Here is a 94,923-nt window from a genome sequence, read left to right as displayed (position 1 = left end):
GGCATCGCCGTTTTGACCTCCGTGTCCGGTGGCACCAAAGCCCTCGGCAACACCATCTCCACCGATCTCGCAACACGCTCTGTTGTGGCTTACTAAACACTCTGGCCCTCGGGCCATGGCGACAAAATCAAAAGCCGCGCTCTGGGACAGGGCGCGGCTTTCCTATTGCTCAATGTCGCGGCATAAATCTGCGCTTTGATCCTGCGCCTTGGTAAAAAGACAACCCGGCCCTTTTACCCGCTTTGTCCCGAAACACGAAAAAATTCACATCCTCGCCACCCCGCGATCACCGAAATGCCTCATTTGATCGGCACGGTGGCTGGATGGAGCATAAGGGGTGGCCGCTGAAAGCGACCTCAAACCCCGGAAGCAAAGGAAAGACATGATGCGTATTATTTTCGGATTGGTTCTCGTGATTGGGATCGCATTGGCCGGGTTCGCCGTCCATATGACCCGAGGATATATGTCCACCTATCAGGCCGAGTTGAACCGCGAAAAAGAGATGCGGGCCCAGATGATCCAAACGGAAGAGATTTTTGTCACCTCTGCCTTGATCAACTTTGGCGACCCGATCACGACAGAGATGGTCAAAAAGGTCAGATGGCCGGTCGAAGCCATGCCAGAGGGTGTGTTTCGCACCGAAGAAGACCTTTTCCCCGAAGGCCCGGATACGCCCCGCGTCGCTCTGCGTGCCATTGAGCCGATGGAACCGCTGATGGCGGTCAAATTGAGCGCCCCTGGCGAAGATGCCGGCGTGGCCACGCGCCTGTCGAAAGGGATGCGGGCTTTTGCGATCAAGGTCGACGTGTCGACAGGCGTCTCTGGTCTGCTGCGTCCGGGCGACCGTGTTGACATCTATTGGACTGGTCAATTGCCGGGGTCCAGCTCTGACTCGACCAAATTGATCCTGACCTCAATCCCCTTGGTGGCCGTCGATCAGACAGCAAACGGGGAACGCCAATCCTCCACCATCGCCCGCACCGTCACCGTCGAAGCCACCCCCACCCAAGTCGCAGGGCTGGCCACAGCTCAAAGCTCCGGCCGTTTGTCCCTCTCGCTGGTCGGACGCAACGACGACACCATCGTCGGTGGCGTCGAAGTGGACCAGCGCACGCTTTTGGGCATTGCTGAAGAACAGATCATCGCCGAAAAGCCGAAAGATCAGGTGTGCACGGTCCGCACCCGCAAAGGCGCAGAGATCATCGAAATGCCGATCCCCTGCTCAAACTGATCAGGCCGGTGCAAAAGACCAAAGACGGCGGGACACCCAGCCGTCTTTATTTCGTCACCTTGCTCGATAACACTCAATATTTCACACAAACCTTGTGACTTATCCACATCACAAACAGCGTTCAACAGATTGATTCTTGCAAAAAAACGGAAATTGACACATGGTTCCAGCAAGTGGACCAAAAGAGTCCGATTTTGAGGCGTGGTCGACAGAGGCAGGATCACATGAAAATGTTGAATATGTTTAAGGCAGCCCTTTTGGGGTGTGCTGTTATCGGAGCAATGCCCCAAGGGGCTTTTGCTGACAAACTTCGTGTCATGACCGGCTCTCCCTCGGGCGTCCTAAACGTGCCCATGAACCGCGCGGTCGTGGTCGAAAGTGACGAACCTTTCGCGGAAATTTCTGTGGCCAATGCCGAAATCGCGGATATCTCGACCCTCTCGGATCGCTCGATCTATGTGTTGGGCCGGTCTCCGGGGTTGACGACCATGACGCTTTTGGGCCCGGACGGATCGCTGATCACCAACGTGCAAATTCAGGTGACCCCCGATGTCACCGAATTCAAAGAGCGCCTGCGTCAGATCATGCCGAATGAAAAGATCGAAGTGCGCACGGCCAATGACGGCATCGTTTTGTCGGGCGTGATCACCTCGGTGACAATGATGGAACGCGCGGTTGAGCTGGCCGAACGCTATGCGCCGGGCCGCGTGTCCAATCTGTTGAACATCGGCGGCACCCAACAGGTGATGTTGAAAGTGCGTTTTGCCGAAATGTCGCGCTCCGTGTCGAAAAATCTGTCCGCTTCGATCAATTCCATCGGCCCGAACATCGGCAGCAGCACAGGCACTTGGCTGAGTGCGGATAACACGCCGACCAAGATCACAGAGAACGGCGCAGTCATGGTCAAAGAAGGCACGCTTGGCGCGATGACCATCGGCGGCTCAATTGGTGGAACGGAATTGTCGATCCTGCTGGAAGCCATGGAAGAAAAAGGCGTCGTGCGCACCTTGGCCGAGCCCAACCTGACCGCGCTTTCGGGTCAACAGGCCAAATTTCTGGCCGGTGGCGAATATCCGATCCCGGTGTCGGACAATGACGGCATCTACATCGACTACAAACCCTTTGGTGTTGAACTTGAATTCATCCCCCGGGTGGTCAATGGCGATCAGATCAACCTTGAAATGCGCGCCGCCGTGTCGGGTGTGGACTCCACCGTCAACTATTCGGTCGATGGCTTTACCCTCAACTCCTTCAAACGCCGCGAAACCTCAACGACGGTTGAGCTGCGCGACGGGCAAAGCTTTGCCATCGCAGGCCTGTTGCAAGACGATTTCGAAGATCTCGTCGGTCAGGTGCCATGGTTGGGCGACATTCCGGTTTTGGGCGCGCTGTTCCGCTCGACCGATTATTCGCGCCGTCAGTCTGAATTGGTGATCATCGTCACCGCCCATCTGGTCACCCCCGTCAACAGCATGGCCCTCGCGCTTCCGACGGATCGGGTCAAAATCCCGACCGAGAGCGACTTGTTCCTGTTTGGCAAAACCTTCGGCGGCACCTCGGCTCCCAAATCCGGCGCCGCTGCTGAAGTGGCGAAACAGGACTTCTCCGGGTCCTACGGCTATGTGATGGAGTAAGAACATGCGCTCGACTGTAAAACTGACACTCGCGGGTTCTGCCCTTCTCGCCTTTGCTGCCTGTACCGATCAAAAAGTCTTTTCCTCTTGGTATCAAGAGGCCGGCGGCTACGTCGACAACGGCACCTTTGGCAATTCGACCATGAACAACACGCTCGTGCAAACTGGGCAACTCAGCTACGTGATTGATTTGAATGAACGCTTTGCCGCCGAAGTGCCGACAACCGTGAATTTCGAATTCAACTCGGCGATCTTGGACGGGGCGGCGCGCGATGCAATCCGCAAACAGGCGCGTTATATGGCGCAATTCCCCGAAGTGCGCTTCCGCGTCTATGGTCACACCGATCTTGTTGGCTCTGACAGCTACAACAAATCCCTTGGCCTCAGACGCGCCAAGGCTGTGGTCGCGGAACTTGCCCGCAACGGCATTTCACGGTCGCGGCTTGAGGCGATGGTGTCTTACGGCGAAACCCAACCGCTGATCGTGACGCAGGACCCGGAGCGCAAGAACCGCCGCACCGTGACCGAAGTCTCTGGTTTTGTGGAAAACGCCAAACTGGTCATGGACAGCCGTTACGCCGAGATCATTCACCGCGAATATATCGAAAGCGCCACTGCACCGTCCGAACTGGTCGATTTTGGTGCGCGTGAAATCGACCCAGGTCAGTAAGCAATCGGCAACATCGTCCCGAATTAGCGAATTATTACGCGATTTCGGCCCTATTGTTGCCCCAGTTGCCCGGCATCTTATCCTCAATGGGAGCAGTCTGTCCGACACGCGAGTCGGGCATACGCGCCAGAGGATCAGAGCCGGGCTTTTCATTTGAAAGGATCTCGTCTCATGTGACGCTGGCGTTCTATAAAAGGACGCATAAAAGCAATGACGAGTGAAACTGCATTGCACAACGACCCGGCCCCACTTGTGGCCTGTACCGTCAGCCGGGACGTGCAAAACTTCGATCTTTTGATCGAAGACATGGAAAGCGAACTGGGTGAATCCTGGGGCGATCTATCCTTTGAGGATGCCAGACAGTTTTTCCGCCAGCCAGAAAGCGGCGGGTTGAAATTTGTCGCCATCGCCCTTGATCAAGAGGACGAAGGCCTTTTGGCCATGATCGCCGACTTGATCAAATCTGCAAAGATTCAAGGTGTTAAGGTCATCCTGATCGCCGACGAAGTCTCGCCGATGGCGTTGCACCAATTGCTACAATTGGGGGCCGAAGATTTCATCCCCTACCCGCTTCCCGAAAATGCGCTTCACGATGCCATCCTGCGCCTTGATGCCCCGCGCAAGATCGCAGCCGTCGATTTTATCGACGCCACACACCCCGCCCCCGCCGCGCCAAAAGGCGCCAATGGCATTGTCCTGCCGGTGCAATCCGTAGCCGGGGGTGCCGGGGCCTCGACCATCGCCGTGAACCTCGCGTGGGAATTGGCGAATATTGAAAAGAAAGGCCCGCAACCGCGTGTGCTGTTGATGGATTTCAACCTGCAATACGGCTCGGTTTCGACCTACCTCGACCTGCCGCGCCGCGAGGCCGTGTATGAGTTGTTGTCTTCGACCGACATCATGGATGACGATGCCTTTAAGGGCGCGTTGATGAATTTCAACGACAAATTGTCGGTTCTGACCGCGCCACCGGAAATCCTGCCGCTCGATTTCATCGAGGCGCAGGATGTGGAACGGCTTCTGGCCAAGGCGCGAGCACTGTTTGATTATGTCGTGATCGACATGCCGACAGTGCTTGTGAGCTGGACCGAAACCGTGCTCAACGCCGCCGATTTTTACTTTGCGCCCTTTGAGTTGGACCTACGTTCGGCCCAAAACATTTTGCGCCTGCGTACCGCTTTGCGCGCCGAAGAATTGCCGTTTGAAAAACTGCGCTTCCTGCTCAATCGCGCGCCCAAAAGCATGGATTTGTCGGCCAAAGCCCGCACCAAACGCATGGCCGAGAATCTTGAGATTTCGGTGGATGTGCAATTCCCCGACGGCGGTCGCCCGGTGCGCGATTCCTGTGATCAGGGTCTGCCTTTGGGCATTGAAGCCACCAAGAACCCGCTGCGCAAAGAAATCCAAAAACTTGCCGCGTCCATTCACGCGCATCAAACCGAACAGCTTGAAGCTGCGGAATAAATAATGCCCCTGCCGGGGCCTTGAGGAACGATCAGATGTTTTCGAGATACAAAAAGTCCGAGACCCAAAAGGCCGAACCGGTTGCAAAATCGGCGGCTCAACCGAGCGCCGTCAAACCATCCGCTTCCGCACCCGCTGTGTCTGCGCCGCAAGCGGCCGTGGCCTCCAAGTCCCTGCGCCGCGAATCCATCCAAGCGGCACAGGTCGTGCCGCAGGACAAGGAACGCCGCCGCAAGGAACGTCTGAGCGACATCAAGGTCGAGATGCACAAGCGCCTGTTGGAAGACCTCAACCTGGGCGCCTTGGAAACCGCGGGTGAAAAGGAACTTCGGGCGGAAATAACTGAAATCACTGCAGAATTTTTGGCCGATCAGGGCTTGGTCCTGAACCGCGACGAACGCCTGACGCTGAACCAAGACCTCTATGACGAGGTGCGTGGCCTCGGCCCGCTTGAAACGCTTTTGAAAGACGACACGGTCAACGATATTCTGGTCAACGGCCCACAACAAATTTTCGTCGAGCGCAACGGCAAGTTGATGCTGTCGGACATCACGTTCAAAGACGAAAAACACCTGTTGCGGATCATCGACAAAATCGTCTCCGCCGTGGGGCGCCGGGTCGATGAATCCAACCCCTATGTTGACGCCCGTCTCGCAGATGGCTCACGTTTCAACGCCATGGTGCCGCCCGTGGCCGTCGATGGCTCGCTCGTCTCCATTCGTAAGTTCAAAAAAGAAAAACTGGCGATTGACGATCTGGTGCGTTTTGGCGCTTTTACCGAAGAAATGGCCGCTTATCTTCAGGCTGCCGTCTCGACCCGCCTCAACGTCATCGTGTCGGGCGGGACGGGGTCAGGAAAAACCACCACGCTCAACGCGCTTTCCTCATTCATTGACAATGACGAACGCATTCTGACGATCGAAGACACCGCCGAACTTCAATTGCAACAGACCCATGTCGGTCGGATGGAAAGCCGCCCGGCGAACGTCGAGGGCAAGGGTGCTGTGACCCAGCGCGACTGTTTGCGCAACGCTTTGCGGATGCGTCCGGACCGGATCATCGTCGGGGAAACCCGCGGTGAAGAGGTGATCGACATGTTGCAGGCGATGAACACCGGCCACGATGGCTCGATGACCACGATCCACGCCAACTCGGCGCGCGATGGTGTGTCGCGCCTGGAAAACATGATCGCCATGGCCGGGATCGAAATGCCGCTCAAAGCGGTGCGGTCGCAAATCTCTTCGGCTGTGAACCTGATCGTGCAGGCCTCGCGCCTACAAGACGGCTCGCGCCGCATGGTCTCGATCACCGAGATCACCGGGATGGAAGGCGATGTGATTTCCATGCAGGAGGTCTTCCGCTTTCAACGCACGGGCCTCACGCCAGACAATAAAATCATCGGCCATTTCACCGCGACGGGTGTGCGCAGCCACTTTTCCGAACGCTTCCGCATGTGGGGCTATGACCTGCCGCATTCCATTTTTGAACCCACAACCCCCCGCTGATATAGGAGTTTGACACCATGGTCCTGTCCATAGAACCGCTCATCTACGGCGTCATTTTCATCGCCGTGCTCCTTTTGGTCGAGGGGATTTATCTGACGGTGTTCGGCAAATCCATTTCGCTGAATTCCAAAGTGAACCGCCGCTTTGAGCTTTTGGAAAAAGGCACGGGCGACCGCGAAGCAGTGCTCAATCAACTGCGCAAAGAGATGGGTCAACACCTGCAATCGCGGCAAATCCCGCTCTATTCGATCCTGGCCGAAAAGGCCCAAAAGGCCAATATCGCCTTTTCGCCGCCGCAACTGATCATGCTCATGGGCTTTTTGGGCATGGTTGCCTTTGTCGGTCTTTCGATCGGCACCGCCACCTCCGTTCCAATCCGCGTGGCCGTGTCGGTTGCCATGGGCATCGGCGGCGTGTTCGTGTGGATTCAGGGCAAGGCCAAAAAGCGCCTTGCCATGATCGAAGAGCAACTGCCCGATGCGGTGGAATTGATGGTGCGCTCCTTGCGTGTGGGTCACCCGTTTTCCAATGCTTTGACGATTGTTGCCAAAGAGGTCCCCGATCCTTTGGGCACCGAAATGGGCGTCATCGCGGACGAGAGCGCCTATGGTCGCGACGTCGGGGAAGCGCTCAAAGACATGGCCGAGCGGCTCGACATGCAGGATTTGCGCTTTTTGGCCGTGGCCGTGGCGATCCAACAGCAATCGGGCGGCAACTTGGCCGAGGTGCTTGAAGGTCTCTCGAAAGTGATCCGCTCGCGCTTCAAACTGTTCCGCCGGGTGAAAGCGATCACCGCCGAGGCGAAATGGTCGGGCAACTTCTTGTCGGCCTTCCCGGTCGGTGCGCTCATCCTCATCTCAGTGACCAAACCCACCTACTTTGACACCGTCAAAGACACTGCGGTCTTTATCCCCGCCTGTCTGATCGTCGCAGGCTTTCTCATCGCCAATCTTTTCGTCATGCGTTCCCTTGTGAACATCAAGGTTTGACACGGACAGGACACAGATCATGCAACAGATTTTCACATCCATCCTCGGCGATCAACTTGGCCCCTTTGGTCCGCTGATCCTGATCGGAACTTTGGGCGCCGTCCTGATTTTGATCGCCCTGCCAACGCTTTTGAAGAAAAAGAACGACCCGATGGACCGCCTCCGTGCGCAATCGGACGCAGCCAAACCCAATGGTGGCAAAAAGGCCGCCAAACTGCGCACAGACAATAGCAAGGGCGCCTCTCTGGCCAAATACTCTGCCTTTCTTGAGCCGCAAGACGAGGAAGAATATTCCGCCGCCCAACTGAAGATGATCCAGGCCGGCTATCGCTCCAAAAACGCTGTGCGGATCTTTCACTTCTCGCAATTTGCCCTTGGTCTGGGCGCTTTGGCCTTTGGCGTGCTCTACGCCATGCTCAAGTCCACCCAACAGGAGATGACGCCGAAATCCCTGATCCTGACCGTGCTTTTGCCTGCCTGTATCGGCTATATGGCACCGAAATATTGGGTCACCCGCCGGATCGAAGCGCGCAAAGAGGAAATCATCAACGGCTTTCCCGACGCGCTCGATTTGATGCTGGTTTGCGTCGAAGCCGGGCAATCACTGGACCAATCCATCATCCGGGTGGCCCGTGAAATCCGCTCCGGCTTCCCTGCGCTTGCCGATGAATTTGAAATCGTGTCCTATGAGATCAAGGCCGGTAAAGACAAATCCGTCGTGCTCAAAGACATGGCCGAACGCTGTGGTGTGGCCGATGTGGCCTCTTTCGTCACTGTCCTGATACAGTCGCAACAATTCGGCACCTCAATTGCCGATGCGCTTCGTGTTTATGCGGGTGAAATGCGCGATAAACGCGTGATGCGCGCCGAAGAGACTGCAAACAAGTTGCCTACCAAGATGACCCTTGCCACAATGATGTTGACCGTGCCACCGCTGTTGATCATTTTGATCGGCCCGTCGGTCTATGACATCTACACGCTGCTCAACGAGACCGAATTCTGATCTCGCCATAAAGCCGCCGCAACCGACAAGGGACACCATGTCTCACCGCTTTTCGCGTCGCCCTCTTCGTCCAATGGGCGCCGCGCTGACCCTCGCCCTTCTGGCCGCCACGCTGTCCGCGTGTGACACTGGCGGCCTGAAACCTTTGAAAGATGCCGGACCCTATGCCCCGGTCGGTGTCAAAACCTCCGAGGCGTCGGTTGACGGGCTTTTGGTCGGGCATCGCTTGATGGCGGCGGGAGAATATGAGCTGGCGCTCAAGGCCTATTATCGCGCCGCCGCCCACCAAGGCATGACCGTCGATACGCTCTCCGCGATTGGCTCCGCCAAACTACGGCTGGGGCGTTTGGGGCAAGCCGAAAGCGATCTGCGCAAAGCCATCAAGATCGAAGACGACTTTGTGCCCGCCTGGAACAACCTCGGTGTCGTGTTGATGGAGACCGGCCAATATGGCGAAGCCGAGCGGGTGTTCCGCACCGCCTATGCGCTCGACAGTGGCCAATCTGCCGAAATTCGCGATAATTTACGCTTGGCGCTCGCAAAATTGGAAAATCCTGCGTATATTCCCGAGGATGAGAGCGATTTCGTCTTGGTGCGACGCGGGACAGGAGAGTATCTTATCCTTGCGCGCTAAACGGTGGGCCTGAGATCCGAAAACGGACCGGCCTGATAAAAACCGACAAGATGCGAACAGAGCAGTTAAAAAGAGGTGGCAGGCACCATGACCAGTCTTTCCAGTCGCAAAATTTGCGTGATCACATTCGCTGTTGCGAGTACGCTGGCCCTTTCAGCCTGTCAAAAACCCTTTGGCGGGGATGTGCGGCGCGCCGACACGTCGGTCAACGCGATTGATGGCACAGGCCTGTCCGACATCATGCTGAATGCGGCCGACCCGAACGAAGCCGTGTCCTATTTCATGCGCGCCTCAAGCGAAAATCCGGACCGGATTGATCTTCAGCGCGGCTTGGCCATGTCCTTTGTCCGGGCCGGCCAAAATGAGGCGGCGGTGAAAACTTGGAAAGTCGTGATAGCCCATGAAGACGCCACCTTGGATGACCGCGTGGATTATGCCGACGCGCTGATCCGTACAGGGGACTGGAAAGGCGCCGAAGCACAGCTTGATAGCGTGCCGCCGACCCACGAGACCTATAAACGCTACCGCCTCGAAGCGATGGTGGCCGACAGCAATCAGGAATGGAAAAACGCCGACAGTTTCTATCAGACCGCCGTTGGCCTGACCACGAAACCCTCCGGTGTTTTGAACAACTGGGGCTACTCAAAACTGACCCGTGGCGATTACAAAGAGGCCGAAAAACTCTTTGCTCAGGCGATCACCTATGATCCCTCGCTGTTCACCGCCAAAAACAACCTGATCCTCGCCCGTGGCGCGCAGGGCAAATACGATTTGCCGGTGATGGAAGCCACGCAAGTGGAGCGGGCGCAGTTGCTTTACACCCTCGGCCTTGCGGCGGTGAAAGCGGGCGATGTGACCATCGGCAAAGGGTTGATCAAAGAGGCCATCGACACCCATCCGCAGCATTTCGAAGCGGCGGTGCGTAGCCTGCGCGCGCTCGAATCCAACGTCTCAAACCTCTAAAGAGCGCGTGATGATCACCCTGCCCGCCTCGGCTGCGCTTTGGTTTTTGCTGCCGGTCGCCCTTGTGTCTTTCATCGCCGCTTTCAATGATTTGAAACGGATGAAATTGCCGAACCCCGTGGTTCTGGCTTTGGGGCTGATTTATGTGGTCCTCGGTCCTTTCGTTTTGCCGTTTGAGCAATATCTTTGGGGCTTTGCCCATGGGGTTGTGATGTATTTTGTCGGCATGTTGGCCTTTGCCTATCTTGGCGTTGGCGCAGGCGACGGTAAATTTGCCGCTGCCATGTCGATGTTCATCCCGCTCGCGGATGCCACGCTGGTCCTGTCGCTGTTTGCGGCATTTTTACTGGGTGCGTTTGTGGCCCACCGGGCCTTGCGTGCGATGCCGGTTGTGCGCCGCGCCACCCCGGATTGGGTGTCGTGGGAGCACAAGAAATTCCCAATGGGATTGGCGCTTGCGGGCACGATGATCTGCTATCTGGCGCTTGCGGGTTTTCGCTAAGCCACCCTCACTTCACAATCGGATAGACCAGCATCGTATCGTCACGCAAAGGCGGGCGCAGCACCAGCCCCGCGGTCTCAAGGGCTGCCAAAGCATTGCGTTCAATTTCGGTATCCAACGGACAGGTCGGTATGATGATGGCATCGGCATTTTCAATCCCCGGCGTGCCCGAATAGTACCAAGGCGCCCCACCTTTGAGCGGCTCAAACCCGCCCAAAATCCAAATGCCCGAGGCGATATCCGCGACAAAAAACTGACTGTCTTGGGGGAAATTAAACGGCGGCTGTTTCAACCGATCCGCCATATAGCTGTGCATCGCCACATCCCCCGATTGCAGGGTGCAGCGCGGCAAGGTCTCGCCCAAAAACGTCACCGGTTTGAACAGGTCATCTTCGACCACATAAGGCGCGAGTTGCGGCAGATCATCGACCATGACCACCCGGCCCAAAACCGTCGCCGTGCGTTGCGTTTTGACAAAAACATCGCGCAGCTCAGGGCGGGTTTTAAACTGTGGCGCATAGTCCAGGGCCCTGGTGGCGAGATGGCGAAACGGGCTGGTGACGATGTTTTGAAACGACGGTGTGATCAGCGCGAAAGAGACCAAAGCCAGCCCCGCCACGGCATTGCGCGCATCGGCATTGAACACCACCCGCCGACCTGTCTCCGGGCGCAATGCCAAGAGATAAATGGCCAGCAACATCAACCATTTGGGATCATTTCCAAAGTTCTGATAGGTGACGTAGACAAAGCCCGGCGCAAGTAAAAACAACACCAAACCTGCCCGGTCCTGCCCGGCCTGTCTGAGCACGATCACCGACAGGATCAGCGTTAAAGTAGCAATCATAAAGCGTGGCCCATTGATCACCTCCATCAGTGGCACGCCTGGGGCCGCACGCGTGTCTGAGCGGGTCACAGATAACAAATCATTCACATAGGCCGGAAAGAAATCAACGCCGTAGAGCACCACCATCAGGGCCGCGATTGCCGCCCCGGTGAGCACCCCAATCCACAGGCTGCGCCATGCGCCGCACAGCGCAAAGGCAATCGCAATCGGGCCGACAAAAGCGACGAAATACGTGGGTTTTAAAAGGGCCAAAGCGGCCAACATCGCGCCCACAATCATCCCGTCCAACACCGGAGCCTGCGCATCGTCACGCGGCGGCAAAGCAGCCAAAAGAATGGCGATGAACGCCGCAGCCCAAGCCCAACGATTATAATACATCGACACCGAAAGCGCGGTGATATTTTCGCCATGCACCAGGGACAGGATCATGCTCACCGTCACAAAGCCAAAGCCCCAAGCGGTCAGGCCAGAAAGCCGCGAGACAGCCGCCCGGGCCACCATCGGAGCCAAAAGCACAGCAACCAAAACCTGCCCTGCAATAAACGCCTGGCCTAGCCCGAGACCCGCCTTGGCAAAGCTGACAGCCGGCAAAAAAGCGAAAATTCCGATCGGCGTTGAGAAATCAAGATGCGGGATCTGGCCTTGGAGCATCCGCATCACAATCTCGATCATATGCGCCGTGTCGCCCTCATGCCTACCGATGTAGAGCCCGCCCTTGGCAAGTCCTGCACCGCCAAAGATAAGGATCAAAATCGCGAGAAATGCCGCGTATTTTAGCGGGGAAATCTTCGTCATCGGGCCTGCCTTATTCATTTTTGCGAAAGGTTATGGCCAAACACTCGAAATGCAAAGGCCACTCGGGTCGCGCGCGTGAAAATGTTGGCATTTGGGCGCGGGGATTCGTACAGTTGCGCCAAGAAAACATCCGAACCCCACCAAAGGGGTCTGCCAGTGCGACCGAGGGATCAGAGCATCAGATGAACATGGAAACCACGCCCAATGTGATCGCCCCACCCGCCCCGCGTCAGGTCAGTGACACTGGGCTGTCTCCGGTGATGATGCGCGACATCGTGTTGAAAACCATGTTCCGCACCCATCTCGAACAGGTCTCTCGTCTGGCCTCTGCTCTGGCCCTGCCGGTCTCTGTGACCCAGATTTTGGTCGACACTGCGCGCGAACAGGGGTTGATCGAAGCCACCGGCACATTACACGCGGGCGCGGGGTCTGAGATGGGATTTCGCCTTTCGGACACCGGCAAGGCGCGCGCTTTGGACGCGCTGTCACAATCTGAATATTACGGCGCGATGCCGATCCCGCTTGAGGTCTATGCCGAACAGGTCAAACGCCAATCGGTCCGTAATATGAAGGTCACGCGGGACGCGCTTTTGGGGGCGATGGGCCACCTCATCCTGCCGCCAATGCTGTTGGATCAACTCGGGCCTGCCGTGGGTGCGGGGCGCTCTATCCTGATGTATGGGCCTCCGGGCAACGGGAAATCCTCGATCTCGAACGGCATTCGTGACGCCCTTGGCGATCTGATCTATGTGCCGCGCGCGATTGAATATAACGGCTCGGTCATCACGGTCTATGACCCGTTGATGCATGTGAAACGCGAGGAGGCCGAGGATGAGGCCACCGCTCTGCGTCGCACCGCCAACCGCTTTGACCGCCGCTATGTGCGCTGTGAGCGGCCTTCGGTGATCACAGGCGGCGAGCTGTCGCTCGACATGTTGGATCTGGTTTACAACCCCACTGCGCGCACTTATCAAGCGCCGCTTCAGCTCAAATCCACCGGCGGGATTTTCATCGTCGACGACCTTGGTCGCCAAGAGGAACCACCGCAAAAACTGGTCAACCGTTGGATCGTGCCGCTTGAGGAAAACAAAGATATTCTGGCGCTGCAATCGGGGGAAAAATTCGAAGTGCCGTTCGACACTTTGGTGATTTTCTCCACCAACTTCCATCCGAACAAAATTTTCGATACCGCCGCGTTGCGCCGGATTTTTTATAAGATTAAAATCGACGGGCCGGATCAGGCGGGCTTTCTCAAAATCTTCGCCATGGTTGCCCGCAGGAAAAAGATGCCGCTGGATGAGGCCTCTTTGCTCTATCTGTTGAAAAGCAAGTATCCGACCATCGACAATGTCTACGCCAACTACCAACCGACGTTTTTGATTGATCAGATCATTTCGATCTGCGAATTCGAGGGCATCCCCTACCAGATGACTCCTGAGTTGATCGACCGTGCCTGGGCGAACATGTTCGTGGAAGAAAGCGACTTCGCGCATTGAGGCAGGATGCGGGGGCTAGCCCCCGCAGACCCTCGGGATATTTTCGGACAAAAGACGCACAGGTTTCGCTTTTCAAAGCGACGCGGCACGGTCATCCTTTCCACAACTTAGGGAGGATATTGTATGACGAAAATCGGCATTGCTGGCGTGGGCCGGATGGGCCGTGGCATGTTAGCCAACATGCGCGCAGCAGGGATTGAAGCGGAGGGGTTTGACATTCGCCCCGAGAGCGACTTTCCCTCCCTGCCCGTTACCTCGGATGCGACCGCCTTTGCCACCGAGCTTGAGACTTTGCTTACGGTAGTGCGCGATGCGGATCAGATCGACGAGGTTCTGTTTGGCACGCAAGGGTTTGTCAGCCGCGCGCCGCATTTGAAAACCGTGGTGATTTGCTCCACGCTCTCCCCCAACTATGTGCGCGGCCTACGCGCCCGCATCCCCGCCCATATCGCACTTGTCGATGCGCCGATGTCGGGAGCCGAGGTGGGGGCCCGCGAGGGCACGTTGGCCTTTATGATCGGTGGAGAAGAAGCGGATGTCACCGCGCTCATGCCTCTGTTTGAGGCTATGGGGCAGAACATTCACTACATGGGCGGCTTTGGCGACGGGATGCAAACCAAGGTATTGAACAACCTGCTCTGCGCCTCGCACACCGCCATGTCGCGGCTGGTGTTGGACTGGGCCGATCAGACCGGCGTCGATCGCGGCAAGCTATTGGGCCTGATCGAAACCGCGACGGGGCAGAATTGGTTTACCTCGCGCTTTGATCAAATCGAATTTGCCAAACACGGGTTTGAGCCGGACAACACGCTGGGCATTTTGGTCAAGGATGTCACCTGCGCGTTGGATGCCGCGCCGACGGGCGCGGATACGTCGCTGCCCGAAGTGGTGCGTGAAATGATGCGCGGGCTCAAACCGATTGCGTGAGACGAAAAGAGGCCCCGCGGGGTCTCTTATAAACGCCGTCTCAGGCGGTAAGGCCCTCGGGTTCAGCAAAGCCGTGACTGCGGCAACAGGCGGTCAATGTGTTGGCCAGAAGGCAGGCGATGGTCATCGGGCCGACGCCGCCGGGCACAGGGGTGATCGCGCCCGCAACGTCGGAGGCCGAGGCGAAATCGACATCCCCGACAAGGCGCGATTTACCCTCGCCTTTTTCCGGCGCAGGAATGCGGTTGATGCCCACATCAATCACCGTGGCACCCGGTTTGATCCAATCGCCTTGAACGAAATTTGCCCGCCCCACGGCGGCCACCACGATGTCGGCCCTGCGCACCACCTCTGGCAAATCCTTGGTCCGCGAATGGGCGATGGTGACCGTGCAGCTATCGCCAAGCAAAAGCTGTGCCATCGGTTTGCCGACGATATTCGAACGCCCGATGACCACGGCATTGAGCCCCGACAGCGAACCATGATGATCACGCAGCATCATCAAACACCCAAGCGGCGTACAGGGCACCATGGCCTTTTGCCCCGTCCCCAACAGGCCGACGTTGGAAATATGAAACCCATCGACATCCTTGGCCGGGTCAATCGCGTTGATCACCAAAGCCTCGTTGAGATGGCCCGGCAACGGCAATTGCACAAGGATGCCATGCACATCTTTATCGGCATTGAGCGCCTCGATCAGCGCCAACAGGTCGGCTTCTGAGGTCTCGGCGGAGAGTTTGTGCTCATAGGAGTTCATGCCCACTTCGACGGTCATTTTGCCCTTGGAGCGTACATAGACCTCGGAGGCGGGATCATCGCCCACCAGCACAACCGCCAGTCCCGGCGTCACCCCCATCGCCTCTTTGAGGCGGGCCACATGGATCGCGACTTTGTCACGCACGGAGGCGGCAAAGACCTTTCCGTCGATCAAGGTTGCACTCATCTACTCTTCTCCGGTTCCGATCACGCGCTCTTCGCGTGCGATCATGGCTTCGATCATCTGGGACCACATGCCGCGCGCCAGATCGGGATCAAACCCCGCCTCCTGCGCGCTCTGAGCGACCCGATCCAAGACCTCCGACACCCGCGCTTCAATCCGCGCGACCATCCCCTCGCCGGGCTTCAATTCCGCGGCGCGGTCGACATGGGCCTGACGGGTCGCCAAAAGCGCAATCAATTCGCGGTCGATCTGGTCGATCTGCTGGCGCAACTCGGCCATGGTCGCGATGTCTTGGGGAGGTTTGAGGGTCATGAGGGTCCTTTCAAACGCGCTTTAACATGCGAGGCCAAAAGGCGAAAGCCCCGCGCGCCCTCTTGTCGCCCAAAGAAAAACCGCGCCTCTCACAGGCGCGGTTTCTTTGGGTTTGAAGCCGGTCTTAAGCAGAGGGTTCAGGTTCCATCCCGCTGTCGCCCTTTGGCTTTTTCGTCGTCTTCGGAATCGCCATCACAGAGGGCGTATTGCCAAGCCCGGTGGAACTGTCGTCATCGTCACCGCGATTGAGCGGCTCGCCTGCGATCACTTTCTGGATTTCAACGCCCGTGAGGGTTTCGTATTCCAAAAGCCCCTGCGCGAGGTTTTCAAGCTCCTGCGCTTTCTCGGTCAGAATGCGTTTTGCCGTGGCATAGCCGGTGTCGACAATCTCTTTGACCTTATCGTCGATCAGCTTTTGCGTCGCGCCCGAATGGTTGGTGCCGCCGCCGTAATTGCCAAGATAACTGTCTTGCTCGTTGGCGTAATCGACATAGCCCAACTCTTCGGAAAAGCCGAATTGCGTGACCATGGCGCGGGCAATCCGCGAGGCCTGTTGGATGTCAGACGACGCACCAGAAGTGACGTTTTCTTTGCCAAAGATCAGTTCTTCGGCCACACGTCCGCCCATCGCCATGGCGATTTTGGAGGTGTATTTGGTGTAGCTGACCGAAAGCTGGTCGCGTTCCGGCAAAGACAGAACCAGACCCAAAGCCCGACCGCGCGGGATGATCGTCGCCTTGTGGATCGGATCATGCTGCGGCACGTTGAGGCCGACAATGGCGTGGCCCGCTTCGTGATAGGCTGTCAGTTTTTTCTCGTCCTCGGTCATCACCATGGAGCGACGTTCCGCCCCCATCATGACCTTATCCTTGGCGTTCTCGAAATCTTCCATCATCACCTGACGGCGACCGATGCGGGCGGCGGTCAAAGCCGCCTCGTTCACGAGGTTGGCCAGATCGGCACCGGAAAAGCCCGGCGTGCCGCGCGCGATGATGCGCAGGTCGACATTGGCGCCGAGCGGCACTTTGCGCGCATGAACGGCGAGGATTTTTTCGCGGCCTTTGATGTCCGGGTTCGGCACTTGCACCTGACGGTCAAAACGACCGGGACGCAACAGAGCCGGGTCCAACACGTCAGGACGGTTGGTTGCGGCAACGATGATGATGCCTTCGTTGGCCTCAAACCCGTCCATTTCCACAAGCAACTGGTTCAACGTCTGTTCGCGCTCATCATTGCCGCCACCGTAGCCTGCGCCACGCGAGCGACCGACGGCGTCGATTTCGTCGATGAACACAATACAGGGCGCATTCTTTTTACCCTGTTCAAACATGTCGCGCACCCGGCTTGCACCGACACCGACAAACATCTCAACAAAGTCGGAACCAGAGATCGTAAAGAACGGCACGCCCGCCTCACCGGCAATGGCCCGCGCCAAAAGGGTTTTACCCGTGCCCGGAGGACCAACAAGCAAAGCGCCTTTCGGAATCTTACCACCAAGGGCCGAGAATTTTTGCGGGTTGCGCAGGAATTCGACGATCTCTTCGAGTTCCTCTTTCGCCTCATCAATGCCCGCGACATCATCAAAGGTCACGCGGCCATGCTTTTCGGTCAAAAGTTTGGCTTTCGATTTGCCAAACCCCATCGCGCCACCTTTGCCGCCGCCCTGCATCCGGTTCATGAAGAAAATCCAAACGCCGATGATCAAGATGAACGGCAGGAAGGAAATCAGGATCGGCATCAAGCCGCTTTCTTCCTGTGGCTCGCCTTTCACCGTCACGCCTTTGTCGACCAATTCTTTGACCAAGGTGTTGTCACCCGGGTTGATCGCATATTTGCGGCGGTTGTCGTCACCGGTGAAATAGACCCGCTCGCCGTCAATATCGACTGCGGAGACCGAGCCATCATCAACCTTCGACATGAACTCGGAATAGGACACGACGTCAGATGACATCGACGATTGATTGCCGCCCAGCACCTGAAACAGGGCCAGAACGAGCATCAGAAGCACGAGCCAGAAGGCAAGATTGCGTGCGTTACCCAAGGGGGATCTCCTCGAAATTTTGGACGCCCCCGCTTGCGCGAAAGCCTTTCCTCTAAAATAGGCATCGGGCGGCTAAGTTCAATGCGATAAAAGCGTTGTAAAAAAGTCGCCTTTTGGTTGGGCCAACCGCAAGGTGGCGGGGCCGTAACGCACAAGCGGGGCTGAAATCAACGTATTGCCGTCAAACACCGCAGGCGAAGCCGAAAGCGTTTCGCGCGGCGGCGCACCGTCTGGCAACTCCCCCAGTTGCAACAATCCGTCCTGACCCAGAGCACGCACGATTAGTCCTTTATCCTCAATACCTTCAACGATCCATCGCCCATCCCAGACCGTCCCCGGAACCGCCACAGTATGGGCCACCGCGGCATGTTCGCGGGTCAATCGAAAGCTTTCTTTGCCGCCCAAAAGCCGTACGCCATGCAGGGTCGCATCGCGCCCGCGCATCATCGCAGACAGGAATTCTTGTAGTTTCATCCCCCTTGGACCGTAGTCAGCCGAGGCAATCCACCGCAGGGCATGGGCGACAAGACGCCGGTTTATTTCCGGTGCCCCCTCGGCAAAACGGCGTCGATTGAGGATCAAATCGCCCTGATCCTCGCTCACACAGTCAAGCGCATGGTCATGCGTGGCGAAATCAAGTGCCGATCGCACTTGTCCCAAATGGTCCATCACCCGGCCCACAACGTGGATGTCGATGCCGAGTTTACTGAGTTCTTCCATGGCGCGGCGCGCCTTGATCCGGTCAAAGGCTTCGTTGTCATTGCTCGGATCATCAATCCACGGCTGACGCAAATCGCGCAGATATTGCCGCAGCTCAAACCGCTCCTGCATCAACAAAGGCCGCACCCATGTGATCCCGTCCGAGACCCTTCGGCGCTGCATCCCGGTCAAGCCGTCAATGCCCGAAGCGCGCGCGAGGCGCATAAAAAACGTCTCCGCCTGATCGTCGGCGGTGTGGGCCAGAGCAATGGTATTGATGCCTTGGGCCTTGGCCCAATCTGTCATCAAACGGTACCGGGCACGACGGGCGGCGTCTTGCAGATTGCCCTGCCCGCTCCAGCCGGTCCAAGTGAGCGTGGTGTGTTTGACCTGAAGTTTTTGCGCCACCTCAGAGACAAACCGCGCCTCTTCCGCAGCCTCAGGCCGCAACCCATGATTGACCGTCACGGCCCAAAGGCGGATTTTTTCGTCCTCGGCCCATTCCGCCATCAGATGCAGCAAAGCCATGCTGTCGCCACCACCCGACACCGCCACTGCGAGCTGGTCGGGCTTGTCATAGGCAAAGGCGGTGGCCACACAATGCTTGAGCATCGCCTGCTTTGCAGTGACCTCACTCATGGATGGGGCGTCCCATTGGACTGGAGCCTACTGGCAGCCAAGCGTCTGAGCCTCTCTCACCGCTGCACTGGCGGCATCAGACCCAGGAAAACGCGATTGCACCTCGCGGTACATCACACAGCCCTTATCGACCTGACCGAGCTTGCCCAAAGATCCGGCCAAACGCAAAAGCGCATCAGGGGCCCGGTCGCCTTCGGGGCTGCCGGAAAAACTATCGAGATAAGCACGGGCCGCATCCGCCGTTTGGCCCAAAGCCGCATAGGATTCACCACGCATAAAATGCGCCTCTCCGGTCAGGTATCCACCGGTATAGCTTTGGGCAAAATTGGCGAATGCCGTGGCGGCCTGCGCGTATTCACCATCGGTGTAAAGCGCCATGGCGGTGTCATAATCGGATTGTTCGGCCATCGCCAAATCGCCGCCCCCCTCCATCGCGGGTTCAGACCCCGGTCCGGTGACAACCACATCGCTTGCGCCCGTGGCTCCACCGAGAGGCGTGAGCGGCGGCAGCGATCCGACGTCACAGCCGCTTTCCAATTCACAGAGCCGAAAGTTCAGATCGTCCAACTGATTGGTGCCATCTTTCACCACCTGATCGACGCGAAACTCCAACCCTTCGACCTTGGCCGTGAGATTGGCCAAAGCCGCCTCCATCAGGTCGACACGTTCCAACGTGGACGCGCCCGCAAACTGCGTGTTGGGCGCGCCTGTGGTCGACAATTCGCGTTTGAGTTTGGCAATTTCCACCGACAGCACCGCCGCTTCTTGGCGAATATCGGCCAAGGTTTGAGCGTTTTGGGCAAAACCCGCCCCGCCCAGCATGGAAAGGGCAAGTGCCGCCCCAAAGATCACGCGTTTCATCGCTCTCACCCTCTCTCTATTGTCTTGTTCAGCTGACGCCAGCGCCCGCCGCCAGGACGGTCACAGCACGACGGTTTTGCGAATAGCAGCTCTCATCCGAACAGACCGCAAGCGGGCGCTCTTTGCCATAGGGGATGGTTTTGAGGCGCGAGGGGTTGATGCCTTGGCTGATCAGGAATTCCTGAACCGAAGCGGCGCGGCGAGCAGAGAGTGCAAAGTTATAATCGCGTGTGCCCTGCTCGTCGGCGTGGCCTTCGATGATCGCACTATAGCCTTGGTTGTCCAAAAGCCATGTCGCTTGGCCTGCCAAAATCGTGCGCGCCTCAGGCGAGAGGGTCGATTGGTCGATGGCAAACAAAACGCGGTCACCCACGGTTTGGTTGAAATAGGCAACCGATTTCGGATCAGAGGCAGAGCCAGCCATCGCGCCATCCGCGCCATAACCATTGGCGCCCGCACCGGCGCCGCCATCCCCAAAACGGCCCGGATTGGTACAGGCGGTCAGGCCCAGAGCCGCGACCAAAAACAGGGCGCGGGGCAGGGAGCGGGTCATGAATTTAGAGGTCTGTGTGGTGGACATGGTGGACATTGGGATCATCCTTTGAGGAAGCTCAAACTGTTGTTTTTCTGACTATAGCACTCTCCCCCGGCCTTGGGGAGAGGTCCGGGTTTTATTTCAAAAGCGGCGACCAAGCGGGATCAGATGCCCCGGCATTGGTCGGCACGCGTTTCAGGTTGCGGCCCGAAATATCGACCGAATAGAGTGCACTCGCCCCACCCGCGCCCTGACTTTCGCGGGTGAACATGATCACCCGACCATTGGGGGCCCAGCTCGGCCCCTCATCCAAGAAGGACGCGGTCAAAAGCCGCTCTTCCGAGCCATCCGTGCGCATCACACCAATGTGGAATCGGCCTTCGTTTTGCTTGGTGAAGGCAATCAAATCGCCGCGCGGCGACCAGATGGGCGTGCCATACCGGCCCTTGCCATTGGATATCCGCCGCGCCTCACCGCCGCCCGCGGGCATGATGTAAAGCTGCTGAGTCCCAGACCGGTCGGATTCGAAGACGATCTGCGAACCATCGGGCGAAAACGACGGCGCCGTTTCAATCGCCGGCGTGTTGGTCAGCCGGGTCGATTGGCCGCTGGCAATGTCCATGCGGTAGAGATCGGTGTTGGTGCCCGTGGACATCGAATAGACGATCGAACGGCCATCGGGGGCAAAACGCGGCGCAAAGGTCACGGCCTCGGCGGGCACGGGCAAGCGCGTGCGCGTCACGGTGCCGACATCGAGCATGGTGATCTGCGGCCGGCCTGTTTCATAAGAGGTGTAAAGCACCCGGTCGCCCGTGGGAGAAAAGCGCGGTGCAAAGACGATATAGCTGTCATCGGTCAGATATTGCAGCCCGGCCCCATCGTAATCCATCACCGCAAGGCGTTTTTTGCGGTCATTCTTTGGCCCAGTCTCTGAGACAAACACCACGCGGCTGTCGAAATACCCGCCCTCGCCGGTGATCCGGGAATAGACCACATCGGAGACCTTATGGGCGATCCGACGCCAACTTGCGGTGGACCCGCCAAGCTGCAAACCGCCGCCCAGAGGCGCTTCGGCGTAAATATCGAACACCCGGAATTTCACCACAAGATTGCCACCTGCATCCGTGCCCACGGCCCCGGTCACAAGTCCCTGCGCATTGATCGCTTTCCAATCGGCATATTGCACCGGGGAGGCGAAATTGGTGACCTTGGAAATATGCGCCGACGGCGGGATTTCCCGGAACAACCCGGTGCCCACCAAATCCGCGGCAATCACATCGGAAATCTGCTGCGCGTATTCCGCCGCCTGTGGTGTCTCGGCAATGAAATCCGGGATCGCCAATGGCAAGGGCTCGATCACCCCGCGCGTGATGTCGAGTTGCAGCGGCCCGGGGTCCTGCGCCAACATGGGCGAGGCCGTGCCGAAAGACAGCGCCAGAGCGCAAACCAAAGAACCGGCCAGTGTCGTCAGGCGAAAGGGAAGCGGGCGTATCATTTAAACCTCATCTGTTCGGGATCGAACGTCATTTCGATATTGCGCCAATGGTCATACTTGTCGACCGGCAATGGAAAACCACGCGCGCCACAGCGGATAATCGCGCGGCGCGCCACTTCAAAGGCACTTTGAGCGCCAGCATCGGTGCCGCCCTCATGGCCCAACAGGGTGATGGAACCGGCTTGCGGCGTGCCATCTTCGTTCATCGCGACACCGACGGTGATCTTGGTGCGCATCGCATCCGTCGACATCGCGCCGACGTTCCAACATTGCGACACCGCCACACGCATGCCTTCGCGCTCGCCCCCGGTCAGAGGCGGCCCCACCGGACGTTTCGGCGCGGCAGGTGTTTCGGCGGCTTCGGCGGCCAAAGCGGCGGCGGCCTCGGCGGCAGCATTGGCCACAGCATCCGCCGGATCTGTTTTCGGCGTCTCAGGCTTGGGGGTTGCCGGTTTGGGCGTCTCAGGCGTTGGCGTCTCCGCCGGTTTTTGTGCCGCCGCAGCTTGCGCCGCCAAATTGGCCGGGCGGGATTTTGGCCGCGGCGAGGTTGACATGCCCGATGGCTTTTCCGCCTCGGTCACAATCTCTGTCGTCGTCTCTTGCGGCGCGGCTTTTTCCTGGGTCTGCTCCACGACCTTCTCAGACTCCGCCGTGTCAGACGTCGCCTCAACCGGCGCATCCGAAATCTCCGGCTGCGGCTCGGGCGTGGACACGACCTGATCGGAAATGCGCGGCACCGGACGCGGCGTCGGTTTGCGATCGGGACGATCCGGCAGCCCCGCACCGGGGTCCTCCAGAGAGAGTTCCGGTTCGGCCTGTGGGCTGGGCGGGGTTGGATCGACATTGACCGGTGCGGGCAAGCTCTCGCTGACCTCCGGGCGCGGCTCAGGCACGTCTGGCGGTGGTGCATCCGAGGGCTGAACCTCGGGCGTGCTGTCCTCGACGGGGGTCGGCGCGGGCGCCGCTTCGGCCACAGGGGCCTTCAATGCCTCGGCCTCGGCAAAGGTGTCGGGCGCAGTGTTTGTGGCGCTCAGTGCGGCAAACTCCGCCTCCGAAATCAGCGCAACTTCCTGAACGGCCACGGACTCCGTTTGCTTCGGCGAGAGGAACATCCCACCGAAAATCATATAGGCAATGAGGCCCAAATGGCCCGCGCCGGAGATATATTGGCCTGTGTTCACGCCATATGCCCTTTAGTTTCCGGCCCCATCAAGGCGCGGACCGCCTTGCTCCGTCACCAAACCGATCTTGCGAAAGCCCGCGGCATTGAGCGCGCCCATGATCTGCGCCACGCGCTCATAGGTCACCGATCCGTCGGCGCGCAGGAAAATCTTGTCGTCCTGACGCTCCGTGGCAATAGCGCGCAATTTCGTCACCAGATCGGCCTCATCTTCCTCATTGGACATCAACAACACCCGACCATCGGCGGTCAGCGTGATGCTCAACGGTTCCTCTTCCTCTTGCGGCAAGGCGGTGGCGGCGGTTTCAGGCAACTCAACCGGCACACCCACGGTCATCATCGGCGCCGCGACCATGAAGATGATCAACAGCACCAGCATGACGTCAACGAAGGGCGTGACGTTGATCTCGCTCATCGCAGCCGGGCGACGGCGGCCACGACGGCCCCCCTTGCCCTGTTTTTGAACCACACCTGCGCCCATCTCAGCTGTCCAATTCGCGCGAGAGGATGGTGGCGAATTCGTCGGCAAAGGCCTCGTATCCACCCAAAATGCGGTCGCTGTCGGCGTTGAGTTTGTTGTAGAAAATCACTGCCGGGATCGCGGCCAAAAGCCCCAATGCGGTGGCAAGCAAGGCCTCGGCAATCCCCGGCGCCACAACGGCCAGGTTGGTCGATTGCGCCATGGCGATGTCTTCAAACGCGGTTTTGATGCCCCAAACGGTGCCGAACAGACCGATAAATGGCCCGGTAGAGCCGACGGTCGCCAAGAAGGACAGGCCGGAGTTCATATTCTCGGCTTCTTTCGAGATGGCCACATCCATCGAGCGATCAATGCGCGATTGCGCCCCTGCGATCAGCCCGCCATCCGCCTTATGCGAACGCCGCCATTCCGTCATCCCGGCGGCAAACACCCGTTCGGGCGACGACACTGGATTGCCCTGAAGCTGGTCATAGAGCTCATCCAAAGGCTCGCCCGACCAGAACGAATGATCGAACGCCTCGGCTTCGGCCCGCGCTTTGCGAAAGGCGATGAATTTTTGCACGATGATCGACCATGACCAAAACGAGGCCACGATCAATAGGATCATCACGATTTTCACAATGAAGGTTGCGCGCATGAAAAGCGCCAGCAGGGAGAAGTCGATCTCCTGCGCCATAGCAAGGGTGTTTTGGTCCATGAACCTGCTCTTTTGTTCCGCTTAAAACGTTGCCTGAGTGCCTGACAGATTGGTCGCCAGATCATTTGGGTGGGCCGTCTCTACACGGCTCTCATCTTAACCCCAGATTTACCTGATCGTCAGGGCACACGCCAACACTAACCTGTGAGGACAGGGGTAAAATCAGAGAATTTTCGCAGATTTAATGCAGATTTCGGCGAAGAACCGCCGGAAGACGCGCCGGATGCCCTGTGGATGAGAGGGTAACGATGGTCACAAGCGCCTCAAACAGCACCTCTTGCCCGCGCTTGACCGCCTGTTCGACCACAATGCGCGCGCCGGTGAGGGCTTTGAGCCGGGTTTCGACGGTCAAATCATCATCGAATTTGGCTGGCGACAGGTAATCCGCCTCGACCCGGCGCACCGCAAACACCAAGCCTTCATCCGCCTTCAACGCCACCTGATCGACGCCCAGATCGCGCACCCATTCGGTCCGGGCACGTTCGATATATTTGAGGTAATTGGCGTAATAAACGATGCCCGCCAGATCGGTGTCCTCATAGTAGACATGGACGGGAAAAATATGGATCATCTTATCGCCTTCTCAACCGGACTTCACCTGAGGTGCCCTTGGTTTAAAGGCTCAAAGGATAGCTCGCAAGCCCGTCATAGATCGGACCATCCGCACTGAGCGTCGATTGGATCATCTCAAACTGCGTGGGCCGGAATCTGGGCCAGGTGAACGCACCTTTGGTGGCCAAAAGCAGGTCTAAATCCGCCCGCTCCGATGGCGCAATCCGGTGAAACCGGCGCAATGAGATATGCGGGCGAAACCGTTCATGTGACAGTGCGATGCCCACCGCCCGCGCCGCTTTGCGTATCTTTTGCCGCAGATCGCTCAACGCCGCATCGGGCGCAATCGCCGCAAACAAAAGTCGCGGCTTGTCGCCGCCAAACAGGTTCAGCCCGGTCACAGTCAACTGAGGGGATGGCGCGTAAATCGCCGCAAGCGCCTCATGCAGCTCAGCCAAAACCGCCTCTGGTTGATCCTCTAAGAACGCCAAGGTGACATGCATGTTCTCGGCCCGAACCGCTCGGCCAAACCGCAGACCCAAGGTAATATCTTCCAACCGATCCGTCAGATCAGTCGGCAAAGGCAGCGCCACAAAGGCCCGCATCAGCCCGCCATTACCCGCGCATAAAGCCTGAGCGCATGGGAGGCATCGCGGGCAGACGGCGGCAACATCGGATCATAGGCGGCGCGCAACAGATTCGCCACATCCGGGCGGATCACCGTGCCCGCGGGCGACAGCGCCAAGGGGCTGTCTTGGGTAAAGGCCGTGTCGGACCAGAGCAGCATCGCCTGCACCGCCTGCGACAGCGCGATCACTTCGGCGGGGACCTCCGCCATCGCGTCGCTCATGCGCACAAAGGTAAAGCACGCCTTGATTGCCCCCGCATCATCAAACCGAAACGCACGATATTGATGGGCGTTCTTGGCCTGAAGTGTCTCCACCCGCGCCGCCAAATCGGGGATCAGATCGCCCATATGCGGCACATCCAAAAGCTCGGCCCAATCGGACAGGAAAAACATCATCAGGTTTGTGCCCAACTCCGGGTCCACGTCCTCGATCCGGTGCCCGGCGATGGCGATACAGGCCTCGATCGCGCTTTTGATCACGCTCAGCGTCTCGTCTTCGACACCAAACACCACCGGCGCAATTGGCCGCCCCCAACGGGCAAAAACATAGTCCCCACTTGCGCGCGTGAAAAACGCTTCAACCTGTTCCGGTGTGGTCGGTTCCGTGCTGTCCGTACTCATAGTTACTCCGCCGTCTGGTCCACAGCTTGCTCTGCCCTGCCACGCTCCGGCACAGCAATACCACGTTGCGCCATGATGCTCAAAAGCGACGCCGGAATGGGCCGACAACCGCAGTGGGCGGTATGTTCCAAATGCCACGTCAGGCGCTCTTCGGTGGTTGGATTTTTGTCCATCGGGTGGGCTGCATGCCACTCTTTGTTCAGTTTGCTCATTGATCTCGCTCCCCTGATTATGCATGCGGTAACATGCCTTGCGGCTTTGTCCAATCCTCATATTTTGACAAGCCCCACAGACCAAAACCGCCTCAGCCCTTGCACTGGGCGCGGGGCTCTGCATAACTCACCCCCAACACCGCATTTCGGCATCAGCGAGGGCCTCATGAACAAGAAAATCTATATCCTGAATGGGCCGAACCTCAATCTTTTGGGCAAACGCCAGCCCGAAATTTACGGCGCGGATACTTTGGCCGATGTCGAGGCGCTCTGTGCCCGCGAGGCCGTCACACAGGGGCTCGACATTGTTTTTGCCCAGTCGAACCATGAGGGCGAGATCATTGATCTGATCCATGAAGCACGCGATGCAGCCCAAGGCATTGTGATCAACCCCGCCGCCTATACCCACACCTCGGTCGCCATTCTGGACGCGTTGAACACGTTCGACGGCCCGGTGATTGAGGTCCACATCTCGCAGGTCCACAAACGCGAAGCTTTCCGCCACCATTCCTATGTGTCGATGCGCGCCGATGCGGTGATGGCCGGGTTTGGGGTCCATGGCTATGTCTTGGCGGTGGCCCATATGGGCAAGCTATTGGGATAAGCCCCTCACCCGCCAAACAGTTCCGGCTGATCCGGGCGGTTTGGAACCCGCATCCCCAGATGGTGCCATGATTTTTGCGTCAACATCCGGCCCCGCGGGGTGCGTTGGATCAGGCCCTGTTGCAACAAATAGGGTTCGATCACATCCTCAATCGCATCGCGGCTCTCCGACAAGGCGGCGGCGAGGGTTTCAACGCCCACCGGCCCACCTTGGTAATTCTCCGCGATCAAGCGCAAATACCGCCGGTCCGCGCCATCAAGGCCCAAAAGGTCCACCCCCAGTCGCGTCAGAGACCGGTCGGCCAGCTCTTTGGAAATCCGCCCACCGCCTTCGACCACGGCAAAATCCACCACCCGGCGGAGCAACCGCCCGGCAATACGCGGCGTGCCACGAGCGCGTTTGGCGATTTCAAGCGCGCCTGCGTCCTCGGTCGGAATATCCAAAAGCCGCGCGCCACGGGTGACGATTTCATGCAACTCCTGCGTGGTGTAAAATTGCAGCCGCGTCGGAATGCCAAAACGATCGCGCAACGGCGTGGTCAAAAGCCCCAACCGGGTGGTCGCGCCGACCAGCGTGAAGGGTTGCAATTCGATGCGTACCGTACGCGCGGCGGGGCCTTCGCCGATCACAAGATCAAGCTCGAAATCCTCCATCGCAGGATAGAGAATTTCCTCGACCACCGGGTTCATCCGGTGAATTTCGTCGATGAACAACACGTCCCGTGCGTCCAGATTGGTCAGGATCGCCGCCAAATCGCCCGCGCGTGCCAAAACCGGCCCAGAGGTCATTTTGAAATTCACGCCCAATTCGCGCGCCATGATTTGCGCCAGCGTAGTTTTGCCCAATCCCGGCGGGCCGTGGAACAACACATGGTCCATCGCCTCTTCGCGCATCCGGGCACTCTCGATGAACACCGCGAGATTGGCACGGGCCTCTTGTTGGCCGATGAATTCGCTCAGCACCTGAGGGCGCAGGGCGCGGTCGGCATCCTCGGGTCGGCGCTCAGCGCGCAGGGTTGGGTCGGGCTGGTCCATCAATTACCCTTTCGGCGCAAGCAATTTGAGCGCCGCGCGGATCAAGGCCGAGGTGTCCGCCTCCGGCGCATCTTGGGCGGATTGCGCCACGGCCTGAACCGCGTCCGAAGGCGAATAGCCAAGATTTTGCAGGGCGGACATCGCCTCTGCTTCGGCGGAAGCATTGGGTTTGGGCACAGGGGCTTTGGCCACGCGGGGTTTCGGCGCGGGCGCGTCCGTTTCGATCACCTCGTCCATCTGGGGCGCTTCGGCCAAGGTTTTAGCCAATGTGCCGCCCATCGCCATCACGGCGGGGGCTTTGTCTTTCAATTCATTGACCACACGCTGCGCGATTTTCGGCCCGACGCCCGGCGCGGCCTTGACCGCGTTCCAATCGCCCAAGGCAATCGCGCGGCCTGTGGCCTCCGGCCCCAACGTGCCCAACACCGCCATCGCCGCTTTCGATCCGATGCCCTGAACCGAGATCAACAGCCGATACCATTCCTTTTCCAACAGCGAGGAAAAACCGAACAACTGCATCAAATCTTCGCGCACCAACATGTCGGTATAGAGCGACACCGGCGCCCCCTGCCCTGGCAGGCTCATCCGGGTGCGTTCGTTGATATGGACGATATAGCCGACACCGCGCACGTCGATCATCACATGATCCGTACCGATATAGTCGATGATGCCTGTGAGTTTACCAATCATGCTGAGGCCCTTTTGACCGCATCCGCAAGGCGGGAATTTGAATGTGCATGGAAAGAATGACAGATCGCAATCGCCAGCGCATCCACCGCATCCGCACCGGCCAATTTTGCGCCGGGCAATTGCAGCTTGATCATATGCTCGACCTGTTGCTTGGCGGCATGGCCGACGCCGACCACGGCTTTTTTCACTGCATTCGGGGCATATTCGCCAATCGGCAACCCTGCGCGCGCCGGGGCCAAAAGCGCAACGGCACGGGCTTGGCCGAGCTTAAGTGTGGCAACAGCGTCTTTGTTCACGAACGTCTGCTCCACCGCGGCACAATCGGGCGCGTAGGTGGCGACCACATCTGTAAGCTGGTCAAACAGCGACAAAAGCCGGATTGCGAGGTCGTCGGAGGCCAAGGAATGGCAAATGCCATTGGCCACATGGCTGATGCGCGAGCCTTGAACATCAATGATGCCCCAACCCATATTGCGCAGCCCCGGGTCGATGCCCATCACTCGCATTGCTTCATCCTGCTCTTTTGTTTTTGGTTAAAAGAGGGTTAGCACGAAACAAGAACATTTGCCAAGGCAAAGCTGTCTTTGTGGACTGATTGGTCCGTTACAAGGGGAGATGGCACAACCGCTCTGTGTGGGATCAAAGCGTGAGATCAAAAATGTGAAAACCCGCACCGGAGGGAGGTGCGGGTTTTGACGTGGATGGGACATAAGGCGGCGCATTGGGGAAACAGCCGCGCTTAGGGCCCCGGAATATCGTTGGTTTAGCGCAGCAACATCTTGCCCTGAATCGCGAGCCAGACCGTGACCGGATCTGCGGCCATGATCCATGCGCCCGCCTGTTCGATCACCGTGCCAGAGGCAAGATCGTCGACGCGGTTGGTGTAGGTGGCCCCGCCAAGCGTCGCATAAAGCACTGCCTTGAAAGCGATCACACCGCCAAGGGCAAAAAACGCAAGATGCAAAGGACGTCGCATGCCGCGGCGTCGCGGACGCGCGATGATCAGCCCATCTTGGTTAACGGAATACACGACACCATGGCTGAGGGCACGACGGCGCGCCTCGATTTTGGTGACTCTTTTCTCTAATTGCTGCGAACCGGCGTAAGCCATGGCAGCCTCCTCATACATCGGCCCCCACCGACAGTGACAAGATTGCGGCGAAATGTGGCGAAAATGGGGCAGGATGTCCCAAAACAGGCAAAACCAAGGCTTTTCCCGATATTCTTAGGAAACGCGCGCCATAGTCAGTGTCGTCCAGTCAACAATCTCTGTGCGATCCACAAGATTAAATCCGGAGCGCGTATAAACCGAAATCACGTCATCGGCCTGTGGATTGAGAATCCCCGAGAGAATCACATAGCCACCGGGCTGAACATGGGCCGCCATATCGGGCGCGAGGGCCACAAGCGGGCCTTTGAGGATATTGGCAAAGACCAAATCAAAGGGCGCGGCCTCGGCCAGGTCTTTATGGTTAAAACCCGCCGCCTCAAGGCACAGAACACGCCCCGTCAGATCATTGGCATCGACATTACTTTGCGCCACATCGACGGCCACTTCGTCAATATCAGAGGCCAAGACCACCTTGTCGGACACTTTGGCCGCAGCCATGCCCAACACGGCGGTGCCACAGCCAATGTCGGCGACGTTGTCAAAACTCTTACCCGCGTCCAACAAGGCATCGAGTGCGCGCAGGCAGCCCAGAGTGGTGCCATGATGCCCGGTGCCAAAGGCCATCGCCGCTTCGATCAAAAGGCCGATCTTGCCCTCGGGCAATTTATCGGCGTCATGGCCACCATAAACGAAAAACCGCCCCGCCTCGACCGGCGACAGGTCCCGGCGCACTTTCGCGACCCAATCTGTGTCCGGCACCTCAGAGATGATAAAATCACGCGCACCGTGCATTTTGGCCAAAAGCGCCAGTTCGATGTCGTCGGGGGCGTCGGTGAAATAGGCCGCGACCTCCCAAAGCCCTGAGCCGTCTTCCATTTCAAACACGCCCACGCCGGTCGGCTCCGGCACTATGGTCTCAAGCGCCTCGCCCAAGGCATCAGCTTTGGCTTTGGCGTCGGTTTTGGTAAAGGCGGTGTAAGTGGTCATCAAGGCTCTCCGGTTGGCTTGATCCCGGTGTAACGCGTTTGGGACAGCCCGTGTTGATTGTTTTTCTGAACATCCGTTCCCATGGTAGGGACGGCAAACGTGAGCGCCGTGCCCGGCGTTCTGACCGCTTTAGGTCGAAGTTTCTGACGACTCAAGAGCTGGGAGAGCGATAACTGCGCGCAACAAAAGATATGTCTTTGCTATAGCTTTACGCACTCACCTTATTCTTTGGCATTTCCACAACAAAACACCCCCAATTTTTAGTTTTCGTCGCCAAAATTACAGCTCTGCCTTGACCAAGACCAAAGGGAAGCAGATCGTCATCGAAGCTCCCTACCTGTTTCATAGTGATCCTCGCGTACCTGTATTCAAGACACGTGTTTCGGCAGTCCACATTTAAACCAGGCTAAAGCCATGCTCTCCCATGTTCCATATTCCCGGCGCTACGTTGCCGTACCCTATTTCACGTTCGCCTTTTTGATCGGCTTTCTTGCTTGGCAAATTTGCGTCAAGCTTGGCATCTCGCTTAGAGACAACCCGACGGTGCTTTTTAGACTTTTCGCCCAAACGTTGATCTGGGGATGTCTGGTCTATGCGCTCGCGGCAACGGCGCTGTTGAGCACTGCGGTTTGGACACTCTCCACACGGCTTGATTTTAGCCTGCACCGCAAAAAACAACAGATGAAAATCAGCTTGGTTTTTTTCATCGGCGGGATTTGCCTTTCCGTTTTCGGGATTGTCATGAACCTGACAGACACCCCACCTTTGGACGCCCTGTATATCCCGCTGCACCGTCTGGATCTGTAAGGCAGCGTACAGCAAACACAGGGATCCGTGGGTTACGACAGACCCGCATCCACCCCGACTCCGATCGGACAGCTCACGCCTGTTCCGCCGATCCCGCAATAACCCTGGGGGTTTTTGGCGAGATATTGTTGATGATAGGCTTCGGCATAATAAAACGCGCCTGCGGGCAGCACTTCCGTCGTGATCGCGCCAAAACCCTTGTCCTGCAACAACACGTTATAGCCCGCAAGACTTGCCTCGGCGGCGTGATGCTGCGCCGGTGTGGTGTAGTAAATGCCAGACCGATATTGCGTACCCCGGTCATTGCCTTGGCGCATCCCTTGGGTCGGATCGTGATTTTCCCAAAACACCGACAACAAAGCCCCATAGCTGATCTTGGTGGGATCATAGACCACACGCACCACCTCATTGTGGCCGGTTTTGCCGGAACAGACCTCTTCATATGTCGGGTTGGGCGTATAGCCCGCACTGTAGCCCACGGCGGTGTTGATCACCCCCGGCACCTGCCAAAAGATGCGCTCAACGCCCCAGAAACAGCCCATGCCAAACACCGCCTCTTCCTGCTCCTCAGCGAGGGGTTCGATCAAAGGTCGGAGAAAAACGAAATGCTCGGCCGCTGTCGGGATCGGCGTCGCACGCCCAGACAACGCCTCATCTGGCGTGGGCATGGACAGTTTCTTGGTCAGGGCACCGAACATCGCAATCTCCATTTTCACCGTTTCATCTCAGAATATAGGCCAAACCTCGGATCAAACCAGAGCCAGATCACTCTGCCGGAGTTGTTGCACGCACCACAGGTAAAAACCGCCATTCATTGCCCTTTTCGGGATGGCGCGGGATGAGGGACGCCAAGCCCAAAGACACCATCGCCATCGCCGCCGCCAAAATGAACACCGCGTCAGGCGACACCACCCAAAGATAGCCCAAAAGCGCAGGTAAAAACACCGCCGCGATGTGGTTGATCGTAAAAGCCACGGCGGCGGTGGGCGCAATGTCTTGCGGGTCTGCGATCTTTTGGAAATAGGTTTTGAGCGCGAAGGCCAAGCCAAACAGCATATGATCAATGACATACAGCGTCGCCGCGATCACCACGCCCCAGCCCAGCCAATAGATGCCGCCATAGGCCAGAAACACCAAAGTCAGGCCGATATATTCAAACATCAACACAAAACGTTCGCCTTTACGGGCGACGATTTTACCCATGAACGGCGCGACCAGCATATTGGCAACAAAGTTGATCAAAAACAGCGCCGTGACCTGATGCACTTCAAAGCCAAATTTCTCGACCATCATGAACGCGGCGAAGACGACAAAAATCTGCCGCCGCGCGCCCGCCATGAATTGCAGCGCATAATAGAGGCCGTAACGGCGTTTGAGCACGAAACTTTTGGTTTGCGGATGCGGCGCTTGGAACTGCGGATAGGCAAGAAAGGCGAACACCGCGACCACCGCCGTGAACCCGCCCGACACCATGTAGACAAAGCCATAGGACAGATCGAAGGTCTTCCACGTCACCACCAAAAGCCCGTAGGCCACCAATGAGGCCGCAGACCCCGCCGCCACGAGCCGCCCGATCACGATCGGTGCGCGCTCTTTCGAGAGCCATTGCAGTTGCAACGATTGGTTTACGGTTTCAAAATAGTGAAAGCCGATAGATGACAGCATGGTGATGGTCAAAATCCCGCCCAAGGAAGGGAAAAATGCCGTCACAGCCGTGGCCGCGCCCAAAAGCAAAAGCGAGACAATCCCCAACACCTGTTCGCGGATGAACATGATCAAGGCGATCACACCGATGGCCAAGAATCCGGGGATTTCGCGCACCGAATGCAGCCAACCGATCTCCACCCCGGTGAACCCGGCGGCCTCGATGACAAAGTTATTCAGCAGGGCGTTCCACGTCGCAAAGGCCACGGGCATGGCAAATGCCATGAGGAACAACAGCGATTCGGGCCTGCGCCAAAGCGGCAGAGACCCGGTTTCAGAGAGGGGGATCGGCATTTTTTTCATCCCATTCCCTTACGGCGCGGTTTGGGTTTTGGATAGCCGGAATTCTTGCACACCCCCTTACGCGCCACGCAAAACGCTTGGCACAGACGTCCAAAGGGCCTCAGGATGCATTCAAACATGCGCAACCATGTGACTTAGATCAAGGCACGCTCCGGCCCTGTCCCTAAACTCAGCCAAATTTCGCGCGCGGGAGGACATCTACAACATGGACATTTTAGCCCTTGTCGAACGGATCGGTGAAAGCCCAACCGCGGCACTGTTTGGTCTGATCACCGGCCTCATTTTTGGCGTCTCGGCGCAGAGATCGCAATTCTGCCTGCGCGCCGCAACGGTCGAATTCGCCCATGGCAAAGGCATCGTCGGCAAGCTTGGGCCAAAGGTGGCCGTCTGGCTTTTGACCCTCTCGACCGCCATCGTTTGGGTGCAGGGCGCGCAAATGCTGGGCCTGTTTCGCGCCTCGGACGCGCGCATCATGGCCGTGCCCGGATCATGGTCCGGGGCCATCATTGGCGGGCTGATGTTTGGCGCGGGCATGGTGTTGTCGCGTGGCTGTTCGGGCCGTCTTTTGGTCTTGGCCTCCACCGGCAATCTGCGTTCTGTCGTCTCCGGCCTGATCTTTGCCGTCACCGCCCAAATGAGCCTGCACGGCATCCTCGCGCCATACCGTGACAGATTGGCCAGCCTGTCGATCACGCCCGGCGGAGAAAACATCAACCTTTTGAACGCATTGCACCTCCCCTCAGGCACAGGACTGGTGCTTGGCCTGGCCTTCGCCGCTCTCGCATTATACCTCGCCGCCCGCCATCAGATCGGACCAAAAACGTGGATTTTCGCCTCCGGTGTCGGCTTTTCTGTCGCGGTCGGCTGGGTGCTCACATGGTCTCTGGCGCAAATCGCCTTTGATCCGGTGCCCGTCACTTCGGCCACCTTCTCCGGCCCCTCCGCCAACACATTGATGTTTTTCCTGGACCGAGGCGCGGTGTTGGAGTTTGACGTCGGCCTCGTTCCCGGCGTGGTGCTCGGGGCGTTTTTGGCCGCGATGATCTCGGGTGAATTCCGGTGGCAGAGCTTTGAGTCCGTCCCCGTCATGCGCAAGTCGATGATTGGCGCCGTGCTGATGGGCTTTGGCGCCATGCTTGCGGGCGGCTGCGCCATTGGCAATGGCGTCACCGGCGGATCGGTCTTTGCCGCAACGGCGTGGTTGGCGCTGTTAAGCATGTGGATCGGCGCGATTGCGACCACCTTGGTGTTTGATCGCCAAGTCAATCCGGCGCTGGCGTGTTAGGTCACCAAAACGACTGCGGATCAATGTCGATCTGAAGTCGGACGGAATTGGGCCATTTCACCTGCCCGACCCAGGCGTTGATCGCCGCTTGCAACGGCGCGGTTTTCTCCGCCTTGATCAACAGCCGCACTCGATGTTTGCCGCGCACCCGCGCAATCGGTGCGGGCGCGGGACCGTAGAGTTGCGCACCCAAGCGACTCAGCGGCCCGGCCATCCGCGCAAGGTGATTGGCCACGTCCATCACCTGCGCCACATCCGGCCCCGACAGAATAATCCCCGCCATCCGCCCATAGGGCGGCACCCCGGCCATTTTGCGCTCGGCCGCTTCGGCCCGCCAAAACCCCTCTTCGTCACCGGCGATGATCGCTCGGATCACCGGATGTTCTGGCTGATAGGTCTGCAACAAAGCCACGCCTTTTTTCGCCGCCCGCCCGGCCCGGCCCGCCACCTGACGCATCAATTGAAACGTATGTTCGGCGGCGCGCAGGTCCGAGCCTTGCAGCCCCAGATCGGCATCAATCACGCCGACCAAGGTGAGGTTCGGGAAATTGTGACCTTTGGCCACCAACTGCGTGCCGATGATAATGTCCGTGTCGCCCTGTGCGATTTGGCGGATTTGATCCTTGAGCGCACGGGCCGAGGCGAACAAATCCGAAGATAGCACCGCGCATTTGGCCTCCGGGAACCGTTCCGCCACCTCCTCGGCCAGCCGTTCGACGCCGGGGCCAACCGGGGCCAGTCGCCCCTCGACCTGACAGGACGGACAGGCCGTGGGCATCGGTTTGGTTTCGCCACATTGGTGGCACATGAGGCGACCCAAAAAGCGGTGCTCAACCATCCGCGCATCGCAGTGATCACAGGCGATTTGATGACCACAGGCCCGACAAATCGTCACCGGGGCAAAGCCACGCCGATTGAGGAACAACAGGCTTTGCTCGCCCAATTCCATCCGTTTGCGCACGGAGCGCGCCAGAGCTTCTGAAATAAATTGTGTCGATGGCAGTTTCTCGCCCCGCATATCCAAAGCGTGCATATCGGGCATCACGGCGGGGCCAAATCGACTTTCGAGATCAAGGCGTTGGTATTTCCCCGCCTCGACATTGGCCCAGGTTTCAAGCGAGGGCGTGGCCGAAGCCAAAACCACGGCGGCTGAACACAAGGACGCGCGCAGCACCGCCATATCGCGGGCATTATAAAGCACGCCGTCCTCTTGTTTATACGATCCGTCATGTTCCTCATCGACCACGATCAGACCAAGATTTTGGAACGGCAAAAACAGCGCCGAGCGCGCGCCGATCACCACTTGCGCCCCGCTGATGCCGACCATTTTCCACACCCGGCGGCGTTCGGTCATGGTCACACCGGAATGCCATTCGGCAGGGCGCGCGCCAAAACGGTCCTCGAAGCGGGTGAGAAATTCCGCCGTCAGGGCGATCTCTGGTAAGAGCACCAAGGCCTGACGCCCCTTGGCGAGACAGGCGGCGACGGCTTCCAAATAGACCTCGGTCTTGCCCGATCCGGTGACGCCCTTCAAAAGCGTGGTGGAATAGGCCTCGGCGGAGACAGCTTTGCGCAGCGCCACTGCGGCCTCGGTTTGGGCCGGGGTCAACTCTTTTCCGGGGGCACTCGCATCCAATCGCGGATAGGGCAGATCGCGCGGGCAATCTTCCTCACGCACCGCGCCCGAGGGCACCATGCCCTTGATCACAGAGGGCGTGACCCCCGCCGTTTCGGCCAATTCTTTCAGGGTGAAAGACAGCCCGCCGTATTCTTCTAAAGTCTCAATCACCCGCGTGCGGGCTTCGGTTTCGCGCGGCGGGCGGCCTGTCCCGCGCAGGTAAATCTTGCGCATCGAGGGCGGGTTCATCAGCCCCGGCGCGCGCGTCGCAAGCCGTAGCATCGCGGTCATCGGGGTCAGCGTATAAGCGGCGGTCTTTTCCAAAAACTGCCGCATCTCATCGCGCATCGGTGCAACATCTAAAACATGCGACACGGAACGGGCCTTTTTCAGGTCAAACCCGCCAGCCCCCGGCCCCCAGACACAGCCCAACACTTTGCGCGGTCCAAGCGGCACTTCGACAAAGGCGCCACGCGCCACGCCGCCCTCGGGCGCCCTGTAATCAAGGAGCCGGTCAATCGGTTCGGCCGTCAACACCGCGACCAACGCGCCGTCAGAATAATGCTCTGCCTCATCCATGAGAGAGTGATACGGGTTTTGACCGATCCTCGCCAGACCCCCTTTCTTAGAGCGCTAACATGCACTATGACTCCCCCGTAAATTCAGGCGCATGAAGAGGAGCCGCCCCATGAAATTCTTTGTCGATACCGCTGATGTGGATGCAATCCGCGAACTCAACGACCTTGGCTTTGTGGACGGAGTCACCACCAACCCGTCGCTGATCAAGAAATCCGGTCGTGACATTTTGGAAGTGACCAAAGAGATTTGTGACATGGTCGATGGTCCGGTGTCCGCCGAAGTTGTGGCCCTTGATTTCGACAGCATGGTCGCCGAAGGCCGCAAACTGGCAACGATTGCCGACAATGTCGTGATCAAACTGCCGCTGACGCTGGACGGGTTGAAAGCCTGTAAATTGCTTTCCGGTGAGGGCCACAAAATCAACGTGACCCTGTGTTTCTCCGCCAACCAGGCCTTGCTCGCCGCCAAAGCGGGCGCGACTTATATTTCGCCCTTCATCGGGCGTCTCGACGACATCAACATCGACGGGCTTGAGCTGATCGAAGACATCCGCACGATCTACGACAACTATGGTTTCGAGACCGAAATCCTTGCCGCGTCGATCCGCACGGTGAACCATATTTCCGATTGCGCCAAAATCGGTGCCGACGTGATCACCGCCCCTGCGAATGTGATCAAAGCCATGGCCAACCACGTTTTGACCGACAAGGGCCTTGAGCAATTCGTCAAAGACGCCAAAGACGCCGGGATCAAAATCGTCTGATCCATCCCGGTTTAAGTAAAAAAACGCCCTCGCGATTTGCGGGGGCGTTTTTGTTTGGGTGCTTAGTTGGCGGCCTCTAACAACGGTTCATAGCGTTTGTCAGTGAGGGTTTTCATGAACGCAACCAATGCGTCGATCTCGCGATCTTCCAAGGCGGAGCCTGTGGTCAGTTCTTCCATCGACAACGTGTCCGCCACCTCAGGCGCGCGAAACGGCGCGCCAGTTTCCGGGTTGATTTTACGCGCCTCGGATTTGGTGTTGTAGGTGTTGTAAAACAAAACAACCGTGCGCAGATCGGCAAACACCCCGTTGTGCATATAGGGTCCAGTCACCGCAACATTGCGCAGGGTCGGGACTTTGTAGCGGCCCACGGTCTGCGGCGCGTCGCCCACTCGCGGGTTGGAGGCCAAGCCCCGATCCAATGTGCCCGGGGCCACACCGTTGAGCGCGCGCAGCTCAAGATTTTCGGGCACGCCGATGTTGTGATATTCGTAATTGGTGAAGGTCTCGCCCTCGGTGCCCGGCTGCGGTTTGAGTTGATGACAGACGTTGCAATTGGTGAATTGTTGCGAGAAAAATAGGGTTTCCCCCAAAAGCTCCTCGCGCGTCAACTCCGCTTCGCCCCTGATGTAGCGGTCATATTTGCTGTCAAACGGCGAAAACAGATCGGTGCGCTCAAAGGCGGCAATGGCTTTGGTCATTGCGGCATAGGCCTCATCTGGGTCAGAGAAAATCTCATCCCCGAACAGAGTTTTGAACGCCGCGACATAGGCCGGGTTCTCAGCAAGCCGCGCCACAACGGCGCCCGCATCGGCCATGCCCATCTCAATCGGGTTCAACGGCGGACCGCCCGCTTGGTCCTCCAAAGTCGCGGCTCGACCGTCCAGAAATTGCCCGCCTGCCCAAACGCCTTCGGCCTTCTCGAAAAACACCGGAGCAAAATGGGCATAAGCCGCAGTGGGCGCGTTGCGGTCACCGAGGGACACACCGTCATCACCCGGCGAGGCCATGCCGCGCGGATCGGCAAAGCCATGTTCGGGATCATGACAGGAAGCGCAGGACTCGCTGCGGTTTTGCGACAGGTTCGCATCGAAAAACAGAGATTCACCCAAACTCTCCAGTGTTTCGGACACGGCGGGAGCCGCCGTCAACAGCGACAGCGAAACAAGGGCGGCGCAGAGAGGGGGGACATGTGTCATGCGGGCAGCTTTCCAATGGCTCAACGAGGAGGCGGATATACCGCCCCTATTAGTTGACCTTTTCACTCGGAAAATTGATCGAGGTCAAGAGCCGGAGAAAAATGTGATCGGCGCCAAGAAGATCAACTCAGCGCCCCGCCAATAGCAAAGCCCACCGCCAACAAGCCGCAGATGCGTGAAATCCGGTCTTTGACGGCAAAGACAATCGGATCGTCATGCATTTCGCCACGATGAGTCGTCATCACGATCCAACTCACCCAGAACAACAACACAAGACAAATCCCCCAAAGCACCGAAGGGTTTGAGTACAACAGGCTGACTTGCGGTGAGGTCATATAAAGCGCCAAAACCAGCACGGAGACATAGCCAGACGCCAGCGCCATTTGCGAAATGATGCTCAGATCATCGACATGATAGCCCCGCCCAGAGGTCGAGAGCTTGCCCGCTTTGGCTGTGTCCACCAGCTCGGCCTGGCGTTTGACGGCCGCGAGGGAAAAGAACAAAAACACCGAAAAGGCCAGAAGCCAGACCGACAAAGGCACCGATGAGGCCACACCGCCGGCGATGATCCGCATCGTGTAGAGCCCGGCCAACACGCAGATATCAATCACCATGCGGCGTTTGAAATAAAGCGAATAGCCCGTCGTCATGGTGTAATAACAGAACATGACAAAAAGAAACAAAGGGCTGATCACCAGCGACAAAACAAAACCCGCTGCAAACAGTCCACCCGCCAATCCGGTGCCATGAGCAATGGGCAATGTGCCCGATGCAAAGGGCCGTTTGCATTTGCGTGGATGCGCCCGGTCGGCAGCCAAATCCAAAAGATCGTTGAGCACATAGACCGAGGAGGCAACCAGAGAGAAGGCGCAAAAGGCTAGAAAGCTGGTGAAAAACGCAGCGAAATTCAACTGGTGCCCCAAGAGCATCGGCAAAAACACTAAGATGTTTTTAAGCCACTGATGCGGGCGCAGCGCTTTGAGATAGGGTCTATAATCGGTCTCATCCGTGCCCAAATGCTCGGCCTCGACACCGAGCCCCACCGCTTTCGCCCGCAAATCCGCTGACGCATTGACCGTGATCGCGCGCCCTGCCCCGGCCCAAACCAACAGATCCGCCTCGTGATCGCCCATATAGGCATAGGCTTTTGCACCATACTGACTGGCCAGAAACGCGGCTTTATTGTTGCCCTTGAGGTTGTTGGTGCCGTCCGATCCATGCACCTCGTCAAACAGATTCAGATGCGCAGCGACCCGGTTGGCCAGCCCTTGATCTGAGGCGGTCACAAGCGCGGTTTTGCCGCCTGCGGCGCGCCAGGCGCGGATGTACTCGATCACCTCATCATTATAGGGCAAGGTCTCGACCACAACCTCTGATGCACCGGCCAGCGCACGTTTGAGCGCCGCTTTGCCGCCTGACAATGCCTTTACCGCCGCCAGCGCCGAACGCCAATCTTTGGAGGCAGCACTCCAAAAGCTCTCATAGAGCATGTCGGATTTTAACAGCGTCCCGTCCAAATCCACGGCCAAAACCAAATTGGCTTTCGCCGCGCTCATCACTGGAGCATCGCTCATACCATTTCACCTCATCCAACCGCTCTATCGCACAAAGATAGGCCTAAGCCGGTCGATCATGCGTGGCGCTGTTATCTTTGCCACAAAGATGCACAGTCATATGAGCGAGGGAAAGCCTTCGCGGCGTACAGAGACCGAATTGAGATTGAAACGGGGCAAATCCGCCACGCGCATTCCGTCTTGACCCTCCCGCAGTCATGTCATACCTAAGGGCGCACTGCGCGGGCGTTGTGTAGTGGTAAGACCTTAGCCTTCCAAGCTAATGACGCGGGTTCGATTCCCGCCGCCCGCTCCAATCCCCCCCAAATTATCTATGTCGCCCCGAGGTTTTGGGACTTTGGTCCAAAATCGAAAACGGGGCCCCGAAGGCCCCCGTTTGCATCACGTTTGGGTTGTCTTATTTTTCGAAGGCACAGCCAACCGGGAGGCCCATTTTGGCAAAGATTTTTGCCGCCGGGCACCAGCCGGTGAAAGAAGATTGCAACAGATTCGCGCCGATAAAGACGGTGAACCAGACAAAGCCGGGATGCACGAACTGGGTCAGCAACACGCTGATCAGGACCATAATTCCGGCGAAACGAAACATAGCACGGTCGATGGACATAGGGATAGCTCCAATGATGTATGAGGTCTTTGACACTCAGGTAACACCTCCCGCAAACAAATTCAATATTTTGAATGAAACTGCGTCCTAGGATCGCACCTTAAAGGTGCCGACTGCCGTTGCGATCAATTCGCCCGTCTCATCCAAAAGACGCCCTTCGGTGAAAAACGTTTTAGCCCCGCCACCAACCCGCCGTCCTTCGGCAATGAGGCGCGCGCCTTTGGGGCGAGACAGGTAATTGACCGTCAGCGAGAGCGTCAATGTCATCCTCACATCCTGCATATCGCCGGTAAAAGCACCAGAATACCCCATGGCCGTATCGAGTATCATGGCGTAAATCCCACCATGGGGAATGCCTGAGCGATTGGTCATAAACGGCGCTATCTCGGCCTCAAACCGCGCGAAATCAGTATTCCAATCCGTCATGGCAATGCCCAAATGCGCCAAAGCCGCAGACGGGGCTTCCAGAAAGGGCTTTTGCTCAGTCATTCATTGATCTCCTCAATCAGTTCAGGACCTGTGGCCCGATTAGAATTTATGGCGCGGCTGACGCGATGAAAGCGCAGCGCAGCGTCGGGCGCGGCCCGCATCAACGTTGCGGCCCCGTGGCCCTCTTCGCCAAGCCATTTCGCCCAATCTTCGGGACGCAACATCACCGGAATGCGGTGATGAATCTCCGCCATGCGGCCCTCGGCCTCCGTGGTGACCATGGCGCAGGTCGATAGGCGTTGACCATCCTGATCCCAGTCCTGCCAAATCCCGGCAAAGACCATCGGACCCTCATCTGCGGGTTGAATAAACCACGGGAGTTTGTCGCCCCCCTCGGGACGATGCCATTCATAAAACCCATCTGCTGGGATGAGGCAACGGCGCAGACGGCACGCATCGCGAAAGGCCGGTTTGTCCGCAAGGGTTTCGGCGCGGGCATTGATCAACAACGGGCCATCATTGGGCGTTTTGTACCATTTGGGGATAAACCCCCAACGCATTGGCACAAGGCGACGGTGATCACCGGCGCGATAGATCACATGGATGTCGGTCGTCGGACAAACATTGTGATTGGGCACGCAAGGCAGGGCGTTCGCAGGAGCCGCTTCAAACAGCTGCACCATCACGTCCGAGGCAAGAGTATTGGCGAAGCGTCCACACATGAGATGGATATACGCGCCACTCTTACGAACGGAAAGCCTCTTTGCGCCTAGAAACTAAAGCCCAATCGGTCGTCCATCCAAAGGCGTCGGGCTTGCAATGCGCCCCGCGTTCCCGTGCGCGTCCCGGTCTCAAGCCGATAGGCGAGGGAATACGTCATCTGTGAGCTGGAGCTGGCATGGCTGTCTGATTGGATCGCGCGCACATGGAGAGTCGAGTGATCATTCAAACTGTAAAGCATGGAGAGGCTATAAAAATCAAACGGCTCGCTCAGTTCTGCCCCAGCGTAAGCGGCCCATTTGCCTCCCAAAAGCGCACCGCCGCCAAATCCTATCTTCAGGTCTGCATCACTGGCCTCTTTGACCCCGCCGAGAAGGTAGAGATCGCCCGCCTCATATTCGCCCCAGACATGTCCCGTCGACACATCGGCATCCAGCCTGTGGGAGAGGCTGCTATACACTGTCAGTTCGTCCGTCACACGGTAGCTTACATCAAGAGACAGTAGATCGTCGCCTTCCTGTTTAAGCTCATGACGGACGCCCAAAACGGCACCAAAATCCTCCGCCTCATGGTCGAGATAGACACCGGTATAGTCGCTGTCCGCGTGATCATATTCCGCCAGCAACCGCAGGGACTCGGTCAAACCATACCCGACCCAGAGCGTTTGAGATTGTAGGTTAAAGGTGGCGATCCCTGGAAATTCGGAGCGCACATACCGAAGGGAACCACCAAAGACCACCGACTCTTGTGCCCATTCGACCGCAGCGGAAGTCTCATATTCGGTCCATTCAAAGCCCGAGGTTCCGCCATCAGAATGTAGGGCAGAAAGACCCAAATCGACATAGCTTGCCTGAGCGTGCGCGCAGAGCGGCAACAGCGTTCCGATGAACAGCAACAAAGAGCAAAGGCCAGACCGAAACATGAGGATTCCCGCGGTTAAAGACAGTGCCCCCATAAACCTCGAAACGCCTTAACAAACCTCCAACAGCATTAGGTTTTTCGATCTTTCGCAAAAACTCTCTAGCGATACGCTTTGCGGGCGATGTCGATTTTGGCATCCATCATCGACATGTCTTTCATGATCTCGGTGCGCCTCGTGCGATCCGACGTCTCGCGCAACTCAGTGCGCAGCTTTTCCAACTCCCGCCCCAACAAAACAAACTCCGGCACGCCGCCATTTTCCTGAACCACACGATTCAAAAGCGCGTTTTCCGGGTCGTCGCAGTCAGGCAAAGGCTTGCCCGCACCGGGCAGGTTGTCGAATTCGCCCCGCGCTTCGGCCTCCGCAATTTTGGCATTGATCAGATCGAGAAGCGGATGATCCATCATCCCCGCCCCAAGGCCATATTACGCCGCGCGATGGCCTCCGGCGTCCAGACCTCTTTGGTTGGATAGTAGTCGGGATAGATTTTGGCGCCGTCAGGAAAGCGCATCCAAGGCACGGCGGTGGAGGTAAAAATGAACACATCCGGGGTGATCTCGCGCGCCTGATCCAGCGTCCCAACCCGCACAAAGGCCAGCGCGCGCCCGGCCCCGGCGTAATGCGACCACAGCGCCACATGGCAGGAGGGGCAGCGGGCAATGGTCTGGCCTTTGCCAGAATTGGACGCGGTTTCGACCTCCGTCGGTGTGCCTTTGGTCACTGTCAGTTTGGCCCTTTCAATCAGGCCATTGAGGGCAAAGGCCGACCCGGTTTCGCGCTGGCACCATGTGCAATGACAAGAATGGACGCACATGAAGCTATCGCCCAGCGCATATTCGATCTCCCCACAGGTGCAACGCCCGCGCATCTCTTTCTCCACGCTCATGTCTTAGGGTCCCAGTCATCAGAAAAGCCCCCGCGACGGTAACGAGGGCTTTCCAAATTTTCCAGCGTCAAAAGAGGGGTTTTCGCCCCTTATTTGACAGTGATGCGGCCGTCTGTGTAGGGCGTATATGGGCCATTCTGGATCAGATATTCGGCCACAACATCGGCCACATCGGGACCGAAATCATAGGCGTTCTCTGCCGAAATGAACATTTTGAACCCATCGCCCCCGTTGCGGACGTAGTTGTTGGACACAACGCCGTAGACCTTATCCAGATCAATCGGCGCACCGCCCACCATCACGTCAGACACGCGCGCGCCAACCTCGGCAGAGCCGTCATAGGCATAGGTCAGACCCGCAACTTGCAGGAAACGACCCGCCACGTCTGTCAACTGGCTCACGCCATTTTCAAGCGCTTCGACAATGGTCGAGCCGGGCACATAGAAGGTGGAGAGGGTGTTTTGGAACGGCAGAACGGTCAGAACCTCGCCCATCGTCACCGGACCCGCATCAATAGAGGAGCGCACACCGCCGCCGTTTTGCAGCGCGATTTCAATGCCTTGACCCTTCACGCGGGCCAACATCGCATCTGCCAGGAGTGTCCCCATTTCGCATTCCATTGTACGACAGGTGTTTTTGTCGCCATCAATCGCTGCGGTGGTTTCGGCCACGACCTTGTTGCGGATTTCCTCAAGCGGAACAGCCGCTTCGGCAATGCGAGCGACGGTGACCTCGTCCTCGGACACGGCAGCATCCATAATGATCGGCGCACCAACGGCTTCGGTGATCTCACCGGCGTCGTCAAATGTGACGTTCAATTCGCCCAAGAACTTGCCGTAAGCATAGGCCGACAGAATGGCGGTGTTGCCCACCATGGTCGGGTACGGCCCTTCGGCCCCCTCCATGTCGCCCAAAAGCGTGTTGGAGTGACCGCCGACGATCACATCCACGCCGGTGGTGTTGGCGGCAACGGTTTTGTCGACGTTATAGCCGGAGTGGGACAGAACGATGATTTTGTTCACGCCCTCGGCGGTGAGTTTGTCGACCTCGCCTTGAACCGCATCGGAGGGATCGGTGAAGATCACGTTCGGACCGGGGGAGGCCAATTCGTCCGTATCATGCGGCGTCAGACCGATCAGGCCGATCTTTTCGCCACCGCGTTCGATGATGGTGGATTTGAGCAGCTTATCGGCCAACAAAGGCTCGCCGGAGAAGTCGGCGTTCGACATCAGGACCGGAAAGGTCACCGCATCCATAAAGCCGCGCAGCACTTCGGGACCATCGTCGAATTCGTGGTTGCCCACCGTCATCGCGTCATAGCCGAGCTTGTTCATCATCTCGGCGGCAAGTTTGCCTTTGTAATAGGTGTAGAACAACGTGCCTTGGAATTGGTCACCACCATCGACGAGGATGGAGTTGTTCGACCGCTTGCGCGCCTCTTCCACAGCCGTCACCAGACGCGCCGAGCCCCCGAAACACTTGCCTTCGGTGTTGTCCTCGCTTGAGCACCCGGCATCGTATTTCGAAATCGGTTCGAAACGCGCGTGGAAATCATTGGTGTGGAGTATGGTGAGCGAATAATCGGCATAGGCCGCACCAGCGGAGACCATCATAGCCGCCGAAGTCAGAAGGATTTTTTTGAGCATTTCTGCACCCCTGTTGAATTGATACCATAAACCCTGACGAGAGTTGACCGAAGAGTCAAAGCTCTAACCTCTTCATCAGCTACATTTCTCATGTAACAGTTTTGTAACGCACGAATGACAGGCAGGTCATTGTTTTTCGACAATCCAGCCAGACACCACGTCACGGGCCAACCGATGCGGATCTGTCGTAAGGCGATCTGTGAGCAATCTCAGCCAAGCTGCCGCCATGATCGTATCCGCCAAGGCGTCCGGTTCGACACCCTCGCGCAATTCACCCCGTGCCTGCGCCCATCCGACCGCCTCACTCAAGGCCGCCAAACGTTCCAAGCGATAGCGCTCCAATGCCTCTGCCACATCCTGATCCGACTGCGCCTCGGCAATGATTAGGCGAAACACCTGTCCCTCCGATGTTTTCCAGAATGCGAACACATAGCGGTAAAACTCTGCGATGGTGTCGACCAGATTGCCCATATCCTTGTGTTGGTGCGTGCCCTTGGAGCGCTCATAGACCGCCACCAAAAGCGCGCCCCGATTGGGCCACCACTTGTAAAGCGTCGCTTTGCCCGCCCGCGCGCGCCGCGCCACCGCCTCCATCGTCAAGCCATGCACGCCCTTTTCACGCAACAAATCACAAGCGGCATCCAGAATCGCCGCCTCCGTTGCCGGGTTGCGCCGCGCGCCGATCGACCGTCTTTGCGGCTTTGCGCACTCACCTGTGAATTCTGGCACAGACGACCTCCTTTACATATCAGAACACGCCGTTCATATAAAACGAAACGCATCGTTCCGTTTGGAGTATCACATGCCCACTGTCGTCACCAGCCCCACAGTCACCACCAGCCCCGCCACCCCACGCAAACCCAATCGCCTGCGGTTCAGCGCCTTTGTTTTTTTGGGCGTCTACCCCTTGGTGACCACCCTGATCTATGCCCTCGCCCCTGTCACAAGCGACTGGTCGATCTGGCAACGCAATCTCGTCATGGTGCCGATCATCGTTCTGTCCATGGTGTTTTTCATCATCCCACGGATTCACAGACATTTCGGTCGCTGGCTGTGACCCTGCGCCCGCTGGGACACAAAGCCCCATTGACCAAGTGCTGCAGCACTGGCATCTGAGAGACATGCATATTTACAAAATCTTCCGGGCCTCCGAATGGGCGGCCATGCAGGCGGGCGGCGAGACCCTTGGTGCGCCTGTTGACCTGGCCGATGGCTATGTCCACTTCTCCACTAAAGATCAGGTCAAAGAGACCGTGACCAAATGGTTTGCGGGCGAGGAAGGTCTGCATATTCTCGCCTGCGACAGCGACGCTATGGCCCCGCATATCAAATGGGAGCCGTCGCGTGGCGGTGCCTTGTTCCCACATCTCTATCGTGCCCTGCGGATGGATGACATCCTTTGGGTCAAAACCCTGCCGCTTGGCCCCGATGGGCATCTCTTTCCAGAAGATCTATCCCAGAGGATCAATGAATGACTCTCTTTGAACAGGTCGGCATGGCGCTTTTGCGCAGCCTCGACCCGGAGAAATCCCATCACTTCGCCCTGTCTGCCCTGCGCGCGGGCTTAGCCCCCCTGCCCGGTCCGATCACATCGGCACGGTTGAAAACCAAAATCGCAGGCCTTGAGATGCCCAATCCCGTGGGTCTGGCCGCCGGGTTTGACAAAAACGCCGAAGCCATCCCGCAACTGGCGCGCGCGGGCTTTGGCTTTATTGAACTGGGTGCCGTAACCCCGCGCCCCCAGCCGGGCAATCCAAAACCACGCCTGTTTCGCCTGAGCGAAGATCATGCGGTGATCAACCGTTTTGGCTTTAACAATGACGGGATGGAGGTGATCGGCAATCGCTTGGCGCGCTGCCGCCAGTCGACCCACCGGGCCAAAATCCCCGTTGGTCTGAACCTTGGTGCCAACAAAGACAGCGAAGATCGCGCCGGTGATTTCGCCAAAGTGCTGACCCATTGCGGCAATGCGATTGATTTCGCCACGGTCAATGTCTCCTCGCCCAACACCGAACGCCTGCGCGATTTGCAGGGGCCTGAGGCGCTTGAGGCTCTGTTGCGCGGCGTGTTGGAGGCGCGCACAGATTTGGATCATAAAGTGCCGGTGTTCTTGAAAATCGCCCCGGATTTGGAGGCCTCCGAACTGGCCGAACTGGCCGAGGTGGCGCGCAAATCCGGCATTGACGCAGTGATCGCCACCAACACCACTTTATCGCGTGAAGGTTTGAAATCTGCACATAAAGACGAGATGGGCGGTCTGTCCGGTCGTCCATTGTTCGAAAAGTCCACGCGGGTTCTGGCGCAATTGTCCCGTGATTTGGGCGATGACATGCCACTGATCGGGGTCGGTGGCATCGCCTCCGCTCTCGACGCCTATACCAAAATCCGCGCCGGGGCCTCGGTGGTTCAACTTTACTCAGCGATGGTCTATCAGGGCCTTTCACTGGCACCGCGCATCGCGCGTGGTTTGGACGATCTGCTCAAACAAGACGGGTTTGACACGGTCGCGGAAGCGGTCGGCACCAAGCGCAGCGATTGGCTTTAACCCATCTTTAACCCACGCGCGTGGCCTGTGCCTCAAGCCCCGGATATTTCCACAAAAGCGTCGCACCCCGCGCGATATAGCTGACCATCAGCGCGGCCCAAAGACCGTGATTGCCGAACAACGGGATCATCAGGACCACGGCAATGACATAAGCCAAAAGCGACAGAATCATCATGTTGCGCATATCGCGGGTGCGGGTTGCGCCGATGAAAATCCCGTCCAACATCCAGGCCGCCAAGCCCAAAAGCGGGGCCAAAACCATCCATGGTAAAAACGCCCGCGCCGCAATGCGCACTTCGGGCGCGGTGGTCATGGTGTCGATGATCGCACCGCCAAAGACGGCAAAACCCAGCGCCAAAAGCCCAGAGGCAATCAGCCCCCAAAACGAGGCCAGCAAAGCGCCGCGCCGCAACGCCGCGCGCGAACGTGCGCCAAGTGCATGACCGACAATGGCCTCGGCAGAAAAGGCAAAGCCATCGAGGGCATAAGCGGTGATCTCGATAAACTGCATCAGGATTTGGTTGGCCGCCAAAGTGCGGTCGCCAAACCCGGCACCGAGAAAGGTAAAGCTGACCATGATGGCCAGCAGCAGCACGGAGCGGATCAAAATATCGGTATTGACCTTGGCCATATAGATCAGCCGCGCCCGGTCAAACACCCGCGCCCAGTCGCGCCAACTTGGCACGTTGAACGCATCGCGACAGAGCCAAAGCCCCATCATCGCACCGCTGACCTCGGCCAAAACCGTCGCCGTCGCCACGCCCTGAACCCCCCAGCCCAGCCCCAGCACGAACCAGAGGTCCAAACCGATGTTGAGCCCGTTCATCCACAATTGCAGCACCAAGACGCCACGGGTACGCTCCTGGGCGATCAACCAGCCGGTGATACCGTATAGCGCGATGGCAAAAGGCGCGGACCAAATGCGGATGGAAATATAACTGCGGGCAAGCCTTTCGACCTCGGGCGAGGCCGGAGACAGGCGAAAGGCGGCCCAAAGAATCGGCACCTGAAGCGCGATCAACGCGACACCGCCGACCACACCGATCATCAACGCGCGGGTCAAAAGGGCGGCCACTTCGCCCGTATCCGCGGCCCCGCGCGCCTGTGACACCAACCCGGTGGTGCCCATGCGCAAAAAACCGAAGAGCCAGTAAATTGACGCCAGAATAATCGCGCCAACCCCCACGGCCCCAATCGGTGCGGCCAGTCCCATTTGTCCCACCACGCCCGTATCCACCGCGCCAAGGATCGGCACGGTGGCGTTGGACAAAACGATGGGAATGGCGATTGTAAGGACCCGTTTGTGGGTCAGTGCCACCGATGCGTCAGTCATTTCAGGGCTGCACCTCAAGCTCGGGCATCAAGAAATGCCCCATGGCTTGTACGGTCGGTCGGGCCCGGTTGTCCTGCCACGCCTCCACCCGAACAGAGGCATAGCGCCGCCCCGCGCGGGTGATCTCGGCGCGAGCATAGGCATCGCGCGGCAGGCCGGAGCGCAGATAATCCACAGTTATATCGATGGTTTTTGGCAAGGCGGGCATCACCTCCACGCCCTCCCCCGCCTCCATCCGTGGCCAAATCAAAGACCAGCCCAGCGAAATGATCGCCGTGACCTCCAAAAACGCCGCCAAAGCCCCGCCATGCAGCGCAGGCAGGGTGGGATTCCCAATCAAATCAGGACGATATGGCATGATCGCGGTCAATTCATCGCCGCGCCGTTCAAATTCAAAACCCATAAAGGTGATATAGGGCACCCGCGCCACCAAGGCGGCAAGCGCCGCATCGCGCCGTTCTTTGACGACCTGGACGGGTTCGGGTTTGGCTCGCATCATCACGTACGCTCCACGGTAAAGGCCCCTGTGGCGGCGGCAACGGGGACATCGGAGGTTCCATCATTGGCCGACACCCGCACGAAAGCGACGGAGCGGGTCATGTGGTAACAAATCGCATGGGCGGTGATGGTCGCGCCGGGTTTGGCGGCGCGCATGTAATCTATTCTCAGATCAATCGTAGCGGTCGCCGGCCCTGATTTCGGATGGCTCATAACGGAGGCCCCGGCGCATGTGTCCATCAAGGCCGACACCGCGCCACCATGGATCACGCCCGTGTCCGGGTCGCCGATCAGCGCTTCGGAGTAGGGCATAAAAATCTCTGCCTCCCCCTGACCGATCGAATCAAGTTTCATGCCAAGCGCCCGGCAGTGCGGCAAGGCTTCGATGAATTGGCGGGCAATTTTTGTACGTTCTTCGGTCATAAAAGGCTCATTGGAGACGGCTGATTGACTGTGCACAGCGGTGCTTTTGGGCGGCGGCGGGCAAAACTCGACCCTTTGGGCATGGGTTTGCATAATGTGGCTTGCAACACGGGCTGCAAGGTTTATCTTCTGCAATTAAGAATGACTTGCAACTAACCCCACGGAAGTTTCCCGCATGACCAACATTGCCCGCCCCAATGAAGCCCGCGTCGAAGCCCGCGTCGCGGTGCCCAATACAGTGCCACTGGCAAAACTGGCGATCCAGCGGCCACTGCGTTTCAAACGTATCATCATCGCCCTCGCTTTTGTCGCGCTGGCATTGGCCCCAGCCCCGCTTGGCGCGCTTACCCGAGCACAAATGACCGACGCCTTCACCCAGGTCTCCGCTTTTGTCGCCGCCACATTGTTGTTGTTTTACGGCGCGGAGCGTGTGTTTCGGTTTAGTATGGGCGAAGCGCTCAAAGGGGCGAGATGGATGCAGGTGCCACTCGCCTCCCTGCTGGGCGCGACCCCCGGATGTGGCGGCGCGGTGATTGTGATCGCAGCCTATTCCAGCGGCAATGTCGGCTTTGGTGCAGTGGTGGCGACACTCACGGCGACCATGGGCGACGCGGCGTTTTTGTTGATCGCCACCCGACCCGATGCGGCGCTTGTGGTCCTGCCATTGTCTTTCGCCACGGGCATTCTGTTTGGCTGGTTGGTGGATGTGCTTCATCCCAACGGCGTGACGCGCAGCGCAGGCTCCGCCTGTGAGTTGGCACCTCGGATTGGCCGCATCCGTCCGCGCGACATCGCCTATCTCGTCCCGCTCTTCCCCGCACTTGCCGTTGGTGTCGCACAATTGGCACAGATCGAACTTACCACCCTGTTCGGCATCCCGATCACCGTCTTCGCGCTGATCGGCACGGGCATGGGTCTGGTGATTTGGGTCCTCTCGCCAGTTCAGGCAATGACTCACCCGGACGATGCACCGGTGACGCGTATGGCTGAGGAAACCTCATTTATCTCGGTCTGGGTGATCGGGGCCTATCTGACCTATGAATATGCGGCGCAGTTTTTGGGTCTGGACCTTGCTGCGTTGTTTTCCTCGATCGCGCCACTGTTGCCCCTGATCGCCATTCTGATCGGATTCATCCCCGGTTGCGGCCCGCAGGTTTTGGTCACAACACTCTATATCAACGGGCTGATCCCCTTTGCAGCGCTTTTGGGCAATGCGATTTCCAACGATGGCGACGCTTTGTTCCCCGCCATCGCGTTGGAACCGCGTGCGGCCGTGCTGGCCACCGCTTATACTGCAATCCCGGCCTTGATCCTCAGCTATGTCGTTTACTATGGTTTCCCAAACGTTCTGAATTAAGTTGCGAAACTAAACCCATCAGTTTAGATGCGACGTGAGGAGAGTGAAGCCATGTCTGACCAACGTCTCACGTTTAAGGAAATGTGCGCGCAGTTCGATGTGACGCCGCGCACCCTGCGATATTACGAGTATATCGAATTGCTGGCCCCCGAAAAGGAAGGCCGGTCACGGTTTTACACCCCGCGCGAACTGGCGCGGATGAAACTGATTCTTCGGGGCCGTCGCTATGGGTTTTCACTCGAAGAGATTCGCCAATGGCTGTCGATCTACGAAGAAGAAGGCACCGATGCGCAATCGGCGGCCTTTATCGACTTGGCAGATCGTCAACTTCAAGCGCTGACAGAACAACGTCAGGACCTCGACAAGGCGATTGATGAGCTCAAGAAACTGCGCGCAGACACTCTGGCGGGTGGCAAACCCGCCTGAGGGCCGCCGCACCCTCATACCCAAAATGACCCTAAGGCGCTGCAAATGTTACGCCGCCGCCGTGGTGTGGCCTTCCAGTCTTGTGACCTTCCATGCATTGTGATGAATGCCTATGACGATACTCATGCGCCTTGCGGGCAAATGCGCGCCCTTACGACGCAACGTCTTTGGCGGGAAAAGCCCAGAGATTGCATTTTGACGGCACTCAGCCGCAATGCCTAACACCCCAGAATTGGACCAAAACCCAAAGCGCTTTAATATCAATTTTAGCTGATATTTTCTTTACTTTTGAACAATTCCCCAAACCGTTTGCAATCAATCTGTCGAATGAATATCTTTTTGACTGAGACGATCCGACGCGCAAAACTTGCCTGATCGGAAGTGACGCCACGTTTCGATTAAAGAGATGGGCAAGAAGCGAATAGGATGGGGCGAAGGCAGAACTTCGCGCGCCCCACAGTCGGTATGTGGACCATATCCACCGCTGACGGGAAACGGAGTAAACCGCCCGATGACGAAAGAGGTAATGACCATCCGCGAAATGTGTGAGGCGTTCGACGTAACGCCGCGCACCTTGCGCTTCTATGAGGCCAAAGAACTGATCTTTCCGATCCGCGAGGGACAGAAACGCCTGTTCACCAAACGCGATCGGGCTCGTTTGAAACTGATCATGCGGGGCAAAAAATTTGGCTTTTCTTTGGAAGAGATCCGGCAATTGCTTGATCTGTTCTCAGAGAACGACGGAGGGGTGGTGCAGCTACGCGAGACGTTAAAGGCGTATCGCGTTAAGCTTGCGGGGATGGAGGAGCAAAAACAACTGCTCCTCAGTGTCATGGCCGATTTGGAGCATGAGATTGAGTTCGCCGAAACCGAACTTGAGAAACAGACACGCGAGGGCACAAAAAGCTGACCTCGCGAGACACGCAAAGGGAGATCAGCCATGCCGAGCTACACGGCGCCAACAAAAGACATTCAATATGTTCTGCACGATGTGTTGAACATTTCGAACTCCGAGGTGCCGGGCTACGCCGACCTCGATCGCGAATTTACCGAAGCCATTTTGGACGCTGCGGGCCAATTGGCCTCCGAAGTGATTGCGCCGTTGAACACGGTGGGCGACACAGAAGGCTGTACGTTTGAGAACGGGGTGATCACCACGCCGACCGGGTTCAAAGCGGCCTTTGAACAAGTCAAGGAAGGCGGCTGGCCGGGGCTCGATCTGCCAGAAGAATACGGCGGCCAAGGTCTGCCCTATCTGATCAGCACCGCCGTGGGCGAATTGTTTTCCGGCGCGAACCAAGCCTTCACCATGTATCAGGGCCTGACCCATGGCGCGGCGTCGGCGATTTTGGTGCATGGCACCGAAGATCAAAAAGCCACCTACCTGCCGAAAATGACCTCCTGCGACTGGACCGGGACGATGAACCTGACGGAGCCGCATTGCGGCACCGATCTGGGCCTGATGCGCACCAAGGCCGAGCCGCAGGACGACGGCTCCTACAAGATCAGCGGCCAAAAGATTTTCATCTCGGCGGGCGATCACGACATGTCCGAGAACGTCATCCACCTTGTGCTGGGCAAGATCGTTGGCGGGCCTGAGGGGATCAAGGGCGTGTCGCTGTTCATCGTGCCGAAGTTTTTGGTCAACGAAGATGGCTCCCTAGGCGCGCGCAATGGCGTGTCCGTTGGCTCCATCGAAGAGAAAATGGGCATCCACGGCAACTCGACCTGCGTGATGAACTATGACGAAGCGACGGGGTATCTTTTGGGCGATATGCATAAAGGCATGCGCGCGATGTTCACCATGATGAACGAGGCGCGTTTGGGCGTCGGCATGCAGGGCCTCGCCCAAGCCGAAGCCGCCTACCAAAACGCCGTGATTTACGCCAAAGACCGGCTTCAGGGCCGCGCTGTCACCGGTGCCGAAAACCCCGAAGGCCCGGCCGATCCGCTGATCGTGCACCCGGACATCCGCCGCAACCTGATGGATCAAAAGAGTTTTATCGAGGGCGCGCGGGCCTTTATGCTTTGGGGCGCGCAACTGATTGATGCGGGTCACAAAGGCGGCGACACCGCCGCAGAGGGCCTCGTGTCCTTGATGACGCCGGTGCTCAAAGGGTTCCTCACCGACAAAGGCTATGAGGCGACCGTGAACGCGCAACAGGTCTATGGCGGCCATGGCTATATCGAAGAATGGGGCATGTCCCAATTCACCCGCGATGCCCGAATTGCGATGATCTATGAGGGCGCGAACGGCGTTCAGGCGCTGGACCTCGTGGGTCGCAAATTGGCGCAGGACGGTGGCAAACACGTCATGGCCTTCTTTGACATGGTCAAAACCTTCTGCAAGGAGAACGGCGACGGCGACATGGCGGAATTTGTTGATCCGCTCAAAGCCGCCTCGAAAGACCTTCAGGGCGCGGGCATGTATTTCATGCAAAACGGCATGAAAAACCCGAACGCGGCACTGTCTGGCTCCTATGACTTCATGCATCTGTTTGGCTATGTCTGCCTTGGTCTGATGTGGGGTCGGATGGCGAAAACCTCGCTCACTGCGCTGGCCAATGGCACCGACGATCCCGAGTTCCACAAAAACAAACTGATCACCGCGCGCTATTACATGGCCCGTTCGCTGCCGATGACCGGCACGCTGTTGAAACGGATCGAATCTGGTGCCGATCCGGTGATGGCGCTGGCCGCCGAAGCGTTCTAAACTCGGGTCACCTTGATCTTTTGGCCCCTCGCCCGGATGTCGGGCGGGGGGTCTTTTTGTGTGTCGGCCCAAATGGGCCAAATGACGGAGCGTAACCATGCCCAAGCGCTTTAGAATGACGCGGCGTTTTCCTGTTTCTATGACCGAAGATGGCTATCGTCGTCTCAAACGGTTCGCAAGGGAGGCGGGACTGGATGAGGGAGAGGCTTTGTCTTTCCTGTTCGAAAATTTCACCTCCGTCATAAACGAAGACAACCTTGAACACCGGATGCGGTTGTTCAATGCAGATTTGGAGAAGAGGAAAAAATGACCCACACCGCGCCCCTTGTCAGAGCTTGCGTTTTGACGCCCCTGCTGCGCGGTGAGTATTTTTCCAACGATGAAGCTGAGGCACATCGAACCTTTGCAATGCGCCTGTTCTGCCCCCATGTTTGGGTCAACGTTGCAGCACAAGGATCGGACAGATGACGGCACAGCTCTATTGCTTTGGTGAAAGCGGGCATTCCTACAAAGTGGCCTTGACCCTGACCTTGGCAGAGCTGCCGTGGGAGCAGGTCTATGTCGATTTTTTCAACGGTGAATCGCGCAGCGATGCGTTTCGCGCGCTCAATCCGATGGGCGAATGCCCGGTCTATGTCGACGGGGATCTGACCCTGACGCAATCGGGCGTGATCCTGACTGAGTTGGTCAAAAGGACCGGGAAATTTGGCGGCGCGACTGAGGCCGAGCAACGCGAAGTGTTGCGCTGGGTGCTCTGGGACAACCACAAAATGTCCGCACAGGTCGGCATGACCCGGTTTTTGATGAACTTTGTACCGGAGGACAAACGCCCACAAGAGGTCATCGCCTTTATGCAAGGTCGGTTGAAATCTGCCTATGCCACCCTGAATAGCGCTTTGGCGGATCGCGATTGGGTTGCGGGTACGACAGGCCCGACCATCGCGGATTTTTCCTGTTGTTCTTACCTGTTCTACCCCGAACCCTTTGGGTTTGTGCGGGCCGATTGGCCCAATATTGACGCTTGGCTGGGGCGGATCGAAACCCTGCCCGGCTGGAAACACCCTTATGATATGATGCCCGGCTCCCCCATGGACCGGGCCCAGTGACGACGAGTTGGAGGATCTGAATGACTGACGCATATATTTATGACGCCGTGCGAAGCCCGCGCGGCAAGGGGCGCAAGGACGGTTCCCTACACGAGGTGACATCCGCGCGCCTGTCCGCGCAAATCCTGAACGCGGTGAAAGAGCGCAACGGTTTGGACGGTCATGCCGTCGAGGATGTGATCTGGGGGAACGTGACCCAGGTTGGCGAACAGGGCGGCTGTTTGGCACGGACCGCCGTTTTGGCCTCCGATCTGGATCAATCCATTCCGGGCCTCGCCATCAACCGCTTTTGCGCTTCGGGCATGGAGGCAGTGAACATCGCCGCCAACCAGATCAAAGGCGGCGCGGGCATGGGATACATAGCCGGTGGTGTCGAAATGATGGGCCGGGTTGCGATGGGCTCGGATGGTGCAGCAATCGCCGTCGATCCGGCCTTGGCGATGAAAACCTATTTCGTGCCACAAGGTATTTCGGCGGACATCATCGCCACCGAATATGGCTTTACCCGCGAACAGGCCGACACTCTGGCCGTGCTGTCGCAAGACCGCGCCGAGGCGGCTTGGAAAGACAGTCGCTTTGCCAAATCCATTGTTCCGATCAAAGACATCAATGGCCTGACCATCCTTGATCACGACGAATACATGCGCCCCGGCACCACGGTCGAGGCGCTTGGCAATCTGAAAGCCTCGTTCAAAGACATGGGCGAAGTGATGCCCGGCTTTGATAAGATCGCGATGATGAAATACCCGCATCTTGAGGCGATCAACCACATCCACCATGCGGGCAACTCGTCCGGTATCGTCGATGGCTCCGCCGCCGTTTTGATCGGCAACAAAGAGTTTGGTGAGAAATGGGGCCTCAAGCCCCGCGCGCGCATCCGTGCGACGGCAAAAATCGGCACCGACCCGACGATCATGTTGACTGGCCCCGTGCCCGTGACCGAAAAAATCCTGCGCGACAGCGGCATGTCGATTTCGGACATCGACCTGTTTGAGGTCAACGAGGCCTTCGCCGCCGTGGTGATGCGCTTTATGCAGGCATTTGATGTCGATGACAGCAAAGTCAACGTCAACGGCGGCTCCATCGCCATGGGCCACCCGTTGGGCGCGACAGGCGCGATCATCATTGGTACACTTCTTGATGAATTGGAACGCACTGGCAAAGGCACAGGCCTTGCCACGCTGTGTATCGCCTCGGGCATGGGGGCGGCGACGATTATCGAAAGGATCTAAATGTGAATGAGGCGGAGTTCCGGGCGTTCCTTGACGACATTTCAACCTGTTTTACCACGGGTGATTTCGACACTTGGGCCAACCGTATCCTCCTGCCTTTTTCCATGGTGCAAAAACGAGGCCCCGTGATGTTTCAGACCCGCCACGAGTTGAAAGCGGATTTCGACCTTTACCTTCAGGCTTGTGAAATCATGAAGCTGGACGAAATCTACCGCCGCCCGATCTCGCTTGAGGACTGTCACGACGGGACTTTTATCGCAACCTATGAGACACAACTGTTGAGCCACGGCCAGCGTGCGACGGCACCTTATACCGCCTCCGCACTGATCCATGCCACAGAGGACGGCTACAAAATGTCGTCGATCCTCAACGCGCTTGGACACCAAGCCTGGACCGGAACCAGCCCCGCATGAGAGGGAAGAGAATGACTGATTTTCACTATAGCGTAGACAGCGACGGCGTGGCCGTCATCACTTGGGACATCGCCAACAAAAGCATGAATGTGCTGTCCATCGCGGGCATCAGCGAATTGAACGACTGTGTCGATCAGGCGCTGGCGGACGAAGCCGTCAAAGGCATCGTGATCACCTCCGGCAAGGTGGATTTTGCCGGCGGCATGGATTTGAACATCATCGCCAAAATGCGCGATGACGCAGGGGCCGAGCCCGCGAAGGGCCTGTTTGAGGGCATCATGTCGATGCACGCCATCCTGCGCAAAATCGAACGCGCGGGCATGGACCCGAAAACCAACAAAGGCGGCAAACCGATTGCCTCCGCCCTGCCCGGCACGGCGCTTGGCATTGGCTTGGAATTGCCTTTGGCGACGCACCGCATCTTTGTGGCCAACAACCCTAAGGCCAAAATCGGCCTGCCGGAAATCAAGGTCGGCATCTTCCCCGGCATGGGCGGCACCACGCGTGTATCGCGCCTCTTGGGGGCGATGGCGGCGGCTCCGATCCTGTTGGAAGGTCGGATGTTGGACCCGATCAAAGCCAAATCTTTGGGCCTTGTGCATGAGGTGGTTGAACCTGCCGAACTGCTGGCCAAAGCCAAAGAGTGGGTTTTGAACGCAACAGACGCGGACATCCTGAAACCATGGGACGCGAAGGGGTGGAAAATGCCCGGCGGCGCGCCCTATCACCCGGCGGGTTTCATGACCTTTGTTGGCGCATCTGCCATGGTCAATGGCAACACGATGGGCGTTTATCCGGCGGCCAAGGCGTTGCTCTCGGCGGTCTATGAAGGCGCCATGGTGCCCTTTGACACCGCGATCAAAATCGAGGCGCGTTGGTTCACCAATGTGTTGTTGAACCCGTCGTCCTCCAACATGATCCGCTCGCTGTTCATCAACAAAGAGGCACTTGAAAAAGGCGCGAACCGCCCGGATGTGGCCGATCAAAAGGTCAGGAAACTCGGCGTTTTGGGCGCGGGTATGATGGGCGCGGGCATTGCCTATGTCTCCGCCAATGCGGGCATTGAGGTCGTGTTGATCGATCAAAAACAGGAGGCCGCAGACAAGGGCAAAGCGCTGTCGGAAAGCATCCTCGATAAAGGCATCTCCCGTAAAAAAGTGACTGCGGAAAAGAAAGAATCCGTGCTCGCCAACATCACCGCCACCACTGATCTGGACGCGCTCAAGGGCTGTGATTTGATCGTCGAAGCGGTGTTTGAGGACATCGGCGTCAAGGCGGAAATGACCAAAAAGGTCGAAGCCATCGTTGGCCCGGACTGTGTTTTCGCCTCCAACACCTCGACCCTGCCAATTACTGAACTGGCCAAGGCCTCCGTGCGCCCGGATCAGTTCATCGGCATCCATTTCTTTAGCCCGGTCGACAAGATGCTTTTGGTCGAGATCATCAAAGGCAAAGAGACCGGCGATGTGGCCGTGGCCAAGGCGCTCGATTTCGTCCGCCAGATCCGCAAAACCCCGATCGTCGTCAATGACGCGCGCTTTTTCTACGCCAACCGTTGCATCATCCCCTACATCAACGAAGGGGTGCGGATGGCCGCCGAGGGCGTTGAATTGCCGCTGATCGAGAATGCCGCAAAACTTCTGGGCTTCCCGCTTGGGCCGCTTCAGTTGATTGACGAAACCTCCATCGACCTCGGCGTGAAAATCGCCAAAGCGACCAAAGCCGCCATGGGTGACGATTACCCGGACGAGGCGGTGGACGAGGTGGTGTTTTGGATGTTCGATCAGGGCCGTTTGGGCAAAAAAGCCAACGCGGGCTTTTATGACTACGACGACAAAGGCAAACGCGGGATGCTTTGGGACGGGTTCACCGCCGAGTACCCGACAGCGGACGTCCAACCCGAGCTTGACGAAGTGCAACACCGGTTGTTGATGGCACAGGTGTTGGAAGCGGTGCGCGCGCTTGAGGACGGCGTGTTGACCGACATTCGCGAAGGCGATGTGGGTGCGATCCTGGGCTGGGGCTTTGCGCCGTGGTCGGGTGGTCCGTTTGCCTGGCTCGACATCATCGGGGCGGCAAAGGCCGTTGAAATCTGTGACAACCTCACAGCCACCCACGGCCCGCGCTTTGAAACCCCGGCTCTGTTGCGTGAGATGGCCGATACAGGTCAGTCATTCTATGGCCGTTTGGGTGCGGGCGTAGACAGCAAGGCCGCGTGATCACCCGTTGATCTCGCCCAATCTTTCAACCGCGCGCCCCAAGGCGCGCGGTTTTCATTTGGAGCCCTTTAAATACAGATCAGACAAACACATTCCTCAGACACTTCGGCAATGAGTGATGTCTGTCGGCACTCGTCGCGGCGGGGGAACGCACGAAACCGACCGATGCGGCCCGTCAGGGCATTGGAGGCGCGCTCTTCGATGCAACACGCCCTGCGGCAAAAGAGGCTGGCCTGCCGAAGATTGACGCGACAATCGGCGCGCAGAACCACCACGGTCTTGCCTATTCCGCGGCCATGGGGTTTCGAATTTACGAAACGTCCGACGGAGCTGTACGAAAAGCGTTTCGCGTGACGTGATCATGCCCCCGGCAAGACGGCATCAAACCGATAGCCGAAGCGTTCAATATCCTCGCGCGCGCGCCGCGAGACGGTCTCCGCGTCTGCGTCCGAATAGTAGCTCTGATAGGCCCGCGCTCGTAGCGATGCGTTGACGCGGGCGATTGGGGAGAGATCGAAACCGACGTGCGCCCAGAACGGTGCAAGATCGGCGTCGAGAGCCTCCAGTCGCACATAGAGCGTGGCGCGCTCGCGCCCGGCCCCGTCGGTCATATAGCCGCGATACGGCATCGAGAGGGACGCAAGCGTTTCTGGCGCATTCAGAAACGTCGTGAAGTCGGATGCCTTTGCCAGGCGCACCGCCGGGTGATCCCACTGTTGCACCTGTAACCAATGGTAATAGGACACGATCCGGTCCCAGGGATTGCGCACGAGGGTGAAGATGAAATAGTCGTCAAACGCCTCACGCGCCACGACACCCTCAATATCCGCAAGCCGGGAATGTTTCCACAACCGACCCTGAGCCGACAGCGATTTGACCCGCGGTCGCCGCTTGACCGCCTTCGGCGTGTCCCCGATCAGAATGTCATCGGCCATGGCACGCGCCTCCAACGCCAGCGACAGCGCCGTCCCCCCGGTTTTGGGAATATGAACAAAGATATAGGAGCGGCCGGATGAGATAATCATGGCACCACTTTATACGGTTTTTTCAGTATCTGAATCCCGAAATGCGAAAACACCCCTCAATCCCTGACAAAGCTATGGTGGTTTTACATCCCACTTGAGTCGCAGTGATTGTCGCCCCTGACAATCCACGATAGATTGGCGGCAATAGATATAATGAAAGAGCAGCTCGCGCATGATCGCGCTCACCGAATTCGACCGGCTCGAAGCCAGCGCCCTGTGGCGACCCGAGGGAGACAGCCAGCGGGTCGAGGTGATTGTGTCCGTCGGCGAAGCGACGCTGACCCTGTCTGACATCACGGGCCGTGCGTTGACCCATTGGTCTTTGCCTGCGGTCATCCGGGTCTCGCCTCCCGGCGAACGCCCTGTCACCTTTGCCCCGGCCCCTGACACAGATGAACAGGTCGAGATCGACGATGAGCTGATGATTGAGGCCATCGGACGCATCCACCGCGCCATTGATCGCGCCCGCCCGCATCCCGGTCGGCTGCGCGGCGCGATCTATGTCGGCGTTGCTCTGGCCGCCCTCGGACTGGCACTGTTTTGGTTACCCGGCGCGCTCATTCGACAAACCGTGTCCATCGTGCCAACTGTGACTCGGGCCGAAATTGGCGCCGGACTTTTGGACCGCATCCAACGTCTCTCCGGCGCACCCTGCGACACCGCCCATGGCGCGCGCGCACTCGAACGCCTGAAAACCCGGCTGTTTCCCAAGGGGGGCGGGCAAATCGTGGTGGTGACCAGCGGTGTGGCCGCGTCTCAACATCTGCCCGGCGGCATCCTGCTTTTGAACCGCGCCTTGGTCGAGGATCACGAAGACCCGGATGTTGTGGCCGGCTATGTGCTTGCGGAATTGGAACGCGCCGCCGAACACGATCCGCTGGATCGGCTGTTGCATGAGGCGGGCTTGATGGCCTCGATCCGGCTTTTGACCACCGGACATCTGTCGGAAGAAGTGCTTGACGCTCATGCCGAAAGCCTGTTGACCGCGCCGTCGGCGGACCCTGACATGGACCGGCTCATCGCGCAATTCGCCCGCACCCAGGTCCATAGTGCGCCCTACGCCTATGCGCTCGACATCACGGGAGAAACCGTGCTGCCGCTGATCGAAGCGGACGGCGTTCAGATCACCGAGACCCGCCCCGTCTTGTCCGATGGCGACTGGGTTGCACTGCAAGGGGTTTGTGGCGGTTAACGCAGTGTCACATGGGGTTAATTCCCTGTCGCATAACCCGTTAACAGCCCGTCACAAAAGAAAACCCCCGCCAAATGCGGGGGATTCTTTTATTTTTATTATTGTTCTGCCTCGTTAACTCAACGCTATTTGCGTGCGAATGCGTCCCCATAGCCAGCCCCGCGGACCGACGCTAAAGCGGACATGGTTTGTTCAGGCCGGGCAAATGGACCGGCCAAAACAATCTTAAGGGGCTTGCCGTTGCGCGTTAAGACTTGCGACGAAACGGGGAAACCCATGGACGACAAACGCGCGATTGAGCGTTTGGCGTTTTCAGGCACACCAAATGTACCAACTTGAACGTAACGCAAACCGGGCTGAACAGCTTGCCCCGGCGCTTGTGCCGCCGGTGTCCGGGTTGGCACCTCGGATTTGGTCGACACACGGGCCGGAGCCTCATAGACTGGCGCCGCTGGAGCGCGCGCCACTTGTGCCGTGGTTTTGGATTTGAATGGCGATCCGAACAGCCATTCCCAGAATGTCTTTTTGCGCGGCGCATAAAGATCATAAGCTGGAGTGGTTTGGGTCCAGATTTGCGCCATCTGAAGATCGCCGCGCGCGGTGATCGGCCCGCGATAAGGATTTAAACGCCCGTCACTCCATGCTTGCGTATACCCGGCGGGCAATGTCATTGGCACGGGCTGCGGCAAAGCATAGGGGTCAATCCCCGCCGCGCGCGCCACTTGCACCGTATTGGAATTTTGGGTCGACAGGCGGGTTGCAGTCCGGTTCTGAATATAGGCTGACGGATGCTGAGCTTGCGGACCGCAACGCACGGCATAACGCCCGCCCGTATTCATATATTGCGCCGCATTGCCGCTCAGGCCCGCACATTGCGTAGCCATCATATCGGGTGCTGCACTAGCCATCATCATCGGCGCTTGCACCGCAGCTACATAGGTCGGTGTCGGGGCCACCATGACCGGGGCTTTCTTCACCGGGATGCGCACCAATGTCGGCTCGGTCAGGGTCCTGCGACTGCCATCTGCGGTCCGCACCGTCACGCCCGCAGGCAGACGTTTGAGGATATATTCGACTCCGCCCGTGTCACAGCGCAACTCGCCGCCGGACATGGTCGCCACGCAGCCGCGATCCCCAACAGCTTTGCCAATCAACCGATCCAGCGACGGCAAAGATGGTGCTTGTACGGTTTGCGCCACGGATAAGGGCGCAGGGACAGCCGCGTTCGGGACCGTTTTGGGCGGGGTCGCTTTGGGCGGGACTGCGGTCGTCGCCATGGCCACAGGCGTCGTGGGTTTCACCAGTGTCTTGGGCGCGGCAGGTTTTATAGGGGTCGCTGCGGCAACTTGGGTCTGTGCCGGTGCCTCAACCGGATCAGGGATCACCGGCAGCTTGTTCGTGACTGACTCAAATGTCGGCTTGAACCCGCAAAGCACGCGACGATCCCGGCTGACGCGGGGCACCCATTGCACCCCATCACCATATCCGGCGCGCACATAGACACAGCCGCGACTGTCGACATACTGCGTACCCTTAAAGGAGGTCGGTGGAAACTCCGCAGGCTCATCCGCAGTATAGAGCGCCTTTGCCTCGGCACCCCAAACGCCAAGGCTCGCCCCGCCCAACATCGCGATCAGCGCCGCGCCGGAAATCGTTCTCAAAGCCTGCATTATCTGGCCCCACACAAGATATTGTGTACAGCCTACCCTAGAAGTGATTCGCTGTTAAGGGGGGAAATCGCTTATTTTGTGCCAAACATGCGATCGCCCGCATCCCCTAGCCCAGGAACAATATATCCATGGTCATTGAGGCATTCATCTACAGCCGCTGTCACGATCGGCACGTCTGGATGCGCCTCTTTCATGCGCTTGATGCCCTCAGGCGCTGCCAAAAGGCACAGAAACCGGATATTCGTCGCCCCGGCCGCTTTCAATTTGTCAATCGCAGCCACAGAAGAATTGCCCGTCGCCAACATCGGATCGACTGCAATCACCAAACGATCGCCCAAATCTTCGGGCACTTTGAAATAATATTCGACCGGCTGAAGCGTCTTCTCATCACGATAGAGCCCCACAAAGCCCACGCGCGCCGAAGGAATGAGTTCGAGAATACCATCCATCAACCCGTTGCCAGCCCGCAGGATCGAAATCAGCGCCAGCTTTTTACCATCCAGCGTTGGCGCGTCCATCTCCATCACCGGGGTCTGGATCGTCTTGGTTGTCATCTCCAATTCGCGCGTGACCTCATAGGCCAAAAGCAAGGAAATCTCGCGCAACAACTGCCGAAATCCCGCCGTCGACGTGTCCTTATCGCGCATGATGGTGAGTTTGTGCTGAACAAGCGGATGGGTCACAACGGTCAGATGATCAAGCATTGGTTTGCTCCAGTTTTTTAGCAACGACCTCTCGGGTCGCGTCATCACAAAAGGCCGCCGCAAGCGCAACCTTATTCAACTCCATGAAATCCTCGGCCTCCCAACCAAAGGTCTCAGACAAACGGTCAAATTCACGCCGCATCGTGGTGTGGAAAAACGGCGGGTCATCGGTGGAAATGGTGACTTTCACGCCGCGCTTGCGCAGCTCGGATATGGGATGATCCGACCATGCCGGATAGACGCCAAGCACCACATTGGACCCCGGACAGACCTCCAAAACAATGCCCGCTTCGGCAATCTCATCGACGAGCGCCAAATCTTCGATGGCACGCACACCGTGGCCGATACGTTCGACTTTGAGATCACGAATGGCGTCGCGGACGCTGTCCGGCCCGCCCCACTCGCCGGCATGGGATGTGAGCCGCAGCCCCGCCTCGCGCGCCATGTCAAAGGCATAGGTAAAATCACCCTGTGTACCCATCGCCTCGTCGCCCCCCATGCCAAAGCCGGTGACAAATCCGCCAACGGTTTCCGCCGCACAGAGTGCAGTTTTCTTGGCTTGATCCGGGCCGAAATGGCGCACACAGGTCGGAATTGCGCGCATCACGATCCCCGCCTCTCGCTCCATTTCATCGGCGGCCTGCCCGATCGCCGCAACATAATCCCGCCACGCGCCCACATCGCCACCACCGCAAAAATCCGGAGCCAGAAAGCTCTCGGTGTAGATCACATTGGAGGCCGCGCTTTCCTCAAGCACAGCGCGGGTCAGGCGGTAGTAATCCTGCGGCGTCTTTAACACCGACGTCGCCGCTTCATAGACTTTGAGAAAATCCCAAAAGTCTTTGTATTTATAGGCCCCTTTTTCATCAAAAATCCCCGAAAGATCGGTCTTTTTCTCCGCCGCCAAGCCGCGAATGAACGCGGGTGGGGCAGCGCCTTCGAGATGCATATGCAGCTCAATTTTAGGCAGATCAGAGACGCTCATAGAAAACTCCTTCCGGGGCCTTGGGCGGCGATGCCCAGATGCTCGGCAAGAGAGGCCGCCACATCGGTAAATGCCACAGGGCCAATAGGTTTCACCCCCAAACCATAGCCCAATACCGGCACCTGTTCACGGGTGTGATCTGTGCCGGGCCAGGTCGGGTCATTGCCGTGATCGGCGGTAAAAATCAAAAGATCTCCCGGACGCGCGCGCTCATAGAGCCGCGCCATTTGGGCGTCGAACCATTCAAGATGGCGGGCATAGCCGGAGACATCGCGACGATGACCATAAAGACTGTCGAATTCGACGAAATTGGCAAAGGTAAACGACCCGTCGGGGGCCTCCTCCATCACATCGCACAGATGATCAAACAGCACCGCATCCGTGCCTTTGCGAACCTCATCAATGCCCTGCATAGAGAAAATGTCTCCAATCTTTCCAATCGCATAAACGGACCGACCCGCCGCTTTCGCCCAATCGCAAATCGTCGGGGCGGGCGGAGCTATCGCGTAATCATGACGGTTTCCGGTGCGTGAAAACCCGTCTTTGACTGTGCCGACAAAGGGACGGGCGATGACCCGGCCCACCTTCATTTTATGCAGGACCGGAGCGATGTCCTGGCACAGTTTCAAAAGTCGATCGAGGCCAAAATGCGCTTCGTGGGCGGCAATTTGAAATACGCTATCGGCGGAGGTGTAGCAAATCGGCCATCCGGTCTCGATGTGCTGTGCGCCCCATTCTTTGATCACCTCGGTGCCCGAGGCATGACAATTGGCCAATGTACCGCCCGCGCCGCAAAGCTCGGCCACCTGATCCATCAGATCCTGTGGAAAAGATGGCAGGGTCGGCGGGAAATAATGCCAGTCCCACGGCACCGGAACCCCGGCCAATTCCCAATGGCCCGAGGGGGTGTCTTTGCCCGGCGAGACCTCTGCGGCAACGCCGTAAAGCCCCTCCGGCATGGCGGTCAGACCGGGAGCCGGATCAGAGGTGGCGTGACCCATTGCGGCCCCAAGCCCAAGCGCATCGAGATGCGGGATATGAAGCGGGCCTGAGCGCCCCTCTTCGGCGCGGCCCGCGGCGCAGGCGGTCGCAATATGGGCGATTGTATTGGCGCCCTCATCGGGCAAATCGCCGTTGAAAAACGCACCTGCATCCGGCGCGCCGCCAAGGCCGACGGAATCCATCACAATCAAAAATGCACGCGTCATGCTGTTACCTTTTCATATACCAATGGCGGCTCATCGGGCGCCTCGTCCACGATCGGGATCGCGGCGCGGATCGCGGCTTCGGCCCGGTCGGCTTCCTCAGGCGTGCGTGCGTGAATCGTTGCGATCAACGCATCTTTGACCATCTCATCGCCGATCAAACAGCAATTTGAAATGCCCACAGCCGGGTCTATTTTTTCGCCGCCCTGAAGACGCCCTCCGCCCAAATGCACCACAGCCATGCCCAACGCATAACCATCCATCGTGCCAACAAAACCGGGTTTCAGAGCCGCAACATCACGCACAATCGGTGCCGACGGCAGGCGGTCGCGCCAATGATCTACGAAATCGGACGGCCCGCCCAGTTCAGCAATCATGCGGCCAAACCTTTCGGCGGCGGAGCCATCGGTCAACGTATCGCGCACCGCCCAAGTGGCTTGATCAACATCGTCCGCCAACCCCGCCAACACCAACAATTCCCCGCCCAACGCGCAGGTGACATCACATAGGATATTGTCCACCTCGCCCGAGGTCATGGCCTCCATCACCGCCATAAGTTCCAAAGCATTGCCCATCTCCGGGCAAAGCGGTTGGTTCATGTCGGTGATCAGGGCGGAGGTTCTGCACCCTGCCCCATTGGCCGTATTGACAAGGCTTTGCGCCAAGGCCCGCGCGTCCTCTGGCGTTTTCATAAATGCGCCGGAACCACATTTGACGTCCAACACCAAGGCATCCAACCCGGCAGCGAGTTTTTTCGAAAGGATCGAGGCGGTGATCAGGTCGATACTTTCGACCGTGCCGGTGACATCGCGAATGGCGTAAAGCCGTTTGTCAGCGGGGGCGATCGACCCGGTGGCGGAGACCACGGCACAGCCAACCCGTTCGACGATCTGATGAAACCGCGCGTCGGAGACCTCGGTCTTGAGGCCCGGAATGGCTTCAAGTTTGTCCAATGTGCCGCCGGTGTGGCCAAGGCCCCGGCCCGACACCATCGGCACATAGGCCCCCAAAGCGGCCAAGGCGGGGGCGAGCAATAAGGAAACGCAATCGCCAACGCCGCCAGTCGAATGTTTGTCGATCGCAGGTGCCGGCAAATCCCATTTCATCACCGCACCACTGTCACGCATCGCAAGTGTCAAAGCCACCCGTTCGGGATCGGACATGCCGTTCAACAATGCGGCCATGGCGAAGGCCCCAGCCTGGGCATCGGTGACTGCGCCAGAGGCCAAGCCTTGGGCAAACCAAGCCAGCTCCTCTTGGGTCAGGACCCGTTTGTCCCGCAGCTTTTCGATCACTTGGCGCGCGTCCATCAGTTTCATTCCATATAATCGGGGGTGAAGGCACCGGGCAAAAGCTGCTCGACGGTCATGGTCAACACTTTGCCGGACATGGACCCCATGGTAACCGTCACCGACGGATCGGCAAACTCGCGCAGCTTTTGGCGGCAGCCACCGCAGGGCGGCGTGGGCTCTTGGCTTGATCCGATCACGGCGACCTCTGTGATCACCGTTTCGCCCCCCGCGATCATCGCAGCAATGGCTCCGGCTTCGGCACAGGTGCCCTCCGGGTAGGCGGCGTTTTCGACGTTCACGCCGGTGAACACCGCGCCCGAAGGCGTACGGATCGCCGCACCAACTTTGAAGTTTGAATAGGGCGCATAGGCCATTTCGCGGATTTTGGCGGCATCTTCGAGCAGGGTCATTGCAAAACGGGACCTTATTTTGGCGATATATGGTGACATTTTTTAAAGCTTGGTCAAGATTGCGCGCCTGTACCACAAGATGCAAGTGGGATGCGCCTGCGGCGGGTGCGCATCGTGCAATTTGCCCCCGATCTGCGGAAAAGCGCCGCAAAGAGGTGTAATGTTTGCGCTAACGTCACCAATCTTTGCACTACGGCGGTCAAACACCTCTTGCGTGAAACCCTGTGCCGGGCGTAGACGCAGAGAACAGCATGATGTGACGTTGGGTCACAGTATTTAGTTTAACATTAAACTACATCAAAACCCAAGACGCCGAACCAGACGATCAAGACGCAGGAAGGGAAATGCCAATGACCTCGGACACCCGCACGGATAGCCGCAACAACAGCCTGAGACAGGCGGCTTTGGACTATCACGAGTTCCCAAAGCCGGGGAAATTGGAAATCCGAGCGACCAAACCAATGGCCAATGGCCGCGATCTGGCGCGTGCCTATAGCCCCGGCGTGGCCGAAGCCTGCTTGGAAATCAAGGCCGATCCCTCCACCTCCTCGCGCTACACCTCGCGCGGCAATCTTGTGGCCGTGGTCACCAATGGCACTGCCGTTCTGGGCCTCGGCAACATCGGCCCCGCCGCTGCAAAGCCGGTGATGGAAGGCAAGGCGGTCCTGTTCAAAAAATTCGCCAACATCGACTGTTTCGACATTGAGCTGGATGAATCTGACCCGGTAAAACTGGCCGAAATCGTCTGCGCACTGGAGCCGACCTTTGGCGCGATCAACCTTGAAGACATCAAAGCGCCGGATTGCTTTATCGTTGAACAATTGTGTCGCGAGAAGATGAACATCCCGGTGTTTCACGACGACCAACATGGCACGGCCATCGTCGTCGGCGCCGCCGCGACCAATGCGTTGCGGGTCACCAACAAAAAATTCGAAGACATCAAAGTGGTCTCAACCGGCGGCGGTGCGGCCGGGATTGCTTGTCTGAATATGCTTTTAAAACTGGGTCTTAAGCGAGAAAACGTTTGGCTGTGCGACATTGCGGGTCTTGTTTATGAGGGCCGCACCGAAGAGATGACACCGCAAAAGGCCGCCTTCGCGCAAAAGACCGACCTGCGCACGCTGGATGATGTGATCGAGGGCGCGGACCTGTTTCTTGGCCTCTCCGGCCCCGGTGTTTTGAAGCCCGAAATGGTCGCCAAAATGGCGCGCCAGCCGATTGTGTTTGCGCTGGCCAACCCGACCCCGGAAATCCACCCCGACGAGGTCAAAAAGGTTGCGCCCGACGCGATCATCGCCACCGGACGTTCGGATTATCCCAACCAAGTCAACAACGTGCTGTGTTTCCCGTTCATCTTTCGCGGTGCGCTTGATGTGGCGGCAACTGAGATCAACGACGCGATGCAAATTGCTTGCATCGAAGGCATCGCCGCCCTCGCCCGCGCCACAACCAGCGCCGAAGCTGCCGCTGCCTATCAAGACGAGCGGATGGAATTTGGCCCGGAATATCTGATCCCAAAACCGTTTGACCCGCGCCTGATGGGCGTTGTCGCCTCCGCCGTGGCCAAGGCCGCGATGGAAAGCGGCGTGGCAACCAAACCCGTGCCGGACATGAAGGCCTACAAGGACGCGTTGGATCATTCGGTGTTCAAATCGGCGCTGATCATGCGCCCGGTTTTTGCCGCCGCCTCGCAGGCCGAACGCCGCATCGCCTTTGCCGAGGGCGAAGACGACCGCGTGCTGCGCGCCGCCCAAGCGATGATCGAGGAAACCACTGACAAACCGATCCTGATCGGCCGTCCCGAAGTGATCGCGGTGCGCGCCGAACGGGCCGGTCTGAAAATCCGCCCCGGCGTGGATTTCGAGATCGTGAACCCGGAAAACGACAGCCGCTACAAACAATATTGGCAGGCCTATCACAAACTGATGGAGCGCAAGGGTGTGACTCCAGATCTGGCCAAGGCGATCATGCGCACCAACACCACCGCGATTGGTGCGATCATGGTGCATCAGGACCACGCAGACAGCATGATTTGCGGCACCTTTGGACAATACCTGTGGCACCTGAACTACGTGACACAGATTCTCGGCACCAAGGAACATCAACCTGTGGGGGCGCTTTCTCTGATGATCCTCGAAGACGGGCCGCTGTTCATCGCTGATACCCATGTCCACACGGAGCCGACGCCGGAACAGATCGCCAAAACGGTCATCGCCACCGCGCGTCACGTCCGCCGCTTTGGCATTGAACCCAACATTGCGCTGTGTTCGCATTCGGAATTCGGCAACCTGCAATGCACGACCGGGCGGCACATGCGCGAGGCGCTTGAGATCCTCGACAGCGAACCGCGCGACTTTATTTACGAAGGCGAAATGCACATCGACAGCGCTCTGACCCCGGATTTGCGCGCCCGCAACTTCCCGCATTCGCGCCTTGAGGGTCCGGCCAACGCGCTGATCTTTGCGATTGCCGATGCGGCCTCTGGCGTGCGCAACATTTTGAAAACCAAGGGCGGCGGGCTGGAAGTGGGTCCGATCTTGATGGGCATGGCCAACCGCGCCCATATCGTGACCCCCTCGATCACCCCGCGCGGGCTTTTGAACATGTCCGCCATGGCGGGTACGCCGGTGGCGCATTACGGGTAAGCTGCCGCAGGCGACAGCTTTGACATCCGCGGTTACTTTTGCAAACCGCTCCGACACGTTCGGGGCGGTTTTTGTTTGCAATACGGTGCCCCAAATCAAAACTTTGCAAACCACTTTTATATAGGAGTTTGCGAAATTTATGTAAACTTTTTCAACAGGGTCTGCTAACAACAGCCCCGGAGCGGGCATGCCCATCTGCCCGAAGCGGGCATTGCCCCTGTGCGTGACGCCAGTGACATTCCATCGCAGCCTAACTGCCTTGTAAGGAATCGCACACAGCGCCATTCACGCCGTGTCAGCGAGGAGGACGCAAAGTGGCATACAAAGATATTTATGACGGCTGGAAAGCAGACCCAGAGGCCTTTTGGATGCAGGCGGCCGAAGAGGTGCATTGGTACAAAAAACCATCCAAAGCCCTCTTTGACGAAAACGCACCGATTTACGAATGGTTCTCGGATGGCCTGACCAACACCTGCTACAACGCAGTGGACCGTCATGTGGAGGCCGGTCGCGGCGATGAGATCGCGATCATGCACGAAAGCCCGATCACCCACGCAACCAAGGGCATCACCTATAAAGAGCTTCAGGCGCGCGTGTCCTCGCTTGCGGGTGCGCTTAAAATGCGTGGTGTGGAAAAGGGCGATCGCGTCATCATTTACATGCCGATGATCCCCGAAGCGCTTGAGGCGATGTTGGCCTGTGCCCGCATTGGTGCGGTACATTCGGTGGTGTTTGGCGGCTTTGCGGCGCATGAATTGGCGGTGCGGATTGATGACTGTACGCCCAAGGCGATCATTGCCGCCTCTTGTGGTTTGGAGCCGAACCGCGTGGTCCATTACAAACCGCTTTTGGACAAAGCCATTGATATGGCCGAACACAAACCTGAATTCTGCGTGATCTTCCAACGCGAACAAGAGGTGGCCAAACTGATCGACGGTCGCGATTTTTCGTGGCACGGCTTCCAATACGGCGTCAAACCCGCCGACTGTGTGCCCGTCGAGGGCAACCACCCGGCCTATATCCTTTATACCTCCGGCACCACGGGACAGCCCAAAGGCGTTGTGCGCGCCACGGGCGGGCATCTTGTGGCGCTCAATTGGACGATGAAGAACATCTACAACATCGAGGCGGGGGATCGGTTCTGGGCGGCCTCCGATGTGGGCTGGGTCGTCGGCCACAGCTATATTTGCTACGGCCCACTGATCAAGGGCGCACAAACCATTGTGTTTGAAGGTAAACCAATCGGCACGCCCCATGCGGGCGTGTTCTGGCGGATCATTCAAAACCAACGGGTGAAATCGTTCTTTACCGCACCGACTGCCCTGCGCGCGATCAAACGCGAAGACCCGAATGGCGACTGGATCAAGCGCTACAAGCTGCATGATCTTCAGGCGATCTTTCTGGCGGGCGAACGGGCCGACCCGGACACGATCAAATGGGCGCAGGAAAAATTCGGCGTGCCGGTGATTGACCACTGGTGGCAGACCGAAACCGGCTGGGCGATTGCCGCCAACCCGCTTGGGATCGAAGAGCTTCCGGTCAAGATCGGCTCACCCTCTGTGGCCATGCCGGGCTATGAGATCGAAATTCTCGACGAAGCCGGGCATCCAGTCAAAGACGGCGACCTTGGCGCTATCGCGATCAAATTGCCACTCCCGCCGGGGACTTTGCAAAACCTGTGGAATGCCGAGGAGCGGTACAAAAAATCCTATCTCACCACCTTCCCGGGCTATTACGAAACGGGTGATGCCGGGATCAAGGATGCGGACGGCTATGTCTACATCATGGCGCGCACCGATGACGTGATCAACGTCGCCGGGCACCGCCTGTCCACTGGCGCGATGGAGGAAGTGCTGTCCAACCACCCGGATGTGGCCGAATGTGCCGTCATCGGCGTGGCGGATCAGCTTAAGGGTCAATCTCCGCTGGGCTTTTTGTGCCTGAACTCCGGCTGCACCAAGGATCACGCCACCATCGTCAAAGAGGTCGTCACGGCAGTCCGCAATGAAATCGGCCCGGTGGCCGCATTCAAATTGGCCTGCGTCGTTGATCGTCTGCCGAAAACCCGCTCGGGCAAAATCCTGCGCGGGACGATGGTCAAGATTGCGGACAACCAACCCTATAAAATGCCCGCGACCATCGACGATCCGGCCATTTTGGACGAAATCAAACTGGCGCTTCAGGGGCTTGGATATGCAAAAGGGTAAATTTTAAGCAAAAAGGGCTGTCCCATTCCCTCCCGTTGGTTAACAAATTACTAATCGGCGGATGAGTGACGTAGAAACGCGGCCTCAATCGGGCTGCGTTTTGTCTGTCGTGAGAGTGTAATCGGGGGTGAGTGTGACAAAGCGCGGCCAAAAGAGTCAAAATCTGTTGATCAAAGATGCCGGCCGCATTTCCCTTTTGTCCCATGACATTCGGTCAACCTTTGCCGAATTGCACAGCGGCCTCTCGACCCTAGATCACATCGACCTCCCCCCGCATTTCAAAGGCGACATCCAGCATCTGCTTGCAACAGGGGCGCATTTGGGGCGGCTGCTGGATGAGGTGGCAGGCCTTGTGTTTCACGACCACACACAGCGCCCCGCCACGCGCCTCATGGTCAACCCACGCGCCATCCTGACAAAACTTGCACAGAGGTGGCAGCGGATCACCACGCGGTTTGGCAGCACGCTGTGCCTCGAAGGGCTGGAGATCATGCCCACCCGCGCGGATTGGGATATGTTGTCGCTCGAGCGTGTCCTGTCCAACCTTGTGTCCAACGCACTGCACCATGCGGGCCCGGGCCAGATTTCTCTGCATGTGTCACGACAGGCCTCAGAGGGCGGCGATGACATCATAGTGCGGGTCTGCGACACGGGTCCCGGCTTCCCTCCGCATATTCTCACCGGCCACAATGGCCGCGCGCCCATCCCGATCGGGTCCGGCGAACCGGGTTCCGGCTATGGGTTATATGTGGCCCGTGAAGCCGTGCACCGCCTTGGTGGAAACTTGACGCTTCGCAATCTCCCCGAGGCGGGGGCGGAAGCCAGTTTGGTGTTGCCGATCCGTACGGATCACTGGTCAGAGGCCGATCATGTGCCGCCAAGGCCGCCGTCCCCGATACTGCGTCCCTACACAGCGCTTTTGGTCGAAGACAGCGCCAGCCTGCGCCTGGCAATGCATCACACTCTTGAGGCGCTCGGCCTCACCGTATTCGACGCCGAAGACGGGGCCGAAGCGCTTGACCTTCTCTCCGCCCCGGACGTGACAATCGACATTGTTTTCCTCGATATCGAACTGCCGCTTGTGTCGGGTCCACAGGTGCTTGAAACCTTGAAAAACCGCGGCCTGACACCGCCACCGGTCATCGCCGTGACATCGCATGTGTTTGACGTGAATATGCAGGCCATCCGGGGCACGGGCATAAAGGGCATCCTGCCAAAGCCCTTTCCCTCGCAAACAGAAGTCCTTCACGTCACCTGTCGCGCGCTCAATGTGCCCCTGCCCAACACAGAAATCAAACCCGCCGCGCAGCCGGCGCACCATACACCACCCAGCCTACAGGAGCTGGTCACACGGCTGCCCAGAGCCGTTGCCGAAAATGTGCTGATTCACTTATCCGCCGATCTGGACCACTACCTAAGCCTCGCGGTCACCGCCATAGAGGGAGAGCGGTCCCCTAAATCTCAAGCGACCTTGAGACTGGCGACCCACACCCTATCTGGCCTCTTTGCAACCTCTTATTCCACCTCGGCCCAAGACCGGGCACGTCACCTGTCAGAACACTCCGATTCAATGTCAGATACGGAAATCATTGCGATCTTGGCGAGGCTCCGCCAAACTGCCTCAGATATTCAAAAATCCATTCACCTACTCATACATAGCGAGACGGACACAAATGTCCCAAAAACCAATTTTAATCGTTGATGATGTCGACACGCACCTGACCCTGTTCACGGCCACTCTTGAGGCTGCGGGTTACACCGTTCTGTCTGCGCGCAGCCGCGCCGAAGCACTCGCCTTGTCGGCCACAACGGCCCCGGGGATCGCTCTTGTTGATCTGGTCTTGCCGGACGGAGACGGGATTGAACTTATCAAAACCCTGAAAGACCGCGATCCGTCCATCAAACTGATCGCCATCACAGCCTTTGCCTCTGTTGATCGCGCCGTCTCGGCCATGCGCAACGGGGCGATGGATTTTCTCGTCAAGCCGATCGAACCTGAACACCTCAAGACCACCATCACCAACACGCTGGCCGGGCGCAGCATTGGGCAGTATGTGCAGCCCTATCCCGCCGATGAGGTAGAAACCGACGGGCTGATCGGGTCTTCGGATCTCATGCAGGACATTTATAGCACAATCCGTGCCGTGGCCGGATCAGCGGCCAGCGTGTTTATCACCGGAGAAAATGGCACGGGCAAAGTCAAAGCCGCCGCCGCAATCCACGACCAGTCCGGTTACAAAGACGGTGCCTTCGTCAAACTGGATTGTTCCACCGCCGCCCCGAACACAATCGAAGCCGAATTGCTGGGCCATATTGCTATGCCGGGCGCGCCGGAGAAGATTGGTGTGGCAGAGTTGGCCAATGGCGGCACCTTGTTGTTGGATGAAATATGTACCCTGTCCTTACCTATGCAGGCCCGGCTTTTGAACATGTTGCAAAGCGGAGTGATCACCCCAATCGGCACGACCTCTGGACGCCCCGCCGAGTTTCGCCTGATTTGCACCAGCACCGTCGATCCGCGCACCGAAGTGCAGGCCGGGCGCTTTCGGGCCGATCTGTTTTATCGGCTGAACGTCGTGCCGATCCACCTGCCGCCTTTGCGGGCTCGTGGTCTGGATGTGGTGGAAATTGCCGAAACCGAACTGGATCGGCTCTGTGCCCGCGAGGAACGGGAATTCCGAACCCTCTCGACCGAAGTCAAAGCAATTTTTCTGGATCATGCTTGGCCGGGAAACATTCGCGAATTGATGAACGTGTTGTGGAATGTCATCGTGTTGCATGACGGTCCGGTGGTCAATGTGCCTGATCTGCCGCCCTATTTGCGCGGGGCGCCACGGGTACAAAGAACGCCCAATCCTGGTGGCGCATCGCAAGCCCCCGCAAACCCATTTGCCGGAAAAACCTTGGCGGAAATCGAACGCAACGCCGTTGAGGCCGCAATTTCGCATGCGGGAGGCTCCATTCCTACGGCGGCGCGTGCGCTTGGCGTCTCGCCTTCCACGCTGTACCGAAAGTTGGAAGGGTGGGGGCGCCCCGCCCGAGGCGGTCGCAAATTTTAGAATGCGCGCCGCATTTACACGAATTGTTCGCGCAAAAGCCGCTCTTCCAACCCGTGCCCCGGATCAAACTGAATCCGGTGGCGCACATTTGGTTCAGAGGCAATTTCGACCCAGACCACATTGGCGGAATGGCGGCTGTCGGCATCGGCCATAACCGGACGTTTTTGCGGCTCCAACACGTCAAAGCGGACCTTTGCGCTTTTGGGCAACAAGGCTCCGCGCCACCGACGGGGGCGAAATGCCGCCATCGCGGTCAGTGCCAAAACATCCGATCCAATCGGCAATATCGGCCCGCGTGCGGAATAGTTATAGGCGGTCGACCCGGCAGGCGTCGAGACAAGGACACCGTCACAGACCAGCTCATCCATCCGCACCTTACCGTCGATGGACACCCGCAACTTGGCCGCCTGCGGTCCGGCGCGCAACAAAGAGACCTCGTTGATCGCAAGTGCGGTATGTTCCACCCCATCGGCATCTGCGGCCACCATCGAGAGCGGGTTGATCACCTCTTCCTCGGCCGCCAGCAAACGTTCGACCAAATTGTCATCCTGGAACTCGTTCATCAAAAATCCGACCGTGCCGCAATTCATGCCGTAGACCGGCGTGTCGAGATGCATGGTCCCATGCAGCGTCTGAAGCATGAACCCATCACCGCCAAGCGCCACGATCACATCCGCCTCCTCCAGAGGAACGGAGGCATAGCGCGCCTGCAACCGCTCAAGAGCACGCTGCGCGATTTGGGCATCGCTGGCCGCAAAGGCAATTTTGACCATCTGTGGGACTTCTTTTTGTCTGACGAAGAGGGCGAACCGGTGCGGCCCGTGCCCTTGGTTACCAAAGCCTTAGGCGGAATTCACGCTTTTTCGCACGACATCTCCCGCCAGACCGCACGCGACCAAACGTCCTGATCCCGAGACGCGTGGCGCGGATCGGAAACCCCTGCGCTTTCTCATCGCCCAGATCGCTCATTTCATCATCATTATGCAACGGATGAGGGTTTTCCAAATGTAACAGAATGGCTAATAAACCCGCGACACTCCCACGCTGCCAAGGAGCATGTGCATGACGTCCAATGTCCGCGATTCCGGTTTCTTTACCGAACCCCTGTCCACACGTGACCCCGAACTGTTCGGTTCGATCACCCAAGAGCTTGGCCGTCAGCGCCATGAGATCGAATTGATCGCCTCTGAAAACATCGTCTCCGCTGCGGTGATGGAGGCCCAAGGCTCGGTCCTGACCAATAAATATGCCGAAGGCTATCCGGGCCGTCGCTACTATGGCGGGTGCCAATATGTGGACATCGCCGAGAACCTTGCGCGGGATCGCGCGAAACAGTTGTTTGACGTTAAGTATGTGAACGTACAGCCAAATTCCGGCTCGCAGGCCAACCAAGGCGTGTTCACAGCACTGCTTGAGCCCGGCGACACCATCCTTGGCATGTCCTTGGATGCTGGTGGTCACCTGACCCATGGTGCCAAGCCGAACCAGTCCGGCAAATGGTTCAACGCCATCCAATACGGGGTCCGCAAACAGGACCAGCGCATCGACTATGATCAGGTGCAAGAACTCGCTACAGAACACAAACCCAAGATGATCATCGCTGGCGGCTCCGCCATTCCGCGTCAGGTGGATTTCAAGAAAATGCGCGAGATCGCTGATTCTGTCGGGGCCTATCTGATGGTCGATATGGCGCACTTTGCCGGTCTCGTGGCGGGTGGTCAGCACCCCTCGCCCTTCCCCTATGCCGATGTGGCGACCACCACGACCCACAAAACCCTGCGCGGTCCGCGCGGCGGCATGATCCTGACCAACGATGTCGAAATCGCCAAAAAGGTAAACTCCGCGATCTTCCCCGGCATCCAAGGCGGCCCCTTGATGCATGTGATCGCGGCGAAAGCCGTGGCCTTTGGCGAGGCGCTGCGTCCCGAGTTCAAAGAATACGCCAAACAAGTGATCGTGAATGCCCAGGCGCTGGCCGATCAGTTGATGAAAGGCGGCCTTGATATCGTCACCGGCGGCACCGACACCCATGTGTTGCTGGTCGATCTGCGCCCCAAAGGCGTGAACGGCAAAATCACCGAGGCCGCTTTGGAGCGTGCCCACATCACCTGTAACAAAAACGGTATCCCGTTTGACCCGGAACCGCCGATGATCACCTCTGGTGTACGTCTTGGGACGCCTGCAGGCACCACACGCGGGTTTGGCGAAGCCGAATTCCGCCAGATTGCCGATTGGATCGTCGAAGTGGTCGATGGTCTGGCCACCAATGGCGAAGAGGGCAATGCCGAGGTCGAAGCCGAGGTGAAAGCCAAGGTGGAAGCGCTGTGCGAAAAATTCCCGCTCTATCCGAACCTGTAAGAGCGTTTGGAGTATGATGTCAAAGGGGCCCCGCCGGGCCCCTTTCTGTTTATGTATGAGTAACTGAACATGGCCCAACCGACCCCAAAAGAACGCGCCTTAGGCGATTGGCTGCGCGCCCGCTTGCCGCATGGCGTGAGCGAACTCATCATGTTCGTGGTCAAAATGGGCTGGGCCGCGCTGTTTGGCGGGCTGCTTTTGATCGCAATGATGCTCACCCATAAGCTCTGGCAAGACGACTGGCCCATCGCCCGCTATGACGCGCTTTTGGCCTACGCTTTGAGCCTGCAAATCCTGTTTTTGGTGTTTCGGCTGGAGACCGTGGGCGAGGCCAAGGTCATCCTGCTGTTTCACCTCACCGGCACGATTATGGAAATTTTCAAACTCCATATGGGCAGTTGGGATTACCCCGGTGCCGGGCTGATCAAAATCGGTGGTGTGCCCCTATTTTCCGGCTTTATGTATGCCTCCGTTGGTAGCTTCATGGCCCGCGCCATTCGCCTCTTTGACATGCGGTTCGCGCCCTACCCGCCCTATTGGGCCTCTCTGCTGTTTGCCGGAGCCATCTATCTGAATTTCTTTACACATCACTTTGGGCCGGACATCCGCCTCGGCCTCTTCATGGCCTCCCTGCTGCTCTATGCCCGCACCCGCGTGTGGTATCGCATGGGCGGCTGGTACTGGATGCCGATGCCTCTCGCCGGAATATTGTCCGCATTCTTCCTTTGGGTCGCGGAAAACGTCGGAACCGCCACGAAAATCTGGCTCTACTCCGGCCAAGCGCCTGGTGAGATCGTGCATGTTTCGAAAATGGGGTCGTGGTATCTACTGCTCTATGTGAGCTTTGTCACTGTCACCTTGGTCCAACGTGACGCGCTTTCGCCCGTGCCGTTTAGACCAGACCCTAAATCAGCCCCTAAATCAGACCGCGCCACATCATAACGCCAAGGATCAATCCGCCCGTGACAAAGAGGATAAAGGCCACCGTGGTGATCCAATCGAGGATGCGGTTTTTGGCGCGGGCTTTCGGGTCTTGCCGCCTGAGGAAATAGCGCAGCTCCTTAAAGGCCCGGTTCACCTTGGCGTGGTTGATCTGTTGCGCCAATTTCGGATGGGTTTCCAAGGCCATAGCCTCAAGGATCACCTCGCCCTTGCGCCGCGCCCAGCGCGGCAAACGCCGCCCCGCTTTCGTGAACTTGGCCGCAAAGCCATCGCCCAGATGCACACCCATACGGTCACGCAAAAGCGTGCTCAATTCTTCGGCGCGTTGGGCAATGGATATGGTCATATCGTCGTTTTAAGGGGTTTGACAGGGACCGCCAAGCCGCTATCTGTGGGGCATGCTCAACACCGTTCTCACCGGCTCCTCAACGGACCGCCCGCCCCTTTTGATCGTCCACGGCTTGTTCGGGTCCGCCCGCAACTGGAGCGTCATCTCAAAACGTCTTTCCGATCAACGACTTATCCTCTCCGTCGACATGCGCAACCACGGCGACAGCCCGCGATTTGCATCGCAAAGCTACCCGGATATGGCCGCCGATCTGGCCGAGGTCCTGGAGGCGCATATCGATGCCTATGGCCCCTGTCATGTCATGGGGCATTCGATGGGCGGCAAAGCGGCGATGGTGCTGGCGCTGACCCGGCCTGAGCTGCTCAAATCCTTGACGGTCGCGGATATTTCACCCGTCTCTTACAGCCATGACAACACGCCTTTGATCCATGCGATGCGCGGGCTGGACCTCTCAAAGGTTGAGAAACGATCCGACGCGGACCGGATGTTGGCGCATGATATTTTGGACGCTGGCGTGCGCGCGTTTTTGCTACAAAGCCTTGTCGTCAAAGAGAAAAAATGGCTTTTGAATCTGGATGTTCTTGAGGCCGAAATGGGTAAGATCGTCGGGTTTCCCGAGCTGTCCGGCACCTATGATGGCCCTGCGTTCTTCCTCTCCGGTGGCGAAAGCACCTATGTCTCTCGCGACCACAGGGATGCCACCAAAGCCCTGTTCCCGCACGCAAAATTCGCCTCCATTCCCGGCACGGGCCATTGGCTTCATGCCGAGAAACCGCGCGAATTTGAGGCGGCACTGCGGGCGTGGATGGAGGCCATCGACGCGCGTTGATCGCGGATCAGAACTCTGTGGTCAAAACTCTTCGGTGAGTTTTTTCGAAATGATCCAAGTCACTGGAATCGCGACAACAAACCCGATGGCTGCGGCGATCAGGATCGGTTGCAACGTGTCCTTGCCAATGGTCAAAGCCACGACAATGGCGACGCCCATCAAGGTTGTGGAAATCAGCGAAAACAGGATGCCAGCAAGGCGGGTCATGGGGTCTCTCCCTTAAAGTCGATCGCGCATGTTGGAAAATAAGGCATTTTTGCAATACTGCTTTGATCTGAGACAAACGCCCCCCTGCGCGGGAGTTTGCGCATCGGTTCGACATCCCTCTGCATCGCCCTAGATATGTGGGACCTGACATTTAAATGGAGTGACCCATGACACGCACCCTCATGATCGGATTGTGCCTTTTGGCCCTCGCCGCCTGCGAAACCATCGAAGGCGCCGGTCAAGACCTGTCCAAAGCCGGCAATGCGATTGCGCAAGAAAGCCGTGAGGTGCAGTCGGGGATGTGATCTCTGACAGGAGATGAGTGAGACAGCGCCCGCCGTTTGGTGGGCGTTTTTTTGTTCTCACAGCACTGCAGGAGCCGGATAAATGAAGATTATTGCAGGATAATCAACTGATTACAAATCAGTAGTGTCCCTAGTAAAGTCAAAGACTTGAATAAGATAAAGTTGCGAAAAACGCAAAAACGCGTTGACAGCACACCAAATAAGGTAGTAAAAAGTAAGCGCTGCACACTAGGTTGAGGATTTTTTCTCCCGTTGTGCCTTTTCTCTATTGACGCACAATAACTTGTACAGCATCCTCCATTTGTCATTTGGGTTTATAAGTTGCGCCGCCTCGGTCTGCAAACCAAGACGGCGCCTTAGAAGCTCAATCCGCCACCTGTCTGAAAGGCTGCGGTGGAAGTTCTCTGATAATCCGATCTGAATCAGTTCGGTGGAATTTGTCAAGCGGCCTTTCGCATTTTGCTAATCGGAGGGCTGAAACTTGCCCAATTTCAAAGTAAACAACCACGCACAGGCAAATGGTGATCATGAAGTTCATCAAGAAGGCTGTCGCTGGTTGGCTCTGACTTCATCGACAACAGACCTTGGCCACCACACAACTTGCTCAGGGGCCGTTGCTAAGGCAAAGACCATTTACAGACAGTCAAATGGTTGTGCTACCTGCGCGCCCGCGTGCCACACGCAATAAGGAGTGGAAACAATGGCTACAAACCCTCCCTCTGGCGACGGACATCGCAATGGTGCCGTTAAAGGACGCTCACAAACCAAAACCCCATCGGGGCATTACGTAAAGCGCGATACGAAAACGGGACAGTTCATGGACGTGAAAACATCCAGCAAGACACCGTTTAAGGGCGTCCGCAAAGAGAAATAATTAAGGCCGCCTTCGGGCGGCCTTTTTACAAACGATCGCCAAAATTAAACCCATCACCCAAGCTCCACGGAGTGGGTACGCGCATTTTGTTCCAAAATACACTGCCACCCACCGCCTCTTAAAATGAACGACCTTAGTCGTCCATTTTAAGAGCATTAATAAACGCTTCCTGTGGAATCTCCACTTTCCCGAACTGGCGCATCTTCTTCTTACCCGCCTTCTGCTTCTCCAGAAGTTTCTTCTTCCGGGTCGCATCGCCGCCGTAACATTTCGCGGTCACGTCTTTGCGCATCGCGGAGAGGGTTTCACGGGCGATGACTTTGCCGCCGATGGCCGCTTGGATCGGGATTTTGAACATGTGGCGCGGGATCAGGTCTTTGAGTTTTTCACACATCGCGCGGCCACGGGCATCGGCGCGGTCGCGGTGGACCATTGTGGACAGCGCATCCACCGGTTCGTCGTTCACAAGGATCGACATTTTGACAAGGTTATCCTCGCGGTAGCCCATCATTTGATAGTCGAAGGACGCATAGCCTTTGGTGATGGATTTCAGGCGATCGTAGAAATCAAACACCACCTCGTTGAGCGGCAGGTCATAGACGACCATGGCGCGCGAGCCCGCATAGGTCAGGTCCATCTGGATGCCCCGGCGGTCTTGGCAGAGTTTCAACACATCACCCAGATACTCGTCCGGCACCATGATCGTCGCCTTGATGCGCGGCTCTTCGATGTGATCGAGGAAGGTCAGATCGGGCATGTCGGCGGGGTTGTGCAGCTCTTGGATCGAGCCATCGCGCATGTGGAGTTTGTAGATCACCGAAGGCGCGGTGGTGATCAGGTTGATGTCATATTCGCGCTCAAGCCGGTCGCGGATCACTTCGAGGTGCAAAAGCCCCAAGAAGCCGCAGCGAAAACCAAAGCCCAAAGCGGCGGATGTTTCCATTTCAGACGAGAAGGAGGCATCGTTGAGTTGCAGTTTCTCAATGGCATTGCGCAGATCGTCAAAGTCGTTGGCATCGACCGGGAAAAGGCCACAGAACACCACAGGGATCGAGGGTTTAAAGCCCGGAAGTGCTGTGGCACAGGGCTTTTTCTCATGCGTAATGGTGTCGCCGACCTTGGTGTCGCGGACCTGTTTGATCGAGGCGGTGAAAATACCGATCTCACCCGGCCCCAGTTCGGCGATATCGACCATCTGCGGTTTGAGCACCGAGAGCTTGTCGACGCCATATGCGGCACCGGTTTTCATCATCTTGATCTTGTCGCCCTTTTTGATCACGCCGTCGATGACGCGGATCAGAACGACAACGCCGAGGTAGCTGTCATACCAACTGTCGACCAGCATCGCTTTGAGCGGCGCATCGCGAGTGCCTTTGGGCGCGGGCAGACGGGTGACGATGGCTTCCAAAACGTCGGGGATGCCGATGCCGGTCTTGGCGGAAATCTCAATCGCCTCAGAGGCGTCAATGCCGATCACATCCTCGATCTGCTCACAGACGCGTTCCGGCTCGGCGGCCGGCAGGTCGATTTTATTCAACACCGGGACGATTTCGTGATCCGCATCAATGGCTTGATACACGTTGGCCAAGGTTTGCGCCTCAACGCCCTGAGTGGCGTCCACGACCAACAAAGACCCCTCAACGGCCTGCATCGAGCGCGACACTTCGTAGGCGAAATCGACGTGACCGGGGGTGTCGATCAGGTTGAGGATATACAGCTCACCGTCTTTGGCGGTGTATTCGATACGCACCGAGTTGGCCTTGATCGTGATCCCGCGCTCGCGTTCGATGTCCATACTGTCCAACATCTGCGCCTTCATATCCCGGTCCGCCACCGTGTGGGTGGACTGGATCAGCCGGTCAGCAAGGGTCGATTTCCCGTGGTCGATATGAGCGACGATGGAGAAGTTACGGATGTTTTTCAGCTCGGTCATGGAAGGCCTGCGCAGGTTGAGAATTAGCCTGTTTCTATGGGGGGAAATGGGGGGAATGGCAATAGGGAACGGCCTTCTGCCTTACCCCATTTGCCCGGCAATCATCGCATGGACCCGAACAGCATACCGATCCGTCATCCCGGATACGAAATCAGTCAGGCTGTGGAGCGCAGTGTATTCATCCACCACATCGCGCAGGTCGATATCGGCAGCTGCAGCCAGTTGACGATGATAGGCCGAAAGCGCCAAGACATCCCAATTCTGCGCACCCAGCTCTTCATAAATGGGTAGCAACCCCGTCAGCACAGCATGCAAAATATTGCGCCCCGTCACTTCGAGTTTGGTTTTGCGCGGTGCCGTGAAAATTTGACTGTGCGCAGTGGCTTCGATTTTTGCGAATTGAGCGGACACATCAGATTTCGAGATCAAAGAGGCCGAAAAATGCCCCGTCATGATCGCTTCGTAGTTTTGCTTAAACGCCGCGACACAGGCATGAATCGCGGCCCCAATCGCGCGGGCTCGGTAATAGGTGACGTCCTTGCCAGACAGGTCCTGATTGTCGCCCGCAAAAAGTGCGCCAAGCAACTCTTTGACCCGCATTTCAGACAGATCGCCCGTCACATAGGCATCTTCAAGGTCCAGAATATTATAGCAAATATCATCGGCGGCTTCGACAAGGAACACAGCCGGGTGACGTCGCCACCACCGACCCTCATCGCCTTGCTCTACGAGCAAACCACACCGCTCTGCAACACGTTCAAAAAGGTCATATTCAGACCGAAACAGACCGAACTTCGTCAAGCCTTTGTAGGTTTTCTCCTTGTCACGCGCCTTCGCCTTCTCGCTGACCTCAGCCAGTGCGGGATATTTTGTGAAGGCTCCAAGCACAGCATGACTCAATCGCATACCGCCCTCGTTTCGATACATTTCCAATCTGGAAATCAAACGAAAGCCCTGTGCGTTGCCCTCAAATTTCTCAAATTCTGTCCGATCCGCGACTTGGACCGCATCGAAAAATGAATGCCCCTCGGCAAACCGCGCAGCGAACCAAGCCCCCATCGCGTCTTCGCCAGAGTGACCGAAAGGAGGGTTTCCAATGTCATGGGCAATGCACGCAGCCTGAACCACACCAGACAGAACATGTCTCTGCCCTTCTGCGATCTCGCCCTGTGTCTCAAGCCAATGCCCGACTTCGATGCCAAGCGAACGGCCAACACTGCTTGTTTCTATACTGTGAATCAGCCGATGATGAATGTGATCATGTGCATAGAGCGGATGCACCTGCGTCTTGTTCGCAAGCCGCCGAAACGGCAAGGAAAACACAAGTCGGTCGTAATCCTGAGCGTAATTGGGGCGGTTCGGATTGATCTCGCGCACTTCATCATGGAGCAATGACATCTCCAAAAGATTTTCCCAATTCATCCGCATCTAAAATATCCTCTCAATCTCAGTCCTGATCATATCCAGCAGCATGACAAGATGCTACTCCCCCTCAGCAACCCTCCGCCTCCCTTCTCCCACGCGACAAACTCTGCAATTGCGCAAAACGACAGACTCAGGATAGTCTTATGTCATTATTCACCAAGACGGCGGACCCTGCGGGCGTGTGGCAGTGCCATGAAAGCGCAAAAAGACGGGGCCTCGTGGTTTGGATTGAGAGGCAGGACTATGAAAAAAACCGTCAAGAAAACCGCAATCGCAGTCGCAACTTTTGCCACGATCAGCAGTGCAACCTTTGCTCCGATCCCGGCGCAAGCGGGTGCGATTGAGCGGGCGTGCATGTCGTCGGATCGGGCCGCGAACAACCGCAATCTTTGCGGCTGTATTCAACAGGTAGCCGATATGACCCTGACAAACGGGGATCAGCGCCAAGCCGCGAAGTTCTTTAAGAACCCGCAAAAGGCGCAGGATGTACGCCAGTCGGACAACAGTTCGCACGAAAGTTTCTGGCAGCGCTACAAAGCCTTTGGCGCGGCGGCAGAACAATACTGTGGCTGAACAGAAGCTTTACGAACCGCTGAACACACTCAAACCTGTCGGCCCCGAGATATGGATCGCGGACGGGCCGCCTGTGCCGTTTTATGGCATCGGGTTTCCGACTCGCATGACGGTGGTGCGCATCAACGGGCGGCTTTGGGTGCATTCGCCGATTACACTTGATGAAGGCCTGTTGAATGAACTGGCGGATTTGGGGCCGATCGGCTGGTTGATCGCGCCCAATCCGATCCATTATGTTTCAGTGCATCTGTGGCACGAACGCTTTCCGCAAGCGCAGGTTCTGGCCGCGCCCGGCGTCAAAGAGCGCGCAGCGAAATACAACATTCCCTTTCCGAAACATGATGTTATGGGCGATGACGTACCCGAAGGCACCGAAGATGTCCTGCGCCAAAGACTTGTGAAAGGGCATCGGTTCTTGCACGAGGTGGTGTTTTATCACATCCCATCCAAGACCCTGATCCTCACCGATTTGATCGAGAATTTCGAGGCCGAAAAGGTCGGGCGATTTAAGGCTATTTTGATGCGTCTGGCGGGGATTTTGGACCCGGATGGCAAGGCCCCGGCTGATATGCGCGGCACATTCAAATCCAAGGCCAAAGCGCGCAAAGCGATCCGCGAAGTGATCGGATGGGCGCCCGAAAAGGTGATCCTAAGCCACGGGCGTTGGTATGATCACAACGGCACGGCGGAGTTGAAACGCGCCTTTCGCTGGCTACGGATCGAGAACGGCAAGTAGCCCTTCGGCGGCAACTTCGATCAGGTCCAAAGCCTCGTCAAAATTGCGGGTGTAATAGGGGTCCGGCACGGCGGTAACGCCGATGTCGGGCACATAGGACATCATCAGGCGCACGGGCGTTGTGTTGCCTTGGGGGCGGAGCGTCTCGACAGCGCGCTGGTTGGCCTCATCCATCACCACAATCACATCGAAGGCCTCGAAATCCCCGGCGGAGACTTGACGCGCGCGCAAGCCTGAAAGGTCATAGCCGCGCCGGGCAGCGGCGGTTTGCATCGGACCGTAGGGCGGCTCACCGACATGCCAATCACCGGTTCCGGCGCTATCGACCAGAATCGCCTGAGACCTCGCGCGCGCCTTGGTGGCCACGACCGCCTCGGCGGTGGGAGAACGGCAGATATTACCGAGACAGACAAAGACGATTTTCTGCATGTGGACCTCCTGTGCGTTCAGGCTACCCTTGTCAGGCCGGGCGGAGCAAGGCAGGGTTTGGAAAAAGGAGAGGCGTCGAATGGCGGGTGGAATTTTTATACTCTCAGGCGCAGGTCTGTCGGCAGAAAGCGGATTGCGGACCTTTCGTGCGGCGGACGGGTTGTGGGAAGATCATCGGGTGGAAGACGTGGCCACACCTGAGGCCTTTGAGCGCGACCCAGAGTTGGTGCAACGGTTTTACAATATGCGCCGGGCACAGGCCGCAGCCGCAATGCCGAACGCAGCCCACGAGGCGCTAGCAAAGTTGCAGGCCGATTATGACGGCCCGGTTACTTTGGTGACGCAAAATGTCGATGACCTGTTGGAACGCAGCGGAGCGCGCGAGGTGATCCATATGCATGGCTCGGTCATGGGCGCCCTCTGTAGCGCCTGCGACCATCGTTGGGCGGCCCCGATGGAGATGCGCGTCTCTGATCCCTGCCCGTCCTGCGGCATGTCCCACACCCGCCCCGACATCGTGTGGTTTGGCGAAATTCCCTATCACATGGACGCGATCCAGAACGCCTTGGAAAACAGCGATCTGTTCGTCTCCATCGGCACCTCGGGCATGGTCTACCCGGCGGCGGGATTTTCGCAAATGGCACGGCAATTGGGACTCAAAACGTTGGAACTGAACCTCGAAGCCTCCGGCGCAATGTTTGATGCGGTGATCGAGGGTCCCGCGACACAGGTGGTGCCCGATTGGGTATCACGAGTGTTAAGTGGCAAAGAAATTTGAGTATTTTTGCCAAAAAGAAACGGGCACATCTATGATAACCGCATATTAACTTTCAGCCCAGTAGGATTGTGTTGCGGTACAGGCGGGAGCGCCGATGACCGCCCAAGAAGAAGACGCGCCGGTCCGTGGGACACCCCCTTCCGAAGGTCCGTCACAGAGCGGAGGATCGGCGACCGGCGCGCGCCCCTTTGTTTCTTCTTGGAGAAATACTCAAAGCCACCCTACCGGAACGCCGGGCCATGCACCCATGTGGTGAGGGAATAGCGTTCGCCTTGTGTGACCGGAGTGACCCGATGCAGCACGAAGGACGGAAACAACACGGCCGAACCTCGCGCGCGATCTGAGGGGCGTAGGTTGGCATCGGCTTGCAGCTCAAGCACGCCGCCCAGATAGTCCGCCGCCTCAGACAATTGCACCACAAGCGTCAGTTTGCGCCGGGAGGCAAGTGGACCTTCGCCAATATCGGAATGCCAGACGAAATGCCCCTCGCGCTCGGCCCCATAACGGGCGACCTGCGGGCTTTCGCCAAACTCAGTGAGGGCAAAATCGAAATGCGCCCGGTTGGCCTCCGCCACAAGCGCCATGATCCGATCCATCACCCAGCCACCACCATCGCGGTCATCCAGCCAGGCGAGTTCAGCACGGCGCAGGTTGTGGTCAGAGCGATTTCCGACCAACCCCGCATCCGCGAGGTCTTTTTCATGAGACAGGGCAATGATCGCATCACATTCGGCAGGCGAGAAGGCCTCCGGGACCGCATAAGCGCTCAGCATGATCCGGGGTTCACTTTCAAAAGGGGGAAGGCGCGGCCCAAAATTTGCCGCGTCCATACCCGCCATTTAACCTCTTTTGAAAACGGATCAAGAGGGATCAGAGCCCCCACCGAAACGGAGGCTCTGAGAGGCGATCAATTGCCCATTTTACCGTTCTGCATCCCGGTGCCATCCATCGGCATGGTCATGGCGGCTGGGGCGTCTTGGCGCTCCAGATCGACGGGGATTTCAACGGTGATGTCGCCCGCTTGTTCAAAGGTCAGGGTCACTGTGACCACATCGCCCTGCCCCATCGGTTTGAGCAGCCCCATCATCATGACGTGATCGCCGCCCCGCGCCAAAGCATGGGTGCCTTGCGCCGGAACCGCAAAGCCCTCGTCCACGCGCATCATTTTCATCACGCCATCAGCCATGGCTTTGTGAGTATGCAACTCGGTGAGCTTGGCGATGTCAGAGGTCGCCGCGATCAAACGATCATCGGTGTCACCCGTGTTGTGGATGACAAAAAACGCCGCACCGGATTTGGCCGTCATACCGGAGGAGCGCGCATAGGCGTCCTCAATGGTGATGTCGGCCATGGCCGGAAGCGCGAAAGACAGGGCGGCTGCGCCCGCGAGAAGGGTGGTTTTGAAAAACATGATTTTATCCTTGGTCTGAGTGTTTGAAAGAGAAACAGATTAGACCAAAGGCGGATCGCGGGCCTTGCGGTTGGGCAGGGAGATCGCGGTCATGTGGTGCGCCACAGATGCGGGCGCAAAGCGCAACACAGTGTGGCCCGGCGCAGACAGCACGAAAGGCTCGGCCAGCCCGGCAATGACACTGAGCGCGCAATCGGGACAGATGTGGCGTGGCCCAATAGGTTCGCCATTCTCGTCCATCAAAACGGTGATCGGCCCGGTGCCCGTACACAGCACCATCGTCCCGGTCGCATCAACCATAGTGCCCCGTGCCACGGCCATGGATTGGGACGTAACGAGCAGCATAAAGGCCAGCACAAAGGCCGCGATGGGACGGGTCAAACGCATGAACGGCACTTTAGCCGGACCGCAGCGGAAGGCAAGCGCAACACAGCGCGACACCGGCACTGCGACGTGCCGCCACATGCCTTTGTCGCAACGACCGCCCATCACCGCCCCTCACTCACGGCCCAAGCTCGGAGAGGTAAAAGGCAAAATCCGCAAAGCCGCCCGACCGCGTGCGGGCTTCGGCGTGACAGCCCAGACAACTCCCCTCTCGCGCATCTTGCAGGTAGCTTTCCATCGTCACATTGGACACGAAACGCGGCACCTCGCCATGTTCAAACAACGGGCTTTTATTGGCACCGCGCCATTGATTGGTGATCAAACGGTACTGCGCCAAAGGGGTGTCGGCCAGACGCGCCTGCCAGCGGGCATTGGTGTCTTGGGTCGGGTCAAAGATTTGCCAACATCGCGTGATCCGACTGGGCGCAAGGGGGCTCCCATCGCGGGCACGGGCAAAGGGCGGGGCCTGTGACCAAAACGGCATGGGCGGCGGCACATTGGTGGCGCAACTCGGGCAAGACGGATCAAACAACAGGTACGATTGCGCCGCCTTCGGGGCGGGACAGCCATTTGGAAACAAGTCCTTGGAATAAATCGAATTGATCCGGCGCGCGACCGGAGAGAGCGGTGCCGTGTCTTGATGCTCAAACGTGGCCCAGAGCCACTCGTCGCCATTGCCGGACCCGACCTTGGTGACAATATGCATCCCGACCATGCCAAACAGCCCCTCAAGGCACAAAGGTTGACCCGAAAGGCTCTGCTCCGCCGGAACCCGCACAACCCCACGTTCGGTGACAAATCGGGGATCGTCGTCATCCAGCCACACCCACGCCGTTTTGACATGAACGCTGGGCGGGGCCTTGGCGCTCTGCCCCCTTGGGAAATTGGCATCCTGCGAGGTCAACCCCGCAACATAGGCGGCGGCAGGGGCATTGATCCGCGTTTCATACACCAACGGATTGCCGTTTTGGTCAATCACGGCGGCCCCATCCGCTTGTACCAGATCGCTCAACACCAATGGGCCGGACGTGTCGCCTGAACCACGACAGGCTACGGCCATGTCTTGACCGACCACGGCGTCTTTTCGTGGCATGGATTGCCAGGCATCGGGTGCGGGTTCCGAAGGCGCAACATCGCGCCAATTCAAGGCCGTGAAGGCGCGCCAAGCGAACATATCAAAGGGTGTCTGCACCGCCTTGTTCACCACCATATATTCCAAACTTGAGGAAAAAGATGTCAAATCAAAGGGGTAATTGGCGCAAAGGCGGATGTCATCCGCGTCGCCGGGGGGCAAGGCACAAAACGGATCATCCGCCTGCGCAGCAGAGGCGATCCCCAAAGTGGCCACCAACACAACAGTGGCCGCGACGCACATAAACCGCCCAGCCCAGCGGAGTATGGCCCACCACCCGATCGTTTGTTTCAAAGCCCAAACCATAGGGTATCAGGCCAGAGCCTACGGTCCCTTGTCAATCGCTCATAGAAAAACCCCCGAAAGCGCCAGGCCATTCGAGGGTTTCACCATCTCAACCAAAAAGAACTTAAGCGGTGGCTTGAGCTTTTTTGATTTCTTTTTTGATTTTCAGCGCGCTATCGGACAGCTCTTCGTCCTTGGCTTTCGCCAGGAAAGCGTCCAGACCACCACGGTGGTCAACAGTACGCAACGCAGCAGCAGAAATACGCAGCTTGAACGAGCGACCGAGTGTTTCCGAAATCAGCGACATTTCGTTGAGATTCGGAAGAAAACGGCGGCGGGTTCTGTTTTTGGCGTGGCTGACATTGTTGCCAGACATCGGGCCTTTACCGGTCAGTTCGCAACGACGCGACATGGGTTTATCCTCGTTTCACTGGCGAAAGCGTCACCCGCCCCGCACTTCTTAAGACTCAGTTCTGTCTTGTTCGCGCTCTCTTTGACGCTCAAGTGTCCAAGGTGCAACCCCGAAATCACATGAAACTGTCACAGAAGTCTGTTTATCGACAGAAAAAGGCACCGCCCGAGGGAAGCGCCCGAAATTCAGTTCGCGGTGCATAGGCGATCATCGGAGAATCGTCAAGCCCCACAACCGAGATGGGCCGTGGGGAATGCGCCTTAGCCGTGCTGAAGCGCGTTCAAAACATCCGCCGCCGCATGGCCCGGCGTCAACTGCCCCGCAGCAACCTGTTTGGCCAGATCGGAAATCATGGATTTGAGCGGCTCTTTTTGCAGCTGTGCCAAAAGGCCCTGACGAATCTCCTGACCAAACCAATATTCGGCCTGCTCGGCGCGACGTTGATCAAAATGCCCCGTCTCGCGCCGCCATTCGGTGAGGTTTTGGATTTCGCCCCACGCCTCTTTCAGACCATCGACCTGAAGGGCCGAGACGGTCATCGCCTTGGGGAAGCCTTCCGGGTCTTGTGGCCGTTTGCGCAACAGGCGCAGGGCGCCTGCGTAATCCGCACAGGTGCGATTGGCGGCGGGTTTGAGATCGCCGTCAGCCTTGTTCACCAGGATAATATCGGCCATTTCCATAATACCGCGCTTGACGCCCTGAAGCTCATCCCCGCCTCCAGGGGCCAGCAGCAGCAAGAACAGATCGGACATCTCGGAGACCACGGTCTCGGACTGCCCGACCCCCACGGTTTCGATCAGGATCAAATCATAGCCCGCCGCCTCACACAGAGCGACCGCCTCGCGGGTGCGCCGTGCCACGCCGCCCAATTCGGTTTGCGACGGCGACGGCCGGATAAAGGCGTTTGGTTCGCGCGACAATTCCTCCATCCGGGTTTTGTCGCCCAAAATGGACCCGCCTGAGCGCGCCGAAGACGGGTCCACCGCCAAAACGGCGACCTTTTTGCCCTCGCGGATCATCATCATGCCAAAACTTTCGATAAAGGTGGATTTGCCCACCCCCGGAGTCCCCGACAATCCAAGTCGAAGCGCCTGACGCCCGGATTTACCGACCTCTTCCATCAGTAAAATCGCCTGCGCGCGGTGATCGGCGCGGGCAGATTCGACCAAGGTGATGGCACGGGCCAAAGCCCGACGGTTGCCCGAAACCACCCCGTCAGCAAGTTGTTTTATATCCATTACAGTCTTCCGGCAGATTAAGCGCATGTCGCCTTTCGTTTTGCCCCGTCCATCGGGGCGATGTCCACCCCTGTCCGGCCTGTACCTGTCCGGTCTGTAAGAGTGCCCCATATGCTCCAGGTTTTCCCAATTTTGCGCCGCTATACACGCGCCCTTGTCTGGGGGCCTTTGGTGTTTGCGCTCACATCCCCACCGCTGATGGCTCAGGACACGCACATGCGGTTTGACATCCGCCTTGGCGCTCTCAAGGTCGGCCATTTGGGCGTGGCCGCCAACGAAACGGATCAAACCTATGCGGTGCGAGCACAGTTTCAGGACACAGGATTGATCGGCATTTTAGTGGGCATACGATTTGATGCCCATGCCCAAGGCACCCGCCTTGGAACATCCCTCATTCCGCGCAAATATGAAGAAAACGTCGACACAGGCCGCCGCCAAAGCCTCACCCGTTTACAGTATGACGCCGGTCTGCCGCAGGTGCTCGACGACACGCCAACCTCACCACTTTTGATCGCGCTCGAAGATCAACGTGGCACCATCGACCCCCTCACCGCGCTCTACACCCTTCTGCGCTCGGGCCCCGCGCCATGCGGTCAAAACATTCCCGTCTTTGACGGACGACGGCGCAGCCAAGTGACGCTTGGGCCAATGCGTGACGGTCAGTGTTCAGGCAACTACCGCCGTATTGCGGGCTATTCTGACGCCGAGATGCGCGAACGGGTGAGCTTTCCGCTGACGCTGCGCTTTGCAGGGGCGGAGGGAAAGTCGCATTTGGTCGAGGCCAAAGTCGACACACTATGGGGTTCGGCAACGCTCACCCGGCAATAAGGTTCACCCTCAAGCGCAGCCCCTCTTTTCGCCCGCCCCGCTTTGGCTCATAACGGGGCCATGTTTGAACCGAAACTCCCGATTGATGATGTGCTGGATGCGCTGACCTGTGCCGTGCGCGACACGGGCCGCGCGGTGTTGATGGCCCCGCCCGGCGCGGGCAAAACCACCCGCGTGCCCTTGGCGCTTTTACCGCATATCACGGGACGGATCGTGATGTTGGAACCGCGTCGATTGGCGGCCCGCTCCGCCGCCGAACGCATGGCGCAAACGCTGGGGGAGGCTGTTGGGCAAACGGTCGGCTACAGGATGCGCGGCGACACCAAACTGTCGAAATCCACCCGGATCGAAGTCGTCACCGAAGGCATTCTGACCCGGATGTTGCAAAGTGACCCGGAACTGACCGGCGTCGGCGCGGTGATTTTTGATGAATATCACGAACGCTCGCTCAATGCCGATCTGGGCTTGGCGCTGACTTGGGAATTGCGTCAAGTGTTGCGCGACGATCTTGTGGTCATCGTCATGTCGGCTACCTTGGACGCTGATCCCGTGGCCGCGCTTTTGGACGATGCCCCGGTGATCCGCTCCGAAGGCCGGGCCTTTCCGGTCGACACCCGCTGGTTGGACGCTCCGACGCCCAAAGCACGCCGCTTTGAAGACGCGATGGCGGATTTGGTGATTGAGGCGGTCACACAGGAGAGCGGATCGGCCTTGGTGTTTATACCGGGTGAAAGCGAGATCCGCCGGGTTGAGGCACGGCTCACAGGGCGCGTCCCCACCGATTGCGCGGTCCGTCCTCTGTTTGGCGCGATGAAATTTGC

The 94,923-nt window shown here is 58.0% G+C and carries 97 protein-coding genes and 1 tRNA gene (1 of these 98 running past the window's edge); 42 read left to right on the top strand and 56 right to left on the bottom strand.

Annotated elements, in window-relative coordinates:
• Positions 1-385 precede the first annotated feature (385 nt).
• From cpaB to B30_RS15825, 10 genes are all read left to right on the top strand, one after another.
• On the top strand, positions 386-1,231 hold the full coding sequence (cpaB, locus tag B30_RS15870) for a Flp pilus assembly protein CpaB (protein ID WP_009573152.1): 846 nt from the start codon (positions 386-388) through the stop codon (positions 1,229-1,231).
• 224 nt (positions 1,232-1,455) lie between these two features.
• Positions 1,456-2,865 (top strand): type II and III secretion system protein family protein, encoded by a 1,410-nt coding sequence (locus B30_RS15865; RefSeq protein ID WP_009573150.1) that lies wholly within the window; start codon positions 1,456-1,458, stop codon positions 2,863-2,865.
• Positions 2,866-2,869: 4 nt separating this feature from the next.
• The gene (locus tag B30_RS15860) at positions 2,870-3,535 is read left to right on the top strand and encodes an OmpA family protein (RefSeq protein WP_009573148.1); all 666 of its coding nucleotides are present in this window, start codon (positions 2,870-2,872) and stop codon (positions 3,533-3,535) included.
• Positions 3,536-3,745: 210 nt separating this feature from the next.
• Positions 3,746-4,999 (top strand): AAA family ATPase, encoded by a 1,254-nt coding sequence (locus tag B30_RS15855; protein WP_009573146.1) that lies wholly within the window; start codon positions 3,746-3,748, stop codon positions 4,997-4,999.
• Between the two features lie 35 nt (positions 5,000-5,034).
• A complete protein-coding gene (locus B30_RS15850; protein WP_009573144.1) occupies positions 5,035-6,504 on the top strand; it encodes a CpaF family protein in 1,470 nt (489 codons plus the stop codon).
• Positions 6,505-6,521: 17 nt separating this feature from the next.
• The gene (locus tag B30_RS15845) at positions 6,522-7,493 is read left to right on the top strand and encodes a type II secretion system F family protein (protein ID WP_009573142.1); all 972 of its coding nucleotides are present in this window, start codon (positions 6,522-6,524) and stop codon (positions 7,491-7,493) included.
• A gap of 19 nt (positions 7,494-7,512) precedes the next feature.
• Entirely contained in the window at positions 7,513-8,496 is a 984-nt protein-coding gene (locus tag B30_RS15840; protein ID WP_009573140.1) for a type II secretion system F family protein, read from the top strand.
• Positions 8,497-8,533: 37 nt separating this feature from the next.
• Entirely contained in the window at positions 8,534-9,130 is a 597-nt protein-coding gene (locus B30_RS15835; protein ID WP_009573139.1) for a tetratricopeptide repeat protein, read from the top strand.
• An 87-nt stretch (positions 9,131-9,217) separates the two neighbouring features.
• Entirely contained in the window at positions 9,218-10,093 is an 876-nt protein-coding gene (locus B30_RS15830; RefSeq protein ID WP_009573138.1) for a tetratricopeptide repeat protein, read from the top strand.
• A gap of 10 nt (positions 10,094-10,103) precedes the next feature.
• On the top strand, positions 10,104-10,595 hold the full coding sequence (locus tag B30_RS15825) for an A24 family peptidase (RefSeq protein ID WP_009573137.1): 492 nt from the start codon (positions 10,104-10,106) through the stop codon (positions 10,593-10,595).
• Positions 10,596-10,602: 7 nt separating this feature from the next.
• Here B30_RS15825 and B30_RS15820 read toward each other — a convergent pair whose 3' ends face one another.
• Positions 10,603-12,234 carry a hypothetical protein gene (locus B30_RS15820; protein WP_009573136.1) on the bottom strand — a complete coding sequence of 544 codons (1,632 nt, stop codon included), beginning with the start codon at positions 12,232-12,234 and terminating at the stop codon, positions 10,603-10,605.
• 182 nt (positions 12,235-12,416) lie between these two features.
• Between B30_RS15820 and B30_RS15815 the strand changes: the two genes are divergently transcribed.
• On the top strand, positions 12,417-13,730 hold the full coding sequence (locus tag B30_RS15815) for an ATPase (RefSeq protein WP_040402741.1): 1,314 nt from the start codon (positions 12,417-12,419) through the stop codon (positions 13,728-13,730).
• A gap of 123 nt (positions 13,731-13,853) precedes the next feature.
• The gene (locus tag B30_RS15810) at positions 13,854-14,657 is read left to right on the top strand and encodes an NAD(P)-dependent oxidoreductase (RefSeq protein ID WP_009573134.1); all 804 of its coding nucleotides are present in this window, start codon (positions 13,854-13,856) and stop codon (positions 14,655-14,657) included.
• Between the two features lie 40 nt (positions 14,658-14,697).
• Here B30_RS15810 and folD read toward each other — a convergent pair whose 3' ends face one another.
• The 14 genes from folD to B30_RS15740 form a co-directional block, all read right to left on the bottom strand.
• Entirely contained in the window at positions 14,698-15,600 is a 903-nt protein-coding gene (gene folD / locus B30_RS15805) for a bifunctional methylenetetrahydrofolate dehydrogenase/methenyltetrahydrofolate cyclohydrolase FolD (RefSeq protein WP_009573133.1), read from the bottom strand.
• Entirely contained in the window at positions 15,601-15,909 is a 309-nt protein-coding gene (locus B30_RS15800) for a chorismate mutase (protein WP_009573132.1), read from the bottom strand.
• 124 nt (positions 15,910-16,033) lie between these two features.
• A complete protein-coding gene (gene ftsH / locus B30_RS15795; protein ID WP_009573131.1) occupies positions 16,034-17,950 on the bottom strand; it encodes an ATP-dependent zinc metalloprotease FtsH in 1,917 nt (638 codons plus the stop codon).
• 78 nt (positions 17,951-18,028) lie between these two features.
• On the bottom strand, positions 18,029-19,288 hold the full coding sequence (gene tilS, locus B30_RS15790; protein ID WP_009573130.1) for a tRNA lysidine(34) synthetase TilS: 1,260 nt from the start codon (positions 19,286-19,288) through the stop codon (positions 18,029-18,031).
• 27 nt (positions 19,289-19,315) lie between these two features.
• Positions 19,316-20,149 carry a tol-pal system protein YbgF gene (gene ybgF, locus B30_RS15785; RefSeq protein ID WP_009573129.1) on the bottom strand — a complete coding sequence of 278 codons (834 nt, stop codon included), beginning with the start codon at positions 20,147-20,149 and terminating at the stop codon, positions 19,316-19,318.
• A gap of 28 nt (positions 20,150-20,177) precedes the next feature.
• Positions 20,178-20,702: a peptidoglycan-associated lipoprotein gene (locus B30_RS15780; protein ID WP_040402739.1), complete on the bottom strand. Its 525-nt coding sequence runs from the start codon at positions 20,700-20,702 to the stop codon at positions 20,178-20,180.
• A 118-nt stretch (positions 20,703-20,820) separates the two neighbouring features.
• Positions 20,821-22,179, bottom strand: a complete 1,359-nt coding sequence (gene tolB, locus B30_RS15775) for a Tol-Pal system beta propeller repeat protein TolB (protein WP_009573127.1) — start codon at positions 22,177-22,179, stop codon at positions 20,821-20,823.
• Positions 22,176-23,360, bottom strand: a complete 1,185-nt coding sequence (locus B30_RS15770) for a hypothetical protein (RefSeq protein WP_009573126.1) — start codon at positions 23,358-23,360, stop codon at positions 22,176-22,178. The genes tolB and B30_RS15770 overlap by 4 nt, the downstream gene beginning before the upstream one ends.
• 12 nt (positions 23,361-23,372) lie before the next feature.
• The gene (tolR, locus tag B30_RS15765; RefSeq protein ID WP_009573125.1) at positions 23,373-23,840 is read right to left on the bottom strand and encodes a protein TolR; all 468 of its coding nucleotides are present in this window, start codon (positions 23,838-23,840) and stop codon (positions 23,373-23,375) included.
• Position 23,841: 1 nt separating this feature from the next.
• Positions 23,842-24,537, bottom strand: coding sequence for a protein TolQ (gene tolQ / locus B30_RS15760; RefSeq protein WP_009573124.1), 696 nt, complete (start codon positions 24,535-24,537; stop codon positions 23,842-23,844).
• A gap of 181 nt (positions 24,538-24,718) precedes the next feature.
• Complete coding sequence (gene ybgC / locus B30_RS15755; protein ID WP_009573123.1) at positions 24,719-25,108, bottom strand: tol-pal system-associated acyl-CoA thioesterase; 390 nt, start codon at positions 25,106-25,108, stop codon at positions 24,719-24,721.
• A gap of 43 nt (positions 25,109-25,151) precedes the next feature.
• On the bottom strand, positions 25,152-25,694 hold the full coding sequence (gene thpR, locus B30_RS15750) for an RNA 2',3'-cyclic phosphodiesterase (protein ID WP_009573122.1): 543 nt from the start codon (positions 25,692-25,694) through the stop codon (positions 25,152-25,154).
• Entirely contained in the window at positions 25,694-26,338 is a 645-nt protein-coding gene (locus B30_RS15745) for a hypothetical protein (RefSeq protein ID WP_009573121.1), read from the bottom strand. Before B30_RS15745 ends, thpR begins: the two co-directional genes overlap by 1 nt.
• A gap of 2 nt (positions 26,339-26,340) precedes the next feature.
• Positions 26,341-26,550, bottom strand: coding sequence for a hypothetical protein (locus tag B30_RS15740; protein WP_009573120.1), 210 nt, complete (start codon positions 26,548-26,550; stop codon positions 26,341-26,343).
• Positions 26,551-26,716: 166 nt separating this feature from the next.
• Here B30_RS15740 and aroQ point away from each other — a divergent pair, with 166 nt between their 5' ends.
• Positions 26,717-27,154, top strand: a complete 438-nt coding sequence (gene aroQ / locus B30_RS15735) for a type II 3-dehydroquinate dehydratase (RefSeq protein ID WP_009573119.1) — start codon at positions 26,717-26,719, stop codon at positions 27,152-27,154.
• Positions 27,155-27,159: 5 nt separating this feature from the next.
• Here aroQ and ruvB read toward each other — a convergent pair whose 3' ends face one another.
• From ruvB to B30_RS15695, 8 genes are all read right to left on the bottom strand, one after another.
• Positions 27,160-28,188, bottom strand: coding sequence for a Holliday junction branch migration DNA helicase RuvB (gene ruvB / locus B30_RS15730; protein ID WP_009573118.1), 1,029 nt, complete (start codon positions 28,186-28,188; stop codon positions 27,160-27,162).
• 3 nt (positions 28,189-28,191) lie between these two features.
• Positions 28,192-28,878: a Holliday junction branch migration protein RuvA gene (gene ruvA, locus B30_RS15725; RefSeq protein WP_009573117.1), complete on the bottom strand. Its 687-nt coding sequence runs from the start codon at positions 28,876-28,878 to the stop codon at positions 28,192-28,194.
• Entirely contained in the window at positions 28,875-29,384 is a 510-nt protein-coding gene (gene ruvC, locus B30_RS15720) for a crossover junction endodeoxyribonuclease RuvC (RefSeq protein ID WP_009573116.1), read from the bottom strand. Before ruvC ends, ruvA begins: the two co-directional genes overlap by 4 nt.
• Positions 29,385-29,641: 257 nt before the next feature.
• On the bottom strand, positions 29,642-29,989 hold the full coding sequence (locus B30_RS15715) for a hypothetical protein (protein WP_009573115.1): 348 nt from the start codon (positions 29,987-29,989) through the stop codon (positions 29,642-29,644).
• Positions 29,990-30,103: 114 nt separating this feature from the next.
• Complete coding sequence (locus tag B30_RS15710) at positions 30,104-30,976, bottom strand: 50S ribosomal protein L11 methyltransferase (protein WP_009573114.1); 873 nt, start codon at positions 30,974-30,976, stop codon at positions 30,104-30,106.
• Between the two features lie 396 nt (positions 30,977-31,372).
• Entirely contained in the window at positions 31,373-31,798 is a 426-nt protein-coding gene (locus B30_RS22205) for a hypothetical protein (RefSeq protein ID WP_152002266.1), read from the bottom strand.
• 17 nt (positions 31,799-31,815) lie between these two features.
• Entirely contained in the window at positions 31,816-32,481 is a 666-nt protein-coding gene (gene msrA / locus B30_RS15700) for a peptide-methionine (S)-S-oxide reductase MsrA (protein ID WP_040402735.1), read from the bottom strand.
• Positions 32,482-32,548: 67 nt separating this feature from the next.
• Positions 32,549-33,790, bottom strand: coding sequence for an MFS transporter (locus B30_RS15695; RefSeq protein ID WP_009573111.1), 1,242 nt, complete (start codon positions 33,788-33,790; stop codon positions 32,549-32,551).
• A 205-nt stretch (positions 33,791-33,995) separates the two neighbouring features.
• On the opposite strand from B30_RS15695, the gene B30_RS15690 reads away from it, so the two are divergent.
• Entirely contained in the window at positions 33,996-35,075 is a 1,080-nt protein-coding gene (locus B30_RS15690) for a YeeE/YedE family protein (protein ID WP_009573110.1), read from the top strand.
• A gap of 1 nt (position 35,076) precedes the next feature.
• On the opposite strand, the gene B30_RS15685 is transcribed toward B30_RS15690, so the two are convergent.
• Positions 35,077-37,272, bottom strand: coding sequence for a primosomal protein N' (locus B30_RS15685; protein ID WP_009573109.1), 2,196 nt, complete (start codon positions 37,270-37,272; stop codon positions 35,077-35,079).
• Positions 37,273-37,381: 109 nt separating this feature from the next.
• Between B30_RS15685 and fsa the strand changes: the two genes are divergently transcribed.
• The gene (fsa, locus tag B30_RS15680) at positions 37,382-38,035 is read left to right on the top strand and encodes a fructose-6-phosphate aldolase (protein ID WP_009573108.1); all 654 of its coding nucleotides are present in this window, start codon (positions 37,382-37,384) and stop codon (positions 38,033-38,035) included.
• 62 nt (positions 38,036-38,097) lie between these two features.
• Here fsa and B30_RS15675 read toward each other — a convergent pair whose 3' ends face one another.
• Complete coding sequence (locus B30_RS15675) at positions 38,098-39,234, bottom strand: cytochrome-c peroxidase (RefSeq protein ID WP_009573107.1); 1,137 nt, start codon at positions 39,232-39,234, stop codon at positions 38,098-38,100.
• A 122-nt stretch (positions 39,235-39,356) separates the two neighbouring features.
• Positions 39,357-40,808 (bottom strand): UbiA family prenyltransferase, encoded by a 1,452-nt coding sequence (locus B30_RS15670; RefSeq protein WP_009573106.1) that lies wholly within the window; start codon positions 40,806-40,808, stop codon positions 39,357-39,359.
• Between the two features lie 221 nt (positions 40,809-41,029).
• On the opposite strand from B30_RS15670, the gene B30_RS15665 reads away from it, so the two are divergent.
• Positions 41,030-41,103, top strand: a tRNA-Gly gene (locus B30_RS15665).
• A 102-nt stretch (positions 41,104-41,205) separates the two neighbouring features.
• Here the strand turns inward: B30_RS15665 and B30_RS15660 are convergent.
• From B30_RS15660 to B30_RS15625, 8 genes are all read right to left on the bottom strand, one after another.
• Positions 41,206-41,412, bottom strand: a complete 207-nt coding sequence (locus B30_RS15660) for a YgaP family membrane protein (RefSeq protein WP_009573105.1) — start codon at positions 41,410-41,412, stop codon at positions 41,206-41,208.
• An 87-nt stretch (positions 41,413-41,499) separates the two neighbouring features.
• Positions 41,500-41,901, bottom strand: a complete 402-nt coding sequence (locus B30_RS15655) for a PaaI family thioesterase (RefSeq protein WP_009573104.1) — start codon at positions 41,899-41,901, stop codon at positions 41,500-41,502.
• Entirely contained in the window at positions 41,898-42,563 is a 666-nt protein-coding gene (locus tag B30_RS15650; protein ID WP_009573103.1) for an SOS response-associated peptidase, read from the bottom strand. Before B30_RS15650 ends, B30_RS15655 begins: the two co-directional genes overlap by 4 nt.
• A gap of 47 nt (positions 42,564-42,610) precedes the next feature.
• Positions 42,611-43,483 (bottom strand): hypothetical protein, encoded by an 873-nt coding sequence (locus tag B30_RS15645; RefSeq protein ID WP_040402691.1) that lies wholly within the window; start codon positions 43,481-43,483, stop codon positions 42,611-42,613.
• 98 nt (positions 43,484-43,581) lie between these two features.
• A complete protein-coding gene (locus tag B30_RS15640; protein WP_009573101.1) occupies positions 43,582-43,887 on the bottom strand; it encodes a J-domain-containing protein in 306 nt (101 codons plus the stop codon).
• The gene (locus B30_RS15635) at positions 43,887-44,369 is read right to left on the bottom strand and encodes a GFA family protein (RefSeq protein WP_009573100.1); all 483 of its coding nucleotides are present in this window, start codon (positions 44,367-44,369) and stop codon (positions 43,887-43,889) included. Before B30_RS15635 ends, B30_RS15640 begins: the two co-directional genes overlap by 1 nt.
• 89 nt (positions 44,370-44,458) lie before the next feature.
• Positions 44,459-46,015, bottom strand: a complete 1,557-nt coding sequence (locus B30_RS15630) for a bifunctional metallophosphatase/5'-nucleotidase (protein WP_009573099.1) — start codon at positions 46,013-46,015, stop codon at positions 44,459-44,461.
• 126 nt (positions 46,016-46,141) lie between these two features.
• Positions 46,142-46,744 (bottom strand): TetR/AcrR family transcriptional regulator, encoded by a 603-nt coding sequence (locus B30_RS15625; RefSeq protein WP_009573098.1) that lies wholly within the window; start codon positions 46,742-46,744, stop codon positions 46,142-46,144.
• 73 nt (positions 46,745-46,817) lie between these two features.
• Here B30_RS15625 and B30_RS15620 point away from each other — a divergent pair, with 73 nt between their 5' ends.
• From B30_RS15620 to B30_RS15610, 3 genes are all read left to right on the top strand, one after another.
• Positions 46,818-47,072: a hypothetical protein gene (locus B30_RS15620; RefSeq protein WP_009573097.1), complete on the top strand. Its 255-nt coding sequence runs from the start codon at positions 46,818-46,820 to the stop codon at positions 47,070-47,072.
• 64 nt (positions 47,073-47,136) lie between these two features.
• Positions 47,137-47,490, top strand: coding sequence for a DUF952 domain-containing protein (locus B30_RS15615; RefSeq protein ID WP_009573096.1), 354 nt, complete (start codon positions 47,137-47,139; stop codon positions 47,488-47,490).
• The gene (locus B30_RS15610) at positions 47,487-48,560 is read left to right on the top strand and encodes a quinone-dependent dihydroorotate dehydrogenase (protein ID WP_009573095.1); all 1,074 of its coding nucleotides are present in this window, start codon (positions 47,487-47,489) and stop codon (positions 48,558-48,560) included. The genes B30_RS15615 and B30_RS15610 overlap by 4 nt, the downstream gene beginning before the upstream one ends.
• 7 nt (positions 48,561-48,567) lie before the next feature.
• On the opposite strand, the gene B30_RS15605 is transcribed toward B30_RS15610, so the two are convergent.
• From B30_RS15605 to B30_RS15595, 3 genes are read right to left on the bottom strand one after another with little or no spacing between them, the layout of a single operon-like run.
• Positions 48,568-49,893 carry an MATE family efflux transporter gene (locus B30_RS15605; protein ID WP_009573094.1) on the bottom strand — a complete coding sequence of 442 codons (1,326 nt, stop codon included), beginning with the start codon at positions 49,891-49,893 and terminating at the stop codon, positions 48,568-48,570.
• A 1-nt stretch (position 49,894) separates the two neighbouring features.
• Positions 49,895-50,392 carry a PaaI family thioesterase gene (locus B30_RS15600; RefSeq protein WP_009573093.1) on the bottom strand — a complete coding sequence of 166 codons (498 nt, stop codon included), beginning with the start codon at positions 50,390-50,392 and terminating at the stop codon, positions 49,895-49,897.
• Positions 50,392-50,814, bottom strand: a complete 423-nt coding sequence (locus tag B30_RS15595) for a PaaI family thioesterase (protein ID WP_040402732.1) — start codon at positions 50,812-50,814, stop codon at positions 50,392-50,394. Before B30_RS15595 ends, B30_RS15600 begins: the two co-directional genes overlap by 1 nt.
• A 175-nt stretch (positions 50,815-50,989) precedes the next feature.
• Between B30_RS15595 and B30_RS15590 the strand changes: the two genes are divergently transcribed.
• The 9 genes from B30_RS15590 to B30_RS15550 all read left to right on the top strand — a co-directional run bounded on the left by B30_RS15590 (position 50,990) and on the right by B30_RS15550 (position 60,280).
• Complete coding sequence (locus tag B30_RS15590; protein WP_009573091.1) at positions 50,990-52,171, top strand: putative manganese transporter; 1,182 nt, start codon at positions 50,990-50,992, stop codon at positions 52,169-52,171.
• Between the two features lie 51 nt (positions 52,172-52,222).
• Complete coding sequence (locus tag B30_RS15585) at positions 52,223-52,597, top strand: MerR family transcriptional regulator (RefSeq protein WP_009573090.1); 375 nt, start codon at positions 52,223-52,225, stop codon at positions 52,595-52,597.
• Positions 52,598-53,108: 511 nt separating this feature from the next.
• The gene (locus B30_RS15580; RefSeq protein WP_040402689.1) at positions 53,109-53,507 is read left to right on the top strand and encodes a MerR family transcriptional regulator; all 399 of its coding nucleotides are present in this window, start codon (positions 53,109-53,111) and stop codon (positions 53,505-53,507) included.
• Positions 53,508-53,537: 30 nt separating this feature from the next.
• Complete coding sequence (locus B30_RS15575; protein WP_009573088.1) at positions 53,538-55,310, top strand: acyl-CoA dehydrogenase C-terminal domain-containing protein; 1,773 nt, start codon at positions 53,538-53,540, stop codon at positions 55,308-55,310.
• 97 nt (positions 55,311-55,407) lie between these two features.
• Positions 55,408-55,620: a hypothetical protein gene (locus B30_RS15570; RefSeq protein ID WP_040402686.1), complete on the top strand. Its 213-nt coding sequence runs from the start codon at positions 55,408-55,410 to the stop codon at positions 55,618-55,620.
• 154 nt (positions 55,621-55,774) lie between these two features.
• Positions 55,775-56,416: a glutathione S-transferase family protein gene (locus B30_RS15565; protein WP_009573086.1), complete on the top strand. Its 642-nt coding sequence runs from the start codon at positions 55,775-55,777 to the stop codon at positions 56,414-56,416.
• A 20-nt stretch (positions 56,417-56,436) separates the two neighbouring features.
• The gene (locus tag B30_RS15560) at positions 56,437-57,648 is read left to right on the top strand and encodes an acetyl-CoA C-acetyltransferase (protein ID WP_009573085.1); all 1,212 of its coding nucleotides are present in this window, start codon (positions 56,437-56,439) and stop codon (positions 57,646-57,648) included.
• 2 nt (positions 57,649-57,650) lie between these two features.
• Positions 57,651-58,061, top strand: a complete 411-nt coding sequence (locus tag B30_RS15555; RefSeq protein WP_009573084.1) for a hypothetical protein — start codon at positions 57,651-57,653, stop codon at positions 58,059-58,061.
• 11 nt (positions 58,062-58,072) lie between these two features.
• Positions 58,073-60,280 carry a 3-hydroxyacyl-CoA dehydrogenase NAD-binding domain-containing protein gene (locus tag B30_RS15550; RefSeq protein WP_009573083.1) on the top strand — a complete coding sequence of 736 codons (2,208 nt, stop codon included), beginning with the start codon at positions 58,073-58,075 and terminating at the stop codon, positions 60,278-60,280.
• A gap of 359 nt (positions 60,281-60,639) precedes the next feature.
• Here the strand turns inward: B30_RS15550 and B30_RS15545 are convergent, their stop codons facing one another.
• The gene (locus B30_RS15545) at positions 60,640-61,305 is read right to left on the bottom strand and encodes a sulfotransferase family 2 domain-containing protein (RefSeq protein ID WP_009573082.1); all 666 of its coding nucleotides are present in this window, start codon (positions 61,303-61,305) and stop codon (positions 60,640-60,642) included.
• A gap of 172 nt (positions 61,306-61,477) precedes the next feature.
• Between B30_RS15545 and B30_RS15540 the strand changes: the two genes are divergently transcribed.
• Entirely contained in the window at positions 61,478-62,497 is a 1,020-nt protein-coding gene (locus B30_RS15540; protein ID WP_009573081.1) for a hypothetical protein, read from the top strand.
• A 125-nt stretch (positions 62,498-62,622) separates the two neighbouring features.
• Here the strand turns inward: B30_RS15540 and B30_RS15535 are convergent, their stop codons facing one another.
• The 6 genes from B30_RS15535 to cdd all read right to left on the bottom strand — a co-directional run bounded on the left by B30_RS15535 (position 62,623) and on the right by cdd (position 68,763).
• The gene (locus tag B30_RS15535; protein WP_009573080.1) at positions 62,623-64,167 is read right to left on the bottom strand and encodes an SPOR domain-containing protein; all 1,545 of its coding nucleotides are present in this window, start codon (positions 64,165-64,167) and stop codon (positions 62,623-62,625) included.
• A 71-nt stretch (positions 64,168-64,238) separates the two neighbouring features.
• Positions 64,239-64,871 carry a uracil phosphoribosyltransferase gene (upp, locus tag B30_RS15530; protein ID WP_009573079.1) on the bottom strand — a complete coding sequence of 211 codons (633 nt, stop codon included), beginning with the start codon at positions 64,869-64,871 and terminating at the stop codon, positions 64,239-64,241.
• Complete coding sequence (locus B30_RS15525; RefSeq protein WP_009573078.1) at positions 64,864-65,856, bottom strand: adenosine deaminase; 993 nt, start codon at positions 65,854-65,856, stop codon at positions 64,864-64,866. The genes upp and B30_RS15525 overlap by 8 nt, the downstream gene beginning before the upstream one ends.
• The gene (locus tag B30_RS15520; protein ID WP_009573077.1) at positions 65,853-67,064 is read right to left on the bottom strand and encodes a phosphopentomutase; all 1,212 of its coding nucleotides are present in this window, start codon (positions 67,062-67,064) and stop codon (positions 65,853-65,855) included. Before B30_RS15520 ends, B30_RS15525 begins: the two co-directional genes overlap by 4 nt.
• Positions 67,061-68,371 carry a thymidine phosphorylase gene (locus B30_RS15515; RefSeq protein ID WP_009573076.1) on the bottom strand — a complete coding sequence of 437 codons (1,311 nt, stop codon included), beginning with the start codon at positions 68,369-68,371 and terminating at the stop codon, positions 67,061-67,063. The genes B30_RS15520 and B30_RS15515 overlap by 4 nt, the downstream gene beginning before the upstream one ends.
• A gap of 5 nt (positions 68,372-68,376) precedes the next feature.
• Entirely contained in the window at positions 68,377-68,763 is a 387-nt protein-coding gene (gene cdd / locus B30_RS15510; protein WP_009573075.1) for a cytidine deaminase, read from the bottom strand.
• Between the two features lie 350 nt (positions 68,764-69,113).
• Here cdd and B30_RS15505 point away from each other — a divergent pair, with 350 nt between their 5' ends.
• The 4 genes from B30_RS15505 (at position 69,114) to B30_RS15490 (ending at position 76,674) form a co-directional block, all read left to right on the top strand.
• Complete coding sequence (locus tag B30_RS15505) at positions 69,114-71,408, top strand: NADP-dependent malic enzyme (protein ID WP_009573074.1); 2,295 nt, start codon at positions 69,114-69,116, stop codon at positions 71,406-71,408.
• Between the two features lie 314 nt (positions 71,409-71,722).
• Positions 71,723-73,615, top strand: coding sequence for a propionyl-CoA synthetase (locus B30_RS15500; RefSeq protein WP_009573073.1), 1,893 nt, complete (start codon positions 71,723-71,725; stop codon positions 73,613-73,615).
• A 166-nt stretch (positions 73,616-73,781) separates the two neighbouring features.
• Positions 73,782-75,317, top strand: a complete 1,536-nt coding sequence (locus tag B30_RS15495; RefSeq protein WP_009573072.1) for a hybrid sensor histidine kinase/response regulator — start codon at positions 73,782-73,784, stop codon at positions 75,315-75,317.
• On the top strand, positions 75,289-76,674 hold the full coding sequence (locus B30_RS15490; protein WP_009573071.1) for a sigma-54-dependent transcriptional regulator: 1,386 nt from the start codon (positions 75,289-75,291) through the stop codon (positions 76,672-76,674). The genes B30_RS15495 and B30_RS15490 overlap by 29 nt, the downstream gene beginning before the upstream one ends.
• Positions 76,675-76,688: 14 nt before the next feature.
• Here B30_RS15490 and B30_RS15485 read toward each other — a convergent pair whose 3' ends face one another.
• On the bottom strand, positions 76,689-77,447 hold the full coding sequence (locus B30_RS15485; RefSeq protein ID WP_009573070.1) for an NAD kinase: 759 nt from the start codon (positions 77,445-77,447) through the stop codon (positions 76,689-76,691).
• 289 nt (positions 77,448-77,736) lie between these two features.
• Here B30_RS15485 and glyA point away from each other — a divergent pair, with 289 nt between their 5' ends.
• A complete protein-coding gene (gene glyA, locus B30_RS15480; protein ID WP_009573069.1) occupies positions 77,737-79,032 on the top strand; it encodes a serine hydroxymethyltransferase in 1,296 nt (431 codons plus the stop codon).
• A 69-nt stretch (positions 79,033-79,101) separates the two neighbouring features.
• Positions 79,102-79,974 (top strand): DUF817 domain-containing protein, encoded by an 873-nt coding sequence (locus tag B30_RS15475; protein WP_009573068.1) that lies wholly within the window; start codon positions 79,102-79,104, stop codon positions 79,972-79,974.
• Here B30_RS15475 and B30_RS15470 read toward each other — a convergent pair.
• Positions 79,949-80,320, bottom strand: a complete 372-nt coding sequence (locus B30_RS15470) for a hypothetical protein (protein WP_009573067.1) — start codon at positions 80,318-80,320, stop codon at positions 79,949-79,951. The two genes, B30_RS15475 and B30_RS15470, sit on opposite strands and share 26 nt — an antisense overlap.
• Positions 80,321-80,372: 52 nt before the next feature.
• Between B30_RS15470 and B30_RS15465 the strand changes: the two genes are divergently transcribed.
• Complete coding sequence (locus B30_RS15465; protein ID WP_009573066.1) at positions 80,373-81,152, top strand: alpha/beta fold hydrolase; 780 nt, start codon at positions 80,373-80,375, stop codon at positions 81,150-81,152.
• Between the two features lie 21 nt (positions 81,153-81,173).
• On the opposite strand, the gene B30_RS15460 is transcribed toward B30_RS15465, so the two are convergent.
• On the bottom strand, positions 81,174-81,359 hold the full coding sequence (locus B30_RS15460; protein WP_009573065.1) for a hypothetical protein: 186 nt from the start codon (positions 81,357-81,359) through the stop codon (positions 81,174-81,176).
• Positions 81,360-81,526: 167 nt separating this feature from the next.
• Here B30_RS15460 and B30_RS15455 point away from each other — a divergent pair, with 167 nt between their 5' ends.
• A complete protein-coding gene (locus tag B30_RS15455) occupies positions 81,527-81,664 on the top strand; it encodes an entericidin A/B family lipoprotein (RefSeq protein ID WP_009573064.1) in 138 nt (45 codons plus the stop codon).
• Positions 81,665-82,671: 1,007 nt separating this feature from the next.
• Here B30_RS15455 and lepA read toward each other — a convergent pair.
• Positions 82,672-84,471: a translation elongation factor 4 gene (lepA, locus tag B30_RS15450; RefSeq protein ID WP_009573063.1), complete on the bottom strand. Its 1,800-nt coding sequence runs from the start codon at positions 84,469-84,471 to the stop codon at positions 82,672-82,674.
• An 81-nt stretch (positions 84,472-84,552) separates the two neighbouring features.
• Positions 84,553-85,899 (bottom strand): dGTP triphosphohydrolase, encoded by a 1,347-nt coding sequence (gene dgt / locus B30_RS15445; RefSeq protein WP_009573062.1) that lies wholly within the window; start codon positions 85,897-85,899, stop codon positions 84,553-84,555.
• A 240-nt stretch (positions 85,900-86,139) separates the two neighbouring features.
• Here dgt and B30_RS15440 point away from each other — a divergent pair, with 240 nt between their 5' ends.
• Positions 86,140-86,469 carry a hypothetical protein gene (locus tag B30_RS15440; protein ID WP_009573061.1) on the top strand — a complete coding sequence of 110 codons (330 nt, stop codon included), beginning with the start codon at positions 86,140-86,142 and terminating at the stop codon, positions 86,467-86,469.
• Positions 86,462-87,205: a DUF4336 domain-containing protein gene (locus B30_RS15435; protein WP_009573060.1), complete on the top strand. Its 744-nt coding sequence runs from the start codon at positions 86,462-86,464 to the stop codon at positions 87,203-87,205. The genes B30_RS15440 and B30_RS15435 overlap by 8 nt, the downstream gene beginning before the upstream one ends.
• Here B30_RS15435 and B30_RS15430 read toward each other — a convergent pair.
• Positions 87,182-87,634, bottom strand: coding sequence for a low molecular weight protein-tyrosine-phosphatase (locus B30_RS15430; protein WP_009573059.1), 453 nt, complete (start codon positions 87,632-87,634; stop codon positions 87,182-87,184). The two genes, B30_RS15435 and B30_RS15430, sit on opposite strands and share 24 nt — an antisense overlap.
• A 79-nt stretch (positions 87,635-87,713) precedes the next feature.
• Between B30_RS15430 and B30_RS15425 the strand changes: the two genes are divergently transcribed.
• On the top strand, positions 87,714-88,412 hold the full coding sequence (locus B30_RS15425) for an NAD-dependent deacylase (RefSeq protein WP_009573058.1): 699 nt from the start codon (positions 87,714-87,716) through the stop codon (positions 88,410-88,412).
• A gap of 221 nt (positions 88,413-88,633) precedes the next feature.
• Here B30_RS15425 and B30_RS15420 read toward each other — a convergent pair whose 3' ends face one another.
• From B30_RS15420 to meaB, 6 genes are all read right to left on the bottom strand, one after another.
• Positions 88,634-89,251: a 2OG-Fe(II) oxygenase gene (locus tag B30_RS15420; RefSeq protein ID WP_009573057.1), complete on the bottom strand. Its 618-nt coding sequence runs from the start codon at positions 89,249-89,251 to the stop codon at positions 88,634-88,636.
• A gap of 68 nt (positions 89,252-89,319) precedes the next feature.
• Positions 89,320-89,823 carry a copper chaperone PCu(A)C gene (locus B30_RS15415; RefSeq protein ID WP_009573056.1) on the bottom strand — a complete coding sequence of 168 codons (504 nt, stop codon included), beginning with the start codon at positions 89,821-89,823 and terminating at the stop codon, positions 89,320-89,322.
• 39 nt (positions 89,824-89,862) lie between these two features.
• A complete protein-coding gene (locus tag B30_RS15410) occupies positions 89,863-90,312 on the bottom strand; it encodes a hypothetical protein (protein ID WP_009573055.1) in 450 nt (149 codons plus the stop codon).
• Positions 90,313-90,325: 13 nt separating this feature from the next.
• Positions 90,326-91,633, bottom strand: a complete 1,308-nt coding sequence (locus tag B30_RS15405) for a hypothetical protein (RefSeq protein ID WP_157789822.1) — start codon at positions 91,631-91,633, stop codon at positions 90,326-90,328.
• Positions 91,634-91,748: 115 nt separating this feature from the next.
• A complete protein-coding gene (gene rpmB / locus B30_RS15400; protein ID WP_009573053.1) occupies positions 91,749-92,036 on the bottom strand; it encodes a 50S ribosomal protein L28 in 288 nt (95 codons plus the stop codon).
• 260 nt (positions 92,037-92,296) lie between these two features.
• A complete protein-coding gene (gene meaB, locus B30_RS15395; protein WP_009573052.1) occupies positions 92,297-93,274 on the bottom strand; it encodes a methylmalonyl Co-A mutase-associated GTPase MeaB in 978 nt (325 codons plus the stop codon).
• 111 nt (positions 93,275-93,385) lie between these two features.
• Between meaB and B30_RS15390 the strand changes: the two genes are divergently transcribed.
• Positions 93,386-94,102, top strand: a complete 717-nt coding sequence (locus B30_RS15390; protein ID WP_009573051.1) for a DUF3108 domain-containing protein — start codon at positions 93,386-93,388, stop codon at positions 94,100-94,102.
• Between the two features lie 60 nt (positions 94,103-94,162).
• Positions 94,163-94,923: the 5' end (the start) of an ATP-dependent helicase HrpB gene (hrpB, locus tag B30_RS15385; RefSeq protein WP_009573049.1), read on the top strand. It continues 1,669 nt past the right edge of the window; only the first 761 of its 2,430 coding nucleotides appear in the window; its start codon is at positions 94,163-94,165; its stop codon lies beyond the right edge, outside the window.

It is taken from the genome of Celeribacter baekdonensis B30, assembly GCF_000299875.1.
GTDB lineage: Bacteria > Pseudomonadota > Alphaproteobacteria > Rhodobacterales > Rhodobacteraceae > Celeribacter > Celeribacter baekdonensis_A.
Note: the sequence above shows the minus strand (reverse complement) of the source record. Positions and strands in the feature narration are given on the sequence as shown.

Coding starts and splice junctions, on each gene's coding strand:
- cpaB (WP_009573152.1), top strand. CDS start 386: ATGCGTATTATTTTCGGATTGGTTCTCGTGATTGGGATCGCATTGGCC.
- B30_RS15865 (WP_009573150.1), top strand. CDS start 1,456: ATGAAAATGTTGAATATGTTTAAGGCAGCCCTTTTGGGGTGTGCTGTT.
- B30_RS15860 (WP_009573148.1), top strand. CDS start 2,870: ATGCGCTCGACTGTAAAACTGACACTCGCGGGTTCTGCCCTTCTCGCC.
- B30_RS15855 (WP_009573146.1), top strand. CDS start 3,746: ATGACGAGTGAAACTGCATTGCACAACGACCCGGCCCCACTTGTGGCC.
- B30_RS15850 (WP_009573144.1), top strand. CDS start 5,035: ATGTTTTCGAGATACAAAAAGTCCGAGACCCAAAAGGCCGAACCGGTT.
- B30_RS15845 (WP_009573142.1), top strand. CDS start 6,522: ATGGTCCTGTCCATAGAACCGCTCATCTACGGCGTCATTTTCATCGCC.
- B30_RS15840 (WP_009573140.1), top strand. CDS start 7,513: ATGCAACAGATTTTCACATCCATCCTCGGCGATCAACTTGGCCCCTTT.
- B30_RS15835 (WP_009573139.1), top strand. CDS start 8,534: ATGTCTCACCGCTTTTCGCGTCGCCCTCTTCGTCCAATGGGCGCCGCG.
- B30_RS15830 (WP_009573138.1), top strand. CDS start 9,218: ATGACCAGTCTTTCCAGTCGCAAAATTTGCGTGATCACATTCGCTGTT.
- B30_RS15825 (WP_009573137.1), top strand. CDS start 10,104: ATGATCACCCTGCCCGCCTCGGCTGCGCTTTGGTTTTTGCTGCCGGTC.
- B30_RS15820 (WP_009573136.1), bottom strand. CDS start 12,234: ATGACGAAGATTTCCCCGCTAAAATACGCGGCATTTCTCGCGATTTTG.
- B30_RS15815 (WP_040402741.1), top strand. CDS start 12,417: ATGAACATGGAAACCACGCCCAATGTGATCGCCCCACCCGCCCCGCGT.
- B30_RS15810 (WP_009573134.1), top strand. CDS start 13,854: ATGACGAAAATCGGCATTGCTGGCGTGGGCCGGATGGGCCGTGGCATG.
- folD (WP_009573133.1), bottom strand. CDS start 15,600: ATGAGTGCAACCTTGATCGACGGAAAGGTCTTTGCCGCCTCCGTGCGT.
- B30_RS15800 (WP_009573132.1), bottom strand. CDS start 15,909: ATGACCCTCAAACCTCCCCAAGACATCGCGACCATGGCCGAGTTGCGC.
- tilS (WP_009573130.1), bottom strand. CDS start 19,288: ATGAGTGAGGTCACTGCAAAGCAGGCGATGCTCAAGCATTGTGTGGCC.
- ybgF (WP_009573129.1), bottom strand. CDS start 20,149: ATGAAACGCGTGATCTTTGGGGCGGCACTTGCCCTTTCCATGCTGGGC.
- B30_RS15780 (WP_040402739.1), bottom strand. CDS start 20,702: ATGACCCGCTCCCTGCCCCGCGCCCTGTTTTTGGTCGCGGCTCTGGGC.
- tolB (WP_009573127.1), bottom strand. CDS start 22,179: ATGATACGCCCGCTTCCCTTTCGCCTGACGACACTGGCCGGTTCTTTG.
- tolR (WP_009573125.1), bottom strand. CDS start 23,840: ATGGGCGCAGGTGTGGTTCAAAAACAGGGCAAGGGGGGCCGTCGTGGC.
- tolQ (WP_009573124.1), bottom strand. CDS start 24,537: ATGGACCAAAACACCCTTGCTATGGCGCAGGAGATCGACTTCTCCCTG.
- ybgC (WP_009573123.1), bottom strand. CDS start 25,108: ATGATCCATATTTTTCCCGTCCATGTCTACTATGAGGACACCGATCTG.
- thpR (WP_009573122.1), bottom strand. CDS start 25,694: ATGCGGGCCTTTGTGGCGCTGCCTTTGCCGACTGATCTGACGGATCGG.
- B30_RS15745 (WP_009573121.1), bottom strand. CDS start 26,338: ATGAGTACGGACAGCACGGAACCGACCACACCGGAACAGGTTGAAGCG.
- B30_RS15740 (WP_009573120.1), bottom strand. CDS start 26,550: ATGAGCAAACTGAACAAAGAGTGGCATGCAGCCCACCCGATGGACAAA.
- aroQ (WP_009573119.1), top strand. CDS start 26,717: ATGAACAAGAAAATCTATATCCTGAATGGGCCGAACCTCAATCTTTTG.
- ruvB (WP_009573118.1), bottom strand. CDS start 28,188: ATGGACCAGCCCGACCCAACCCTGCGCGCTGAGCGCCGACCCGAGGAT.
- ruvA (WP_009573117.1), bottom strand. CDS start 28,878: ATGATTGGTAAACTCACAGGCATCATCGACTATATCGGTACGGATCAT.
- ruvC (WP_009573116.1), bottom strand. CDS start 29,384: ATGCGAGTGATGGGCATCGACCCGGGGCTGCGCAATATGGGTTGGGGC.
- B30_RS15715 (WP_009573115.1), bottom strand. CDS start 29,989: ATGGCTTACGCCGGTTCGCAGCAATTAGAGAAAAGAGTCACCAAAATC.
- B30_RS15710 (WP_009573114.1), bottom strand. CDS start 30,976: ATGACCACTTACACCGCCTTTACCAAAACCGACGCCAAAGCCAAAGCT.
- msrA (WP_040402735.1), bottom strand. CDS start 32,481: ATGTTCGGTGCCCTGACCAAGAAACTGTCCATGCCCACGCCAGATGAG.
- B30_RS15695 (WP_009573111.1), bottom strand. CDS start 33,790: ATGAAAAAAATGCCGATCCCCCTCTCTGAAACCGGGTCTCTGCCGCTT.
- B30_RS15690 (WP_009573110.1), top strand. CDS start 33,996: ATGGACATTTTAGCCCTTGTCGAACGGATCGGTGAAAGCCCAACCGCG.
- B30_RS15685 (WP_009573109.1), bottom strand. CDS start 37,272: ATGGATGAGGCAGAGCATTATTCTGACGGCGCGTTGGTCGCGGTGTTG.
- fsa (WP_009573108.1), top strand. CDS start 37,382: ATGAAATTCTTTGTCGATACCGCTGATGTGGATGCAATCCGCGAACTC.
- B30_RS15675 (WP_009573107.1), bottom strand. CDS start 39,234: ATGACACATGTCCCCCCTCTCTGCGCCGCCCTTGTTTCGCTGTCGCTG.
- B30_RS15670 (WP_009573106.1), bottom strand. CDS start 40,808: ATGAGCGATGCTCCAGTGATGAGCGCGGCGAAAGCCAATTTGGTTTTG.
- B30_RS15660 (WP_009573105.1), bottom strand. CDS start 41,412: ATGTCCATCGACCGTGCTATGTTTCGTTTCGCCGGAATTATGGTCCTG.
- B30_RS15655 (WP_009573104.1), bottom strand. CDS start 41,901: ATGACTGAGCAAAAGCCCTTTCTGGAAGCCCCGTCTGCGGCTTTGGCG.
- B30_RS15650 (WP_009573103.1), bottom strand. CDS start 42,563: ATGTGTGGACGCTTCGCCAATACTCTTGCCTCGGACGTGATGGTGCAG.
- B30_RS15645 (WP_040402691.1), bottom strand. CDS start 43,483: ATGTTTCGGTCTGGCCTTTGCTCTTTGTTGCTGTTCATCGGAACGCTG.
- B30_RS15640 (WP_009573101.1), bottom strand. CDS start 43,887: ATGGATCATCCGCTTCTCGATCTGATCAATGCCAAAATTGCGGAGGCC.
- B30_RS15635 (WP_009573100.1), bottom strand. CDS start 44,369: ATGAGCGTGGAGAAAGAGATGCGCGGGCGTTGCACCTGTGGGGAGATC.
- B30_RS15630 (WP_009573099.1), bottom strand. CDS start 46,015: ATGCTCAAAAAAATCCTTCTGACTTCGGCGGCTATGATGGTCTCCGCT.
- B30_RS15620 (WP_009573097.1), top strand. CDS start 46,818: ATGCCCACTGTCGTCACCAGCCCCACAGTCACCACCAGCCCCGCCACC.
- B30_RS15615 (WP_009573096.1), top strand. CDS start 47,137: ATGCATATTTACAAAATCTTCCGGGCCTCCGAATGGGCGGCCATGCAG.
- B30_RS15610 (WP_009573095.1), top strand. CDS start 47,487: ATGACTCTCTTTGAACAGGTCGGCATGGCGCTTTTGCGCAGCCTCGAC.
- B30_RS15605 (WP_009573094.1), bottom strand. CDS start 49,893: ATGACTGACGCATCGGTGGCACTGACCCACAAACGGGTCCTTACAATC.
- B30_RS15600 (WP_009573093.1), bottom strand. CDS start 50,392: ATGATGCGAGCCAAACCCGAACCCGTCCAGGTCGTCAAAGAACGGCGC.
- B30_RS15595 (WP_040402732.1), bottom strand. CDS start 50,814: ATGACCGAAGAACGTACAAAAATTGCCCGCCAATTCATCGAAGCCTTG.
- B30_RS15590 (WP_009573091.1), top strand. CDS start 50,990: ATGACCAACATTGCCCGCCCCAATGAAGCCCGCGTCGAAGCCCGCGTC.
- B30_RS15585 (WP_009573090.1), top strand. CDS start 52,223: ATGTCTGACCAACGTCTCACGTTTAAGGAAATGTGCGCGCAGTTCGAT.
- B30_RS15580 (WP_040402689.1), top strand. CDS start 53,109: ATGACGAAAGAGGTAATGACCATCCGCGAAATGTGTGAGGCGTTCGAC.
- B30_RS15575 (WP_009573088.1), top strand. CDS start 53,538: ATGCCGAGCTACACGGCGCCAACAAAAGACATTCAATATGTTCTGCAC.
- B30_RS15570 (WP_040402686.1), top strand. CDS start 55,408: ATGCCCAAGCGCTTTAGAATGACGCGGCGTTTTCCTGTTTCTATGACC.
- B30_RS15565 (WP_009573086.1), top strand. CDS start 55,775: ATGACGGCACAGCTCTATTGCTTTGGTGAAAGCGGGCATTCCTACAAA.
- B30_RS15560 (WP_009573085.1), top strand. CDS start 56,437: ATGACTGACGCATATATTTATGACGCCGTGCGAAGCCCGCGCGGCAAG.
- B30_RS15550 (WP_009573083.1), top strand. CDS start 58,073: ATGACTGATTTTCACTATAGCGTAGACAGCGACGGCGTGGCCGTCATC.
- B30_RS15545 (WP_009573082.1), bottom strand. CDS start 61,305: ATGATTATCTCATCCGGCCGCTCCTATATCTTTGTTCATATTCCCAAA.
- B30_RS15540 (WP_009573081.1), top strand. CDS start 61,478: ATGATCGCGCTCACCGAATTCGACCGGCTCGAAGCCAGCGCCCTGTGG.
- B30_RS15535 (WP_009573080.1), bottom strand. CDS start 64,167: ATGCAGGCTTTGAGAACGATTTCCGGCGCGGCGCTGATCGCGATGTTG.
- upp (WP_009573079.1), bottom strand. CDS start 64,871: ATGCTTGATCATCTGACCGTTGTGACCCATCCGCTTGTTCAGCACAAA.
- B30_RS15525 (WP_009573078.1), bottom strand. CDS start 65,856: ATGAGCGTCTCTGATCTGCCTAAAATTGAGCTGCATATGCATCTCGAA.
- B30_RS15520 (WP_009573077.1), bottom strand. CDS start 67,064: ATGACGCGTGCATTTTTGATTGTGATGGATTCCGTCGGCCTTGGCGGC.
- B30_RS15515 (WP_009573076.1), bottom strand. CDS start 68,371: ATGGACGCGCGCCAAGTGATCGAAAAGCTGCGGGACAAACGGGTCCTG.
- cdd (WP_009573075.1), bottom strand. CDS start 68,763: ATGACCCTGCTCGAAGATGCCGCCAAAATCCGCGAAATGGCCTATGCG.
- B30_RS15505 (WP_009573074.1), top strand. CDS start 69,114: ATGACCTCGGACACCCGCACGGATAGCCGCAACAACAGCCTGAGACAG.
- B30_RS15490 (WP_009573071.1), top strand. CDS start 75,289: ATGTCCCAAAAACCAATTTTAATCGTTGATGATGTCGACACGCACCTG.
- B30_RS15485 (WP_009573070.1), bottom strand. CDS start 77,447: ATGGTCAAAATTGCCTTTGCGGCCAGCGATGCCCAAATCGCGCAGCGT.
- glyA (WP_009573069.1), top strand. CDS start 77,737: ATGACGTCCAATGTCCGCGATTCCGGTTTCTTTACCGAACCCCTGTCC.
- B30_RS15475 (WP_009573068.1), top strand. CDS start 79,102: ATGGCCCAACCGACCCCAAAAGAACGCGCCTTAGGCGATTGGCTGCGC.
- B30_RS15470 (WP_009573067.1), bottom strand. CDS start 80,320: ATGACCATATCCATTGCCCAACGCGCCGAAGAATTGAGCACGCTTTTG.
- B30_RS15465 (WP_009573066.1), top strand. CDS start 80,373: ATGCTCAACACCGTTCTCACCGGCTCCTCAACGGACCGCCCGCCCCTT.
- B30_RS15460 (WP_009573065.1), bottom strand. CDS start 81,359: ATGACCCGCCTTGCTGGCATCCTGTTTTCGCTGATTTCCACAACCTTG.
- B30_RS15455 (WP_009573064.1), top strand. CDS start 81,527: ATGACACGCACCCTCATGATCGGATTGTGCCTTTTGGCCCTCGCCGCC.
- lepA (WP_009573063.1), bottom strand. CDS start 84,471: ATGACCGAGCTGAAAAACATCCGTAACTTCTCCATCGTCGCTCATATC.
- dgt (WP_009573062.1), bottom strand. CDS start 85,899: ATGCGGATGAATTGGGAAAATCTTTTGGAGATGTCATTGCTCCATGAT.
- B30_RS15440 (WP_009573061.1), top strand. CDS start 86,140: ATGAAAAAAACCGTCAAGAAAACCGCAATCGCAGTCGCAACTTTTGCC.
- B30_RS15430 (WP_009573059.1), bottom strand. CDS start 87,634: ATGCAGAAAATCGTCTTTGTCTGTCTCGGTAATATCTGCCGTTCTCCC.
- B30_RS15425 (WP_009573058.1), top strand. CDS start 87,714: ATGGCGGGTGGAATTTTTATACTCTCAGGCGCAGGTCTGTCGGCAGAA.
- B30_RS15420 (WP_009573057.1), bottom strand. CDS start 89,251: ATGGCGGGTATGGACGCGGCAAATTTTGGGCCGCGCCTTCCCCCTTTT.
- B30_RS15415 (WP_009573056.1), bottom strand. CDS start 89,823: ATGTTTTTCAAAACCACCCTTCTCGCGGGCGCAGCCGCCCTGTCTTTC.
- B30_RS15410 (WP_009573055.1), bottom strand. CDS start 90,312: ATGGGCGGTCGTTGCGACAAAGGCATGTGGCGGCACGTCGCAGTGCCG.
- rpmB (WP_009573053.1), bottom strand. CDS start 92,036: ATGTCGCGTCGTTGCGAACTGACCGGTAAAGGCCCGATGTCTGGCAAC.
- meaB (WP_009573052.1), bottom strand. CDS start 93,274: ATGGATATAAAACAACTTGCTGACGGGGTGGTTTCGGGCAACCGTCGG.
- B30_RS15390 (WP_009573051.1), top strand. CDS start 93,386: ATGCTCCAGGTTTTCCCAATTTTGCGCCGCTATACACGCGCCCTTGTC.